Origin of the sequence: Pseudonocardia sp. ICBG1142 (genome assembly GCF_020496255.1) — a bacterium.
In the GTDB taxonomy this organism is placed as follows: Bacteria; Actinomycetota; Actinomycetes; order Mycobacteriales; family Pseudonocardiaceae; genus Pseudonocardia.
This window is the reverse complement of sequence record NZ_JAHLJC010000030.1, coordinates 1,976,470-2,089,504: the sequence shown is the minus strand read 5'-3', so window position 1 is coordinate 2,089,504 and position 113,035 is coordinate 1,976,470. Positions and strand designations below refer to the sequence as shown.

The following is a 113,035-nucleotide window of genomic DNA, read 5'->3' as shown; positions in this document are numbered from 1 at the left end:
GGCGTTGAGCAGCACCGCGTCGCGCACCGGGCCGCTCTTGCCGGCCACCAGGTCGCGGACCACGGCGGCGTTGACCTGCCGGGTACCGCCGCGCAGGTCCTCGGCGGTGGCCACGCCGACCCCGAGGTCGGCCGGGTCGAGCCGCTCCTCGCGGACGGTGCCGCCGTCACTGATCCAGACGGTGCTGAGCCCGGTGGTGGTCAGCTCGTCGAGCCCGTCGTCGCCGCGCACCACCAGCACCGACTTGCCGCGCCGGGCGAAGACCTCGGCCATCGTCGCGGCGTGCCGCGGGTCGGCGCAGCCGATCAGACCGGTCTCGGGCTGGGCCGGGTTGGACAGTGGCCCGAGCAGGTTCATCGCGGTCGGCACCCCGAGCTCGCGACGGACCCCGCCTGCGTAGCGCATGGCGGGGTGGAAGGACTGGGCGAAGCAGAACGCGATCCCCAGCTCCGCGGCACACCGTTCGACCGCGGCAGGGGTCAGCTCGATCGCGACACCCAGCTCCTCGAGCACGTCGGCCGTCCCGCACTGCGACGACGCCGCGCGCCCGCCGTGCTTGACGACCGGCGCACCCGCCGCCGCGACGACGATCGCCGCCATCGTGGAGATGTTCACCGTGTGCGCCTGGTCCCCGCCGGTGCCGACGACGTCGACCGAGCGGCCGGGCACGTGCACCCGCAGCGCATGGGCGAGCATCGCGTCGGCCATGCCCGAGATCTCCGCGGGCGTCTCGCCCTTCGCGCGCAGCGCGACGAGGAACCCGGCGAGCTGCGCCGGGGTCGCCTCCCCGGCGAACACCTGACCCATCGCCCAGGTCGCCTCGTCGGCGGTGACGTCCTCGCCGCGCATCAGGCGGCCGATCACGGAGGGCCAGGTGGGTGCGCTCACGGCGTGAGGTGTCCTCTGTCTCGCTACTGCTGCTGGGTCAGGGTGCCGGGCCGGTGGTCGCGCAGGACCTGGGCGACGACCTCGGCCGCCTCGATCGGGTCGAGCGGGTGCACCAGCACGGCGTCCGCCTCCGACCAGGTGGCGAGCCAGCGGTCGTCCCGGCGGCGGACGGTCAGCACGATCGGCGGGCAGTCGACGATCTCGTGACGCAGCTGCTTGGCCACGCCCATCCCGCCGGTCGGCTGGGCCTCGCCGTCGAGGACCAGCAGGTCGGCCTCACCCGCGTCGCAGGCCGCGAGGACCTCGGCGATGCCGGCCGCCTCCACCCAGCGCACCCGGCCCACGTCCGGCGCGGGCCGCCGCCCGACCGCCTCGATGATGCTCTCGCGGACCTCGGGACGGTGGCTGTAGACCAGCACCGTGCTGGTCCCCGTCCCCGACCCGGCCGCGCTGCCGATCTCTGCCGCTCGTCCGCTCACGCCGGCGATACTAGGGGAACCTCCCGACACCCCCGAACGTTGTCGTGTCGGCGATCCGGGCCGGGGCCGCGTGGCGGCCGCTCCGTCGTCCCGACCAGGCGATGAGTTCCCGATCATCGGGTCCGTTCGCCGATCGTGATGCGGTGAGGGGTATCCCGACAAGCCGTAGAAGTTCGGCTCGGGTCATAATGCCCGACGTGACGACAGCGGCACCCAACATCAGCGCGCGGATCCATTCGCTGAACCGCCCCAACCTGGTCAGCATCGGCACCATCGTCTGGCTCTCCAGCGAGCTGATGTTCTTCGCCGGGCTGTTCGCGATGTACTTCACCGCGCGGGCGCAGAACGACGGCCCCTGGCCGCCGCCGCCCACCGAGCTCGACGTCCCCTACGCACTGGTGGTCACCCTCGTCCTGGTGGCGTCCTCGTTCACCTGCCAGTTCGGCGTGTTCGCGGCCGAGCGCGGCGACGTGTTCGGGCTGCGTCGCTGGTACGCCCTGACGCTGGCGATGGGGACGTTCTTCGTGCTCGGCCAGGCGTTCGAGTACTACACCCTGGTCACCTCGCACGAGACGACGATCTCCTCGAGCGCCTACGGGTCGGTCTTCTACCTGGCGACCGGCTTCCACGGGCTGCACGTGGTCGGTGGCCTCGTCGCGTTCGTGTACCTGATCATCCGCACGAAGCTCAGCAAGTTCACGCCCGCCCAGGCCACCGCGGCGATCGTGGTGTCCTACTACTGGCACTTCGTCGACGTGGTGTGGATCGGGCTGTTCGCCACGATCTACTTCATCCGCTGACCGATCGCGCCGCCCGTCCCCTGACAGCACCCGCCACGACGTCGAGGTTGGAAGACCCCCAGCGATGACCGAGAACCAGAACCCACCACCGGTCGAACGGCCGGACGAGAAGGCCGGGGGCCGCACCCGTCCGCACGGCAAGGTGAAGCGCCGCATCGCCGGCGCCCTCGCCATCGGGCTGGGCCTGCTGTCCGTCGGTTTCCTCTACGCCGCCTTCGCGCCGCAGCCGCAGGTCGCCCAGGCCCAGCAGGACACCGCGCTGATCGCCAAGGGCGAGCAGCTCTACAACAACACCTGCATCACGTGCCACGGCGCGAACCTGCAGGGTGTCCAGGAGCGCGGCCCGAGCCTGATCGGCGTCGGCGACGCCGCGGTCTACTTCCAGGTGTCCTCGGGGCGTATGCCGATGGCGCGCCAGGAGGCCCAGGCCGCCCGCAAGCACCCGCTGCCGATCTTCGACCCGGAGACCCAGGAGGGTCGGGCGAACCTCGAGGCGCTGGGCGCGTTCGTGCAGGCCAACGGCGGCGGGCCGGTCACACCGGCCGCGACCGGCGAGGCCCTGCGCGGCGACGACCCGGGCCGTGGTGGCGTGCTGTACCGGCTGAACTGCGCCTCGTGCCACAACTTCACCGGCGTCGGCGGCGCGCTGTCGTCCGGCAAGTACGCTCCCGCGCTCGAGCCGGCCAGCGAGGAGCAGATCTACACCGCGATGCAGACCGGCCCGCAGAACATGCCGCGCTTCTCCGACCAGCAGCTCACGCCGCAGGAGAAGCAGGACATCATCGCGTACATCAAGTCGGTGAACCACGCCAACGACCCGGGCGGCTACTCGCTGCTGGGTCTCGGTCCGACGGCCGAGGGTATCTTCATCTTCGCCGTCGTGATGTCCGGTCTGGTCGGGTTCGCCATCTGGTTGGGGGCGAAGAGTTGAGCAGCGAAGTCAGCACCGGGTCGGACCGTCGCCCGACCAAGGAGGAGCTCGACGAGATGTCGCCCGAGCAGCTGGCCCGTCTGGCCGGCGAGCTCGACGAGGTCGAGGTCGTGCACAACACGCCGGCGTTCCCGATCCCGGGTACCCGCGCGGAGAAGCGCGCCGAGCGTTCGGTCGCGCTGTGGTTCATCATCTCGGCGATCTCCATGATCGCCTTCGTGGTCGCGTTCATCGCGTGGCCGTGGGAGTACGTCAACGTCGGCGAGCCCGGCCACGCGCTCTACAACCTCTACACCCCGGTCATCGGCTTCACCTTCGGGTTCGCGGTGCTCTCCATCGGCATCGCGGTCATCCAGATGGTGAAGAAGCTCTTCCCGGACGAGACCTCGGTCCAGCAGCGCCACGACGGCCCGTCCACCGACGTCGACCGCGCCACCTTCCTGGCCCAGGTCGCCGACGCGGGCAAGGGCACGACGATCGGCCGTCGCAAGCTGATCATCCGCAGCGCCGGGCTGGCGGCGGCCGTCGCCGGAATCGGCACCGGCGTCGTCGCGCTCGGCGGCATCATCCGGAACCCGTGGGCCGAGGGTGAGAACGCCCCGCTGTGGCACACCGGCTGGCGTCCGGAGAACGGCGAGACGGTCTACCTGCGCACCGACACCGGCATCCTGTCCGAGATCGCCCGTGTGCGACCCGAGGACATGGAGCCGGGCGCGATGATGACGGTCTTCCCGTACCGCGAGAGCGAGCGGGGCAACGAGGAGGAGCTGCTGCACGCGCAGCGCGCCTCGGACGCGCCGGTCATGCTCATCCGTCTCCGCCCCGGGACCGAGGTCACGAAGCGCCCCGGTCAGGAGAACTTCAACTACGGTGACTTCTACGCCTGGTCGAAGGTCTGCACCCACCTCGGATGCCCGACCTCGCTGTTCCAGGCGCAGGACAACCGCATTCTCTGCCCGTGCCACCAGTCGCAGTTCCTGGCCACCCAGGATGCCGAGCCCGTCTTCGGGCCGGCCGCCCGGCCGTTGCCTCAGCTGCCGATCACGGTGAACGAGGAGGGCTTCTTCGTCGCCCGCAGCGACTTCGTGGAGCCCGTCGGACCCGCGTTCTGGGAGAGGCCGAAGACGACATGAGTTCGATCACGACACCCACCACCTCCTCGGGGGGCCTCGCGGCCAAGGGCGGCGAAGCACTCGACCAGGCGGACCAGCGCTACCACGCGGCCGCAGGTCTGCGGAAGTAGTTCAACAAGGTCTTCCCGACCCACTGGTCGTTCATGCTGGGCGAGATCGCCCTGTACAGCTTCATCATCGTGCTGCTGTCGGGCACCTACCTGGCGCTGTTCTTCGACCCCTCCATGCAGGAGGTCGTCTACAACGGGCCGTACGACCCGCTGCGCGGCGTGCACATGTCGCGTGCCTACGAGTCCGCCCTGGAGATCTCCCTCGAGGTCCGCGGCGGGCTGTTCATGCGCCAGCTGCACCACTGGGCGGCGCTGCTGTTCGTCGCGGCGATGATCATCCACATGTTCCGGGTGTTCTTCACCGGAGCGTTCCGCAAGCCGCGCGAGGCCAACTGGACCATCGGGATCGTGCTGATCCTGCTGGGCACCTTCGCCGGCTTCACCGGCTACTCCCTGCCGGACGACCTGCTCTCCGGTGTGGGTCTGCGCATCGCCTCGGGCATCACGCTGACCGTGCCGATCATGGGCACCTGGGTGCACTGGGCGCTGTTCGGCGGCGAGTTCCCCGGGACCGAGATCATCCCGCGGCTCTATATCATCCACGTGCTGATCCTGCCCGGGATCATCCTCGCGCTGATCGCCGTGCACCTCGGGCTGGTGTGGTACCAGAAGCACACCCAGTTCCCCGGCCCCGGCCGGACCGAGAACAACGTCGTCGGCGTGCGGATCATGCCGCAGTTCGCGGCGAAGGGCGGCGCGTTCTTCTTCGTCGTCGCCGGTGTGCTGGCGCTGATCTCGGGGCTGTTCCAGATGAACCCCATCTGGCACCTCGGCCCGTACGACGCCTCGCACATCTCCGCCGGGTCGCAGCCGGACTTCTACATGCTGTGGTCCGAGGGCATGGGCCGGATCTTCCCGCCGTGGGAGTTCTACCTGTTCGGGACGTACACGATCCCGGCGGCGTTCATCCCCACCGCGGGCTTCCTGCCGGTGCTGTTCGTGCTCGCGGGTGCCTACCCGTCGATCGAGCGGCGCTTCACCGGCGACGACGCGATCCACAACCTGCTGCAGCGCCCGCGCGACGTGCCGGTCCGGACCGCGCTCGGCGCCATGGCGATCTCGTTCTACCTGTGGCTCGTGATGTGCGGGTTCAACGACTGGATCTCGTACTTCTTCCACATCTCGCTGAACGCGACGACGTGGGCCGGCCGCATCGGTCTGCTCGTCGTGCCGCCGATCGTGTACTGGGTGGCCTACCGCTGGTGCATCGGTCTGCAGCGGTCGGACCGCGCGGTGTTGGAGCACGGCATCGAGACGGGCATCATCAAGCGGCTCCCGCACGGCGAGTTCATCGAGGTGCACCAGCCGCTGGGCGGCGTCGACGCGCACGGCCACGCCATCCCGCTGGAGTACCAGGGCGCCTCGGTGCCCAAGCGGATGAACCAGCTGGGCTCGGCGGGTGAGCCGGTCTCCGGTTCGCTGCTCACGCCCGACCCGGTCGAGGAGTCCCGTGCGCTGGCCGCGGCCCGCCATGAGGCCCACGAGCGCGAGCTCGAGGAGTCCCGCCGGCGTCACGAGGCGCGGGCGGAGCTCGAGTCCGGGCACGGTGAGCTCGCGGGCCGCCCGGACGACGGTGGTCGTCCGCAGCAGCCGCGCGACTGAGCACGGCCCGGGCCCCGGCCCGGAAGCACTCCACGGCGGCCCCGCCGGAGACCCGGTCTCCGGCGGGGCCGCCGTCGTCCGTGCGAGCTCCCTACGACCTCCGTGTGGCCTCGGTGCGGCTTCGGTGCGGCTTCAGTGCGGCTTCGGTGCGGCCCGGCCCCCGTGCGGTCTCCGTGCGACCTCAGACCCCGGCCGGTTCGTCGGGGGAGCGGTCACCGGTGCGGTGCGAGGCCTCCCGGGCCCGCTCGGCCCAGGTGCGCCAGGCGCCCCCGCCCCACGCCGGCTCCGCCCACGGCGGGTCGCAGTACACCAGCCGGGTCCCGCCGCTGGTGAGCCAGCGGTGCAGGATCCGGACCTCCTCCGACGGGGCCCCGCGCAGCGGCCCGTCGCCCGGCAGGACAGTCTGCGCGCCGGCCCGCAGCGCCTCGACGACCGGCATCGGCCGCACCCCGCGCGGCGCGGTGCCCGCCGCGGCGAGCCGTCCGTGCCGCAGCACGGCGAGCTCCCAGCCGCCCCGGCCGTCGGGCCGGGCGCCGACCAGCTCGTCGATCCCCGCGAGCGCGGCCAGGGTGGTGCCCCGGTCGACCCCGGCGGCCAGCGTGGCCAGCCGGTCCCGGGCCCGTGCGGCGGCCTCGTAGCGCCCGCCCGCGGACCGGTCGTCGACCTCGGCGGCCAGCACCCGCAGCGGGCCGTCGTCCTTGCCCGCCACGAGGTGACCCCAGGCGTGCACGGCGGGCGCGTAGTCCTCGGCCGGCTGCAGACCGGCGCACGGCGCGGCGCAGCGGCCCAGCTCGTGCAGCGCGCACGGTGTCGCCGACGGGTTCCGGGCCGGGATGCGGATCGTGCACCGGCGCAGCGGCAGCGCGTCCAGCGCCGCGTCGAGCACGTCGGTCGCGGCCCGCTGCGACCCGAACGGGCCCAGAGCGCCCGCCCGCGGGGTGGCGACGACCGACAGCCGCGGGAACGCCTCCGCCGTCGGCACCACCCAGTAGGCCCGGCCGGGGTTGCGCGAGCGCCGGTTGTACGGCGGGCGGTGCGCGGCGATGAGGGCCAGCTCGCGCACCGAGGCCTCCAGGGCGTGCGCGCAGACCACCGTGTCGACCTTCTCGGCCCGGGCGAGCATGTCCCGGACCCGGCGGCGCTTCTCCCCGGCGGTGAAGTACGACCGCACCCGCCGGTGCAGGTCACCGCTGGTGCCGACGTAGAGCACCTGGCCGTCGCCGCCGCGGAACAGGTACACCCCGGGCGCGGAGGGCACGTCGTTCGCCAGGTGCCTGCGGCGGCGCTGGGCGGTGGTGGGCCGGTGCGGGGCCCGGTCCCGCACGAGCTGCAGCAGCTCCTCCAGGCTCTGCACGCCCAGGTTCCCGATCCGCTCCAGCAGGTGGTGCAGCACCTCGACGGTCGCCCTGGCGTCGGTCAGCGCCCGGTGGTCCGGGGTGGTGGCACACCCGAAGTGCCGGGCCAGGACCCCCAGCTTCACGCTGGGGCACTCGGCGTGCGGGAGCACGGCACGGGCGAGCCGGGCGGTGCACAGGACCGGGGGGCGGGGCCAGGGACGGTCGAGGCGCTCGCAGGCGGCCTTGAGGAACCCGGCGTCGAACGGGGCGTTGTGCGCCACCAGGACCGAGCCGCGGAGCATGTCCAGTACCGACGGCAGGACCGCCCCCAGCGGCGGTGCGCCGTGCAGCATCGCCGTGGTGATGCCGGTCAGGCGGGTGATGTCGGCGGGGATCCGCACGCCCGGATCGACCAGGGTGCCGAGCTCGGAGATCCGGCTGCCGCCGCGGACGGCGACGGCGCCGACCTCGGTGATCGCGTCGGTCCGGTGGCTGCCGCCGGTCGTCTCCAGGTCCACCACGCAGAAGGTGACGTCGCGCAGCGGCGTGCCCAGCTCGTCGAAGGTGAGCTGCGGGGAGCAGGAGGTCACGCCCGCACCGTAGCCGTCGGGTCCGACAGTATGTTCGAACGCCCGGCCGGGACCCGGGCGGGCGCGACACCGCCACCGATCGGGCACGCCCCGTACGGGGACGGCCGCGCCGACGGCGGTCCGGGGCGGGCGGGGATAACCTGGAGAGATGGCGCACGACGACACGGAGCGACCGGAGCCCACGCGCTCCGGGCCGCCGTCGTGCGCCGAGGACGGTACCCGTGACGGGGAGGGCCCCGGCGGACCGGCCGCGGGCGACTGGCCGGAGCTGCCCGCCCCGCTGCGGGCCCGGCTCGCGGAGATCGCGGGCACCGCGCTGGGCGGGTTGCCGCCCGGGGAGGTCCCCACCCCGCTGCGCCGCTTCGCCCGGTTCACCCCCGCCAAGCGGGCCCGCCTCGGCGGGCAGGTGCTGGTGGCCCGGCTCCAGCAGGACGCGGCGTTCCGGGCCGCGGTGGTGGCCTGGTGGGCCGAGAACCGGCCCGGTGAGCTGGAGCTCCCCGAGACCTCCACGCCACGGCCCACCGACGACCCGTCCCCGGACGGGACCGGCGCGCCCGCCGGCGACGCCGGAGCCGCGGAGGGGGCCGGGCCGCTGCCCGCGCCCGTCGACAAGCTCGATGCGGCCGCGGTCGCGCTGCTCACCGCCGACCCGCTCGCGGACCGGCGGGTCGCGGAGGTGGGACAGACCGCGGACCTGGCGAACCTGCGCGCCGAGCGCGACGAGGCACTGGCCAAGGTCGACAAGCTCACCGCCGAGCTCGAACGGGCTCGTGCGGAGCTGGTCGAGGAACGGGAGCGGGCCCGCATGCTCGTCGGTGAGCGGGAGACCGAGTACCTGCAGATGCGCCGGCGGGTCAGCGACCAGGGTGCCCGGCTGCGTGCCGCGCTCGACGCCCGCAGCGAGCTGGAGGCGGAGGTCGCGCGGCTGCGCGGCGGCGTCGACGAGGAGCTCGCCCGGGCCCGCGCCGAGACCGCCGCCGAGCGCGAGCGCGCCGACCGGGAACGCCGCAGGGCCGAGGCCGCGGCCGGTCAGGTCGCCGCCGCCCGCCAGGCCGCCCGCGAGGCCCGTCGCGGCGACGAGGTGCGCCTGGAGCTGCTGCTCGACACCGTCAGCGGCGCGATCTCGGGCCTGCGCCGCGAGCTCGACGTCGGCGCGGGCGGACCGCGGCCGGCGGACCTGGTCGCGGGCACGGGCGACCGCGCGGCGGGCGCACGCGCCGCGGCACCCGTAGACGGGCTGGCCGCGCTGGACGCGCTGCTGAGCGTGCCGTCGGTGCACCTCATCGTCGACGGCTACAACGTCAGCAAGACCGGCTACCCGGACCTGCCGCTGGCCGACCAGCGCTCCCGGCTGGTGGCCCAGCTCAGCGCCCTGGGCGCCCGCACCGGGGCCGAGATCACCGTCGTGTTCGACGGCGCCGCGGTGATCGCCGCGCCGGTGCGCGGCAGCCGCGGGGTACGGGTGCTGTTCAGCGACGCCGGGGTGATCGCCGACGACGTCGTCCGCGACCTCGTCGCCGCCGAACCGGCGGGCAGGCCGCTGCTGGTGGCGACCTCGGACCAGGAGCTCGTGCGCTCGGTGCGCCGCCGGGGCGCGCACACCGTGGCGTCCGCGGTGCTGCTGCGCCGCCTCGGCGGCTGACCGGTCACCCCACGTCACGGTGCCGGGTCCGGCGCCCGGCCGGCGGGACCACCGGCATCGGCAGCGTGGTGCGTGCCGGTGCGCCCCGCTCGACCAGGCGCAGGTGCGGGATGAGGCCGCCCTCGGCCAGCACCTGCAACGCCCGGCGCTCCGGCTCGGCGAACTCCACCGGGGCCCCGGCCGTGCCCACGCTCGTGTCCACCGAGCCGGCCGGCAGGTCGACGGGGAGATAGGGGATCGGTCGGTCGTCCTCCGGGACCTCCAGCAGCACCCCGATGACGCAGTCACCGCACGCGGCACCGCGGACCTCGCAGCGATCGCAGTCGACGATCATGGCTCCTCCTTCGTCGGACCCGAGGTGGTCGAGTACCGCGGACGCTAGGGGAGGGGTCCGACAGAATGGCCGCGCCGGAGAAATGCCGGGCCGGACCGTCACCGCGGGCGGCCGCGCTCGTTCACCTGAACAGCACGACATCCTCACCAGCTGTCCCGTCGGGCGACCGGCACCACTCCTGCGGAGCAGTGCCACGCCGGCGGGTGACCGCTCCGGTCACGCAGCGGTGAGGACGCGGAACTCGTCCGCTCCCCGGAGTGTCGGACGGCGGCCCGCATCCCCGACGCGCCGTGCGCGTGCGGAGCCGCCGCTCCGACCCCGCCGCCCGGCCCGCCGGTGACCACCGGGGGCCGCCGCCCCGTCGGGGACTAGCGTCGCCGACCGTGGCGCGCACGCTGCTGGTGACCAACGACTTCCCGCCCCGCCCCGGCGGCATCCAGTCCTACCTGTCCGACCTCGCCCGCGCGCTCCCGCCGGAGACCCTCGCCGTCCACGCCCCCGCCTGGCGCGGCGCCGCCGCCCACGACGCCGGGCTGCCGTTCCCCGTGCACCGGCACCGGTCGTCGCTGATGCTGCCGGTCCCCGAGGTCGCCCGGCGCGCCGCGGAGCTGGCCCGCGAGCACGACGCCCGGACCGTCTGGTTCGGCGCGGCCGCACCGCTGGGGCTGCTCGGCCCGTACCTGCGCCGCCACGCGGGGGTGGAGCGGGTCGTCGCCACCACGCACGGCCACGAGGTCGGCTGGTCGATGCTGCCCGGCGCGCGTCGGGCGCTGCGCCGGATCGGCCGGGACGCCGACGTCGTCACCACGGTCTCGCACTGGACCCGCGGCCGGCTCGCCGGTGCGCTCGGCCCGGACGCGGCCGTCGAGGTCCTGCCGCCGCCGGTGGACACCGTGCGCTTCGCGCCCGACCCGGCCGCCCGCGCCGCGGTCCGGGCCCGCTACCGGCTCGGGGACGCACCGGTGGTGTCGTGCGTGTCCCGGTTGGTGCCGCGCAAGGGCCAGGACGTGCTGGTCGCGGCGCTGCCGAGGATCCGCGCGCGGGTGCCGGGCGCCCGGCTGCTGCTCGTCGGCGGCGGGCCCTACCGGGACCGGCTGCGCGCACTGGCGGCCCGGGCCGGGGTCGCCGACGCCGTGGTGTCCACCGGCGGGGTGCCGGCCGCCGAGCTCGCCGCGCACCACGCCGCCGGGGACGTGTTCGCCCTGCCGTGCCGCACCCACCTGCGCGGGCTCGACGTCGAGGGGCTGGGGATCGCGCTGCTCGAGGCCGCGGCGTCGGGACTGCCCGTCGTCGCGGGGGACTCCGGCGGAGCACCGGAGACCGTCGAGGACGGCGTGACCGGCCACGTCGTGGCGGGACGGGACGTCGCCGCCGTCGCCGACCGGGTAGCGGACCTGCTCGCCGATCCCGCCCGCGCGACGGCGATGGGTCGCGCCGGGCGGGCCCGCGTCCGTCGGCTCTGGGGCGGACCGTCGTCGGCGGCGCGGCTGCACGGCTTCCTGACCGGCGACGAGGGGCCGCGCTGAGCGCGCGACCCGCCGTCGCCGGGAGGAGGGCGTCGGTGGAGGGTCAGCCCTTGTCGGCGGTGGTCCCCGCGTAGAGCGCCTCGATCTCGTCGGAGTAGGACTCCACGACGACCTTGCGCTTGACCTTCATCGTCGGCGTCAGCTCGCCGCCCGCCTCGCTGAAGTCGTGCGGCAGGATCGTGAACTTGCGGATCTGCTCGGCCCGCGAGACAGCCTGGTTGGCGTCCTCGACCGCGGCCGCGATCTCGCCGCGCAGCTCCGGATCGTCGACGAGGTCGGCGGCCGAGCTCCCGTCGCCGGCTGGCTTGCCGTTGCGTTCGCGCCAGCCCGGCAGGGCGTCCGGGTCGATCGTGACCAGCGCGGAGATGAACGGCTTCTGGTCACCGATCACGATGCACTGCCCGACCAACGGGTGCGCCCGCAGGCGGTCCTCGAGCACGGCCGGGGCGACGTTCTTGCCGCCCGCGGTGACGATGATCTCCTTCTTGCGGCCGGTGATCGTGAGGAAGCCGCCGTCGTCGAGCTCGCCGATGTCACCGGAGTGGAACCAGCCGTCGGACTCCAGGGCCTCGGCCGAGGCCTCCTCGTTGTCCCAGTAGCCGCGGAAGACGATGTCGCCGCGCAGCATGATCTCGCCGTCGGAGGCGATCCGGACCGCGCAGCCGGGCACCGGGCGTCCGACCGAGCCGACCCGCTGGGCGTCGAGGGTGTTCAGGGTGATGCCCGCGGTGGTCTCGGTCAGGCCGTAGCCCTCCAGGACCGGCAGGCCGATGCCGCGGAAGAAGTGGCCCAGCCGCGCACCCAGCGGCGCCGATCCCGACACCGCGGCCTTGACGTTCCCGCCGACGGCGGCGCGCAGCTTGCCGTAGACGAGCTTGTCGAACAGCGCGTGCCGGGCCTTGAGCAGCAGCCCCGGGCCGCCCGCGTCGAGCGCCTCGGAGTAGGCGATCGCGGTGTCGGCGGCGGCGTCGAAGATCTTCCCCTTGCCGTCGTTGTGCGCCTTGAGCCGGGCCCCGTTGTAGACCTTCTCGAACACCCGCGGCACGGCGAGCAGGAAGGTCGGCCGGAACTCCGCCAGGTCGGGCAGCAGGTTCTTGACGTCGGGGGTGTGCCCGACGACGGTGCGGGTGGCCAGGCAGCCGCACTGGATGGCCTTGCCGAACACGTGCGCGAGCGGCAGGAACAGCAGCACCGAGTCGCCCGGCTCGAACAGGTGCGGGATCGTCGCGGCGATCGTCCGGATCTCGGAGAGCATGTTGCGGTGGGTGAGCTCGCAGCCCTTGGGCCGGCCGGTCGTGCCCGAGGTGTAGATCAGGGTGCACAGGTCGTCCGCGCGCACCGCGCCCCGGCGCTCGTGGACCACGGCGTCCGGGGTGTCCGAGCCCAGGCCGCGCAGCTGCTCCACCGCCGAGGGGGCGTCCGGCGCCGACCCGGCGGGCTCGATCTGCCACACGGTGCGCAGCGACGGCAGGTCCCCGCGGACCTTCTCCAGCGCCGCGGCGTGGTCGGCGGTCTCGACGACGATCCCGACCGCGCCGGAGTTCGACACGATCCAGGAGATCTGGTCCGGCGAGGAGGTCTCGTAGATCGGGACGGTGACCCCGCCCGCGGCGAGGATCGCGTAGTCGAACAGGGTCCACTCGTAGCGGGTCCGCGACAGCAGCGCGACCCGGTCCCCGGCCTGCACACCAGCGGCGATCAGCCCGGCCGCGACCCGGGTGACCTGCTCGGCGAACTCGGCCGCGGTCACCTCCGACCAGGTCCCGTCCGTGGCCTTGCGGCGGTAGAGCACGTCCGACGGGTGCTGCGCGGCATTGTCGAACACGGCGTCCGAGAGCGATTCCTCGTCTCCCACTGACACCGCGGCGGGAACGCTGTACTCACGCACGGGGATCGACCTCCTGGCGGCCTCGACAGGCTGAGAACACGGTCGCCGCGACGGCTGCGGCGACACCTTCCGGCAGAACTTACCGGAGAGTAGGACCTGCGTACATCGAACCGGACATACCGGATCCACGAGCTGATCCGCCGGTCCGGCCCGGCCCGCGACGGTACCCGTGACCGGGGCCGTCGCACGGGGTGGCACGCTGACCCGGTGCCCGCGATCGACGTGATCGACGAGACCTTCCTGGCCGTGCCCCGCGAGCGGGTCGCGGCGGAGTTCGCCGACCCGGCCCGGTGGCCGTCGTACTGGCCCGACCTGCGCCCCGAGGTCGCACACGACCGCGGACCGGCCGGGCTGCGCTGGACCGTGACCGGCGCGCTGGTGGGGACCATGGAGGTCTGGTGCGAACCGGAGGGCGACGGCACCGTCCTGCACTTCTTCCTGCGCGCGGACCCGCACGGCCCGCCGCCCCGCGGGCGGCTGCGGCGCCGCCGGTGGCTGCGCGCGGAGTCCGACCGGCGGCACCGCGCGTTCAAGGCGCACGCCTTCGCGCTCAAGCGACGCCTGGAGGGCGGGCGCCCTGCGGGCGTCGCGCCGTCGGCGTTCCGGCCGGACCGGACGGCCTGAGCGTGCGGCTGCACGTCGTCACCGACGTCCACGGCGCCACCACGCCGCTCGCCCGCGCCGCCGAGGGCGCCGACGGCGTGCTCGTGCTCGGTGACCTGTTGGAATTCATCGACTACCGCGACCCGGCCAACGGGATCATCTCCCGGCTGCTCGGGTCCGAGGTCGCCGCCGAGTTCGGCCGGATGCGCCGGATCGGGGCGCCGCGCACGCAGATGCTGGGCCTGCTGGAGCGTTCCTGGGCCCGGTTCACCGACCCGGCGGCCGCCGTCGCCGAGGCCGTCGCCGCCCAGTACGCCGAGGTCTTCGGGGTGCTGGGCGGGCTCGGGGTGCCGGTGTGGGCGATCCCCGGCAACGTCGACGTCCCCGACGCCTGGCCCGAGACCGAGGGCGTCACCCGCGCCGACGGACGGGTCGTCGAGATCGGTGGCCGCCGGTTCGGCTTCCTCGGCGGGGTGCCGCTGCCGCCCGGGGTCGACCCGCGCCGCACCGGTCCCTGGCAGCCGCACTTCGTGGCCCACGAGGACTGGACCGCCCGCCTGGACACGCTCGGCCCGGCCGACGTGCTGTGCACCCACGTCCCGCCGGCGCTCCCGGGCCTGACCTACGACGTCGTCACCCGCCGCGCCGAGATCGCCAGTGCCCCGCTGGCCGCGCGGATCCGGGCCGAGCAGCCCTCGCACGCGCTGTTCGGCCACGTGCACCAGCCGCTGCGCCGGCGCACCCGGGTCGGCCGCACCGAATGCGTCAACGCCGGACACTTCCGTGCGCACGGCACGCCCTACGTGCTCCGGTTCTGACCACCGGATAGCCTCCCGCCATGGCCGACGCGACCTCGTCCTCGATCCACATCGACGCCCCGCCGGAGCGGGTCATGGCGGTGATCGCGGACTTCGCGTCCTACCCCGAGTGGACCGACCAGATCACCAGCGTCGAGATCCTCGACGCCGGTGCCGACGGCCGCGCCCGCCAGGTCCGCTTCGCGATGGACGCCGGGGCCATCAAGGACACCTACACCCTCGACTACGACTGGGCCGCCGACGACCGCTCGGTGTCGTGGACGCTGGTCAAGGGCGGCATCCAGCGCGCTCAGGACGGCGCGTACCGGCTGGTCGGCGACGCCGGCGGCACCACCGTCACCTACGAGCTCAGCGTCGAGGTCAACTTCCCGATGATCGGGATGCTCCGTCGCAAGGCGGAGAAAGTGATCATCGACGCGGCCCTGAAGGGGCTCAAGCGCCGCGTCGAGAAGGGCTGAGCCGGTCGGCGGCGACCCGGACACGATCGTTAGGCTCCGCGCTGTGCGTGTGGTGCTCTTCACTGGCAAGGGCGGGGTCGGCAAGACGACCCTGGCCGCCGCGACGGCCGCGCACGTCGCCGGGACCGGGCGGTCGGCGCTGGTCGTGTCCACCGACCCGGCGCACTCCCTCGGCGACGCGCTGGACGCCGAGCTGGGCGCCGATCCCACCGAGGTCACCGACAACCTGTGGGGCGCCCACATCGAGGCCCGGCACCTGCTCGAGGGCGCCTGGGGGGACCTGCAGGGGCACCTGCGCACGATGCTCGCCGGGGCCGGGGTGGACGAGCTCGTCGCCGACGAGCTGACCGTGCTGCCCGGCGTCGAGGACCTCCTCGCGCTCGTCGAGGTGCAGCGCTTCGCCGACTCCGGCCGCTTCGACGTCGTCGTCGTCGACTGCGGGCCGACCGCGGAGACGCTGCGGCTGCTCACCCTGCCCGAGGCGCTGTCGGGTTACCTGGAGCGGCTGTTCCCCGCACACCGGCGCGCCGTGCGCGGTCTGGTCGCCGGACTCGCCGGCGCGAAGGCCGACGGCGCGGGCTGGGAGCGCACCGTCGACGCGCTCGGTGTGCTGGCCGAGCAGCTGCGCGGCCTGCGCGGGCTGCTCGCGGACCGCTCCCGCACCTCGATCCGGCTGGTGCTGACCCCGGAGCGGGTCGTCGCGGCCGAGACCCGCCGGACCCTGACCGCGCTCGCCCTGCACGAGCTGCGGGTCGACGGGCTGCTGGCGAACCGGGTGATGCCGGGCCCGCCGCCGTCGCTGCGCGGGCCCGCCGCCCGCTGGCTGCGCGAACGTGCCGCCGAGCAGCAGTCCGTGCTCGCCGAGCTGGGCGAGCTCGGCGCGGACGTGCCGGTGACGGCGGTCCGCTACACCGCCGCCGAGCCGACCGGCGTCGCCGCACTGCGCGAGCTGGCCCACTCCGTCTACGGCGACGACGACCCCGCGGGCACGGCCGACGACGCCCCGTCGCGGCCGCTGATGGAGCTCCGGCGCACCGCCGGTCACGGGGTCTCCGCCGACACCGAGTTCGAGCTCGACGTGGCGCTGCCCGGCGCCCAGGACGCGCCGCTGGACCTCGCCCGGGTCGGCGACGACATGGTCGTCGGCATCGGGTTCTCCCGGCGCGTGGTCTCGCTGCCGTCGGTGCTGCGCCGCTGCGAGGCCACCGGCGCCCGGCTGGAGGGCCACGGCTCCGACGCCCGCCTGGTGATCTCCTTCGTCCCCGACCCGGGCACCTGGATGACCTCGTGAGCGGCCGCGACACCCGGGGCGGCACCCACTGCGGCGCCCACGGCGCCATCCCGGAGGACCTGCGGGTCACCGCGGTGGCGCTGCTCGACCGGCTGCGCACCGCCACCGAGGCCATGTCGGACTCGCTGCAGGCCACGGGCGTCGACCCCGGCCCCGGCGCCGCGGGCTCCTGCACCGCCTGTCCGGTGTGCGCGCTGATCGCCGTCGTGCGGGGGGAGCGGTCGGAGCTGGTCACCCGGCTCGCCGACCACGCCACCGGGCTGCTCGCCGTGCTCGTCGCGCTGCTGGAGGAGGCCGCCTCGCCCGCGCGTCGGGAGTCCCGCCGGCCGCAGGGCAGCGGTCGCTCGGTCCAGCGGATCGTGGTGCACCGGACGTGAGCCCCCGGATGTCCGACGTCCGCACCATCGGGGTGGACGTCGGGGGTACCAGCGTGCGCGCGGGCGTCGTCGACGCCGAGGGCGGGATCCTCGACACCGCCTCCGCGCCGACCCCACGCACCGACGACACGCTGGAGGCCGCCATCGCCGGCGCGGTCGAGGAGCTGCGGCGCCGGCACACCGTCGCCGCCGTCGGGCTCGCGCTCGCCGGGTTCGTCGACGCCCCGCGCGGGCTGGTCCGCTACGCCCCGCACCTGTCCTGGCGCGACGCCCCGGTCGCCGAGCGGATCGGCGACCGGCTCGGCGGGATCCCGGTCGTCGTGGAGCACGACGCGAACTCCGCCGCGCTCGCCGACCGCCGCTACGGCGCGGCGGCGGGCGCGTCGGTGGCGCTGGTCATCGCGCTGGGCACCGGGATCGGCGGAGCCCTGCTGCTCGACGGCGAGCTGTACCGCGGCGCGCACGGCGTCGCGCCCGAGCTCGGGCACCTGCGGGTCGTCCCGGAGGGGCGGGCCTGCCCGTGCGGCAAGCGCGGCTGCTGGGAGCGCTACTGCAGCGGGACCGCGCTCGGCGCCACCGCGCTGGAGATGCTCTCGGGCGGCGACGTGCCCGGCCCGTCCGGCCTGGCCCGGGAGGCCGCCGTCGACCCGGGGCGGATCACCGGCAAGCGGGTCGCCGCCGCCGCCCGCGAGGGCGACCCGGTCGCCCGCGCCGCCCTCGACGACATGGGGCGCTGGCTGGGGGAGGGGCTCTCGCTCGTCGCGGACGTCTTCGACCCGGACCTCGTGGTGATCGCCGGCGGGGTGTCGGCGTCGGCGCCCCTGTTCCTCGACGCCGCCCGCGAGCACTACGCCCGCATCCTCACCGGCGCAGGCAACCGGCCGCTGGCCCGGATCCGGACCGCGCAGCTCGGCGCGGCCGCCGCCGTCGTGGGCGCGGCGACGCTGGCCCGGGAGAGCCTGCGGGCCGACGCCCGGCGCTGAGTGCTACAGCCGCGAGCCGTCCTCCCAGGGGTCGGGGCCCTCGTCGGTGTCCGGGCTCCACAGCCGCAGCAGCAACCAGCCCAGCCCGGCCGCGATGAGCACCAGCCCCAGCGGCAGCGGCCAGGTCCCGCCGACGCCGACCAGCCCCGGCGCGACGCACAGCAGCAGCCCCACCGCGATCAGCCCACCACCCACGACGGCCGGGGGGCCCGGCCGCGGCTCCGGCGGCGGCTCCGGCGGGTGGTAGTGGTCCTCCGGGTCGGCGTCGGCCCCGCCTCCCGGGGGCGGGACCGCGGGGCCCGGCGGGTGCACGGGGCGGTCCGCCGCGGCGCCCGTGGCGTCGCCGGCGTCGCCGGTCCCGGTGCGGTCCGCACGGTCGGCCCGCTCGACGGGCTCGGCGGGCCAGTCCGGCACCGAGCCCTCGTCGCGCCAGGCGGAGACGATCGCGTCGAAGTCGTCGTCGGGCCGGTCCTCGCGGTCACGCGCGGGGTCTGCGGAGCTCATACCGGTCCGTCCCTCCCCGCTCGCGGCGGCTCCCATCCTGTCACGGCCGGTGTCCCGCCCGACACCGCCCACGGGCCCGCGCGGGCCACCGCGGGGCGCGCCCGACCACGGTGACCACAGCCCCGTTGTGAGGAGGTGTCGACGCTCCGTAGGCTGTCGCCGAAGTCGGTAGGGAGGCAGCGCAGGGTGCTGTACTGGTGGTCCAAGTTCGTGCTGCTCGGCCCGTTGATGAGGCTGTTCTGCCGGCCGGAGGTGCGCGGCGCCGAGAACGTGCCCGCCGGCTCCGGCGCGATCCTCGCCAGCAACCACCTCGCGGTGGCCGACTCCTTCTTCCTGCCGCTGATGCTGCCGCGGCGGGTGACCTTCCTCGCCAAGCGCGAGTACTTCACCGAGCCCGGGATCCGCGGCTGGTTCAAGAAGCAGTTCTTCACCGGCGTCGGGCAGGTCCCGGTGGACCGGTCTGGCGGGTCCGCGGCGCGCGCCGCGATGGACACCGCGGTGCGGCTGCTGAACGAGGGCAAGCTGCTCGGCATCTACCCGGAGGGCACCCGCTCGCCCGACGGGCGGCTCTACAAGGGCAAGACCGGCGTCGCCCGGATGGCGCTGGAGGCCGGCGTGCCGGTCATCCCGGTCGCCATGGTGGGGACCGACAAGGTCAACCCCATCGGCTCGAAGATGTGGCGCCCGCGCAAGGTGCGGATCGTGATCGGCGAGCCGCTGGACTTCTCCCGCTACGAGGGCATGGCGGGGGACCGGTTCATCGAGCGCTCCATGACCGACGAGATCATGTACGCGCTGATGGAGCTGTCCGGGCAGACCTACGTCGACCTGTACGCGGCGTCGGTCAAGGAGAAGGCCGCGGCCGGTGCGCCGCCGCCGGCCCCGTCGCGCCAGAGCCTGCCGCGGCCGGACGCGAACGTGCCCGACTCCCGCGCCTCCTGACCGGCTCCGGTAGACAGGACGGCACCATGCGCTTCTTCTACGACACCGAGTTCATCGAGGACGGCACGACGATCGACCTGGTGTCGATCGGGATCGTCGGCGAGGGCGGCCGCGAGTTCTACGCCGTGTCCACCGAGTTCGACCCGGACCGGGCGGGCAAGTGGGTGCGGGCCAACGTCCTGCCCAAGCTGCCCCCGCCCAGCGACCGGGCCTGGATGTCGCGGGCCCGGATGCGCGAGGAGATCCTCGACTTCTGCACCGGTGCGCCCGGCGACGTCGAGCTGTGGGCCTGGATCGCCGCCTACGACCACGTCGCGCTGTGCCAGCTGTGGGGCGCGATGCCCGCGCTGCCGCGCCCGATCCCGCGCTTCACCCGTGAGCTGCGCCAGCGGTGGGAGGACGCGGGCCGCCCGGCACTGCCCCCGCCGCCCGCCCAGGCGCACGACGCGCTCGCCGACGCCCGGCACAACCTGCGGCGCTGGGAAGTGATCGCCGAGACCCTCGCGACGGGGGCCGCGCCCCGGTAGGGATCGGCCGCGGCCTAGGCTGGACCACGTGAACTGGTCCGTCGACGCGCCGATCGACGTCCTCCCGGAGCTGCCGCCGCTGCCCGCGGACCTGCGCTCCGCGCTGGACGACGCGCTCTCCCGCCCTGCCGCCCAGCAGCCCGAGTGGCCCGACCCGTCGCAGGTGGGCGACGTGCGGAAGGTCCTCGAGTCCGTCCCGCCGGTGGTGCTGCCGCCCGAGGTCGACCGGCTGCAGTCCCGGCTCGCCGCCGTCGCGAACGGCGAGGCGTTCCTGCTGCAGGGCGGCGACTGCGCCGAGACCTTCGTCGACAACACCGAGCCGCACATCCGGGCGACGATCCGCACGTTGCTGCAGATGGCCGTCGTCCTGACCTACGGTGCCTCGATGCCGGTGGTCAAGGTCGGCCGGATCGCCGGGCAGTACGCCAAGCCGCGCAGCTCCCCGATCGACGCGGCCGGGCTGCCGTCCTACCGCGGGGACATCGTCAACGGTCTCGCCCCGGACCCGCAGGGCCGGATCCCGGACCCGTCGCGCATGGTGCGCGCCTACGCGAACGCCTCCGCGGCGATGAACCTGGTCCGCGGCCTGACCGCGACCGGGCTGGCCGACCTGTCCAAGGTGCACGACTGGAACAAGGACTTCGTCCGCACCTCCGCCGCGGGCGTGCGCTACGAGGCCGTCGCCGCCGAGATCGACCGCGCGGTCCGCTTCATGGACGCCTGCGGGGTGCGCGACCACAACCTGCACCAGGTCGAGTTCTACGCCAGCCACGAGGCGCTGCTGCTGGACTACGAGCGCGCCATGCTGCGCCTGGACCTCGAGCGCGACCCCACCGGCGGGGAGGCCCCGAAGCTCTACGACCTGTCGACGCACTTCCTCTGGATCGGGGAGCGGACCCGCCAGCTCGACGGCGCGCACGTCGCGTTCGCGGAGCTGCTGGCCAACCCGATCGGGATGAAGATCGGCCCGACGACGACGCCCGACCAGGCCGTCGAGTACGTCGAGCGGCTCGACCCGCACAACCGCCCCGGCCGGCTGTCGCTCATCTCCCGGATGGGCAACGACAAGGTCCGCGACGTGCTCCCGGCGATCGTCGAGAAGGTCACCGCCTCCGGGCACAAGGTCATCTGGCAGTGCGACCCGATGCACGGCAACACCCACGAGGCCTCGACCGGCTACAAGACCCGGCACTTCGACCGGATCGTCGACGAGGTGCAGGGCTTCTTCGAGGTGCACCGCTCGCTCGGCACCCACCCCGGCGGCATCCACGTCGAGGTCACCGGCGAGGACGTCACCGAGTGCCTCGGGGGTGCGCAGCGGATCTCCGACACCGACCTCGCCGGCCGGTACGAGACCGCTTGCGACCCGCGGCTGAACACCCAGCAGAGCCTGGAGCTGGCGTTCCTAGTCGCGGAGATGCTGCGCGGCTGACCTGCCGCCCTCGATCAGTACCCGTCGATCAGTACCTCAGCGCTGTTCCGGCCGGTCCGGACCGCGCTCAGGTACTGATCGACGGGAAGCGGGCCGCTCGCACGCCGACGCGCGGGGTGCCCGGGATCAGGCGCCGGTGCTGGCCCGGGCCGCCAGGCGCGACGGCAGGCGGGGGGCGACGCCGTAGCCGTCGGCGCCGGCGAGCACCCCGGCCAGGCGCTGCGCGGCGGCCCGGCCGAGCTCCTCGGCGGGCAGTGCCACGCTCGTCAGCGCCGGCGCCGTCACCTGCGAGTACGGCAGGTCGTCGAACCCGGCGACGGCGATGTCCCCCGGCACGTCCAGCCCGAGCCGGTGCGCGGCGGCCAGGACGCCGTAGGCCATCGTGTCCGCCGCCGCGACGACCGCGGTCGCCCCGCCCGCCCGCCAGCGCGGCAGTGCCTCGGCGCTGACGTCGGCGGCCGAGTCGAGGGTCAGCCCGGCGCGGGTGCCGTCGTCGAGGACCCGCAGGCCGTGCGCGGCGGCGACCCGGGAGAGCAGCTCGCGGCGCACGGTGAAGGTGGCCGAGGGCGTCGACCCCTCCAGGTAGGCGATCGTCGTGTGCCCGGCCGCGGCGAGGTGCGCGACCAACGCGCGCACGCCCGGCTCCAGGTCGAAGGTCACCGTCGCCGCGCGGCTCTCGAAACCGGGGGCGTCCATCAGGACCATCGGCGGGCCGCCCGGCTCGAGGTCGTCGAGGAACGTCGGCGACGGCGCGTGCACCAGCAGCCCGGCCGGCCGGAACGCCGCGACCCGGCGGACGTCGTCGGCGCCGGGCTGTTCGCCGCCCTCGATCACCGACAGCATCAGCGGGTGCCTGCTACCCAGCGCCGCCCGGATCCCGGTGGTGACCCGCCCGAAGTAGGGGTTGGGGAGATCGGGGGCGAGCAGCACGACGAGGTCGGTGGTACCGCGGGCGAGCGAGCTCGCCGCGTGGTCGACCACGTAGCCCAGCTCGTCGACCGCGGCCCGGACCCGGTCGGTGATCACCTCCGACACCCGCCCACGCGACTTGCCGTTCACCACCAGCGACACGGTGGACACGCTCGTCCCCGCCCGCCGGGCCACCATCGCCGCCGTCACCCGCCGGCCCACCGGTCCTGCCATTGGGCGAGCGTACCCGGACGCGCCACACATCAAGCGCTTGACGTCATGCGCTTGACCAGTCACAGTCGACACGTCCGGAGCCCCGGACGGCCGCGACGACGAGGTAGGACACCGGAGATGACCGAGAAGATCGTCCTGGACTGCGATCCGGGCCACGACGACGCGATCGCGCTGCTGCTCGCCCACGGCGACCCGCGGATCGAGCTGCTCGCCGTCACCACGGTCGTCGGGAACCAGACGCTGGACAAGGTGACGCGCAACGCACTGTCGGTCGCGACCCTGGCCGGGATCACCGGCGTGCCGTTCGCGGCCGGCGCCGACCGCCCGCTGCTGCGGGAGATCGCCGTCGCCGCCGACATCCACGGCGAGTCCGGGCTGGACGGCCCGCAGCTGCCCGCCCCGGCGTTCACCACGGTGGACACCCATGCCGTGGACCTCATCGTGGAGACCGTGCTCGCCCACGAGCCGGGCACGGTCACCCTCGTCCCCACCGGCGGTCTGACCAACATCGCGCTCGCCGCCCGGCGCGCCCCCGAGATCGTCGGACGGGTCAAGCGGGTGGTGCTGATGGGCGGCGGCGTCGCCGTCGGCAACCGGACCCCGGTGGCCGAGTTCAACATCGCCATCGACCCCGAGGCCGCCGCGATCGTGTTCGAGGCGGGCTGGGAGGTGGTCATGGTCGGGCTCGACCTGACCCACCAGGCGCTGGCCGGTCCCGAGGTGCGCCGCGCGATCCGCGCCGTCGGGACCGGCCCGGCGCGCTTCGTCGACGAGCTGCTCGACTTCTTCGCCGCCACCTACCGCGACGTGCAGGGCTTCGACGTCCCGCCGGTGCACGACCCGTGCGCGGTCGCCCACGTCATCGATCCCACGATCGTCCGGGCGTTCCCGATGCCGATCGTCGTCGAGACCGCGGGCCGGCACACCACCGGGATGACGGTCGCCGACCGGCGCGGTCCGGCCCCGCAGGGGTGCCGCACCCACGCCGCGCTGGAGCTCGACCACGCCCGCTTCTGGGAGCTGGTCGTGGACGCGCTGCGCACCATCGGCGACCCGGCCCCGCCCTCCTCGCGGCGACGGAGCAGATCGCATGACCGCCCCCGACCGCCGCCCGGTCGTCACACTCGTCGTGGCGGTGCTGGCCGCCTGCGTGGCGTTCCAGCTCAACGCCTCCATGCTCAGCCCCGCGCTGGTCACCATGGCCCGTGAGCTGGGCACCGACGACGCCACCGTCGGCCTGTCCCAGACGATGTTCTTCACCCTCGCGGCGATGTTCTCGCTGTTCCTGCCGCGGCTGTCCGACATCGCGGGGCGCCGCAGGGTGCTGCTGGTGATGCTCGCGGTCATGCTGGTCGGCAGCGTCGTCGCCGCCCTCGCCGTCAGCGTGCCGATGCTGTTCGCCGGTCGGATCCTGCAGGGCATCACCGGGCCGGTCGTCCCGATCTGCCTGCTCATGCTGCGCAGCGAGATCGCCGACCCGCGCCGCTACGGGGTCGTGCTCGGGCTGATCACCGCCGTCAACGGCGGCGTCGCCGGTCTCGACGCGCTGCTCGGCGGCTGGCTGGCCACCCACCACGGCTTCCGCTCGATCTTCTGGGTCATCGCCGCGGTCACCGTCGTCGCGCTGGTGCTCGTCGCGGTGTGGGGTGTGGAGTCCCGCCCCTCGGAGGGCGCCCGGATGGACTGGCGCGGGGTCGTGCCGCTGGTCGTCGCGGTCGGCGCGCTGCTGCTGGCCTTCGACGAGGCCGCTGCGCTGTCCGACGCGAGCTGGGGTCTCGTCGCCGGGTACGCGCTGCTCGCCGTCGTCGCCGCGGTGGTGTTCTGGCGGCTGCAGGGCCGCACCGCGCAGCCGCTCGTCGCACCCGAGGACCTGCGCCGGCGCGCGACCTGGGCCACGCTCGGCACCACGCTGCTGACCATGACCGGCGTGTTCGCCGTGGTCAACGGCCTGGTCGCCTCGATCGCCCAGAACCCCACGGCCGGGTTCGGGCTCGGCGCGGACCTCACCGCGCTGGCGCTGCTCGCCCCCTACGCCCTGATCGGCTGGCTGGTCGGGCCGTTCGCCGGTCGGCTGGCCCCGGTGCTCGGCTACCGCACGGTGCTGCGGGTCGGGCTGGCCGGCAGCGTCGTCGCCACCGTGCTGCTGGCGGTGGTGGGGGTGCACTCGTTCCCGGTGCTGGTCGTCGCGACGCTGCTGCTCGGCGTCACCTACGCCGGCATCGCCAACATCATGCTCAACGGCCTGGGCGTGCTGCTCTCGCCCGCCGACCGGCCCGGCATGCTCCCCGGGCTCAACGCCGGCGCGTTCAACCTGGGCGCCGGGATCAGCTTCGTGGTGCTGCCCGCGGTGCAGGTCGCCGTCGGCGGTGCCGAGCAGACCGGGGTCGGCGGCTACGCCGCGGGCATGGGCGTCGGGGCCGCGTGCACCGCGGGCGCGTTCGCGCTGTCGTTGCTCATCCCGCGTCCGGCCACGGCCGAGACCGGCGCCGCACACGACGCGGTGGACGCCCGATGAGCCGGGTCCTGGTCGTCGGCTCGCTCAACGCCGACCTGGTGGTGCGCACCGAGCGCTTCCCCGGACCGGGGGAGACCGTGGCCGGGGAGGACCTGACGGTGGGCCCCGGCGGCAAGGGGGCCAACCAGGCCGTCGCCGCCGCCCGGCTCGGGGCCGGTGCCGGGGTCGGGGTCGGCGTGGGCATGGTCGGCGCGATCGGCGACGACGACCACGGCCGCACCGTGCGCGACGCCGTCGCCGCCGCGGGGGCCGACGTCGACCGGGTCGCGGTGCGGACCGGTGCGGCCACCGGCACCGCGGTCATCACCGTCGACGCCGCGGGCGACAACACCATCGTCGTCTCGCCAGGGGCCAACGCCACCCTGGGGCCGGAGGACCTGCCGGCCTTCGACGACGTCGCGGTGCTGACGCTGTGCCTGGAGATCCCCACCCCGACGGTGCTGGCCGCCGCCCGGGCCGCCCACGCCGCCGGGACCACCGTGCTGCTCAACCTCTCGCCCTACGCCCCGGTGCCCCCGGAGCTGCTCGACGCCACCGACGTCCTCGTCGTCAACGAGCACGAGGCCGCGCTGCTGGGGGAGCACTCGGTGCCCCGTTCGGTGGTGACACGCGGGGCCGCGGGGTGCGAGGTCCACGACGCCGACCGCGATACGGTGTCCACAGTGGACGCGATGCGGGTCGAGCCGGTGGACACCACCGGCTCGGGCGACGCGTTCCTCGCGGCCGTCGCCGTGCGGCTCGCCGCCGGGGACGACCTGGTCGACGCGGCCCGCTACGCCGTGCGCGCCGGTGCCCTCGCGGTCACCGTCGCCGGGGCGCAGCTGCCGCCCGTCGGCGACGACGAGCGCATCCGCTTCGGGCTGTAGGCCCCACGAACGCCGGTGTCCCGGCCGGACCGCCATCCGGCCGGGACACCGGTTCCCGCCCCGCCGGGTTCCGGCCCGCGGCCGGTGTCCACGCGGTGTGTCGCCCGGCCCTGAGCATCCGGCTCGGAGCGCGCAGCCCGGAGCGCCCGGCCCGGAGCGCCCGGTTCCGAGGGCCGGGCTCAGAGGACGGTGAGCGTGATGGTGTCGCCCGGTTCGGCGTCGCTGCCCGCTCCCGGGTCCTGCCCGATGACGCGCCCGTCGCGGCGGCCGAACGGGAAGCCGCGCTCGACGTCGACGTCGAAACCCGCCTGGCGCAGCAGGTCCGCGGCCTCGTCGGCGCGCATGCCGATCACGAACGGCACCGAGGTGGGGCCCGGCTCAGCGGTGGGCGGCGCGGTCGTCGGGGGCGGGGCGGGTTCGGCACCGCGACTGGTGACCAGGGTGACCGCCGCGCCGCTCGCCAGCCGGGTCCCGGCGGGCGGGTCGGTCCGGATGACCGCCCCGGCCGGCACCTCGGTGCTGTACTCCGCCGCGGTCGTGGACTGCACCGGGGTCAGCCCGGCGCGGCGCACCGCGTCCTCGGCGGTGGCCACGGCGCTGCCGGCCGGCACGTCGGGGACGGCGGGCCGGCCGGTGGAGACGACCAGGGTGACCGTGGTGCCGCGCAGCACGCGGGTCTCCGGCGCCGGGTCGACCTGGGCGACCCGGTCGGGGGCCACCTCGTCGTCGGCGCGTTCGGTGACGGTCGGGGTCAGGTCGGACTCGGCGACCAGCGCGGTCGCCTGCTCCCGGTCCATGCCGGTGACCGCGGGCATCGTGGTCCAGCGGCCGGACCCGAGCCACCAGGCGCCCGTCCCGGCCAGTGCGGCCAGCAGCAGGAGCAGCACCATCCACAGCGCGAACACCCGGCGGCCACGACGGCGGCGCCCGGCCAGCTCCTCGCGGGTCATCGGCTCCGGCTGACCGGCGGGGGTGACGGCGGTGCCGTGCGCGCCGCGGGTCCTGGTCTGCACCCGGGTGCCGCCGGGGCCCGGCGCGGCGGCGTCGAGCGGCCGGTGGCGCAGCGGTCCGGCGGGGAGGGTGGCGCCGTCGTCGGGGGGCGGCGGGCCGGGCGGTCGCGGCGTGGCGGTCCGGGGCAGGCCCAGCCGGTCGGCCATGTCCAGCAGCTCGCGGCGGAAGTGCTCCGCGTCGACCGGGCGCTGCTCCGGGTCCCGCGAGGTGGCCCGGGCGACGAGCGCGTCCACGGCCGGTGGCAGGCCCGGGACCAGCGCCGACGGCGGCGGCACGTCCTCGTTCACGTGCCGGTAGGCCACCGACAGCGGGTTGTCGGCGGTGTAGGGCGGCTGCCCGGTCAGCATCTCGTAGAGCACGACGCCGGCGGCGTAGACGTCGCTGCGGCCGTCGGCGCGGCCGGACACGACCTGCTCGGGGGAGAGGTAGGCCATCGTCCCGAGGATCATCCCCGCGTGGCTGCCCCCGGCCTCGGCGGCCGCGGTGAGCAGGCCGAAGTCGGCCACCTTCACCTCGCCGCCGGAGGAGATCAGCACGTTCTCCGGCTTCACGTCGCGGTGCACCATGCCGAGCCGGTGCGCGCGGGCCAACCCGGCGAGGACCGGCTCCAGCACCCGCACCGCGGCGGGGAGCCCGAGTGCGCCGCGGGCGCGCAGCACGTCGCGCAGGGTGCCGCCGTCGACCAGCTCCATGACGACGAACAGGCTGGCCTCGCCCAGCGGGCCCGCCGGCACGGTGCCCCGGTCGTAGACGGCGACGACGCACGGGTGGTCGATCCGCGCCGCCAGGCGGGCCTCCCGGTCGAACCGGGTGCGGAAGGCGTGGTCCCCGGCCATCCTCGGGTCCATCACCTTGATCGCGACGGCGCGTTCGAGACGGGTGTCGGTGCCGTGGTGCACCGTCGACATGCCGCCGCGGGCCAGCACCGGGCCGACCCGGTAGCGACCGTCGAGCAGCACCTCGCCGGGGCCGTCGGCGGCGAGCCGCCCGGCCCCACCCGGGGTGCCGGGGGCGGCCGGACCGGACGGTGAGCTCATCGCGGGTCAGGTTACCGGTGGGGATCCCGGCGCTCGTGCAGGTGGTCGGCGCCGGGGCCCCCGTGCCGGTCGGTGCGGTGGGCGTCGGCGCCGCCCGGGGCGGTGTGGGACAGTGTCCGGCTGTGAACGAGTCCCTCCCCGCCGCTGTCACCGAGGAGACGCTGAGCGTCGCCGAGGTGGCCGACCGCCTGTCGATCCCCGTCTCCCGGGTGCACCAGCTCGTCCGCGACGGGCAGCTCCTGTCCTTCAAGGAGGGGCACGACGTCGTCGTCCCCGCGGCGCTGCTCGACCGGGACGGCGTCGTCCGCGGGCTGCCGGGCACGATCGTCGTCCTGCGGGACGGCGGCTACGACGACCACGCGATCCTGACCTGGCTGTTCAGCGAGGAGGAGTCGCTGGACGGCGCCCCGATCACCGCGCTGCGCGCGGGCCGGCACAAGGAGATCAAGCGCCGCGCCCAGGCCATGGCCTTCTGACCGCCGCCCCGCGGTCTGACCGGTGCCCTGCGGGGCGCGGCCCGTCAGGCGCGGGCGCGGTGGACGCGGTCGCGCGCCAGCTGGCTCCCGCGGGCGGCCAGCGCCCGGCCGAGCCGGGGCAGCGCGACGGCGGCCCGGCGCCGGTTCGACACCGCGACCCGGCGGGTCAGGACGTCGTAGCCGGCGTCGGCGATCTCGTCGAGGATCTCCGCGTACAGCACCCGGGCGGCGCCGACGCAGGCCCGCGACACCGGCTCCAGCATCGGGATCCCCGGGTCGGCCCGGCGGTAGGTGGCCCGGGTCCGGGCGACCAGGTGGGCCAGGGCGCGGCGGATCCGCGGGTCCGGGCGCCCGGTGCGCCGGCTCCAGGCCAGCAGCTCCCGGTCGACCCCGAACGCGGCGAGCTCGTCGGCGGGCAGGTACACCCGGCCGCGGTCGAGGTCCTCGCCGACGTCGCGCAGGAAGTTCGTGATCTGGAACGCCACGCCCAGCAGCGCGGCGTGCGGCTCCGCCTCGGCCCGCGGCACGACGGTCCCGAGCACCGGCAGCGTCTGCAGCCCGATCACCGCCGCCGAGCCGTGCACGTAGACGGCCAGCTCGTCGTCGGTGGCGTAGTCGGTGACGGACAGGTCCATCCGCATCGAGACCATGAAGTCCCGGAACAGTGACGCGTCGAGGTCGTGGCGGCGCGCGGTCTCGGCGACGGCGATGACCTCGGGCCTGCTGCCGGGCAGCGGCGCGCCCGCCAGCGCGGCCGCCAGCTCGGCGTCGAGCGCGTCGAGCCGGGTGTGCGGGTCCCCGCCGCCCGCGCCGTCGGGGTCGTCGACGATCTCGTCGGCGAAGCGCGCGAAGCCGTAGAGGGCGTGGATGTCGACCCGTCGCTCCGGGGGCAGCAGCCGGGTCGCGAGGAAGTAGGTGCGCCCGTGCTCGGCGTGCAGCGCCCGGCAGGCGGCGTAGGCCGCGCGCAGCTGCGGGTCGGTCAGGCCGGCGGCGTCGAGCTCGACGCGCCCGGCCCGCTCAGCCGCGGACGCCCGCATCGCCGGTGGGCGGCTGGGTCGCGGGCTGGGTCGCGGGCGGTGTCGCGGGCCCTGTCGCGGGCGGTGTCACGGCCGGGGTCGGCGACGGGGTGCTCCGGCGCAGGCCGAGCGGGTCCGGTCGGAGCAGCGACACGGCGGCCAGGACACCGGCCAGGGCGCAGGCCAGCAGGTAGTGCGGCACGTAGAGGGCGGTCTCGCCGTCGGGGAAGTACACGATCATCAGCCAGATCGAGCCGAACACGACCCACTGCAGCCCGCGGGCGCTCCACGGGGTCATCGCGAGCAGGCAGAACCCCCAGCTCAGGTACCACGGCAGTGTGGTGGGGGAGAGGACCGCGGCCAGCGCGAGGGCGATCGCCGCGTTGCGCACCGCGACCCGCGGGTCGTTGCGGCCGCGCCACCAGAGCAGTGCGATCAGTGCAGCCATCACCAGCGCGCCGATGAACCGGAACGTGTCGACGAACGCCTGGGAGTTCACCTCCTCGGCGAACATCCCGGCCGCGCTGGCGGTCGCCTGCCCGACGGCGGTCGGCACGGACAACCAGTTCACGATCATCGAGGGGGCGCTGAGCGCGGGCAGCCAGCCCAGCCCGAGACCGGTGAGCCAGGTGGCCCCGCCGAACACGACGCCGAACACCGCCACCGACGGCACCCCGGCCCGGACCAGCCGCGACCAGAACCCGCCGGAGAGCTTCGCCGCCCACACGAGCACCAGGAACGGCAGCACGATCCCGGCCGAGGCCTTGACCGCCATCGCCAGCGACGCGACGACGATCGCCCACACGAACCGCTCCCGCAGGGCCAGCAGCGCCGCCAGCGGCAGCAGGCCGACGACCAGCAGGTCGTTGTGCACCCCGCCGACCATGTGCACGACCATCACCGGGTTCGCCACGGCCAGCCACAGCGCGACCGCGGGACGCCCGCCCAGGCGCCGGGTCAGCGCGGGCAGCACCGCGACGAGCAGCAGCAGCCCGGTGACCAGGCTCAGCCGCATCAGCACCACGCCGAGCAGCACGTTCTGGCCGGCGAGCAGGACCACGCCCTGGGCGAGCAGGATGAACAGCGGCCCGTAGGGGGCGGGGGTGTCCTGCCAGAAGAAGTGGACGTTGTCGGTGAAGATCCCGCCCATGGTGTCCGGCCCGACGACGTACGGGTCGTACCCGGCCAGCGGCAGCGCGCCCTGGGCGAGGTAGCTGTAGGGGTCGCGGGTGAACAGCGGCGCCGTGACCAGCATCGGCAGCATCCACACCGCCGCCGTCGTCAGCACCGCGCGGCCGCCGGCGCTGCGGGCGAGCACGGCGCGGCCCAGCCGCACCCACGCCCACACCATCAGCACCAGGCCGACGTAGATCACGATCGTCGCGAGCATCGCGCCGTGGCCGTAGCGCCAGAACGACAGGGCCGAGTTGCCGATCACCGGGTCCCGCATCGGGATCCCGCCGCCGCCGAACGAGCCGAGGAACATCAGCACGGTCCCGGCCAGCCCCAGCAGCAGGATGCCCCGCGGCGGCGAGCCGAGCCGCTCGACCAGACCGGGCCCGGCGGGCCGCGGGGTGGCGGGTGGGGGCACGACCGGGCCCGCGCCGGGGGCCGGCGTCACCGGTTGGGGAGCCGCCGGGCGGGGGAGCGGGGGCGAGGGCTGAGCCGTCATCGTGTCCGTGTGTGCTGGTCGGGCGTCGTCGGGGTCATGATTCCACGCCCCTCGGCGCTCCTACTCGGCGCCCGCCCGCAGTGGCCGTCGTCAGTGACCCGTGCGTGCCCCGACCCCGTGCCCGGCGCGCTCGGCCGGGCGCGGACCGGTGATCCGCTCCGCCGCCAGCCGCCCGGAGATCAGCACCGGCGGGATCCCGACGCCGGGGGTCGTGCCGCACCCGGCGAGCACCGCGTTCGTCGTCCCGCGGACCAGGTTGCGCGGCCGGAACGGGCCGGTCTGGGCCAGCGTGTGCGACGCCGAGAACGGCGTGCCCGCCGCCATCCCGGCGGCCGCCCAGTCCTGCGGGGTCCACATCCGGGTCCAGCTCGGCTCCGCCGAGGTGTCCACCAGGCCGCGGTCGGCGAGCACCCCGAACAGCTCCCCGGCGTAGGCCGGGCCGACCCGGTCCCAGTCGATGCCGGGCGCCACCGCGGTGTTCGGGCAGGGCGCGAGCACGCTCATGACCTCGCGCCCGTCGGGCTGCAGCGACGGGTCGGTCAGCCCGGGCCGGGTGACCAGCAGCGACGGGTCGGACATCAGCTGGCCCTCGTCGATGATCTCGCGGAAGGTGCCGTCCCAGGAGCCGCCGAAGGAGATCGTGTGGTGGTGCTGCGCGGTGCCGGGGGCGGGGGCGGGCATCCCCGCGTGCACGACGACGGCGCTGGGCGACCAGCGCAGCCCGACCGGGCGTCGCGGCGCCCCGCCGAGCAGCGCGTAGGCCGCGGGCAGCTCGGGGGTGAGCACGACCGCGTCGCACGGGGTGCGCGACTCGTCGGTGCCGTCGGGGCCGGTGTGCCGGACCGCGGTGACCCGGCCGCCGGAGCGGTCCAGGCCGGTCACGGTGCGGCCGTAGTGGATCTCCGCGCCCGCGTCGGCGGCCGCGCCGGCCAGCGCGGTCCCCATCATCCGCATGCCGCCGCGGGGGAAGTACACGCCCGCGATCGTGTCCATGTAGGCGATCACGCCGTAGGCGCCGAGCGCGTCGCGGGGGGAGACCCCGGCGTAGAGCGCCTGGAAGGAGAACACCCGGCGCAGCCGCTCGTCGGGCAGGAGGCGGTCGATCCGCCGCCCGAGCCGTCCGAACCCGCCGAGCGCGGCGAGCCGGGCCAGGTCGGGGCCGAGCAGCGACAGCGGCGAGTCCATGTTCGCGCCGATGAAGTGGTCCATCTCGGCGCGGTAGAGGTCGGTGAGCCAGCGACGCAGCCGTCGGTACCCGGCCGCGGAGTCCGGGCCGCAGGTCTCGCGGATCTCGTGCTCCATCGCGGCGGCGTCGGTGTGCACCGCGATGGCCGAGCCGTCGGCGAACTCGGCCCGGTAGGCCGGGTCGAGCCGGACGAGGTCGAGCCGGTCCGCGGTGGACTCGCCGACGGCGGCGAAGGCGGAGTCCAGCAGCTCCGGCATGGTCAGCACGGTCGGGCCGGTGTCCAGGGCGTAGGTCCCGTGCGCGTCGGTCACGTCGAGCCGCCCGGCACGGCCGCCGGGGACGCTCTCCCGCTCGACGATCGTGACCCGGCGGCCCGCGCCCAGCAGGTGCAGCGCGGTCGACAGCCCGGCCAGCCCCGCCCCCACGACGACGACGTGGTCGGAGGGCCCCTCGATCCGCCGCATCCCGCTCACCACGCCCGTCGGGTGGCGCGCTCGGCCAGCTCGAACAGGTGCGACCGGCCCGGTTCGGCGACCGGTGCGGAGTCGAGCGCGTCGAGCGCGGCGCCGGTGAGGGCGGCGATCCGCTGCTCCACCGACTGCACCGCGCCCAGCTCGGACAGCGCGGAGCGGGCCCGGTCCAGGCTCGCGGCGTCCAGGTCGGGGTCGCCGAGCGCGGCGAGGACGACGTCGGCGGCGGCCCGGTCCCCGCGCTGCTCGGCCCGCTGCAGGGCCGCGGCGACCAGCAGGGTCCGCTTGCCCTCGCGCAGGTCGTCCCCGGCGGGCTTGCCGGTGACCCGGGGGGCGCCGAACACGCCGAGCAGGTCGTCGCGCAGCTGGAACGCGACCCCGATGTCGGCGCCGTAGCGCCGGTAGGCCGCGACGACCCGCGGGTCGGCCCCGGCGATCGCCGCGCCCAGGTGCAGCGGCCGCTCCACGGTGTAGGCGGCGGTCTTGAAGCGGTCGATGGTCAGCGCGGTCGACTCCGCGGTGTCCCCGGAGGCCTGCGCCAGCACGTCGAGGTACTGGCCGGAGAGCACCTCGGTGCGCATCGCCCGCCACGGCTCGGCGGCGCGGGTGTGGGCGCCCTCGGGCAGCGGGGCGGCGTGGAACATGTCGTCGGCCCACACCTGGGCCAGGTCCCCGACGAGGATCGCGACGGCGGCACCGAACCGGGCCGGCGGGCCCGACCAGCCGTTCGCCGCGTGCATCCTGGCGAACTCCACGTGCACCGTCGGCCGGCCGCGCCGGGTCGAGGAGGCGTCCATCAGGTCGTCGTGGACCAGCGCGCACGCCTGGATCAGCTCCAGCGACGCGATCGCGCTCCGCACGCCCTGGGCGTGCGGGTCGGCCGGGTCGCCACCCGCGCCCCGCCAGCCCCACCAGGCGAAGGTGGGCCGCAGCCGCTTCCCACCGCCCAGGACGAACCCGGCCAGCGCGTCGGCGGCCTGTACGACGACCGGGTCGATGCCCGACACCTCGGCGCGCCGGCGGTCCAGGTACCCGGCCAGCACCCGTTCCACGTGCTGGGGCAGCGCGTCGTCCAGGGGGGCCGGACCGGTCGTGGACGGGCCGGGGGACCCGGACGGACCGGACGGTGCGGACACGGGGGAGACGGGGGAGACGGGGTCTGCCACGTCGACCAGGCTATCGGTGCGCCGCGGACCCGGCCCGTCGATGCGGTGGTGGTGCACGTCATGGCCGCTCGGGGGCGGTGCGGACCCTTCGGCGGACGACCGGTGGGTCGTGCGCCCCGTAAGGTCGTCGCCGTGACGACGAGTTCCGCATCCACGGTGACCGAACGGATCAGCGTCGACCGACCCTTCTTCGCGGTGGAGTTCTTCCCGCCGAAGGACGACCAGGGCGAGGCGGAGCTGTGGCGCGCCATCCGTCGCCTCGAGGTGCTGGACCCCGCCTACGTCTCGGTGACCTACGGCGCGGGCGGCTCCAGCCGCGACCGCACCGTCCGCACGGTCGAACGGATCGCCACCGACACCACGCTCTGCTCGATGGCGCACCTGACCGCCGTCTCGCACTCCACCGACGAGCTGCGCCACGTGATCGGGTCGCTGGCCGCCGCGGGTGTCCGCAACATCATGGCGCTGCGCGGGGACCCGCCCGGCGACCCGCTCGGCGAGTGGGTCGCCCACCCCGAGGGACTCGAGTACGCCGACCAGCTGGTCGCGCTGATCAAGCGGTCCGGCCCGTTCTGCGTGGGCGTCGCCGCGTTCCCCTACGGCCATCCGCGCTCGGCCGACCTCGACGCCGACACCGAGCGGCTCGTCGGGAAGTTCCGGGCGGGGGCGGAGTTCGCCGTCACCCAGCTGTTCCTGGAGCCCGAGGGCTTCCTGCGGCTGCGTGACCGGGTCGCCGCCGCCGGGTTCGACCAGCCGATCATCCCCGGCATCATGCCGCTGACCTCGGAGAAGACCTTCCGCAAGGGTCCGGAGCTGTCCGGCTCACCGCTGCCGGGAGCACTGGTGGAGCGGCTCGCGCCCTACTCCGGCGACGCGGCGGGGTTCCGCGCCGCGGGGATGGAGGTCACCGGCGAGCTGTGCGAGCGGCTGCTCGCCGAGGGCGTCCCCGGGATCCACTTCTACTGCCTCAACCGGTCCACGGCGACGACCGAGCTGGCCGAGCGGCTCGGGCTGGCACCGCGCCACGAGGGGGCCCGGCACTCCACCCCGGCCTGACCCCGGACCGCAGCGCCCGTGCCGGTCCGACGGCCGGGCCGGTGGTCAGGCCGGGCGCACCAGGTGCAGGTCCGGGGCCGGTCGGGCGCCCGTCGGCCCGACGTCGGCCCAGGTCGTCTTGCCGCCGCGGTGCGGGCGCACCCCCCAGCGCTGTGCGAGCCGGCCGACGATCTGCAGCCCGCGCCCGCGGGTGGCGGTGGGGTCGTGGGGCTGCTCGCGTCCGCGGACGACCGAGCCGTCGCGCACGCGCAGCCGCACCGCGCCGTCGCGCACCCGGGCGGTCACCAGCATCGGGGTGTGCGCGTGGTCGATGCCGTTCGCGACCAGCTCGTGCAGCACGAGTGCCGCGTCGTCGAGGGTCGAGTCGTCCACCAGCGGCGTCAGGAACCGCGTCAGCTCGTGCCGGGCCGCGCGGCACGCGGCCGCGTCGGGCTCCACCCTCAGGATCCAGGACTGCGCGGTCACGGCCCGCCCCCTCCCCGTCCTGCCGGGCCGTCCCACCCGACCCGAACCGGTTACCCGATGTGCCCCCGCCGCACACGTCCGCGGTCACCCACCCGTGGGCCGCCCGGAGCGGGTACGGTCACAGATCCGACGCGTAGAGCCAACTGCGCGTGCCCGCAGCTGCGAGCACGACGTGGAGGCTCCGCTTGCGCATTGCCGTCAGCCGTACCCCCGAGGTCCCGAGAACCTGCGGCGCGGGAATCACCGCCGCCTCGCTGGCCGCCGCCGGGCACACCGTCCGGGTGTTCACCGACGTCCCCGACGACCCGGACCTGGTCGCCCGGGCCGGCAGCGACGCACTGCGCGTACAGCCGTGGGACGCCGGGCAGGACACCGCACTGGCCGCGGCGTGGTCCGACGACCCGCCCCAGGTGGTGCACGCGATCGGTCTGCGCGCCGGGGCCGCCGCCGCCGCGACCGGGGTGCCGGTGGTGCAGGTCTACCCGCCCGACACCCCGGGCCCGGCCGTGGTTCCCGCGGCCCGTACCTGGTCGTCGCCGGGGGTGGCCCGGGTGCTGGCCTCCAGCGAGGAGCAGCACACCGCCCTGCTGCGCCGCGGGGTGCCGCGGGCGGCGTTGCGGACCGTGCCGACCGCCGTCGACACCGACGCCTTCACCCCCGACGGCCCGGCGCTGCGCCGGGGCGAGCGGCCGCGGCTCCTCGCGGTCGGCTCGCTGGCCGACGGTGCCGGGGTGGACACGGTGATCCGGGCGCTGGCCCGGATCCGCACCGCCGAGCTGCTGGTCGCCGGCGGCGCGGCGGGCCAGGACCCCGACCGCGCGCGCCTGTTCGGCATCGCCCGCGAGGCCGGAGTCGCCGGACGTGTCCGGTTCCTCGGGCCGGTCGAGGGTGACCTGCTCCCGCGGCTGCTGCGCTCGGCCGACGTCGTGGTCGCCGCGCCGGAGCACGACGTCGGGGTCGGGGCGGTCCTGCAGGCGATGGCGTGCGCGCGACCGGTCGTGGCGACCGGGGTGGGCGGGCTGCGCGACGTCGTCGTCGACGGGGTGACCGGGATGCTGGTCCGCCCGGCCCGGCCGGCCGAGCTGGCGGTCGCGCTGCGCGGCGTGCTCGGCGACGACGCCCTGCGCGTCGGGTTCGGGATCGCGGGCCGGGACCGTGCGGTGTCACGGTTCGACCGGGTGCGGATCGCCCAGGCCCTGACCGCCGTCTACGGCGAGCTGGTCGGCGAGCCGGTCGTCGAGCCTTCCGAGGACGACGACCCCGAGGCCCGCACGCCGGTGGGCGCCCTGGGCTGACGCGGCGGCCGTGCTCCCTGGCACCTACGCGGCGTCGCTGATCGCGCACGCACCGTCGGTATGGGGCTCGGTGTCCGGTACCGCCTGCGCCGTGCGAGTGGTCATCCGCGTGACTGGTGAGCGACGCTAAGCATCAGCTCCTACCGTGATCGGCATGCGCACAGCCGACGATCAGTGGGACATCAGCAGCAGCGTGGGCGCCACCGCCCTGGCCGTCGCCGCGGTGCGGGCACTGGAGACCCGCCGCCCCGACCGCCTGGTCGACGATCCGTACGCCCAGCGGTTCGTCGATGCGGCCGGGACGCTGTCGGCCGTGCCGCAGGACCCGGACGACCCCGCCGACCCGTGGGTCGTGCAGGCCGGCTACCAGGGCGTGCGCTCCCGCTTCTTCGACGAGGCCCTCACCGGCGCCGGGACGACCCAGGTCGTGCTGCTCGCCGCGGGCCTCGACGCGCGGGCCCTGCGGCTGCCGTGGCCCGCCGGGACCACGGTGTTCGAGGTCGACCAGCCGAAGGTGCTGGACTTCAAGGACGGGGTCGTCGCCGAGGCGGGGATCACGCCGACCGCGCGCCGGATCACCGTGCCGGTCGCCCTGCGCCACGACTGGCCCGCCGCGCTCACCGCCGCCGGTTTCGACCCGGCCCGGCCGACCGCCTGGCTGGCCGAGGGGCTGCTGCCCTACCTGCCCGCCGACGCCGAGCAGCTCCTGTTCGAACGGGTGCACGCGCTGTCGGCGCCGGGCAGCCGGATCGCCGTCGAGCACTTCGGCGACCAGGTCGAGCGGATCGCGGACGACCCGTCGTTCCGGGTGGCCGCCCAGGAGATGCTGCCCGGCACCGACGTCCGCGAGCTGTTCTTCGCCGAGCCCCGGACCGAGCCCTGCGACGCCTGGCTGCGCCGCCACGGCTGGACGGTCACGGCCCGTACGGCCCGCGACGTCGCCGCGGACTACGGGCGACCGCTGGGCGGCACGGTCGTCGACATCCTCGGCGCGACGACGCTGCTGTGGGCCGACCGGCCCTGAGCGGCGGGCTCAGCGCGCGGCGCGGGCGTCGACGAGCAGGGCGAGGTGCAGCGTCGTCCGCACCTCGGGGTCGGTGAGGTCGAGGTCCAGCAGGGCGGACAGGCGGCGCAGCCGGGCGTAGGCCGCCGGGCGGCCCACCCCGAGCCTGCGGGCGACGTCGGCGACGACCCCGCCGGTGTCGACCAGGGCCCACAGGGTGTCCCGGGCGTCGGTCCGCGCGGCCGCGGGCAGTGCGCCCACCGGGCCGAGGACGTCCGCGGCGAAGCCGAGCAGATGGGGGTCGTCGCCGAGGCGGTGCACCAGCCCGCGCAGCGCGGGCACCCGGACCGGGCCGCGGCCGCCGGTCGCGGCGTGGGCGGCCGCGTCCTCGCGGGCCCGGCGCAGCAGGTCCGGCAGGTCGGCGACGGAGCCGGGCCCGGCCGTCGCCGCGGCCACCGTGGCGGGCAGCGCGGCGAGCAGCGGGCCGCCGTCGCCGGGGACGAGCGCGACGAGCTCGCCGGGTGCGGGGGAGGCCACCGTCGCCGCCGGTGCGACGACGGCGAGTGCCGCGTCGAGGCCCTGCTCCGGGGAGTGATCGCCGGTCGCGCGCAGCGCCACCACCGACAATCCGACGGCGGTGTCCAGCCCGCCGACGCGGGCGCGCACCGCCAGCCGTCCGGCGTCGGACGGGACCGCGACGGCCAGGTCGGCGACCAGCGCGTCGCGGGCGGCACGCAGCAGGACGACCGGATCCGGGTCGAGCAGCGACACCGCGTCCGCGGCGGCGTCGAGCACCGTGCGGACCCGGTCGGCGGTGCCCGGCGTCGGCCGCGACGGCACCGTCAGCCGCCCCCACCGCGCGCCCGGCCGCCCGACCGGCGCGGTCGCCCAGCCCTCGGGCCCGGCGGGCCCGGCGAGGCGCGAGCGCGCCACCCAGTCCCGCAGGTCCGGGCCGCCCGCCGTGAGCAGGACCCGGTGCGCGAGGTCCTCGCACACCACGGGTGCGTCGATCCGGCGGGCCAGCTCGTCGACCACGCGCTCGGGCCCCACCCGGTGCAGGGCGAGCGACCGGAACGCGGCCTCGGCGCCCGGCGGCCCGGGGAGGTCGTCGCCGCGGTCGACGATCTCCCCCAGCACGCCCGCGACGATCTCGGCGAAGCGCACCGTGCGGCGCAGCTCCACCAGTGGGAACCCGGCCGCGCGGGCGGCCTGCACCAGCCCGGCGGGTAGCGACGGCAGCTGCTGCCCGATCTCGACGACCAGCCCGACCGCCCCGGCGGCCCGCAGCGCGTCGACGTAGCGGGCGGGGACGGTGGTGGGGTCGGCCACCGGCATCCCCACCGACAGCACCAGCACCCCCGGGGGCAGCGTCCCCGCCGGGTCGGCGACCTCGCTGACGTGCACCCAGCGTACGGGGGTGCCCAGTGCCGCCCGCCCGGCCCGGACGGCCGGTGCCCCCGCCCGGACCTCCGGACGGGCCAGCACGTCGGCGATGGTCGGGTGCACCGGGGATCCACTCCGTTCGCCGGAAGGCTCAGGACGATACGGATCGTATCCCTGACCGGAGCCGTCGCGGCGCCGACGATCGGAGGTGTCCACGCCGCTACCGAGGGAGCCCCACGTGACCGCCGTCGAGAACCCGACCCGGACCGAGGCCGGTGCCACCCCGGACGCGCCCGCCCTCTCACCGCACGCCGACGCTGCGGGCCGGCACCTCTGGATGCACTTCGCCCGGATGCACGGCCGCGACGGCGCGAACCCGATCCCGGTCATCACCCGTGGCGAGGGCGTGCACCTGTGGGACGACCGCGGGCGCCGGATCCTCGACGGCCTCGCCGGCCTGTTCGTCGTCCAGGCCGGGCACGGGCGGCGCGAGCTGGCCGAGGTCGCCGCCCGGCAGGCGTCGGAGCTGGCGTTCTTCCCGGTCTGGGGCTACACGACCCCGCCAGCGGCCGAGCTCGCCGAGCGGCTGGCCCATCTCGCCCCCGGCGACCTGAACCGGGTCTTCTTCACCTCCGGCGGCGGCGAGGCCGTCGAGAGCGCCTGGAAGGTGGCCAAGCAGTACTTCAAGCTCCGCGGCCGCCCGCTCAAGCACAAGGTGATCTCCCGGGCGACGGCCTACCACGGCACCACGCACGGGGCGATGGCCGTGACCGGGCTGCCCGCGATGAAGAAGGACTTCGAGCCGCTGGCCCCCGGCGGGTTCCGCGTGCCCAACACCAACCTCTACCGCCACCCCGAGTTCGACGGCGACGCCGAGGCGCTGGGCCGCTGGGCCGCCGACCGGATCGAGGAGGCCATCGCGTTCGAGGGCGCCGACACCGTCGCCGCGGTCGTGCTGGAGCCGGTGCAGAACTCCGGGGGCTGCCTGACCGCGCCGCCGTCGTACTTCGCCCGGGTCCGCGAGATCTGCGACCGGCACGACGTGCTCCTCGTCGCCGACGAGGTGATCACCGGCTTCGGCCGCCAGGGCGTCCCGTTCGCCAGCGCGAAGTTCGGGTTCACCCCGGACATCATCACCTGCGCGAAGGGCATGACCTCGGGTTACGGGCCGCTGGGCGCGATGATCGCCTCGGAGAAGGTGATCGAGCCGTTCCTCGCCCCCGGCGTGACGTTCCCGCACGGCTACACCTGGGGCGGGCACCCGGTCTCCGCCGCCGTCGCGCTCGCGAACCTCGACCTCATGGAGCGCGAGGACCTCTACGGCAACGTCGCGTCCCACGCCGACGCGTTCGGCGCGACCCTCGGCCGGCTCCGCGACCTGCCGATCGTCGGTGACGTTCGCGGCGACGGCTACTTCTGGGCGATCGAGCTCGTGCGCGACCGGGAGACCCGGGAGACCTTCGGCCCGCAGGAGCGGGAGCGGCTGGTGCGCGGCTTCCTCCCCGGTGCGCTGTTCGAGGCGGGCCTGTACTGCCGGCCCGACGACCGCGGGGACGTCGTGATCCAGCTGGCACCGCCGCTGATCGCCGGACAGGCCGAGTTCGACGAGATGGAGCAGATCCTGCGGCACGTGCTCACCGAGGCGGCGGAGGTCGTATGAGTTCGTAGGGACCCGCCGCGTCGGGTTGTTGACCAACCGGCGGGTAACTAGGTTGAACGCGCAGGCGCCGCACCGCGGCGGGGCATGCGACGGGGGGCTCCATGACGACCGACGACCTCACCGGCGGACGCGAGGTCGTCGTGACCCAGGCCCGGTCGCACACCGAGCGCGGCATCCTGCGGCGCTCGGCCGAGGAGCACCACCCGGGCGCGAGGGTCGTCGGGATCGGGCCGAACGGCGAGGTGCCCTCCGCCCTGGGGGAGGCCCTGCACGGCGACGACACCGTGATCGTCCCCGCCCGCGTGGCCTGGGTGACCCCCGAGCCGGAGGACAGCGGCGCGGTCGGCAAGCTCACCGGGCTCGCGACCTCGGCCGTCATGCGGATGGCCTGGTCGCCGCTGCACCCCTCGATGGCCCGGCACCGCCCGGCCGCGTCGCGGGTCGTGGTGGGGGAGGCCGCGACCGTCGCCGACCTGGTGTCGCGGTTCGTCGCCCAGGAGAGCGGGCGGCCCGGCAGCAACGGCTTCACCCGCTTCGTCGCCCGCCAGGCCGTGCTGGCCTGCGACCGCGCGGAGCGGCGGATCCTCGGCGACCGCTACAAGGTGCCGCGCCGGATGGTCGAGCAGATCACCTCCTCGTCGCGGTTCGCGGCGCTGGTCGACCGGCTCGCCCGGCAGACGGGCACCCCGGCCGCCGAGGTCGAGCAGCGCCTGGAGTCCTGCCTGCACGAGATGGCCGCGGTGCAGAGCCCGCCGGCGATCGACGTGTTCCGGGCGATGATGGGCCCGATGCACTCCAAGGCCTGGGACGTGCAGGTCGACGAGTCCGGGCTGGAGCGGCTGCGGGAGCTCAACAAGGAGCACGCACTGGTCTTCCTGCCCAGCCACCGGTCCTACGCCGACCCGCTGCTGTTCGCCGAGGTGCTGCACGACCGCGACTTCCCGCGCAACCACGTGCTCGGCGGCAACAACCTGTCGTTCTGGCCGATGGGGGCGCTGGGCCGCCGGGCCGGGATCGTGTTCATCCGGCGCACCTTCGGCGGGGACACGATCTACAAGGCCGCGATCCAGGAGTACCTGGGGCATCTGCTCGCGAAGCGCTTCAACCTGGAGTGGTACATCGAGGGCGGCCGCAGCCGCACCGGCAAGCTGCGCAAGCCCCGCATCGGGCTGCTGCGGTACCTGGTGTCCGCGCTGGAGGAGCGCCCCGAGCTCGACGCGATCCTGGTGCCGGTGTCGATCGTCTACGACCAGCTGCACGAGGTCGGTGCGATGGCCGCCGAGCAGCGTGGGGCGGCGAAGAAGGCCGAGGGCCTGGGCTGGCTGCTCGGCTACTTCCGGGACCAGCGCCGCCACATCGGCACCGCCCGGGTGCGCTTCGCCGAGCCGTTCGCGCTGCGCCAGGCGCTGGCCGACGCCGGGCCGGGCCGGGCCCAGCTGGAGAAGGTCGCGTTCCGGGTGTGCGCCGGCATCAACCGGGTCACCCCGGCCACCGCGACCTCGCTCGCGACCTTCGCGCTGCTCTGGGCGCAGGACCGGGCACTGACCCTGCAGCAGGTCCGGGAGGTCGTCGCGCCGTTGGCGGACTACCTGGAGGCCCGCGGCATCCCGGTGCCGATCGCCGAGCTGCGGACCCGGCACGGCCTGCGGATGACCCTCGACCGGCTCGCCGAGGCCGGTGTCGTCACCATCTACGACGGCGGCACCGAGCCGGTCTTCGCCATCAGCACCGGCCGCCACCACGTGGCCGCGTTCTACCGCAACGGCGCGCTGCACCACCTGCTCAACCGGGCCATGCTGGAGATCGCGCTGCTGCGCGTGGGCGACGCCGACCCGGACGAGGACATCGTCGAGGTCGCATGGCGGGAGCTGGCCCGGCTCCGGGACCTGCTGAAGTTCGAGTTCTTCTTCTCCACCCGCCGCGAGTTCCGCGCCGAGATCATCGGCGAGCTCGACCTCGTCGACCCGCAGTGGCGGACCCGCGCGGCGGACCCGGCCGACGTCCGCGGCGCGCTGCGGCAGGCGCCGCTGCTGGTCGCGCCGGGTGTGCTGCGCTCGTTCTTCGACGCCCAGCTCGTCGTCGCGGACCGGCTCGTCGCGCTCGGCGAGGAGCCGATGACCGACGAGAAGGAGTTCCTGGAGGACTGCCTGGGCGTCGGCCGCCAGATGCTGCTCCAGCAGCGGGTCGACCGCGCCGACTCGGTGTCGCGTGAGCTGTACGCCACCGCCGTGCGCCAGGCCGACAACCGCGACCTTCTCCGCGAGCCGGAGTCCGGCGCGGCCGGTGCGCCGCTGGCCGACCGGCGCGCCGCCTGGCTGACGGAGGTCACCGCGGTGATCCACGATCTGGGACGGCTGGGCGAGCTGCAGCGCGCCCGCCTCGAGGTGGTCCTCGGTTCCGGCGAGACGACGACGGTCGCGGCCTCCGCCGCCGCGGGCGCCGTCGTCCCGCCGGCCGGGGCGCAACAGCGTGCGGAAGGGGACTCGGGTGTCGCCAGCTGACGGTGCGCGGGACGGGGACACCCGGGCCAGGATCCGGGCCATCCGGGAGGCCGAGCCCGGACCGGGCACGATCGCCTACTTCGACTACGACGGCACCGTCATCGACGGCTACTCGGCGGGCGCGTTCTACCGCCGACGGCTGCGTGAGTTCGACGTCGGCCCGGTCGAGATGGTGCGCACGGTGCTCTCGGGCATGCGCGGCATCCGCACCGACGACGACTTCAAGGAGTTCCTCGCGATCACCCTCGCGACCTGGAAGGGCCGCAGCGAGGACGAGCTGCTCGCGCTGGGCCGGACCCTGTTCCGCGACGAGATCGCGGCCGCGCTGCACCCGGAGGTGTGGGAGCTCGTCGCCGCGCACCGGGAGCAGGGCCACCAGGTCGTGATGGCGTCCTCGGCGACCCGGTTCCAGGTGCAGCCGATGGCCGAGGAGCTGGGCGCGGACCGCGCACTGTGCACCGAGCTGGAGGTGCGCGACGGCGTGCTGACCGGCCGCGTCGCCGGGACCTCGCTGTGGGGGACCGGCAAGGCCGACGCGGTGCGGGCCGACGCCGCGGCGCACGGCGTCGACCTCGCGGACTGCTTCGGCTACGCCAACGGCACCGAGGACGCGGAGTTCCTCTCCGCCGTCGGGCACGCGGTGGCCGTCTCGCCGACCGACTCGCTTCGCAGGCTCGCGGTGGAGCGGGGCTGGCCGGTGCTCGACTGCGCGCCGCGGGGCGGGCTGTTCCCGAGCGTCGCCGACCTCGCCCGGACCGCGGTGTTCTACGGCGGCCTGCTGGGTGGTCTCGCGACCGCGGCAGGGGCGGGTCTGCTGCACGGCTCGCGGCGGCGCTTCGTCGACATGGCCGCCGGGGTGGGGTCCGACGTCGCGTTCGGGCTGGCCGGGATCGACGTCGAGGTCAGCGGCGCGGAGCACCTGCACTCGGCGCGCCCGTGCGTGTTCGTGTTCAACCACCAGTCCAAGTTCGACGTGCCGCTGATGATGAAGCTCCTCCGCGAGAACTTCACCGGCGTCGCGAAGAAGGAGGCCGCACAGATCCCGGTGTGGGGCCAGCTGTTCTGGGCCGCCGACGTCGCGTTCGTCGACCGCGGCAACTCCACCGCCGCCCGGGAGGCGCTGCGCCCCGCCGTGGAGAAGCTCCGCGACGAAGGGGTCTCGCGGGCCATCGCGCCGGAGGGGACGCGCTCGGCGACGCCGCGGCTCGGCCCGTTCAAGAAAGGCGCGTTCCACATCGCGATCCAGGCCGGTGTCCCGATCGTCCCGGTGGTCATCCGCAACGCCGGCGAGATCATGTGGCGGGGTGCGCAGACGATGCGCGGTGGCACCGTGCAGGTCGCGGTGCTCCCGCCGGTGGACACGTCGTCGTGGGTGCCGGAGGACGTCGGGAAGTACGCCGACCAGGTCCGCGACCAGTTCCTCGACACGCTCGCGGCCTGGCCCGAGCGGCGGATCGCGCAGGACGGACGCAGCCAGGAGGACCCGGCATGAGTGACACTCCGCTGGCGTGGGGTTCTCTCCGCGAGATCTCGTCGTTCGAGACGATGATGTGGCGTGCGGAGGCCGACGACCCCCGGTTCCGCTCGCCGGTCCTCGCGGTCGAGCTGCTCGACGTCCGGCCGGACTGGGACCGGCTCGTGGCCGCCGTCGACTGGGCGACGCGGATGGTGCCGCGCTTCCGCGAGCGGATCCGCGAGCCGCTCGGCGGGCTGGGCACGCCCTACTGGATCCACGACGTCGAGTTCGACCTGCACTACCACCTGCGCCGGGTGCGCATCCCCGGCGCGGGACCCGACTTCTGGCCGGAGCTGTCCTCGATCGCCGAGCAGTTCATGATGACGCCGTTCGACCGGGAGCGGCCGCTGTGGGAAGCGACCCTCGTCGAAGGTCTCCCGGGCGGTCGCGCCGCGTTCCTGCTGAAGCTGCACCACGTGCTCACCGACGGGATGGGTGTGGTCCAGCTGCTGTCGCAGCTGCACAGCCGCAAGCGGGAGCACGACGAGGAGAAGCCGCAGCCCCCCGCACCCGCCACCGAGACGCCCGACCCGCTGGCCGAGGTCGACCGGCTGGTGCGCCGTGAGGCCGGCATCGTCCCGGCGACGGTGCGCGCGGCGCGCGACGTCGTCGGTGCGCTGACCCACCCGCTCTCCGCGGCGCGCGACAGCGCGCGCTACCTGGAGTCCGCGCTGCGGGTGCTGTCGCCGCCGCCGGGCACCGGGTCGGAGCTGCTGCGCCCGCGCGGGACGTCGTGGCGGTTCGTCGCGCTCGACGTCTCCTTCCCCGACCTGCGGGCGGCCGCGAAGACGGTCGGCGGCTCGTTCAACGACGCCTACGTGGCCTCGCTGCTCGGCGCCTTCCGCCGCTACCACGAGGAGATGGGCCACCCGGTCCCCGGCGACGCGGTCCTGCGCACCTCGGTTCCGATGTCGGTGCGCCGACCCGGGGACGCCGACGGCGGCAACCGGTGGGCGCCGGCCCGGCTGCGCGGCCCGATGGGCATCGCCGATCCGGCCGCCCGGCTGCGGGCGGTCGGTGAGCAGATGCGTGCGGCCCGCGAGGAGCCCGCGCTGGAGAGCCCGGATGTCGTCGCCCCGCTGCTGGCCCGGCTGCCCGGACCGCTGCTGACGCTGGTGGCGGGCGGGTCGACCCAGGGCAACGACCTGCAGGCCTCGAACGTGCCGGGCCTGCGGGCGGAGGCGTTCCTGTGCGGGGCACGGATCGAGCGGGTCTACCCGTTCGCGCCACTGCCCGGCTGCGCGGCGATGATCACCGTCGTCACGCACGGCGAGCTCTGCTGCGTCGGCGCGAACATCGACGCCGCCGCCATCACCGACCGCGACACCTTCGCGCGCTGCCTGGCCGAGGGGTTCTCCGAGGTCCTCGCCCTGCACCCGGGATCGGCCGAGCCGGTGGTGGTGGCGTGAGCGCCGTCCACGTCGGCGGGTCCGGCGAGCCGTTGCTGCTGCTGCACGGGGTGACGTCGTCGTGGCGGGCCTGGAAGCCGGTGCTGGCGATGCTCGAGGAGCACCACGAGGTCTGGGCGGTCACCATGCCCGGCCATCTGGACGGCCCGCCGATGCCCGAGGGCGAGTTCAGCATCGACCTGCTGGTCGACGCGCTGCTCGACCAGCTCGACGGGCTCGGAGTGCCCGAGCGGCCGCACGTCGTCGGGAACTCCCTCGGCGGCTGGGTCGCGCTGGAGCTGGCCCGCCGCGGGCGAGCCCGGTCGGTGGTGGCGCTGTCCCCGGCCGGGACGTGGGAGATGCCCGCCGACCTGTACCGGCTGCTCGCGAGCTTCCGGATCGGCGCGATGCTCGCCGGGTGGGCGCCGGTCCGGGCGCTCGCCTCGTGCGGCCTGATCCGCCGGCTGATGCTGCGCGCGCTGTCCGAGCGCACCGACCGTTTCACCCCCGAGGAGGTCGCCGAGCTGTTCGCGGACTTCCTCGGCTGCACGGTGCTCGACCCGCTGCTGTCCGCCGCGCGGATGGACAACGCGATGGCGCCGTTCGAGGAGCTGCCCTGCCCGGTCCGGATCGCGTGGTCGGGCTCGGACCGCACGATCCCCTACAGCCGTTACGGGCGCCCCATGATGGACGCCGTGCCCGGCGCGGAGTTCGTCGTGTTGCCGGGGGTCGGGCACGTGCCGATGGTCGACAACCCGGCCCTGGTCGCGTGGACGATCCTGCAGCACACCCGCTACGAGGTGGCCTCGTGACCGGGCCGGCCGCCGGGGCGCCGGACGGGGCCGTGGACCTGGCCGCGGCCGTCGAGGGCTGGGCGCCGGAGCCGCTCGTCGGCACCGACGCGGTGTCCGCGTGGTCGGTCGCCGCGTTCTCCGGCTTGCTGGACCTCGACCCGGTCGCCGCCGAGGGCGACCCGCTCCCGCCGCTGTGGCACTGGTTCGCCTTCCTCGACACTCCGCCGACGTCCGCGCTCGGCGACGACGGGCACCCCGGCGAGGGTCGCTTCCTGCCGCCGATCCCGGACCGGCGACGCATGGTCGCGGGCGGCCGCCTGACGTGGCACGCCCCGTGGCGGGTCGGTGAACCGGTGACCCGCCGCCAGGAGCTCGGCCCGGTCCGCGTGAAGCAGGGCCGCAGCGGGCAGATGGCCTTCGTGACCACCCGCGCGGAGTTCCACCGCGGTGACACGCTCCTCTGCGTCGAGGAGCAGGACATCGTCTACCGCTCGCAGCCCGCGGGCACCGGGCGCGGGATCACCGCCCCGGACCCGGCGCCGCGTCCGGAACACGAGTGGGGATTCACCGTGCCGACCGGCCCGGAGCTCCTGTTCCGCATGTCGGCGCTGACCTACAACACCCACCGCATCCACTACGACCTGCCCTACGTCACCGAGGTGGAGGGCTATCCCGGGCTGGTCGTGCACGGCCCGCTGTTCGCGCTGCTCGGCCTGGAGATCGCGCGCCGCCACCGCCCGACGGCGTTCGTCCGCGGCTTCGAGTACCGCCTCACCGCACCGGCCTTCGCCGGCGCGGACGTCTGGGTCGGCGGGACCCCGGACGGGGACCGCATCGTCGTCGCCGCGGGATCGGACGGGGCGCCGGAGTCGGTGCGGGGGAGCATCGAGCTGGCGTCCTGACCGGTCAGGTCCGCGGGGCGTAGCGGCGGACGAACCGCCGCTGGCCCGAGGTCGCCGCGTCCCACGTCACCGCGCACCCCGCCGTCCGCCCTCGAAACACCGGGCGTCACGCACCGGTGGCCCCGACCACCGGTACCCGCCTCCCGCCGGGCCGCGACCGGCTCCCGCGGGATCGATCAGCACGATGCGGCCCTCCGCGGGGCGGAAACGTGCTGATCGCCGAGGAGTCACGATGTCTCGGGGTCCGCCATCGCGGCGAGTGCCTGGGCCAGCGCCTCCTCGACGCGGGCGGCCTCGACACCGGCCGCGGACAGGACGCCGTCGCCGTCCTCGGTCTCCAGCAGCGCGAGCAGGACGTGCTCGGTGCCGACGTAGTTGTGTCCCAGCCGCAGCGCGTGGCGGAACGTCAGCTCCAGGGTCTTCTTCGCGTCCGGGTCGAACGGGATGAGGGCGGGGAGGGTGTCCGCGGGGGCGGGCAGCGCGGCGGTGGCGGCCTCGCCCAGCGCCGCGGTGTCGGTGCCGAGCCCGGTCAGCAGCAGCACCGCGAGCCCACGGGTCTCGGAGAGCACGCCGAGGAGCAGGTGCTCCGGCGTGATCCGGTCGTTGCCGGCCGCACGGGCCGACTCCTGGGCGGCGACGACGACGGCCCGCGCCCGCGGGGTGAAGCGCTCGAAGCCGCCCGCCATGTCGGTCCCGGGGTCGGCGCGGGGCACGAACCGCTTCTGCGCGGCCTGCTTGGACACCCCCATGCTGCGGCCGATCTCGGTCCACGAGGCGCCGGATCGCCGCGCCTGGTCCACGAAGTGGCCGATCAGGTGGTCGGCCACCTCGCCGAGGTGGTCGCCGGCGAGCACTGCGTCGGACAGCTGCTCCAGGGGGTCCTGGTGGACGGCGGTGATGGCTCGGATGAGGTCGTCGAGACGGACGGTGGTGCCCGGAGGCGTCGGAGTTCCCATGCGTCAACCGTAAGTTGACGCAGGCGATCCGTCAACACTGGGTTGACGGTCATTCGTGCTCGGGCAGCAGCGGCACCTGCAGGCCCTCGTCGTGGCCGAGGCGGCTGGCGCGGCCGACCGAGGCCGATCCGAACCGGCTCCGGACGGCGTCGAGCGCGGTGTCCAGGGCGGGTCCGGCGTGCGCGTCGAGCGGCAGCTCCAGCTGCAGGGCGTCGTCGCGGTCGAGGTTGGTCAGCGACAGGCCGAGCAGGGTGATCCCGCGGCCGTGGATCTCGGGCAGCGCGTCGACGAGCAGTCGTCGTGCCGCGGACAGGATCGTCGGGGTGTGGGCGGTCGCGACCGGCAGGGTGTGCGAGCGCGTGATGCGGGCGTAGTCGCCGAACCGCACCCTCAGCACGACGGTGCGGCAGACCCGGCCGCCGGCGGGAGTGCCGATCGCGCCGGTGTCCGCCGGATCGCCGCCCGATTCGGCGGCGTCGAACGGGTCGGCGGTCCCGTCCGGCTCGTCGCGGTCGGACCCGCGAGGGGCGCGCAGTCGCCGGGCCAGCCGGTCGACGGTCGAGGCCAGGATGCCGTCCAGCTCGGCGTCCGTGCGCGGGCGCCGGCCCAGGGCCCGCTGCGACCCGATCGACCGGCGGGTCCGGTGGGTGTCCACCGGCCGGGGGTCCTGCAGGTGGGCCAGGGCGTGCAGGTGGCGGCCGGCGCCGGGTCCCAGGTAGGAGACCAGCGCCGCCTCGCCCAGCGCCGCGACGTCGGCGACGGTCCGCACCCCGACCTCGTGCAGCCGGGCCGCGGTCACCGCGCCGACGCCCCACAGGCTGCGCACCGGCAGCGGGTGCAGGAACTCCCGTTCCCGGTCGGGGTGGACGACCAGCAACCCGTCGGGCTTCGACGCCCCGCTGGCCACCTTCGCGAGGAACTTCGTGCGGGCCACGCCGACGCTGATCGGCAGACCCGCCTCCCCGGCCACCCGCTCGCGCAGCCGCGTCGCGATCTCCCGGGGGGTCCCCACGATCCTCTCCAGACCGCCGACCTCCAGGAACGCCTCGTCGATGGACAGCCCCTCGACCTCCGGGGTCGTGTCGCGGAACAGCGCGAACACCGCGCGGCTCGCCTCGGAGTAGGCCGCCATCCGCGGCGGCACGACGATCGCCTGCGGGCACAGCGCCCGCGCCTGGCGCCCGTTCATCGCGGTCCGCACGCCGTAGGCCTTCGCCTGGTAGCTGGCCGCCAGCACGACACCGCCGCCCACGATCACCGGCCGCCCGCGCAGCCGCGGGTCGTCGCGCTGCTCGACCGACGCGTAGAACGAGTCCAGGTCGGCATGCAGGATGGTGGCCAGGCCGCGCACGAACACATGTTCGCATGCGGCCGGGGCGACGGCGAGGGCTCGGTGTGGTGGCTCAGGAGCCCCCGGTCCGGCTGCGCCAGCGCTCGCGGGCCCGCCGGGCGGCCTTCGCCACCGCGGCGTCGGGGTGGTGCTCGCCCAGCGCGGCGAGCACGTCGCCGACCCGGGGATGGTCGAGCTGCCACAGCATGTCGAACACGTCGAGGGACTCGGGCGGGAACTCGGCGGCGAACGCGTCCGGCCAGTCCTCGGCGTCGACGGTGTCCAGCGCGACGGCCAGCACGTCGACCGAGGCGACCAGCAGGAGCTCCGGCTCGACGGCGTCGGGGTCCAGCTCCCCGCGCGCGACGAGCCGGCGGGCCACCATCCCGCGGTGCGGGCCGTCGAGGTGCTCGCGCAGCAGGGTGTCGACGGTGTCGGCGCCGAACCGGTCCGCGGCCACCCCGGTCGCGGTGAGCGCGACCAGCAGCGACTGTCCCGGCGCGAGCGCGGCGGCCACGAAGTCCGCGACCGCGCGGGCCGGGTCGGGCTGCGCGGCGTGCCAGGCGTCGATGTCGCGGCGCCACTCGTCCGGCGCGACCTCTCCGGCCAGCTCGACGATCTCCGCGGCCGAGGCGACCGCCGGGTCCGGGCGGGTCGGGTAGTGCAGGTCCTCGGCGGCGAGCAGCAGCAGCGCGCAGGCGACCCCACCGGGGGTCAGCTGCACGATCCCGCCGACCCGCACCTGGCCGACCAGGTCGTCGGGCTCGGTCCGCGAGCCGGTCCAGGCGACGACGCCGAGCCGCTCCAGCTGCTCCAGCAGCAGCTGCGCCCGGCCCTCGGCGACGCCGGTGTCGCCGGGCTGCTCCTCGGTCCAGTCGAGCAGCACGTCCAGGGCGTGGCACAGGTCGTCGTGGTCGACGCCGTCCTCGACGTGGCGCAGCAGGAACAGCAGGGCCGGGGTCGCGTCCTCCGATGGCGGGCCGTCCCCGGCGCCGAGCAGCGCCTCGATCGTCTCGTCGTCGATCCCGGCCCCCGGCACCGGGGCCTCGTCGTCGAACCCGAGGACCACGTCCTCGAGCGGTGCGGGCAGCGACGGGTGGGCCGACGAGCCGGCCGGGCGGTCGGGGTCGGTCCCGTCGTCGACGACGGCACGCGGCCAGCCGGTCGAGAGCGCGCCCACGTCGCGGGCGGCCAGCACGAGGTCCTCGTGGGCGGTGGTGTCGTCGAGCCCGGCGAACCGTGGCACGGCCACCAGCCTGCCCTTCTCCCGGCGCACCGCGCCCGCGCGCACGCTGGTCTCCAGCACCCAGGTGAGCGTCCGCAGCCGGGTGGAGCGGTCGAGGCGGCCGTAGCGGTCCGGCTCGTCGCCGGTGCCGAGCAGGTCCACCAGCTCCCGCGCGTCGGCCAGCCGCAGGTTGCCGGTCGCGGTCAGCGGCCTGCCGCGGTCGCCGCACCAGGCGGCCAGCGCGCGGGCGTCGTGCAGGATCCGGGCCTGCGCCGCGGACGCCGCCCGGTCGGCGGGCGAGGGGATCCGCACCGGGTCCGGGTCGTCGCCCAGCTCGGTCAGCAGCGGGGACCCGGCTCCGGCCTCCAGCTCCTCGTACTCCTGCACGTACTCCCCGCACAGCCGCCGCACCTGCGACGGCCGCGGCCCGCCCGGGGCGAGCAGCCCCCGTTCGTCGAGGTACTCGATGAACGCCGCGACGCTCGCGGGCACCAGACGCACCGGCAGCCGGTGCTCCAGCACGACGTGCGGGCACCAGCCGTCGAGGAAGGTCTCGACGTGCTCCAGGGGCCAGTCCGCGAGGTCACCGTCCGCCGCCAGCCACTTGTACTGCAGCAACAGCTCCGCCGACATCGGCTCGGCGTCCACCTCGTTCTCGGTGAGCCACGCCGCGAACCCGTCGAGCAGTTCCTGGGCGGCCGCGTGGAACTCGTCGTCGGAGTCCGGGCCGAACCGCATGCGCATGGCCCGAGTGTGCACGCCCGGCGGGCCGGCCACACCCACGGCCACGGATCGGCGTGTCCGGAGCGGGCCACCGGCTCGGCAGGCAGGATGGCCGGGACATGACCACACTCCTCGCCCTGCTCGCGGCCGCGGCCGCCATGGCCGGCAACACCGTCGCCGCCCTCTGGGAGGCCCGCGGGAGCCGGCTGGCGAAGTACGGGCGGCCGGTGTGGCTGCAGCCGTGGTTCCTCGCCGGGCTGTTCGCCGACATCCTGGCGTGGGTGCTCACCGTGGTCGCGCTGCGCTACCTGCCGGTCTTCGCGGTCCAGTCGATCCTCGCCGGCGCGATCGCGCTGACCACGCTGGCCGACCACGGCTGGAACCCGTGGAACCTGATCCGGCGCGACCGGTGGGCCGTCCTGGCGGTGCTCGCAGGCCTGGTCGTGGTGGCCGCGAGCGCCGAGCCGGACCGTCCGGACGCGCTGCCCCCCGTAGCCACCCCGGTCCTGCTGGTGTCGTTCGTGCTGATCCTCGCCGCCGCACCGTTCGTGTGGCGGGCCGGGCGGCCGATGCTGCTGGCGCTGCTGGCCGGGCTCGGGTTCGGCGGTACCGCGCTGGCCGTGCGGGCCATTCACCCCGGGCCGCTGCGCTGGGAGACCGCGGGCAGCCTGCTGCTCGACCCGCTGGTGTACGGCGTCGTCGCGATGGGCGTGCTCGGGGTGCTGGCCTTCGCCCGCGCCCTGCAGGACGGCGCCGTCGGTCCGGCGACGGCGGTGCTGTCGGTGACCGAGGTCGTGGTGCCGGGTGTCGTCGGGCTCGCGCTGCTCGGCGACCGGATCCGGCCGGGCTGGGAGGGCGCCGCGCTCGCCGGGGTGCTGGTCGCGCTGGCCGGGGTGGTCGTGCTGACCCGTCCCGACCCGGAGTCGGTGCGCCGCCGGGTGCACTGAGCCGGGCCCCCGAGCGGGGAACAGCCACGGCCGGAGTCGGTGTTGCCCCCACATGACGAGCACCTGGACCTCCGCGACGACCGAGAGCACCGAGCGCGCCGCGCACGACACCTGGCGCGCCGACCGCGAGCGGACCCTGGCCGAGCCGCACGGCTGGCTGTCGCTGACCGCCCTGCACTGGCTCGACGACGGCGAGGGCGGGCTGCCGGGGCTGCCCGGCACCTGGCGGGTCGCGGGCCCGGACGCGGTCGCGGTCACCGCCGAGGCGGCCGACGGCGTCGTCCTGCCCGGCACCGACGCGCCGCTCGACGGCACGGCGCACCTGCACCCGGTGGACGGCGCACCCGGGGTGATGGTCACCGTGGGGGAGCGGGTCGTCGAGATCGCGCGGCGCACCGACTCCTATGCGCTGCGCGTGCGCGACCCGAGGGCGGTCACCCGGACCGCCTTCACCGGTGTCCCGGCCTGGGGTTACGACCCGGCCGCGGTCGTCGACGCGGTGTTTACCCCCTACGACGCACCGCGCACCGTCACCGTGGACGCCGTCGTCGCCGGCCTGCAGCACTTCCCGACCGCCGTCGGCGAGGTCGCCTTCACCTGGGCGGGCCGCCCGCAGCGACTGGTGGCGCTGGCAGGCAAGGACGGGGGCCTGTCCCTGCACTTCCGCGACGCCACCTCCGGGGACACCACCTACGGCGGCGGGCGCATCCTGCGCACCGACGACCCCGCCCCGGACGGGACCCTGCGCCTCGACCTGAACCGGGTGGTGAACCTGCCCTGCGCGTTCACCGCGTACGCCACCTGCCCGCTGCCGCCGGCCGGGAACACCCTGGACGTGCCGGTGGAGGCGGGTGAGCGGACCCCGTCGCGGCCCGACCAGGTCTGAGGCGAGGGGCGGCCCGGCACACGGGGAGCGTGTGCCGGGCCGACGGCACGCCGCGGCGGTTGCAACCTCCCCGCAACCGGTGTCGTGGGTCACGCGGGTGGTGTTCACTCCGGTCGTTGCCCCGACGACCGCGGCAGGACGGCGAGCGCCGCCACGGTCGTGGCGAACCGCTCGCTGGAGGTGCCCGTGACGACCACGCAGGAGAAGACGGCGGCACGCACGACCGCGGAGGGCTGGCTCACCGCCTTCGCCGACGCCCTGTCCGCCCGCGACATCGACCGCGCCGTCGGGCTGTTCGCCGACGAGAGCTACTGGCGCGACCTGGTCGCGTTCACCTGGAACCTGAAGACCGTCGAGCACCACGACGGCATCCGGGACCTGCTGACCCACACCCTGGACCCGACCGACCCGTCGCACTGGGCGCTCTCCGCCGAGCCGACCGAGGCCGGCGGTGTCACCGAGGGGTGGTTCACGTTCGAGACCGCCGTCGGGCGCGGCTCCGGGCACGTCCGCATCGTCGACGGGAAGGCGTGGACCCTGCTCACCACCCTCGACGAGCTGAAAGGCCACGAGGAGCCCCGCGGGGAGAACCGGCCGCTCGGCACCGAACACGGCGCCAACCCCGCCCGGGTCACCTGGAAGGAACGCCGCGACGCCGAGCTGGCCGAGCTGGGCCACACCCGCGACCCCGAGGTCGTGATCATCGGCGGCGGGCAGGGCGGCATCGCGCTGGGCGCCCGGCTGCGCCAGCTCGGTGTCGACACGATCATCGTCGAGCGCAACGAGCGGCCCGGCGACTCCTGGCGCAAGCGCTACAAGAGCCTCGCCCTGCACGACCCGGTCTGGTACGACCACCTGCCGTACCTGAAGTTCCCGGACAACTGGCCGGTGTTCGCGCCGAAGGACAAGATCGGCGACTGGCTGGAGTTCTACACGCGGATCATGGAGCTGAACTACTGGGGCTCCACCACCGCGAACAGCGCGGAGTTCGACGAGGCGTCCGGTCGCTGGCGCGTCGTCGTCGACAGGGCGGGCGAGCGGATCACCCTGCGCCCGCGCCAGCTCGTGATCGCGCTCGGCGTCTCCGGCAAGCCGAACATCCCCGACTTCCCCGGGCAGGAGCAGTTCCGCGGCGAGGTGCAGCACTCGTCGCAGCACCCCGGCCCGGACGCCTACCGGGGCAAGAAGGTCGTGGTCATCGGCTCGAACAACTCCGCCTTCGACATCTGCGGGTCGCTGTGGGAGGTCGGCGCCGACGTCACCATGGTGCAGCGCTCGTCGACCCACATCATCAAGTCCGACACGCTGATGGAGTACGGGCTGGGCGACCTCTACTCCGAGCGCGCGGTCAAGGCGGGCGTCGACACCCACACCGCGGACATGATCTTCGCGTCGATCCCCTACCGGATCATGCACACCTTCCAGAAGCCCGCCTACGACAAGGCCCGCGAGGTCGACGCGGACTACTACCGGCGGCTGGCCGCCGCCGGGTTCGAGCTGGACTTCGGCGACGACGACTCCGGCCTGTTCATGAAGTACCTGCGCCGCGGCTCGGGCTACTACATCGACGTCGGCGCCGCCGAGCTCGTCGCCGACGGCGAGGTGAAGCTGGTCCGCGGCCAGATGCAGGAGTTCACCGAGAAGGGCGTGAAGCTCGCCGACGGCACCGAGCTCGACGCCGACCTCGTCGTCTTCGCGACCGGCTACCGGTCGATGAACGGCCTGGCCGCCGACATCGTCGGCCAGGACGTCGCGGACACGGTCGGCAAGGTGTGGGGCCTGGGCTCGGACACGACCAAGGACCCGGGTCCCTGGGAGGGCGAGCAGCGCAACATGTGGAAGCCCACCCAGCAGCAGAACCTGTGGTTCCACGGCGGGAACCTGCACCAGAGCCGGTTCTACTCGCTGTACCTGGCGCTGCAGCTCAAGGCGCGGGAGGCGGGCATCGACACCCCCGTCTACGGGCTGCAGGAGCGGCACCACCTCTCCTGACCGCCGAGCAGGAGAGCCACCGGGGTGGCCGCGCGCCGGGATCGCGCGCGGCCACCCCGTACTAGCGTTGCGCGGGTGACCACCTCCGACGGCGCGGTGCCGTCCACCCGGGCGCTCTGGGCCGAGCTCGAGCCGGTCCACGACGTCGTCTACTTCGCCCCCGAGGCGCAGGCCGCCGCCGGGGCCGCCGGGTTCCGCGGGTTCTGGCGGGGCTACTTCGCGATGCGTGCCGCGCCACTGGGGCCGGTCGGCGCGGCACCCGTGACGGCCGCGTTCCACGGCTTCCACCCGTCGATGGTCGCCCGCGCACTGCCCGCGGTCTGGTCGCTCGGCACCTCCGCTGCGGCGCTCGCGGCCCGCCTCGCCGGTGCCACCGCCGCACTGCGCCGGTCCGGTCTCGACGGTGCCGGCCCGGCCGCCGACCCGGCCGCGCTGCGCCGGGCCGCGGAGCTGGCCTGGGCGGCCGCCGGGGAGGTCGACGTCGACGGCCGCGTCCTCGCCGCCGCGAACGCCGCACTGCCCCGCCCCGACGGCGACCTCGAGACCCTCTGGCAGGCGACGACGACGCTGCGAGAGCACCGCGGGGACGGCCACGTCGCCGTCCTGGTCGCGCGGGGCGTCGGCCCGGTCGCCGCGCACCACCTCAAGATCGCCGCCGGGGAGACCGACGGCGAGTGGCTGCGCACCGCCCGCGGGTTCGACCCCGAGACCTGGGCGGCCGGTGCGCAGGACCTGCGTGCCCGCGGCTGGGTCGACGCCACCGGTGCGCTCACCGCCGCGGGCGCGCAGGAGCACGACGAGATCGAACGGCTCACCGACCGGGCCGCCGCCCGCCCGTGGGCCGCCCTCGGCGCGGACCGGACCGCCGAGCTCGCCGCGCTGCTGGCGCCGATGGCGTCGGCGGTGCTCGCGGCCGGGGACGTGCCCGCGCACGGCCCGGTCGGGCTCGTCCGGGACGCCCGATGAGGACCGCCACGACGGTGGAGGCCTCCGGCGGCGACTGGCGCGAGACCGTCGAGTTCGTCGTCGAGGCCGAACGGCTCGGTCTCGACGACTGCTGGGTCGCCGAGGCGTGGGGGTCGGACGCGCCGTCGGCGCTGGGCTACCTCGCCGCCCGCACCGAGCGGATCCGGCTCGGCTCCGGGGTGATCCAGGTCGGCACCCGATCGCCGGTCGCGGTCGCCCAGGCGGCGCTGACCCTGCACGACATGTCACAGGGCCGGTTCCTGCTCGGCCTCGGCGCGTCCGGCCCGCAGGTGATCGAGGGCCTGCACGGGGTGCCGTTCGCGCGCCCGCTCACCCGGCTGCGTGAGACGATCGAGGTGGTCCGGGCCGCCTGCGCGGGGGAGCGCATCGACTACGACGGCGAGACCGTCGCGATCCCGCTGCCCGGCGGCGAGGGCCGCCCGATGCGGCTGTCGACGACGCCCGTGCCGGACCTGCCGGTGTTCGTCGCGGCGCTGTCCCCGCGGATGCTGGAGCTCACCGGGCGGGTCGCCGACGGCTGGCTGGGCACGAGCTTCGTCCCGGAGGGCGCCGAGGCCTACCTCACCCACCTCGACACCGGTCTGCGCGCGGCCGGGCGGGCCCGGTCCGCGATCGAGGTCTGCCAGGGCGCCGAGGTCGCCTTCGCCGCCGACGAGGCCGAGCAGGCGGCGATGGCCGACGCCCGCCGCCCCGGCATCGCGTTCAGCCTCGGCGGGATGGGCACCGCCGAGCGGAACTTCTACTACGACGCCTACCGGCGCCAGGGCTGGGGCGAGCGCGCCGACGCCGTCCGCGCCGCCTGGCAGCGCGGGGACCGGGCCGGCGCCGCGGCCCTGGTCACCGACGAGATGGTGCTGGGGACGACGCTGATCGGCACCCACGAGCGGGTCGGCGCGCGGCTGCGGGACTGGGCCGCCGCAGGCGTCGACACCGTCCGGCTCTACCCCGCGGGCGAGACGCTCGACGAACGACTCGGCACCCTGGCGCGGGCCGTCGAGCTGGCCCGGGCCGCGGGGTGAGCACACGGCGGCGGCGCGCCGCTGCTCGGACTACCCACGCGGCGCTCGTAGGCTCGACTCTCCCCAGGTCAGGCACGCCTCACCGGTTGTCGGACGGATCACGAACGGGTGTGGGCGCCCCACGGTCGGGGCACTCCCGGTACGTCCCGAACCGACATCGGAAGGAGCGGTGAGCACCATGGCCACCCCGATCACCAGCCCGCTCGACGGCGGCGCCACCGACATCACCGGCCGCGTGCTGCAGGAGACCCTGGTCGACCTCGTCGACCTGTCCCTGGTCGCCAAGCAGGCGCACTGGAACCTCGTCGGCAAGCAGTTCCGTGACATCCACCTGCACCTCGACGAGCTCGTCGACCTGGCGCGCGAGCACGGCGACTCGGTCGCCGAGCGTGCCGCCGCCATCGGCGTCGCCCCCGACGGTCGCGCGAGGACGGTCGGCCGCGACACCGGGCTGCCGGAGTACCCGGCGGGCTACGTGTCCGACCAGGACACGGTGCTGACCATCTCGGCGACCGTCGACGCCGTCGTCGACCGGCTGCGTCCGCGGATCGAGCAGGCCGGCAAGGCCGACCCGCTCACGGAGGACCTGCTCATCGAGCTGGGCCGCGCGCTGGAGGAGGCCCGCTGGATGTGGCAGGCCCAGGCCGCCGGCTACCGCGGCGAGGTCTGAGCAGCACCCACCACACCGGCCCCGGACGTCCCCACCACGGCGTCCGGGGCCGTCGTGCGTCCGCAGGCGTGAGGCCCGGAGCGTGAGGCCTGCGGTGTGAGATCCGCAGCGTGAGATCTGCGGCGTGAGATCCGCGGTGGGTCACTGCACCGCCGTCGCGGCCGCGGTGACCGTCGCCCGCCAGATCGCCATCGCCGCCCACAGCACGAACACCCCGACCGGCAGTGGCAGCGCATCGGGCAGGTCCGCGCCGTAACGCGGCCGCAGCGCGCCGGCCCGCCACACCCGGCCCGCCTCGTTGACCGCGTCGGCCGTGGTGAGCAGCGCGAACCGGTGCCCGACCCCCGAGCCGCTGAGCCGGTAGGCCAGGTCGCCGACCTCGACCGTCCACCGAGGGCGCGACAGCGGCCCGTCCGGATGGTCGACCGAGCGCTGGATGCGGGCGCGGACGTCGCCCTCCAGTGCGAACCGGGCGATCCCCTCCGAGCGCAGCGCGTAGGGATGCCCGTCGATGACGAGGTCCCGGTGGGCCTGCCAGGCCCGTGCGCTCCACCCGGTCACGGCTCTGCCGTCGGCGGTGACCTCGTAGCGCACGCGGAGCAGCCCGGCCGGAACGGAGGTGGCACGCAGCTGCACCCGCCCAGCGTGCCACCTCCGGTGGCCGCCGCGGGAGGATCATCCGGTGAACCGTGCGATCGTCCTCGCGTTGCTGGCCGCCTGCGCCGGGGTGGTGGACGTCTGGGCGGTGGTCGCCCTGGGTGGCGCCTTCGCCGGCGTCGTCACCGGCAACCTCGTGACGGCGGGGCATGCCGTCGCCGTCGCCGACCCGGTCGAGCTGCTCCCACCGGCGGTCGCGGTGGCGGGCTTCGTCGCCGGGGTCGGTCTGTGGTCGCTGCACCGGCGGTGGCGGCGGGACGCGGTGTCCGCGCCGCTGCTGGCCGAGCTGGTCGTGCTGGTCGCACTCGCCGTCGCGTGGCTGCTCGCGTCCGCCGCGACGCTGCCGCTGCTGGCCGGGGCCGCGGTCGCGATGGGTGGACAGAGCAGCGTCGCCCGGCTGCTCGGGGAGTCCACGACCTACATGACCGGCACCCTGACCGGTGCGGTCGCCGACCTGGTCACCGGCGACGGGCGGCGATGGTCGGCGCTGCGCCAGCTCGGCGCGCTGGTGCTCGGGGCCGTCGCGGGCGGGCTCCTGCTGGAGCACCTGCGGCCCGCCGTGCCCGCGGTGGCGGCGCTGCTCGCCGGGGCGGCCGTCGTCGTCCACGCCGTCGGCGCCCGGCGGGTGCAGGATGGTCGGGTGGGGCCCGCCGCCCCGTAGGACCCCGCCACTCGTGGGACGACGTAGAAGGAGTACCGACCGTGCCGCTGCACCCGCAGGTGGAAGCCCTCCTGACGCTCTTGGCCGAGCAGGGCGGTGACCCGCCGGAGACCATGACCGTCGAGCAGAACCGGGCCATGCTCCGGGGGATGGCCGCGGTGTCCGGCCCGCCCGAGCCGGTCGCGGCGGTCCGCGACGACCGCGCCGGTGACGTACCGGTCCGCATCTACACGCCCGAGGGCACCGGCCCGTTCCCGATCCTGGTCTTCTACCACGGTGGGGGCTGGGTGATCGGCGACCTCGACAGCCACGACCCGGTGTGCCGGTCGCTGGCCAACCGGTCCGGCGCGGTCGTCGTCTCGGTCGACTACCGGCTCGCGCCCGAGCACCGGTTCCCCGCGGCCGTCGACGACGCCGTCACCGCCCTGGACTGGGTGCACGCCCACGCCGCGGAGTTCGACGGCGACCCGGCCCGCATCGCCGTCGGCGGCGACTCCGCGGGCGGGAACCTGTCGGCGGTCGTCGCCCAGCACGCTCGCGACCACGGTCCCGACCTGCGGTTCCAGCTGCTGGTCTACCCGGCCGTCGACGGTGCCGACGAGAGCCCGTCGATGACCGAGAACGCACAGGGTCCGCTGCTGACCCGGGCCATGATGGAGTGGTTCATGGGCCACTACCTCACCGACGAGAAGGACCTGCGCGACCCGCGGATGTCTCCGGCCCGTGCCACCGACCTGTCCGGGCTGCCGCCCGCGCTGGTCGTCACCGCGGAATTCGACCCGCTCCGCGACCAGGGCGCTGCCTACGCCGCGGCGCTGAACGCCGCGGGGGTGAAGGCGGAGCTGCGCGAGTCGCCGGGCATGATCCACGGGTTCCTGCAGTTCGGCGCCGCGGTCGACGACAGCCGTGCCCTGCTCGACGAGGCGGGCGCCGCCCTGCGCACCGCTCTGGCCTGACCCACCCCCGCACCCGCTCCTCCCCGTGCGCCGAGCCCGCGGCGTCGTCGTGCGGGGCGGGGTGGGCGGGGGCGCCGGGGAGGTCGGGGAATGCCGGTCCCGGGCCGGTCGTTGCGGATGCTCAGAAGGCCGTCCGACCCGAGGAGCACCGTGCCCCGCCTGTCCCCGCCGGTGGCGTTCGCCGTCGTCGCCGCGACGTTCGTCTGGTTCCTCGCCGCGTCGTCCGCGCCGTCCCCGCTCTACGTCGTGTACCAGGAGAGCTTCGCCTTCAGCGAGTTCACGCTCACCACGGTGTTCGCGGTCTACGTCCTCGCGCTGATCGCCGCCCTGCTCGTCGCCGGGTCGCTGTCGGACCACATCGGGCGCAAGCCGGTGCTGCTCGGTGCGATCGCGCTGGAGGCCGTGTCCCTGGTGCTGTTCCTGCTGGCCGACGGCGTCGGCTGGCTCCTGGTCGCGCGCGTCGTCCAGGGCGTCGCGACCGGCGCGGCGACGGCGACGCTGCCCGCGACGCTGGTCGATCTCGCCGCCCGCGGTGACCGGCCCGAGCGCGCCGGCGTGGTCAACGGCACGGCGCCGCTGTCCGGTCTCGCCGTCGGGGCGCTGGGCTGCGGCCTGCTCGTCGAGTACGCGCCCGCGCCGACCCGCCTGGTCTGGGCGCTGCTGCTCGCCGGCCTGGTCCTGGCCGCCGTGCTGGTCGCCCTGATCCCGGAGACCATCGACCGTCGGCCGGGGGCGCTCGCGTCGCTGCGCCCGCGGGTCGGGGTGCCGCCGCGGGTGCGGTCCGGGTTCGCCGTGATCGTGCCGATCCTGCTGGCGAGCTGGGCGCTCGCCGGGCTCTACCTCTCGCTCGGGGGCTCGGTGGTCGCGCAGGTGTTCGGTGTGCGCGACCACCTGGTCGGCGGGCTCACCGTCGTCGCGCTCGTCACGCCCGGCGCGGTGACGGCCTTCGCGCTGCGCGGGCGCGTCCCGGTGACGCTGCTCGTCCCGGCGGCCTGGCTGCTCGCCGCCGGCACCGTCGTCACGCTGGCCGGGGTGCTCACCGGAGTGCTCGCGCTCGCCGCCGTCGGCGCGGTCGTCGCCGGGCTGGGTTTCGGCTCGGCCGCCTACGCCACGTTCGGGACGATGTCCACGCTCGCCGCCCCGCACGAGCGCGGCGAGCTCTTCGCGGCCCTCTACACGCTCGCCTACCTGGCGTTCTCGGTGCCGGCGATGGTCGCGGGCGTCGCCGCGACGCTGGGGGAGCTGCGGCCCACGGCGCTGGTGTACGGCGGCGTCGTCGCGGTGCTCGCCGTCGTCGCGGCGGTGCTGGGCCGTCGCGTCCCCGTCCCCGCGACGGGCGAACCGGTCCCCGCGCCGACCCGCGGCAGCTGATCGGCGGACGGCCCGACGGGTATGCGTTACCCCGTCCGTCGGTGAACGCGGCCAGGCGACCACTCGTCGCCTACTCCGCGTCGGCGGGTGTCACGGGTTGTGACGAGTGGTCTCGGCGTGGTTACGGTGTCGGCCGCTCCGGGCCCTCCCCGTACTCCGGCCCGGGCGGCACCTGCTCCCCGAGGTAGAGGAACGACGATGGCTGGACGACACCGCAAGCCCACCGAGACCGGCCGTAAGGTCGCCCGGATCAGCGCGTTCGCCGCGGTGGCGGCGGCTCCGCTGGGCGTCGTGGGGACCGCGGCGGCGGCCGAGTCGACGTCGTCGGCCGCGCCGTCGGTCGAGCGGACCGCCACCTGGGACAAGCTCGCGCACTGCGAGAGCACCGGGAACTGGGACGCCGACACCGGCAACGGGTTCAAGGGCGGACTGCAGTTCACGCCGTCGACCTGGAAGGAGTTCGGCGGCCGGAAGTACGCCCCGAGCGCCGAGCAGGCGACCAAGGCCCAGCAGATCGAGATCGCGAAGAAGGTGCAGGACGAGCAGGGCTGGAAGGCCTGGCCCGCGTGCACCGAGAAGCTCGGCTGGCGCTGAGCGGCCACACTGGTCGCATGGATCTGGACGCGGTACGGCGGATCGTCGCCGAGGACTCCGGGCTGTGCACCGTCGCGGTCGTCCGCGCCGACGGACGCCCGCACACCTCGCTGGTCAACGCGGGCGTGCTCGACCACCCCGTGACCGGCGCCCCGGTGGCCGCCTACGTCACCTACGGCCTCGTCAAGCTGACGGCGTTGCGCGCGCGACCCGCGACGTCGCTGCACTGGCGGGCCGGGTGGCGCTGGGTGGCCGTCGAGGGCAACTCGGAGATCATTGGGCCGGACGACCCGCGCGACGGCGTCGACGTCCCGCAGCTTCTCCGGGACGTGTTCGTCGCCTGCGGCGGCACCCACGACGACTGGGGCGAGTACGACCGGGTGATGGCCGAGCAGCGGCGGGCCGCGGTGCTCGTGGCGCCGGAACGGGTGGTCGGGAACCGCTGAGGTCAGCCGGCGTGGGCCGCGCGCAGATTCGCCATCATCCGCGAGGCCTCGCCACGGAGACGGTCACAGATCGACCTGCCGGTGTACGCCCCGCCCGTCTCGGCCAGCGGTGTGACCTGGACCTGAGCACGGAGCGACGCGGTGTCGGCGACGTCGAGCACGAGCTGACAGAGCGGTAGACCCGTCCCCGGGGCAGCCAGCGATCGCTGGACGGCGCCGAACCCCGCGACCTCGACGATCTCGGAGCTGCCGGGCTCGAAAGCCTGAGCTGCATCGACGTGGAAGGTCTGGAGTGTGTAGCCCAGACCGTCGCGGGTGCTCCATGTGCAGTCGTTCGACGTGCCGTCCTGGCTCGTGCCGGGTTTCGTCGTCCGGACGCCGAGGCGATCGCGATCCGATGGAGCGAGGCCGTCGCACGGGTCCACCGTCGTGACGTCCAGTTCGAACGGCCGAGACGGGAACGACACCGGCCGGTCCTGCTCGTCGTGGCGGGCAGCGCCTCCGCAGCCGGTGAGGAGCACGGTGACGGCCAGCCCGATGACCAGCCGGGTGCGCATCACGAGTCGTCCCCGAACTCACGTGCAAGATCGGTGTCGGTGACGCCGTACTCCAGCGCCGTCGCGCGCAGGGCCGTGTGGGCTGCGCGGAGCTCGGCACAGTGGGCCCAGTGCCCGGCCAGGATGTGGTCGATCTTCCGCTGGAAGAGGTCGCGGGCGTCGAGGGACACAGGATCCTCGGCGCAAGGTCTGAGGTCGAGGCCGTTGAGACTGGCGTTGAGCATCGACTCCATGTCGTCGGCCCGGGTACGGAGCACGCGTGCCACCGCGAGGACGTTGTCCGCGCTGACCTGGGAGATGAGGCCTTCGAACGACCGCTGCTGCTCCGGGCTGAGCGTCACCGGGCGAGCATAGTCGGTGTTCGTGTTCGCCCGGGGCGGATCAGCCGATTCCCGGCGAGAGTGATGGTGCCGCTCCTGATCCACGGATACCCACCCACCACGGGCGCGGCCACCGGTGCCCGATCGCGGACCCGGCGGAACCGAGTCGCACCCGGCGTCGTCCAAGCCGCATGACCACCTACGCCCACGACCCGGTCGCCTCGACGATCGTCGCCTGCTGGTCCACCGGCGACGGCGCTGTCGCCCACCGGGCCGCCCGCGTCCCGCGGACCCTCGACCACTCCCTGGCCCGCCGCACCGCGACCGCGCTGAGCGCCCTGTCGAGGCACCTGTGGGCCGCCTACGCCGACCAGGCCGCGCACGAGATCGACCCGGCGGAGCTGGCCGCGGCGGTCCGCCACCCGAACCAGCCGGTCGGGGACCTGCTGCGCGTCATGGAGGACGGCTGTGTCGAGACCGCGCACCTGCTCGGCCGGATCGTGGCGCGGGCACCGGGGCGGGCGTTCCGCGACGCCGTCGTCGCCGACGTCCGCGCCGAGACCGACGCCGTCCTCGACGCCGACGACGGCGTCCTCACCGGCCGCTCCGCCCAGGCCGTCGCCCACCCGCGGTGCGACGCCCCGGCCGAGCAGCTCCTCGTCGCCCACTCGCTGCTGCACGACGACCCGCTCGGGCCGCCCGCGATCGTGACGTCGGTCGAGCCGAACGCGGCCGCCGTCGCGACCCTGCGCTGGCTGCGGGCCTCCGCCGCGGTCGTCGCGGAGCGGGTCGGGCATGCGGTGCCCGACGTCGTCGCGCTCGCCGAGGCCATCGGACACGAGGACCTCGCGGTGGCCCGGCACGTGCTGTGCACCCTCGCCGGGGCCGCCGAGGAGGAGGTGGTCCTCGACCTGTTCCAGGAGGCCGTCCTGGCCCGGCAGGGCTGGTTCGTCGTGTGCCCGGAGCAGGCCCCGCACCCCGAGCACGGCCACCGGGCGGTCTCGACCGTGCTGGACCCGCTCGAGCCGGCGTCGTGCCTGCTCGACGGGCTGGTCCGCGGGCTGCACGGCTGCTTCCGGGTGTGGCTCGACGACGTCGTCACCCGGGAGAACCCCGGCACCGACCCGCGGCTGGTCGGGGCCACCCGGATCGCGGAGCTGCGCCGGCTCTACACCGAGGAGGTCCGGCGCTCGATCGGGGCGGGGCGCTGAGCGCGCTGGTGGGTCGGGCCGCCGATCGCCGAGCCGGGCGTCGGTGACGCTCAGCCGACGACGACCGGGCCGCGCACCTCGTTCGGGGTGCAGGCCCAGCCGCCGACCCGCGTCCGCTCGGTGCTGCCCCGCACGACGACCGGCCCGGTCACCCGGGCCCCGCACACCTCGACGACACGGGCCCGGGTGGCGGTCACCGGGCCGGTCACGTCGGACCCGCGCAGCACCAGGCTCGCGCCGCCGGTCACCGTGACCGGCCCGCGGACCCGCGCCCGATCCAGGCAGAGCGCCCCCGAGCCGACGGTCAGCGGACCGGTGTACGCCCCGGTCACGGTGCGGGTGCACGCCGGCGTGGCCGGGACCCGGTTGCGGGAGTCGACGGCGTAGGCGACCTTGCCGGGCTTCGGGGCGGTGATCGGGCGGGACAGGTCGCCGAACTCGCCCTTGTCGGCGGCCTTGCCGTCGTTCCAGCGGGCCATCCGGCCGAGCTGGTCCGCGGTCCGGCCGGGCGCGATCTCGGTGTCGCCCGGCGTCGAGGACATCAGCTGCGAGGCGTCCTTCACCGCGCGCAGGTACGAGGCCGGGTCGTGCAGGTCGTAGCGGCCCAGGTCGATCCGGGTGCGCAGCCAGGAGGCCCAGAAGAACTCCAGGTACTCCGGGGCATCGGCGGGCGGGGCGTAGCCGATGTCGCGGGTGAAGTAGACGAGCCCGCGGTAGGGGTCGTCGGGCAGCAGCGCCAGCCCGATCCGGTCGGGGAGCTGCTGCGGGGTGATGGTGGTGCCGTCGGCGGTGCGCAGCCACACCCAGGAGCGGGCCTGCATCTGCGCCCAGAACGCGGCCGGCGTCAGCCGGGACAGGTTCGCCTGCACCCGCATCCGGACCCGCACGTCGGGTCCGCCGTCGGCGGTCTCCAGCAGTGACGTCGTCGTGTGGTGGCCGTCGGTCAGGTACAGCGCGTTCCCGGGCCCGACGACGACGGTCTTCATCGCCGCGAGCGACGCCGGAGTCTCCGCACCGGTCGCGATCGTGCACCGGAACGACGACGGGTCGCGCAGCGTGGCGCCCGGTCCGTCCTCGGCGGCCTCGCCCCGCCCGTCGGCCTCGCACCAGTCGTCGAACCGCTTGTTCGGCGTGCCGCGGTCGGTGTCCTTCGTACCCGCGTAGCGGCCCAGCTTGTAGTGGATCTGGTCGTGGCCGATGTTCGGCTGGGTGGGCCGCAGGTCGCGCAGCCGCACCTCCAGCAGGTCGCCCTCGCGGGCCTGCGCGGCAGACGGGGCGATCGGTGGCACTGCGGACGGCACTGCTGTCTGTGCTGCGGACGGCACTGCTGCCGGCGCGGCGAGCGGCGCTGCGGCGGCGCCGGTCGTCGCACCCACGACGAGCGCCGCGACGGTCGCGACGAGGACGGTGCGGACGGCGGTTCGGGACACGGGCACTCCTCGTTCGGGCCCGGCCGGTCCGGCACGGTGATCACCCGAACGGGGACGATCGCGGCCGGAGCGGACGCCCCGGCGACCACCCGGCGTCGTCGGGGTGGCGCGCGGGTGAACGATCACGCCGTCCCGGGCCGGCGCCCCGCGACCAGCTGCACCGCGGTCCCGGCGACGGGCAGCACCAGCAGAAGCGCCAGCGCCGCGCTCAGCCCGAGGACGGCGGCGAACCCGCCGATCACCGCCGCCCCGATCCCGGCGCCGGTGAGGAAGCACAGCGTCGCGACCCCGATCGCGCCGCTGCGCCGGTCCTGCGACACCGCGGCACCGACCGAGGCGATCATCGCGGGCTGGCCGGTGCCGAACGCCAGCGTCACCAGCATCGGGGCGAGCGCCAGCACCCACGGCAGGTGGGTCGCCACCCCGGCCACGCCGAGCACCAGCCCGACGACGGTCGTCGCGCAGGCCAGGGTGAGTGTCCGGTGTGCTCCGATCCGGGTCTGCAGGAACGCCGACGCCGCCGGGCACGCCAGCGCCACCACCGCCGAGGGCACCAGCACCAGCCCGGTGGACAGCGGGCTCCAGCCGCGCTCGGCGAGCTCCAGCGGGATGCCCAGCAGCAGCGCGAACCAGCTGGCCGGCACCACCGACGCGCACAGCGAGCTGCGCACCACCGTCGCGTTCCCGACCACCCCGCGTGGCAGGAACCCGTCGGGACGGGCCCGCACCCACAGCGCCGTCATGGGCACGCCGACGGCGAGCAGCACCCCACCGGCGACGGCCGCGACCGCACCGGCGCCGGGCGACTGCACCAGCAGCACCAGGCCGGTCACCGCGGTCGCGACGATCACCGCGCCCGCCAGGTCCACCCGGGCGCCGTCGCCACGGACCACCGAGTGCCGCCACAGGTAGGGGAGGGCGAGCAGCGCCAGCGCGGGCAGTGCGACCGCGGCCCGCCACCCGCCCACCGTCGTCAGCGCCCCGCCGATCAGTGGCCCGAGCGCGGACAACGCGGCGGAGGTCCCGGCCAGCCGTCCCAGCGCGCCGCCGCGTCGCTCCGGCGGGATCCGGGCCGAGAGCAGCGCCGAGGCCAGCACCGGGATCGCCGCGGCTCCGATCCCCTGCACGATCCGGGCGGTCATCAGCAGCCCGAAGTTCGGCGCCGCCGCGGCGGCGAGTGCCCCCAGCCCGAGCAGGCCCGCTCCGATGCACAGCGGGGCCCGGATCCCGACGGCGTCGGCGAGCCGTCCGTGCACCGGCGTCGCCACGGCCAGCGCGACGGCGTACCCGCTGACCATCCAGGTCGCGGTCGCGGTCCCGACCCCGAGGTCGGCGGCCAGGTGCGGGAGCGCGACCGTCACCCCCGACGTCGACGTGCCGGCGAGGCCGAAGAGGAGTCCGAGCACGATCGACAGGAGCACACCGGCGATCCTCACCCGCGACGGCCACCGATGCACCGTGATTCCCTGTGTCCGTGCCGACCCCACCCCTCGTCCGCGCGGCGACCGCCGAGGACGCCGACGCCTGCGCCGCCGTCTACGCCCCCTACGTCCGCGACACCGCGATCAGCTTCGAGATCGAGCCGCCCGGTCCGGTCGAGATGGCCGAGCGGATCGCGGCCGCCCAGGAGCGTCACGCCTGGCTCGTCGCGGTCGGTCCCGGCGGCGCGGTGCTCGGCTACGCCTACGGCGGGCCTTGGAAGTCCCGCGCAGCCTACGGGCGGACCTGCGAGGTCTCGGTCTACCTGGCCCCCGAGGCCCGCGGCCGGGGTGTGGGCCGAGCGCTGTACGAGGCGCTGTTCACCGAGCTCGTCGCGCGCGGCATGGTCGTCGCCGTCGCCGGGATGACCGAGCCGAACCAGGCGAGCGCCGCCCTGCACCGCGCGCTGGGCTTCACCGAGGTCGGCACGTTCCGCGGGGTCGGCTGGAAGCTCGGTGCGTGGCGCGACGTGACCTGGTTCCGGCGGGCGCTGGTCGAGGCCCCGCCGGACGGCCCCCGGGACTGAGCCCGTCGGGGGAGTGTGCGGGCCCTCGCCGCTCGTCGTCCGATGCGGGAGCTCGCCCACGTCATATCTTTACGTATCAATATTGATGCAGCAACATTAAGGTGTGTCCGACGATCCCGCCGTCACGATCCATGAACTGGCCGCCGAGCTGAGCCGGTCCGCCGAGGCCCTGCTCGGCTCCCGCACGGCGATGTCGTTCGCCCGATACCGCGTCCTGCGCGCGTTGCGCCAGGAGGGCACCTCCACCCAGCACGCCCTCGCCGTGCGGCTCGGGATCGGCGACGCCGCGGTCAGCCGGATGCTGCCCGGTCTGATCGAGCAGGGCTGGTGCGCGGTCACCGACGACCCGGGGCACGGCCGTCGACGACGGGTGGAGCTCACCGCCGCCGGGCGCACGGTCGAAGCCGACGGAGCAGCCCTGCTCACCGAGGCCTTCCACGGTGCGGCCGCCGACGCGGGCATCGACGTCGGCCCCTTCCTCGCGGCTGCGGCCGCCCTCACCGAGCGGATCCGGATCTCGCTACCCGCCTCCGCGGACAGGAGCACGTCATGAGCATCACCGCCCCACCCATCGACCCCGAGCTGAGCGCAGCGCTGGCGCGGGCCGGACGCCCGGCCGTCGCCGTCGGGATGACCGCGGCGACGCTGCACGACCAGCGTGCCGTGCTCGAGGCCATGACCCCCTCCTTCGACGACGTTGCCGCCGACACCCGGTTCCGCCTCACCCGCCGGACCGTCCCGGGACCGCAGGGGGCTGCGGGGGTCGACGTGCTGGTCGCCACCCCGGCCGGTGCCACCGGAGGGTGTCCGGTGCTGGTCACCACGCACGGCGGCGGTCTGGTGGCGGGCAGCGGCCTGCTCGGGCTGCCCGGTGTGCTCGACCTCGCCGCCTCGATCGGCGCGGCCGGGGCCGTCGTCGTCTCGGTGGACTACCGGCTCGCGCCCGAGCATCCCTTCCCTGCGGCCCACGACGACACCTGGACCGCACTGACCTGGGTCGCCGGGCACGCCGAGGAGATCGGCGGCGACCCACGGAGCCTGGTCCTGTACGGAGGCAGCGCCGGTGCGAACCTCGCCGCCGGGGTGGCCCTGCGGGCCCGGGACACGGGGGAGGTCGCCGTCCGCGGGCAGCTGTTGCTCTACCCGATGCTCGACGACCGCGCCGCCGGCGTCTCGGCGGCACAGATGCACGGGCACGGGGTGTGGGACGACGTCACCAACCGCACCGCATGGGACGCCGTTCTCGCCGGACGGCCGGCGACGCCGTACGCGGCCCCCGCCCGGGCGGTGGACCTCGCCGGACTGCCCCCGACCTACCTGGAGGTGGGCTCGGCAGAGACGTTCCGCGACGAGACCGTCGACTGGGCGTGCCGGATCTGGGCGGCGGGCGGCGACGCCGAGCTGCACGTGTGGCCCGGCGCGGTCCACGGGTTCGACCTGTTCGTACCGGGGTCGACCGTGGCCGGGCGTGCCCGGGCCGCCCGCCGCGACTGGCTGCGGCGGCTCGTCGACGGTGCGGGCGAGCGGGACTAGACCGCGACCGCCCCGGCGCGAGCCGGGCGCCGGGGCCTGAGGTCGTCGGCCTCGGACCGCGTGCGAGCATCGGTGCCCGTTGCGCCCCGCACCGCCCGGCCCGTCGGCCGGCGGCGCGAGGGCGCGCCCCGCCCGCCATCCCGGGCCGGGGGAGCGGTACCGCACGGGGAGCACCATGGACGGCCTGCGCCGCGAACTCGACGGGCGCCAGATCGGCATGATCGCCGTGGGCGGCGCGATCGGCACCGGGCTGTTCCTCGGCTCCGGGCTCGCGATCTCCCTCGCCGGTCCCGCGGTGATCGTCGCCTACGTCGTCGCCGCGGTCGTCGCGCTGGTCCTGGCCTACGCGCTGGCCGAGATGGTGGTGCGCCACCCCGAGGCCGGCGGGTTCGGGCCCATCACCCAGCGCTACCTCGGGCCCGGCGCCGGGTTCGTGCAGCGCTGGATGTACTGGGCCGCGCAGGTCGTGAACATCGGCAGCGAGGTCGTCGCCGCCGGGCTCTACCTGACGTTCTGGTACCCCGACCTGCCGCTGTGGATCCCGGTCGTCGGGTTCTCCGTGGCGATGCTGGCGGTCAACGCGGGCGCGGTGCGCTTCTTCGGCGAGACCGAGTACTGGTTCGCGATGATCAAGGTCGTGACGATCGTGGCGTTCATCGCCGTCGGGCTCGTCGCGATCGTGTTCGGGCTGCCCGGGCAGGAACCGGTCGGACTCGGGGCGCTCACCGCGCACGGCGGGTTCGCCCCGAACGGGATCGGCGCGATCTGGCTCGCGCTGACCGTGGTGACCTTCTCGTTCCTCGGCACCGAGGCCGTCGCCGTCACCGCGGCCGAGTCGTCGGACCCGGTGCGCGACATCCCACGGGCCGCCCGGCGCACCGTCCTGCGGCTCGCGATCTTCTACGTCGGTGCCATGCTGGTGGTGGTGACCCTGGTGCCCTGGAACACCGTGACCACCGGCGACGACGTCGCCGAGTCGCCGTTCGTGCGGCTCTTCGCCCAGGCCGGGGTGCCCGCGGCGGCCACGGTGATGAACCTCGTCGTGCTGACCGCGGCGCTGTCGGCGATGAACACCAACCTCTACGTGACCGCGCGGATGACCTACTCGCTGGCCCGCGACGGCTACGCGCCCCGCTCGCTGGCCCGGGTCAACCGGCACGGCGCCCCGCAGCGAGCACTCGCGCTGTCCGCGGTCGGGCTGGCCCTCGCGTCCCTGGTCTCGGTATTCGCCGAGGCCACCGCGTTCCCGCTGCTCGTCGGGCTGGCCCTGTTCGGGGCGCTGGTGACCTGGCTGCTGATCTTCGCCGCGCACCTCGCGTTCCGCCGGTCGGGAGCCGGCGAGGCATCCCCGGTCCGCCTCTGGGGCGCGCCGTACACGACGGTCGCGGCGATGCTGTTCGTCGCCGCGGTGCTGGCGACGACGCCGTTCACCACCCAGTTCGCGACGGCGGCGCAGGCGGGTGTGCCCTTCCTGGTCCTGCTCGTCGTGGTCTACCTGGTGGTGCGGCGCCGTCGCCGGCGGGTCACGCTGTCGTGAAGGGGACCGATACCCCCGCGCCTGCAGGTCATGCCGGCGCGGGGGACCGTGTCACCAGATCCGGACGCGCCGGTCCGGGTCGGTGTAGAGCCCGTCGGACTCGGTCACCCCGAACGCCTCGTGGAAGGTGTCGAGGTTCGTGACGACCGCGTTGCACCGCAGGTCCGGCGGCGAGTGCGGGTCGGTGGTGAGCCGCCGGATCGCCTCCGCGTCGCGGGTCACCGCCCGCCACACCTGCGCCCACCCGAACAGCACCCGCTGCTCACCCGTCAGACCGTCGATCACCGGCGGCTCGAAGCCCTCGTGCGCGATCGCGTACGCCTTCAGCGCGATCGTCAGCCCGCCCAGGTCGCCGATGTTCTCGCCGACCGTCAGCGAGCCGTTGACCTTGTGGTCGGGCAGCCCGGCGGGGGACAGGCCGTCGTACTGGTCGATCAGCATCTGTGCGCGGGACTCGAACTCGGTCCGGTCGGCGGACTCCCACCAGTCGGTGAGGTTGCCGTCGCCGTCGTAGCGGGAGCCCTGGTCGTCGAAGCCGTGCCCGATCTCGTGGCCGATGACCGCGCCGATGCCGCCGTAGTTCGCGGCGTCGTCGGCGTCGGCGTCGAAGAACGGCGGCTGCAGGATCGCTGCCGGGAACACGATCTCGTTGAGCCGCGGGTGGTAGTAGGCGTTGACCGTCTGCGGGGTCATCAGCCACTCGCCGTGGTCGACCGGGCCGCCGAGCTTGGCGTACTCGAAGTCGTGGCGCCACTGGGCCGCGCGACCCGCGTTGCCGAGCAGGTCGGCCGGGTCGATCTGCAGGTCGGAGTAGTCCTTCCAGGAGTCCGGGTAGCCGACCTTCGGTGTGAACTTGCCGAGCTTGTCCAGCGCCCGCTCCCGGGTGGCCGGGCTCATCCAGTCCAGGGTGGAGATCGACCGGCGGTAGGCCTCGACGATGTTGTCGACCAGCTCGGTGATGCGCTCCTTGGCCCGGGGCGGGAAGTGCCGCTCGACGTAGATCTTCGCGACGGCCTCGCCCAGCGCGCCCTCCACCAGCGACACCCCGCGCTTCCAGCGCTCGCGCAGCTCCGGGGTGCCGGACAGGGTGCGGCCGAAGAAGTCGAAGTCGGCCTCGACCAGGTCCGCGGAGAGGAACTCCGCGCACGACCCGGCGACGGTCAGCGCGAGCCACGCCTGCCACTGCTCCAGCGGGCGCCCGGCCCACAGCTCACCGGCGGCGGTGACGAAGCTCGGCTGGCGGACGATCACCTCGTCGTAGGCGTGCGCGGGCACCCCCAGCGCGGACTCCCACTCGGCCCAGTCGAAGCCAGGGGCCGCGGCGCGCAGCTCCTCGCGGGTCATCAGGGTGTAGGTCTTCTCGGCGTCGCGGTTGAGGACCCGGTCCCAGGACGCGTCGGCCAGCGCGGTCTCCAGGTCCATGACCTGCTCGGCGACGCGCTCCGGCTCGGCCAGCCCGACCAGCTCGGCGAGGCGCCGCAGGTGCTCGACGTACTTGGCCCGGATCTCGGGTTCGCCCTCGTCGCCGTAGTACGACTCGTCGGGCAGGCCCAGCCCGGCCTGGTTGAGGTTCACCAGGTATCGGGAGGAGTCCTTGAGGTCGGTCGCGATGAACTCGCCGAACAGCGCGGCCCGGCCCTCGCGCTGACGCCGGCCGAGCACGGTCGCGAGCGCGGCCCGGTCGGTGGCGGCGTAGATCTCGTCGAGCAGCGGGCGCAGCGGCGCGGTGCCGAGCTCCTCGACCCGCTCGACGTCCATGAACGAGCGGTACAGGTCGCCGATCTTGCGGGCCTCGGTGCCGGGCTCCGACGACGCCGCGCACTCCTCCACGATCTCGTGGACCTGGTCCTCGGCCCGGTCGCGCAGGACGCGGAACGCACCGTCCTGCGAACGGTCGTCGGGGATCTCGTGGGTCGCCAGCCACCGGCCGTTCACGTGGGCGAACAGGTCGTCCTGGGGACGGACGTCCGGGTCGACCCAGCTGAGGTCGAGACCGGAGCGCTTCTCGGTCGGGGACTCGGTGGTCGTCATGGGTCCATCCTGCCTGCCGGGTGCGACGGTTTCGAGCAACCGACGCCGGCACGCCCGCGCGGCCCGGTCCGTCGCGGACGTGGGAGTGCTGCGAATCCGCTTACCCGGTAAGCGAGTTCACAACCGTCACATCCTTGGGACGGACGGGACGGACGGGGCGGATCGGCGGCACCGAGTGGCGGCGGCACCGAGCGGCGGCACCGAGCGGCGGCGGCACCGGGTACGAGCGCGACGGGCCGGTGCCGGCTGGTCGACTCCACCGGGTCCGGGGCGGTGCGCGCCGAAGGTGTCCGGACAGGTCACCGCGCAGTGGACGCCTGGTTGTCCACCACCGGACGGCGGACGCACCATCGCGGACGTGACGATCCACCTCGATGCGCCGGTCACCCGGCCCCGTTCCACACCCGCCGTCGATCTCCTGGAGGGTGAGCGCCTGCTGGCCCGCCTCCCGGGCGACGGGGCGGACCGATGTGGCGCGGACTTCGAGGCCTTCACCCTCACCCCGCTCGGGCGCACCCTGGGCGCCGAGATCACCGGCATCGACCTGCGTGACCGCGTCGACGAGGACCTGCGGGCCGAGCTGCACCGGGCCCTGCTGGAGTGGAAGGTCCTGTTCTTCCCCGGCCAGCACCTCACCAGCGACCGGCAGCGCGAGCTCGCGCTGCTCTGGGGCGACCTGGAGACCAACCCGATGCTCGACACCGGCGACGCCGCCGACGTCGTCCGCTTCGGCACCGGCAGGCGCACCTACGAGAACATCTGGCACGCCGACACCACGTTCCGTCCCGCACCCGCCATGGGCGCCATGCTGCGGATGGTGCAGACGCCACCGTTCGGCGGGGACACGATGTGGGCCGACATGGCCGTCGCCTACGACAACCTCACCGACGAGGTGCGGACGCGCATCGACGACGCCGTCGCGGTGCACGACATGGTGCCCGGCTTCGCCCGGTTCCTGGACCCGGAGCGGCTGGCCCGTGGCCGCGACCTGTTCCCGCCGGTGACCCACCCCGTCGTCCGGACCCATCCGGAGACCGGGCGCCGCACGCTGTTCGTGAACGCCTCGTTCACGACGGAGATCGTCGGGCTCCCGCGCGAGGAGTCCGACGCGCTGCTGCGGCACCTGTTCGCCCAGGCCCACGTGCCCGAGTTCCAGGTCCGCTACCGCTGGTCCGAGGGGACGCTCGCGTTCTGGGACAACCGGGCGACCCAGCACTACGCGGTCGGCGACTACCACCCGCACACCCGGGTCGCCGAGCGTGTCGCGATCGCGGGCGACCGACCCTTCTGACGGTCAGGAGGCCGCGCCGCCCCACCGGCGGCGGCGCGGCCGGTCGGCGGGCTCGTCCTCCATCGGGGCGGCGATCGCCAGCCGCCCGACCTGCTCGTTGAGGACCTTCAGGTGCACCCGGACGTCGTCGTGGGTCGGGTCCAGCACCGCCTGCTCGGCGATCTCCGCGGCCTGGTCGACCGACTGCTTCAGCGACGCCTTGGCCTTGTTCAGCCGGGCGGCGATCCGCTTGGCGGGCGGTTCGGTGAGCCGGAACCGGGCGGGCTCGATCGAGTCGCCGACGGCGGCCAGGCGCTGCACCGCCTCCAGCTCCGAGTCCAGCCGCTTGCCGATCTCGGTGAGCCACGTCCGCACCTGCATCGCCGAGATCACCGTGGTGATCCGGTGGAAGCGCTGCACCTGCTCGGTGTACTCGGCCACGTAGGTCCGCCAGTACCGCGACAGCGGTGCGGGGGAGGGCTCGGATCCGGGGCGCAGGAGTGACACGCCCGCAGGCTACCGGTGCTCACCCGGCCAGCCGGATCGTCGTCCCCGGGCCGAGCGGCAGCCCCAGCAGGACGAACACGCAGAGGATGACCACCCACACCACGAACACCGGCACGACGAACATCGCCATCCGCGAGAACACCGCGCCCAGGGTGAACGAGCGGTCGTAGCGACGGCAGGTCAGCTGCAGCACGTACAGGTAGGGGTTCAGCGGCGAGATCGGGTTGGTGATCGCGTCACCGATCCGGTAGGTCGCCTGGATGACCGCCGGGTGCAGGCCCAGCCCGACGAACACCGGCACCAGTACCGGCGCCAGCACCGTCCACAGCGACGCCCCGGAGAACACCACCATCGCCAGCACCGAGAGGCTTATTCAGGCCCCGTGAAATAACGATCTAGCCCGGCGTGTCGGGTTGGGCGACAGCCCGTCCATCGCGAATATTGGTTTGCCGAATCAATCCGAGATGAACGGGCTGCCGCAGTATGTACTATACCACTGGTTTCCGGCGTGATGAAATTCAGGATCTTGTCGCTATAGTGTATGAGCAGGATCAGCGGGACGCGACGGAGGCACGTTTGTCTTGGCCGCCGGTTCTGGGGTTGTTCTGGTCGGTGGTGATCACGTTGGCGTATCTGCGCGGGAATCGTGTGCAGTGGGAGTTGGCGGAAACCTATGGGGTGTCGCAGTCGACGGTTAGTCGAGCGATCACGGGGGTGACACCGTTGCTGGCACAGGCGCTGCGGAGTGTCGTTCCGACGGCAGAGGAGCTTCGTGCCGATCGGCAGTACATCATCGATGGAACCTTGCTGCCCTGCTGGTCATGGGCCGCGGTGCCGGGTCTGTGGTCGGGCAAGCATCGCACCACCGGCGTCGTCGTCCAGGTCGCAGCCACCCTGGAAGGGCAGCTGTCGTGGATCTCCGACCCGACCCCAGGCTCCCGACACGACCTATATTGCCTCGACCAATCCGGCGCCCTCGACCACCTCGCCACATACCCCCCGATCGGCGATAAAGGATACATCGGGCGCGGCATGCTCACCCCGTTCAAAAAACCACCCGGCCGGGAACTTCTCGACTGGCAAAAAACATTCAACAAGAGCCTCAACCACACATGCGCCACCATCGAACGAGTCATCGCCCATATCAAAACGTGGAAAGTTCTCCACGCAGACTACCGGCGGCCCTACGCCACATTTAAAACGACAATCTCGGCAGTCATCGGACTCATCTTCTACACACTTACCTGACGGAGCCTGAATAAGCCTCCGTGCACAGCACCAGCGCGAGCAGCAATGCGCCGAGCCCGGTCAGGCCGATCGTGCGCAGCCCGGCCGACCCCTCCACCGCCAGCCACGTCCCGACCCCGCTCCAGGTGAACATCGCGATGAACTGGCCCGCGGAGAAGGCGATGACGACGAACCCGAGCATCCCCTTCAGCGACTCGGCCATCATCTCCGGCACGTCCGACGGGCGGGTCACCACGCCCGCGGCGATGCCGTAGGCCAGGCCGGTGACGAGGAAGGTCAGGAACAGCAGCGGGACGATCCCGTCGAGGAACGGGGAGTCGATCAGGGACCCGTCGTCGCCCTGCAGCGGGCCGCCGGGCACGAGCCAGGCCGCCAGCGCGCAGGCCAGCCACACCGCGAGGGCGACGCCCGCCACCCGCAGCGCGCGCCGCTCCCGCGCAGTGACCGTCGTGTCCGGCTCACCCGCCGCGTCCGGCTCCGGGTCGACCGGGGGCAGCCCCGGCTCGACGCGGTGCACCAGGATCCAGCCGAGTACCGCGGGCAGCACGAGCGCCGACACCGCCTGGAACCAGTAGTTCATGAGCACCCCGACGCCGATGTCCGGCGGTGTCCCCGGCGGCAGCACCGACTCGGTCAGCGCGGCCAGGTTCGCGTCCAGCGCACCGACGATCAGCCCGGAGCCGTAGCCGACGGCCGTCGCCGCGAACGCGCCGAGCGCCCCGGCGACCGGATGCCGCCCCACCGAGGCGAACGCGAGCGCCGCCAGCGGGGGGAGGATCACCATCGCCGCGTCGCCCATGAAGTGGCCCTGAACGCACAGGTACGCCACCGCGTAGGGCATGAAGCGCCGCGGCACCCGGGTCAGCGCGATGTTCACCAGCGACCGCAGCAGCCCGGTGCGCTCGCAGATCCCGACGCCCAGCAGCATCGTGAGCACCACGCCCAGCGGCGGGAAGCCGATGAAGTTGTCCACCATGGTGGTGAGCAGCTGCTGCAGGCCCGCCACGGACAGGATGTCGCGGACCGGTTGTGCCTGCGGGGCGCCCGGCAGCTGCGCGGTCGCCCCGTTCGCGGCCAGCACCGCCGAGCCGACCCCGAGTAGCAGCAGGAGGATCCAGAACAGGAAGAACGGGTGCGGCACCCGGTTCCCGACCCGCTCGATGCCCCGGATCACCGGTCCGGGCCGGTACGCCGCGGTCACGGGATGCGCCCGTCGGTCGCCAGCACCGGCGCGTCGGCGGGCACGGTGTCGGGGTAGATCAGCCCGCTGCCGGTGTTCAGCACGACGACCGTCTCCGACCCGTCGAGCCAGCCCGACTCCCGCAGCCGGCCCGCCGCGGCGACGCAGGCCGCGCCCTCCGGGCAGATCCAGGTGCCCTCGTCGCGGGCGAGGGCGTGCTCGGCGGCGAGCAGCTCGTCGTCGGAGACGGCGACGGCGGTCCCGCCGGTGTCGTACACGGCGTCGAGGACGAGGAAGTCGCCCAGCGCCTTGGGCACGGTGATCCCGAACGCGACCGTGTGCGGGTCGGCCGGGGCGGTCGACTCGCGCAGCCCGGCCTCGAACGCGTCGACGATCGGGGCGCACCCGGTGGCCTGCACCGCGACCAGCCGCGGCAGCGGACCGGAGATCCAGCCCAGCTCCCGCATCTCCGCCAGGGCCTTGTGGATCGCGATGATCCCGACGCCGCCGCCGGTCGGGTAGAGGATCACGTCCGGGCAGCGCCAGCCGAGCTGCTCGACGATCTCGTAGCCCATCGTCTTCTTGCCCTCGATGCGGTACGGCTCGCGCAGCGTCGAGGTGTCCTGGTACCCGGCCCCGTCGGAGTTGCGGCGGGCGACGGCGTCGGCGACGAGCCTGCCTGCGTCGCCGATCAGGCCGTCGACCAGGTACAGCTCCCCGCCGGAGACGACGACCTCGCGCCGGGTGATCTCCGGGGCGTCGACCGGCATCGCGATCAGCGCGCCGAGCCCGGCCCGCGCGGCGTAGCACGCCCAGGCGGCACCGGCGTTGCCGTTGGTGGGCATCGCGACCGCGCGGACGCCGAGTTCGGCGGCACGGGAGACGCCGACGGCGGCACCGCGGGCCTTGAACGCCCCGGTCGGGACCAGGCCCTCGTCCTTCATCCGCAGGCCCGGCAGCCCGAGACGGGCACCGGCCCGGGGGAGCGGCAGCAGCGGGGTCATGCCCTCGCCCATCGTCACCACGTGCGCGGGGTCCCGCACGGGCAGCACCTCGTGGTAGCGCCACAGGTCCGGCGGGCGGGCGGCGATGTCGGCCGGGGTCACCAGGGTGCGGGCGCGGTCCAGGTCGTAGCGGGCGAGCAGCGGGGCGCCGGAGCCCGAGGTGCCCTGCACGGTGTCGGCGTCGAGGATCTCGCCGGTGCGGGAGCACTCCAGGTGGGACAGCGTCGAGAAGTCGGGCACGGGTCCACCTGATCGCCCGTCGTGCCGCGGCGCAACCCGGAGGGCGACAGCGCCCCCGCGGGAAGTGACCGCGGACACGACTACGCCTTTCGGACGATCCGGTAGCCTCGGACAGCGAAAGCGTGAACGTTCAACGATCGAGAGGGATCCATGCGCCCGCTTCCCACGCCGTTCTCCGACATCGCACTCCTGCTGGTCCGGCTGCTCGTCGGCGTCGTCCTCGTCGCCCACGGTCTGCAGAAGCTCTCGAACGGAGTCGGCGGTGTCGCGTCGGGCTTCGCCGGCATGGGCATCCCGCTGCCGACCGTGTCCGCGCTGTTCGTGATCGCGGTCGAGCTCGGTGGTGGCCTTCTGCTGCTTGCCGGTGCCGCGACGACCGTCGCCGGGCTCGCCGTCGTCGTCGCGATGGCGGGGGCCTACCTGTTCGCGCACGTCGGTCTGAACCCGTTCGTCGACTCGGGCGGCTGGGAGCTGGTCGGCGTGATCGCCGCGGGCGGGCTCGCGCTGGCCGCGGCCGGACCGGGGCGGTTCTCGGTCGATGCGCTCGTCGCCGGACGCGGCCGCACCCCGGCCCGGCACGCGGTGGGTGTCTCCTCGGGGGAGTAGGACCCGCCCCCGCGGGGGATCCCGCCGCATGCCCGAGGGACACACCGTGCACCGGCTCGCGCGGCTCCAGCGCCGCCGCTACGCGGGCCGGCCGGTGGCGGTGTCCAGTCCGCAGCGCCGGTTCAGCACCGGAGCCGAGATCGTCGACGGGCGGGTGCTGGTCGACGTGCAGGCCCACGGCAAGCATCTGTTCCAGCACTACGGTCCGGACACCACCGTGCACGTCCACCTCGGGCTGTGGGGCCGGTTCCCGAACCGGGAGCTGCCCCGGGAGCCGCCGCGCGGCCAGGTCCGGATGCGGATCGTCGGCGAGACCCACTACGCCGACCTGCGCGGTCCGGCCGCCTGCGAGCTGCTCGACGACGCCGGGGTGGCGCAGCTGCGGGCCCGGCTCGGCGAGGATCCGCTGCGCGACGACGCGGACCCGGCCCGTGTCCGGGAGCGGTTCGCCCGCTCCAGGGCCCCGCTGGCAGCGGTGCTCATGGACCAGTCGGTGATCGCGGGCATCGGCAACGTCTTCCGTGCCGAGACGCTGTTCCGTACCGGTCTGGACCCGATGACCCCGGCCCGTGACCTCGACGACCGGTCCTTCGCGCTGCTCTGGGACGACCTGACCGCGATGCTCCACGACGGCGAGCGGTGCGGCCGGATCGAGACGCTGCGTCCCGAGCACGACCCGGCCCTGCTAGGGCCGCCCGACCGCGGCGCGGTGTGCGCCAGCGTCGTCTACGCCTACCGCCGCACCGGGCAGCCCTGCCTGGTCTGCGGCGCCCCGATCGCGCACGCCGAGGTCCGCACGCGGAACCTCTTCTGGTGCCCCGGTTGCCAGTCGGGATCCTCCGCGCGGCCGCTCACCGAACGGTGACGACCGATGTCCGATCTGTCCTGTACCGGCCGGTAGCGGTACCGTTGGCGCCATGCTGTCGACCGGTCCCGTGCGTCCGGAGACGCGGCGCCGGCCGATCGTCCGGTGGGACGCGGCGCTGTCCGGGGCCGCGCTCGTCGTGACCGGGATGCTGGTCGCGCTCGGGATCTTCGGCGCCGTCTTCCTGGTCGCCTTCTTCGAGTACTGCCCGCCGCGCACGTGCAGCTCGTCGGCCGTGCTCGTGTCGGTCGGCGGCTCGCTGGTGGTCGCCGCGGCCGCCGGCGTGGCCGGTCTCGCCATGACCGTGCTGCGGGTCGTCGAACGTCGTCCGGCCTGGCCGTTCGCGCTGGCCACCCTCGCCGTGGCCGCGTCCGCCGTCGCCTTCGGCGCGGTCCACTACGCGAGCGCGATCGGGTACTGACCTGCTCGGGGGCCGATCCCCCGAGCGCGTGCGCCGGGCCGGGTCCCACGGCCCGTACCGGTGCGCGCTCCGCGGTGCCGCCGCGACCGGTCGGTCACCGTCGAGGGTCGACCGCCCGGTCGGTCGCCTCCGCCGCCGCTGCCTCCGCCGCCGCAGCGCGCTGCGCGGTCCGGCGGAAGCCGATCGCGATCGCCGCCGACATCAGCATCATCACCGCGACCACCCACATCCCGGCCCGCGAGTCACCGGTCAGGTCCTTGAGCCATCCCGCGACGAACGGACCGACGAACCCGGACAGGTTGCCGAAGGAGTTGATCAACCCGATCCCGGCTGCGGCGCCGGCGCCGGTGAGGAAGGCGTTCGGCAGCGACCAGAACGGCGGGATCGCGGCGAAGACCCCGATCGCGCAGACGGTCACGCAGGCCATGACCAGCAACGGCGAGTCCATGTACAGGGCGCCCGCGATCGCCACCGCCCCCACGACGGCGGGGACGGCCACGTGCAGCGGCCGCTCCCCGCTGCGGTCGGAGCGCCGGGCCCACAGCAGCATCGTCACCGACGCGATCGCGTACGGCACCGCGGTGATCAGGCCGACCTCGACCAGCGAGTAGTCGGCGCCGAACTGCTGCTCGAACCCGGCGACGATCTGGGGGAGGAAGAACGCCAGGACGTAGAGCCCGAACACGATCCCGAAGTAGACGACCGACAGGGCCACCACCCGGCCGTCCCGCAGGGCGGCGGCGACCCCGCGGTCCTGCCCGGCCGCCGCCGCGTCCTCGGCGGCGATCCGCTCCTCCAGCGCGACCGCCTGGTCGGTGGGCAGCCACCGGGCCCGGGTCGGACGGTCCGGCAGCAGCCACAGCACCGCGATGCCCAGCAGCACCGCCGGGATGCCCTCGACGAAGAACATGAAACGCCAGCCGGCGTCGAAGCCCAGGGCGCCGTCGCCGATCGAGATCAGCCACGTCGACAGCGGCCCACCGACGACCGAGGACAGCGGCACGGCCAGGAAGAACAGGGCGACGATCCGCGCCCGCTCGACCCTCGGGAACCAGTAGGTCAGGTACAGGATGATGCCCGGGAAGAAGCCGGCCTCGGCGATGCCGAGCAGCACCCGCACGACGTAGAAGCCGATCTCGCCCTGGACGAACGCCGTCGACGACGCGACGACGCCCCAGGTCACCATGATCCGGGCGATCCAGATCCGCGCCCCGACCCGGTGCAGGATCACGTTGGACGGGACCTCGAAGAAGAAGTACCCGACGAAGAACAGGCCGGCGCCCAGACCGTAGGCGGCCGCGGACAGGCCCAGGTCGGCGTTCATCGTCAGCGACGCGAACCCGACGTTGACCCGGTCGATGTAGTTCAGCAGATAGGCCAGGGCGAGCAGCGGGATGAGCCGCTTCGTCGCCGTCCGTACGGCCGTCGAGACCAGCACGCCGTCCCCCTCCGTTGCGGTGCGCACGCCAGCGCAGTCTCGCCGCCGGAGGTCAGTCCTTCAACCAGGCGTAGGCGGTGTGCCGGGACACACCGAGCGCCGCCGCCATCGCGCTGACCTCGCAGCCGGCCTCGCGCCCGGCCCGCAGCAGCTCACGGCGACGCTCGCGCGGGGCGTCCGCGGCGGCCCGCAGCTGTTCGAGCACGGCCGCGGACTCGGCGGACTCCCGGCGTCGGCCCACCCCGGGCCGGGAGAACGCGCGCAGGGCGTCGGCGTCCCAGACCTTCCGGCCGTCCGGGCCGGGGTCGGGCAGCGGGGGCGGTGCCTGGCCGCGGGAGACGTAGGAGTTCCAGGTGCCCACCTGCACGCCCCAGTGGGCGGCGCACTCGTCGCTGGTCCAGGTCGTCACGACAGGAGGGTGCCACGGCCCGCCCGGCCCGGCGGTGTCGGTCCGTGGCGGGGTCGGGAACGGTCCGACGGCGCGGTCATCCTCCCGGCGGTGCACCGAGAGGGCCTGCCAGCAGGTCCCGCACGGCGGCGGCGCAGTCGGCCGGGGTCCGGCCGGGCCGCCCGTGGGGGTCGGCGACCGCGTTCATCGCCCCGAACAGCAGATCGCGGACGAGTTGGGGAGCGGGCCCGGCGGCAATCGCCCCCGCGCGTTGCGCGTCGTCGACCAGCTCGGTCCACCGGCTCCGGTAGCGCTGCAGGAGCACGCGGTAGGTCGCGAGCGACGCGTCCCGGCCCGGCTCGGGCATGGTGAGCACGACCGCGGCGTAGTCGCTCAGCTCCACCAGGGCGTCGAGGTGCGCACGGACGGCGGCCCACAGGCGGGCCCCGGCATCGGCGGCCACGAGCGGGGCCAGGGCGTCGTCGAGGTGGCGCAGCGACTCGCGCAGGCCCTCCTCGAGCACCGTCGCGATCAGCTCGTCCTTCGAGCCGAAGTGGAAGTAGACGCTCCCTGTCCGCAGTCCCGCGGCCTCGGCGATCCCGCTGAGGCTGACCCCGACCCGCCCGTCGCGGGCCAGCAGGGAGGCGGCCGCGTCGAGCAACCGGCGTCGGGTCCGGTCCCCCTTGGACGGACGGTCGGGCGCGGCGGGCACGGTCGCCATTCTCATCTCCCACCGCCACGACGACGTCGGAGCGCCCCGGAACGCGGCGCTGCCGGAGTGCTGCCCCAGTATTCTATGCTAGCTTAAAAACTAACGACCATTAGTTTCTGGAGGAGCCATGACGATCCCCTCGCCCCCGGCCGCCCGGGACGCCGCACCGCTGGACCCGACCGAGGCGTTGGGCTGGTACGGGAGCTGGATCGACGCGTGGAACAGCCACGATCCGGAGCGGGTCCGCCCGCTGGTGACCGACGACTTCCGGCTCGAGACGCCGACGACGCGCAACTCCGGCTGGGACGTACGGGGACCTGACGCCGCCGCCGACTACATGCGTTACGTGCTCACCGCCTACCCGGACCTGACCTGGGAACGCACCGGGCCGCCGCTGCTCGCGCCCGACGTCCCGCGCGCCGCCTTCACCTGGCGCGGGACCGGGCACTTCACCGGCACACTCACACCGCCCGGGATCCCCGGGACCGGCCTCCCGTTCGACTTCGTGGGCCTGGAGGTCTTCGACTTCCGGGACGGCCGCGCCGACCGACTGCACGCCAGCTACGACCTGATGGGGCTGCTGCGCCAGACCGGGGTCCTGCGCAGTGGCTCGGGGCGCCGCTGACCCGCCCGTCCGACGGCGGGGCGGCCGACGGCCGGTGGTCTCACGGCCGCAGCGCGGCGACCACCCAGCGCAGCGACGTCCGGTCGGTGCAGGTCGCGAGCAGCTCGGCCTGCTCGATGCTCTCGGCGTCGCGGCGACGGGCGTCGAACAGGTCCTCGACCAGGCCGGGCACGTCGCGGTGCTCCCCGGGCAACGGCTCGTCCCCGCCGGGCAGCCCGAGGCGGGCGACGACCAGCCGCAGCGTGCGGTGCCCGATCAGCCGCATGCCCGGGGACAGCAGCGCCGAGTTCCGCGGGGGAGTGGTGCCGGCGGCGGACTCCTGTCCGGGCAGCGGGACCGCGCCGGGCGGGACGCCGGGCAGGCTCACCGCGGACACCGCGATCACGCCGCCGTCGAGCAGGGCCCACGCGTCGATCGCGGGGCGGTGCGTCTCCCGGCCCGACGCGGTGGCCAGATCCTGCTCGGCCAGCCAGCGACGCAGCCGCGGACGCAGGTCCCAGCGCACGTCGAACACGCCCTCGGCCAGGTCGGACGAGGTGAACACCTCGTCCCACCGCGGGCCGCCGGACGCCCCGTTCCCGACACCCGTCTCGGGCTGGATCGCCATCTTCGTCCCCCGACCCGGGGCACGCGCGGTCCCGGGGGATCAGGATAGGACGGTCCGCACGGGCGTACAGGCTGGTGCACACGGCCGTACCCACAGGTGTGACGGCACGACCGACGCGGCGACGAGCGGCGTCCCCGACACGCCGATCAGCAGGCGATGCCACGCAACGTGAGCGAATCTGCCGATGTCTGCGTGACAGATGACACGATCGAGCGAGTCCGCCGCAGGCGGTAACGAGGCAGGATGAGTCGAGCGATCCACAAGTGACGGCGACGTGGAGGCGACATGGACGGGCAGTTCGACAGGGTTCCGGCGGTGCACCCGGGGATGATCCCCGCGGCACGGCGGTCGGTGGAGAACCTGCCGTCCGGACGAGGCGTGGTCGACGGCGAGCGGGGCCGCGTGCTGGCCCGCTACGCGCGGCTCATGCGGTCCGGCCGGCCGGAGGTCTGCCTGCCCGGGCGGCGCGAGATCGAGGACCGCGAGCGGTTCGGCGCCTCAGCGACCGGCAGCGACGGCAAGGTCATCTACCCGGACCGGGACGCGGCCGAGTGTGCCGCCCGCGAGCTGGAGGCCCTCGGTGGGCGCCCGCAGCGGGCCTACCTGTGCCGGCGGTCCCGCCGCGGGCACTACCACCTGACCACCGACGCCGTCGCCCAGCGCCGTCGCGACCCGGCGCAGCTCATCCCGCAGCCGCGCCGCGGCGACTGAGTCGGACCCGACCCGATCCACGACGACCCCCGGTGCCGATGGCGCCGGGGGTCGTCGTGCGTCCGCGGCCGGTTCGCGGCGGATGTCACACCGATGTGATGCGCAGCACACGCTGATCGTCTAGCGTGGGGTGTGGCAGCGGTCACGTCACCGCCGAGCCGACGTCCCACCACCACGCATCGGAGGGCCCCGTGAACCCGCACCTGCTGGAGGAACGCGTCGCCACCGTCAACGGCGGCCGCGACCTCGCCGACCCCGCCCGCGCCCGGCTGCGCGCCCACAAGGCCACCGCCGACGCCTGCCGTCGGCGCGCCGCCGAGCGTCGCGCCGAGCTGGAGCGCGCCCTGGCCGGGGGCACCACCGGCGACGCCCTGGACCTCATGCTGGAGCTCGACGCACTCGAGCGGGTGCAGGACCGCATCGACAACCGGCTCTCCGAGCTCTGCGACGCGCTCACCGAGCCGCGCACCCCGCGCTACGGCGACGCCCAGCCCGTGTAGCCGTACCCGCGGCCCGTGTGGATCACCCGCACCCGTGGTTCGATGACCGGCGGACACCGCCGTCGGACCACGAGGGAGAGCACACGTGCGTGCAGTGCAGGTCAGCGAGCTGGACGGGCCGTCCGCGGTCCGCGTCGCCGAGGTCGAGCCGCCGGTCCGCGGTGACGGCGAGGTCCTGATCGACGTCGCCGCGGCCGGGGTGAACTTCCCGGACGTCCTGCTGACCAAGGGGATGTACCAGTACAAGCCGGAGCCGCCGTTCACCCTGGGCTCCGAGTGCGCCGGCACGGTGCGCGAGGCGGGCCCGGACAGCCGGTTCGCCGCCGGGGACCGGGTCGTCGCGTTCACGATGTCCGGGGTGTTCGCCGAGACCGTCTCCGCTCCCGAGCAGCACGTCTTCCCGCTGCCCGACGAGGTGGAGTTCGCCGCGGGCGCCTGCCTGCCGATGAACTACCTGACCGCGCACTTCACCCTCGACACCCGCGGTGGCCTGCGGGCGGGGGAGACGGTGCTCGTCCAGGGCGCCGCGGGCGGCGTCGGGACCGCGGTCGTCCAGCTGGCCGCCGCGATGGGGGCCACCGTCATCGGTGTCACGTCCACCGAGGCCAAGGCCGAGGTCGCGCGGCGCGCGGGCGCGGCGCACACCGTCGGCGTCGACGGGTTCAAGGATGCGGTCAAGGAGCTGACCGGCGGCGCGGGCGTCGACATGGTCGTCGACCCGGTCGGTGGCGACCGCTTCACCGACTCGGTCCGCTGCCTCGGCCCGCTCGGCCGCCTCATGGTCGTCGGGTTCACCGCGGGTGACATCCCGACGGTGAAGGTGAACCGGCTGCTGCTGAACAACGTCGACGTCCGCGGCGTCGGCTGGGGCGCCTACGCGCTGGGCCGCCCGGACTTCATCCGCGCCGAGTGGGACGCCCTGCTCCCGCACCTGCGCTCCGGCGCGCTCACCCCGCTGATCAGCGAGCGCTTCGGCCTCGACGACGCCGCGACCGCCCTGTCCCGGATCGACGACCGCACCGTCACCGGCAAGGTCGTGCTGCTGACCTGAGCCGGGTCAGCCGGCCGGCTCCAGGTTGTGCCGGACCGCGGCGCGCGGCAACGGCGCCGTGGTCTCGGCGGCCGCGGTGCGCGGCGCTGTGGTGCCGGCGGCCGTCGTGCGCGGCGCTGTCGTCTCGGCGGCCGCCCTGCGCGGCGCCGGGGTGGGGCCGACGTGGCGGTGCGGCGCCGGCACCGCCACGGACTCGGCGACGTGCAGCCGGTGGCGGGCGGCCACCGCCCGCCCGGCCGGGCCGGTCACGGACAGCGCGTGCAGCGCCAGGGCCCGGTGGGCCGGCACCTCGCAGCGGCGCAGGAAGCGGTCCAGCTCGCGTACGGCGTCGCCGGGGTGGCGGGCCAGCGCCCACGCGGCCAGCTCGGCCTCGGCGACGTCGGTCCGCACCCCGCTCATCCGCACGCACACGTACTCGACGTCCTCGTCGGCCAGCTCGCCCGGCGCGGGCAGGTGCATGCCCTGCTCGGTCAGGTACTCGTGCACCGCCCACAGCCCCATCGGGGTGAGCGCGACCACCGTGGGGTCCGGGTCGTCGCGGTGCGCGACCCGGGACAGCTCGTCGAGCTCGTCGGCGTCGAGGGTCTCGGTCAGCTCGATCGCGCCGAGCAGCTCGCAGGCGTCCAGCAGGGCGGTGACGTCGCGGCGCCACAGCCGCTGCTCGACGTCTCCGGCGAGGTCGTCGACCACGCAGCCCGCCTCGTCGTTGACGGCGTCGCGGACCTGGCGGTGGAAGTGCTCGAGCGGGGCCGGCCCGCCGCCGGTGGCGTACAGGCCGACCCACAGCATCGGGAACGCCTGCGACATCGACATCCCGAACAGCGACGGCGCGCCGAACACGTCGGTCCCGCCCAGGCTGTCGCCGAGGCGCCCGACGGACTCGAACACCCTGCGCCACAGCTCGATCGGCCGGTTCAGCAGCGGGCCCGCGCTCTTGACCGGGAGCAGCCGCCCGCGCACCACGCGGACCAGGCGCGCCGAGCGGGCCCAGCGCAGCAGCAGCGACACCTCGGGCAGGTCGTCGCTGGTGCGGGCGGTCTCGCGGTAGATGTGGTCGAGCTGCAGGTGCGCGGCGAGGTCGAGCGCGTCGGTGCGGTCGAGGCGGCCGTCGGAGGCGAGCCGGCGCCCGGCCCGCACCCACAGGGTCAGCTTGCGGAGCAGCTCGAGTGCCTCGGAGCGCTCCGCGGCCTCGACGAGCGCCGCGGCGCCGGGCATCGGCACCGGCGGCAGCTCGGGGTTCCACTCGGTGCGGGTGGGCCGCTGCGCCTCCCGCCGCATGATCTCGGCGAGCGCGTGCCGGTCGACGTCGGTCTCCCCGGCGCCGGCGCGGTCGAGGAACCGCTGGACGGCAGCCGGGTCGGCCGGGTCGACACCGTGGCGGTGCAGCTGCACGCCCCAGAACTTGCCCAGGTCGTAGTTGCGCTCGTCGGCGAGACCGTCGTGCAGTGCGGGGGTGGAGTCGAGGACCTGACGGTGCAGCGCGTCCGCCGGGTGCGACTGCGGGTCGAACCAGTCGTGCTCGTCGAGGAAGTCGATGAGCGCGTGGAAGGCGGGGGCGACGTCGTCGGGCTCGAGCACGGTCACCTTGCGCGGGAACCACATGCCCAGCGCGTCGGCGATGTGCGAGCGGGTCCAGCGGCCCAGCCTGCGGTCGCGGGCGTACTTGTAGTCCAGCACGGCGGCGACGAGCGTGGTGTCGACCTCGACGCGACGGCGGCGGGCCCAGAGGGAGAACTGCTCCAGCAGGCGGCTGCGGGCCTCGGCGTACCCCTGGTCGTCCCCCGGGGTGAAGACGAGACGCATCCGGCCCACTGTGTCAGGTCCCTCCCATCCGCTCCGGCTGCGGCGCAGCACTTTCCGATGATCGTCGGTGCGCGCGGGGGCCGTGCACCGGGTGGTCGCAGGAGGTCCAACGAGCGCGGTCGGCCCGGGTCACTTCCCGACCGCTCACCATCGGTGGGCGGTCGGTCACGGGTCGTCCGATCGTCCGGCCGCCCCCCGCGACCGTGAGCCCTCGACCCTGCCACGGACGACGACGGCCGGACACCCCGGGGAGGGGGTCCGGCCGCCGTCGTGTGCGACGAGAGGCGCTCAGTCGCCGCCGACCGGGCTGTCGCGCCGTTCGGCGGTCGCCCGCGTCGACCCGTCGCCGGTCGGTCCGTCCGGTCCGTCGGTCCCGGTCGCGGCGGCACCGTTGCCGCTGCCGCCGCCGGGGGCGTTCTCGTCGTCCGGGTCGAACGCGCCGACCTTGACGTAGAAGTGCTCGCCGTGGTTAACGGTGGCCCAGTCGACCGCCTGCTCCAGCACCTGTGCGCCCTTCTCGTCCCGCAGCACGACCTTGTCGCGACGCAGGTCCTTGAACAGCGCGAAGCACAGCAGCACCATGATCACCACGAACGGTGCCGCGACCAGGATGGTGAGGTTCTGGATGCCGTCCAGGGCGTTCTCCCCGCCGGTGACCAGCATCAGCACGGCGACCGCGCCCATGACCGAACCCCAGAAGACCACGACCCACTTGCTGGGCTCGATGGTGCCGCGCTGGGACAGGGTGCCCATGACGATCGACGCGGCGTCGGCGCCGGAGACGAAGAAGATCGCGACCAGGACCATGACGAGCAGGCCGGTGAAGGTCGCCCACGGGTAGGCGGCCAGCATCTGGAACAGCTGGACGTTGGAGTCGTCGGAGAACTGTGTGCCCTGCTGGGCCTGGGTGATGGCGGTGCCGCCGAAGATGCAGAACCAGACCAGCGAGACCAGGCTGGGTGCGAGGATGACGCCGCCGACGAACTCGCGGATGGTGCGCCCGCGCGAGATCCGGGCCAGGAACATGCCGACGAACGGCGTCCAGGAGATCCACCACGCCCAGTAGAAGATCGTCCAGCCGGAGAGCCATTCGAGCATCGGCTCGCCGCCGACGGCCTCGGTGCGCCCGACCATCTCGAAGAACTGGGAGAAGTAGGCGCCGATCGAGGTCGGGATCAGGTCGAGGATGATCACCGTCGGGCCGACGACGAACACGAAGAACGCGAGCACCGCCGCCAGCACCATGTTGGTGTTGGACAGCCACTGGATGCCCTTCTCGACGCCGGAGACGGCGGAGAGGATGAACGCGGCGGTCAGGACGACGATGATCGCGGCGAGCAGCCAGGGGCTCACCGGGCCGTCGACCCAGCCGACGGTCTGCATGCCGCCGCCGATCTGGAAGGCGCCCAGGCCGAGCGAGGCGGCGGAGCCGAACAGCGTCGCGAAGATCGCGAGGATGTCGATGGCCCGGCCGATGGAGCCCTCGGCGGCCTTGCGGCCGATCAGCGGGACGAACGCCTGGCTGATGAGCTGCCGGCGGCCCTTGCGGAACGTGGAGTAGGCGATGGCGAGGCCGACGACGGCGTAGATCGCCCACGGGTGCAGCGTCCAGTGGAACAGCGAGGTCGCCATCGAGGTCTGCAGCGCGTCGACGGTGCCGGGCTCGGCGGAGCCGGGGGGCGGTGACCGGAAGAAGGTCAGCGGCTCGTTCACGCCGAAGAACATCAGTCCGATGCCCATGCCGGCGGAGAACATCATCGCGATCCAGGAGACCGTGCGGAACTCGGGTTCCTCGTCGTCGGCGCCGAGTTTGATGCGTCCGAACCGGCTGAAGGCCAGGAAGAGTGCGAAGGCGACGAAGGCGGTCGCGGCGAGGATGAAGCCCCAGCCACCGCCACGCATCAGCCCGCCGAGCATCGTCTCGGCGGTGGCACCGAGGGTGTCGGCGCTGAGCAGCCCCCACAGCACGAACAGCAGCGCGAGCGCGGCTCCGACGCCGAACACGATCCAGTCGGTGCGGGGACGGCTGTCCCCGGTCGTGCCCGGACGGTCGTCCGGTGGTGATTGGGCCTGTGTCATACGTGGTCACGCCCGCGTGCCGGGCGCATCCCCCCTCCGCTCTCGTTCGTGCAGAAATGGTGCACAAGTCGTTTTGTGTGCCGAAAGTGTAGGTACTCGGCCCTCCCCGTGTCGCAGTGCGAGCCGAACCGTGATGTCGGCCGGTGACGTCGGCGACGTCAGCCCGTGGTCCAGCCCTCGTCCGAGACGCCGCCCGGGACCGGCGCGGCCGGGTCGTAGGGGGTGCGGGTGAAGACGAAGGTCGCCAGCCACAGGTGGTCGCGGGCGATCCGCAGGGTCTCCCCGGCGAAGTAGCCGTCCAGGCCGACCCAGGTGCCGTCCGGGCCCGGACGGAACCGCGACGCGCGCCCGGGCCTTCCGAGCCCGCCCAGGTGCAGCAGGCCGCCGCCGACCGAGCGCAGCACGTACGGCGACGGCCCCCAGAACCACGGGCCGAGCAGCTCCGGATCGACCGGGCAGGGCTGCGGGGTCCACGGCTCGACGACGCGGGGCTCGGCGACGCGCAGGTCGTTCAGCAGCCCGGCGGGCAGCCCGCCGTCCATCCCGGAGGTGGTGTTGCCCATCGCCAGCGCGCCGGTGCCCTCCTCGCGGTCCACCCAGAGCCCGGCGAGGAAGCCGGGCATGGCGCCGCCGTGCCCGACCAGCGTCGTCGTGCCGCCTCCGGGCCGTTCGTGCCGCTGGACCTGCACGCCCAGTCCGTAGCCCGCCCAGATCGACGACGACGGGTCGACGCCGGCGGGCAGCGTCATCTCCTCGACCGTCGCCGGCGAGAGCACCCCGCCGGTGTCGCCGAGCAGCAGCGCACCGAGCCGGGCCAGGTCCGCCGCGGTGCACCACAGCTGCCCGGCGGCGGCCATCACCCCGGCGTCGTGCTCGGGCTCGGCCAGGACGAGGTCGGCCCACGGGTGCACCGCTCGGCCCGCGGCGGCGGGCTGCTGCGGACGGGGCGAGGTGCGGGTCATGCCGAGCGGGAGCAGGACCTCGTCGCGGGCGACGTCGGTCCAGGCGCGGCCGCGCAGGCGGGCGACGACCTCGCCGAGCAGCCCGAACCCGAGGTTGGAGTAGTGGAAGCGGCGCGCCGCGGGCAGCACCCGGTCGGCGTCGCCGAGACCCAGCTCGTCCAGGGTGCCGCCGGGGGTGCGCTCCCACCACTGGCCGGGGCTCTCCGAGCCGGCGCCGGCGAGGTGGGACAGCAGCTGGCCCAGGGTGCGGTCGCCGAGCGGGGTGCCGGGCACGTGCCGGTCCAGCGGGTCGTCGAGGTCGAGCAGGCCCTCGTCGCGCAGCCGCAGGACGGTGACCGCGCAGACGGTCTTGGAGATGGAGCCGATCCGGTACTGGACGTCGTCCGCGGCGGCCGGGCCGTCGGCACCGTCGGGCAGGGCGCCGCGGCCGGCGTGCCAGACCAGGGCGCCGTCGCGGACCACCCCGGCGACGAGCGAGGGGACGCGGCCGTCGCGCTGGGCGCGGGCGACGCGGGCGAGCAGGGTGCGCTGGGTGCTGGGGAGCAGCTCGGTCACGCGGGCGAGCCTAGATCCCCCGGATGTCGGCGAACGACCGCAGCCGGACCGCCCGCTCCGACAGCGCGGCGGGCACCGGCTCGGGTACCGGCATCCGGTCCGCGGCGGTCAGCGGGCCCAGGTCGAGCCCGGTGAGCTCGCCGATCCGGGCCACCGGCACCTGGAAGGTGCGGTAGGGGCCCAGCGGCGGCGGGTCCCCGGCCGGCGGCTCGGCGAGGTCGCCGAGCTCGGGCGTCTGGTCGAGCAGGTAGGCGGTGGTGCCCAGTGCGCCGCCGGTGACGAAGGCGCCGATCTTCCAGAACAGCCGCGGGACCAGCACACCGCGGTACTCCGGGTCGTCGTCGGCGAGCACCGGGCCGGTGAACACCACCAGCCGGCGGTCGTTGTCGCCCGCGTTGTCGAGCAGGTAGTCCTCCAGGCCGCCCCAGGTCTGCTTGTCCTGGTTGAAGGCGGCGGCCTGCGGGGCGGCGTTGGTGTAGTGGAACGTGTCGGACTCGGCGGTCGCGGCCTCGGTCGGCTTGCCCCAGACCGGGTCCTGGCGGCGCACCAGGTGGCCGCGGTCGAGGTCGTTGTCGGCGTAGAGCTCGGGGCCGGCCTGCTGCTCGGCGGGCAGCCGGTCGTCGAGGCGCCAGTCGTCGGAGCGCTCCAGCTGCCGCAGGGTCGCCCCGTCGATCGCGACGGCGGTGGCCGCGGCCAGCCGCCGGTCGGGCCGGTGCAGCGTCGAGAAGTGGGTGTAGGGGAGCAGGACCGTGTCGATCCCGGGGAGCGTCGGCATCGGCGTCGCGACGCCGAGGAAGTCCTGGTCGAAGCCGGGGGAGGCGGGGGCGCTCATCGTCGTGACGGTAGCGGTGCGGGGTGAACGACGGGTGCGGCTGCGCCGCCGTCGGCGAGGCGGCGCAGCAGCGGCGCGGTGCGGAACCCGACCAGCGAGCGCATGACCAGCGACGTCGAGGTCCGTTCCACCCCGTCGATCGCGAGCAGGTGCCCGGCGATCCGGTAGAGGTCGTCGGCGTCGCGGGCGACCAGGTGCACCATCAGGTCCTCGGGGCCGGAGATGCCGTGCACCTCCAGCACCTCCGGTACCCGGTCCAGCGCGTCGGCGACGGCGGCGAGCTCGCGCTGCACCACCCGCACCGTCACGAAGGCGGTCAGCGGGTAGCCCAGTGCCGCCGGATCGACGCGCCGCTCGAAGGTGTCCAGCGCACCGAGCCGGTCCAGCTTCGCCAGCCGGGCCTGCACCGTGTTGCGGGACAGGCCGACCTGCTCGGCGAGGGCGAGCACCGTCGCGCGCGGGTCCTGCGCCAGGGCCAGCAGCAGCCGGGCGTCGTGGCCGTCGAGCGCGGCGCGGCCGTCGCCGGTCGTTCCCGTCACGTGGTGCCTCCGTCGTGTCCGTGGGTGCGCAGTATGCCGTGCCCGCACCGATCCAGCCCCGCCCGGACCGTGCAGTCTGCTCAGTGTGCACCGACCCGGTTGTGCACTCGTCCGAGCTGATGGTGGGCTGACGGAGCAGGCTGCATGGGGCGACGAGGCTGGAGTGGTGTGCGATGGGCACTCAGGCGGTGGCGACGGACACGCTCGTCGAGATCGAGAAGCGGGTGTTGTGGCTGGCGACCGCGATCGTCGACGCGGCCAACCGTCGCGGTGACCCGAGCGGGCTGAAGGTGGGCGGGCACCAGGCGTCGTCGGCGTCGATGACGACGATCATGACCTCGCTGTGGTTCGAGCACCTGCGGGCCGGGGACCGGGTCTCGGTCAAGCCGCACGCGTCCCCGGTGCTGCACGCGATCAACTACCTGCTCGGCGAGCTCGACGAGCGCTACCTGGGCACGCTGCGCGCGTTCGGCGGGCTGCAGTCCTACCCGTCGCGGTCCAAGGACCCCGACCCGGTCGACTACTCGACCGGCTCGGTGGGGATCGGCGCGACCGCCCCGGTCTGGGGTGCGCTGGCCCGTCGCTACGTCGACACCCACTTCGGGGGTGCCGGCCACGGCAGGCAGTACTCCCTGGTCGGCGACGCCGAGCTCGACGAGGGCGCGGTCTGGGAGGCCATTCTCGACCCGATGGTCGGCGAGCTCGGCGAGGTGGTGTGGATCGTCGACCTCAACCGCCAGTCCCTGGACCGGGTCGTCCCCGCGATCGGCGCGCCGCGGATCGAGGGCATGTTCTCCGCGGCCGGCTGGCAGGTCCTCACCGTCAAGTACGGCAGGCTGCTGCACGAGCTGTTCGACCGGCCCGGCGGCGACGCGCTGCGCGCCCGGATCGACACCATGCAGAACGCGGAGTACCAGCGCCTGCTGCGCTGCGACGCCGACGAGGTCCGCACCCGGCTCCCCGACGGACACGCGGACCTGGCCTCGCTCGTCGCCGACCTCGACGACGACACCCTGCTCGCCGCGGTGCGCAACCTCGGCGGGCACGACACCGCCGCGCTGCGCGACGCGTTCGCCGCGATCGACGACACCCGGCCCACGGTGATCCTCGCCTACACCGTGAAGGGGCACGGCCTCGCGACCGCGGGCCACCCGCAGAACCACGGCTCGATCCTGGGCGCCGACCAGGTCCGCGAGCTGGCCGACGCGGTCGGCGTCGACCCCGAGGACCCCTGGCGGCGCTTCGACCCGGAGTCCCCGGCGGGCGAGGCCGTGGCGCGCGCGGCGGCGCGGCTGCGCCGCGACCCGGTCGACGAGCAGCCGGTCCCGCCGCTGCCGACCGACATCGGGCGCACCCCGACCGGGCGCGCCACCACCCAGGCCGCGCTCGGCCGGGCCCTGCTCGACCTCACCCGCGAGTCCCCCGACGCGGCGAAGCGGGTCGTGACGCTGTGCCCGGACGTGTCGTCGTCGACGAACCTGGGCGGCTGGGTGAACAAGGTCGGCGTCTGGTCCACCGCGGAGCGCAAGGACTGGTTCGACGACGACCCCGAGACGATCCTGCACTGGCGCGAGCGGCCCACCGGTCAGCACCTGGAGCTGGGGATCGCCGAGGGGAACCTGGTCGGGGCGCTGGGGGAGCTGGGCGCCACCTGGTCGCGCTGGGGCCGTCCGGTGCTGCCGATCGGGGTGCTCTACGACCCGTTCGTCGAGCGCGCGTTGGAGCCGTGGTCGTTCGGGATCTACGCCGGCGGGCAGTCGATCCTGGTCGGCACCCCGTCCGGGGTGTCGCTGGCCCCCGAGGGCGGCGCCCACCAGTCGGTGACGACGCCGTCGGTCGGGCTGGAGCAGCCCGGCTGCGTGACCTACGAGCCGGCGTTCGCGATCGACACCGAGTGGACGCTGCTGGCGTCGTTGGCCCGGCTCGGTCGCCCGGACGGCACCAGCGCCTACCTGCGCCTGTCGACGCGGCCGGTGGACCAGAGCCTCGCGGCGGTCCCGGCCGACCCGGCCGCGCGCGAGCGGCGCCGCCGCCAGGTGGTCGCCGGGGCCTACCCGCTGCGCCGCGCCGCGGGCACACCCGCGCTGACCATCGCGGTGGCCGGGGCGCCGACGACCGAGGCGCTCGCCGCCGCCGACCGGCTCGCCGAGCTCGGCCACGACGTCGACGTCGTCGTGGTGACCAGCCCGGGTCTGCTGTTCGACGCGCTGCAGGCCCGCTCCGGGCGCCCCGCCCGACCGCAGGCCGAGCCGTGGATCCTGGAGTCGGCGTTCCCCGTGCGCCGGGCCGCGCCGCTGGTCACCCTGCTCGACGGGCACCCGCACACCCTCGCGTTCCTCGCCGGGGTCAACCGGGTCCCGGCGACGCACCTGGGCGTGCACCGCTTCGGGCAGTCCGGCGATCTGGCGTCGGTCTACGCCCACCACGGGCTCGACGCGGACACGGTGGTGGCGGCCGGGCTGGACCTGCTCTAGGAGGAATCGGACACCGGGTGACGTACGTCGCTGGATCGCGCAAACGACAATGACTACGGTTACCGACCATGCTGCTTCTGGGGTTGGCGTCGGTCACCTTCCGTGAGAGATCCGTACCGGACGTCGTGCGCCTGGCGGTCGACGCCGGGTCCGAGGTCGTGGAGTGGGCCGGGGACCGGCACGTCCGTCCCGGTGACCGGGCCGCGGCGTCGGCGGCCCGCGGTGCGTGCGCGGGCGCCGGGCTGCGGATCGGGACCTACGGCAGCTACCACAAGGCCGGGGCGTCGGATCCCGACGCGTTCGCCGACGTCGTCGCGACGGCGGCCGAGCTCGGCGCCCCGCGGGTACGGGTCTGGGCCGGGACCGCGGCCTCGGCCGACGTGTCGCCCGCCGAGCGCGCCGCCACGGTGGACGCGCTGCGGCGCTGCGCCGACGCCGTCGCCGAGCAGGGGATGGGGCTGCTGGTGGAGCACCACGTCGAGTCCCTCACCGACGGGCTCGACACCGCGCTGGCGCTGCGTGCCGAGGTCGACCACCCCGCCCTGGTGACCCACTGGCAGCCGCGCGAGCTGCCCGACACCGACACCTGCCTGGCCGAGGTCCGCGCGCTGCGCCCGCGGACCGTGCACGCGTTCTCCTGGGGGGCCGACGGCTACACCGAGCGGCTGCCGCTCGCCGACCGCGCCGACCTGTGGGCCCCGGTGCTCGCCGAGCTCTCCGCGCAGTCCCGCGAGGACGGCACCGACACCGAGGTGCTGCTGGAGTTCGTCCCCGGCGACACCGCCGCCTCCCTGCTCCGCGACGCCGCCGCGCTGCGCGACCTGCGGGCCGGACGCGACCTGGCCGGTGCGCGATGAGCCGCCGCCCGGACCCCCGTCCCGTGCCCGCCGGTGCGGGCGACCGGCCCGCCGCGGCCCGAGCCGCCGCCTCGCGCCGATCCGCCCGGTCCACCGCGGCCCGGGTCTCCCGCGTCGCCGCGGTGCTGCCGGTCGCGGTGGTCGCGCTGCTGCTCGCCGGCTGCGGTGGGGCCGCACCCGCCCCGCAGGCTCCCGCCGACCGGCCCGCCGTCAGCCGCGACGTCGCTCCGCTGGAGCCCGCGCTGTCGGTGACCGACCCGCGTGGCACCACCGTCACGGTGCCGGCCCCGCCGAAGCGCATCGTCTGCCTGACCGGCCTGTGCGACGACATGGTCGTCGAGCTGGGCCTCACCCCGGCCGGCACCTCCACCCCGGCCCTTCTGAAGAACCCCGTGCTGCTCGGTGACCGCGCCGCGCAGGTCCCGACGGTGAAGGGTAGCTTCGGCAGCGAGGACGTCGAGTCCATCGCCGCGCTGCGTCCCGACCTCGTGATCGGGCTCGGCGGTGTGCACGAGCCGCTGCGCGCGGCGATCGAGCGGTTCGCCCCGCTCTGGCTGGTGCAGCCCACCACCTGGGAGGAGTCGGTCGGCTACCTGCGGAACCTGGGGTCGCTGACCGGCCGCACCGCCGAGGCCACCGCCGGGGAGCAGCGCTTCCGCACCACCCTGGCCGACGGCGTCGAGCAGGCCCGCGCCACCGGCAAGGCCGACCGGAAGGTGCTGCTGATGTATGGCAGCGCCGACACGATCGGCGTCGACACCACCGACACCGTCAACGGGAACCTGCTCGCGCCGCTCTACGACTACCCGTTCGTCCCGCGTGGCGCCGACGTCGAGACCGCCAGCACCTACAGCGTCGAGGAGATCCTCGCCCAGGCCCCGGACGTCGTGTTCGCCTTCTCGCTGCTGTTCTCCTCCGAAGACCGCACCCTCACCGACCAGCTCGCCGACAACCCGGTCTGGCAGCAGGTCCCGGCCGTGCAGGCGGGCCAGGTGCACGAGATGGACCCGCGGCTGTGGGGCAGCGGGCGCGGCACCCGCAGCCTCGGTGCGATGGTCGAACAGTCGCTGGCCGTGGTCCCCGGGCGGTGAGACGGCTACTGGTCCTGCTCGCCGCCGCGCTCGGGGCGGTGCTGCTCGCCGCGCTGGTCCTCGGGACCGGCACCCCGGCCGTCGCACCGCACCGGCTTCCGGCCGTGCTGGGGGCGGCGAGCGGGGTCGAGCACGTCGTGGTGACCGAGCTGCGGGTGCCGCGGCTCGTGCTCGGCGTGCTCACCGGCGCGGCGCTCGGGCTGGCCGGGCTGCTCCTGCAGGACGGCCTGCGCAACCCGCTCGCCGTCCCCGAGCTGCTCGGGGTCTCCTCCGGGGCGGCCGCGGCGGTGGCGATCACGCTCGTCACCGGGGTCGCGGTGCCCTTCGCGCCGCTGCTGCCCGCGGTCGTCGGGGCCGTCGTCGGGGGCGGGCTCACCCTGCTCGCGATCCGCGGCGCCGTCGGCCCGGCCGCGGTGCTGCTCATCGGCGCCGGGGTGGGCGCGGCGCTGCAGGCGCTGCTGCTCGCCGCGGTCGCGATGACCGGGTCCACCGAGCAGGGCGTGCTCGTGCGCTACCTGCTCGGCTCGCTCACCGGCACCACCTGGGCCACCGTGACCCCGGTGCTGCCCGCGCTGGCGGTCGCGTTCGTCGCGGCCGTCGCGGTGCTGCCGCTGCTGGGGCCGCTGCGGCTCGGCGACGACGCCGCCGCGGCACTCGGACTGCGCACCGGTGCGGCCCGGGCCGCGGTGCTGGGGGTGGCCTGCCTGCTCGTCGCCGCCGTCGTCGGCCCGGCCGGGCCGGTCGCCTGGGTCGGCTTCCTCGCCCCGCAGCTGGTGCGGGCACTGCACCCGGCGGCCCGACCGCTGCCGCGGGCGGTGGGCTGCGCCGGGGCGGGCGCGGCGGTGGTCGTCGTCGCGGACCTGCTGGCCCGCACCGTGCTGTACCCGGTCGAGCTGCCGGTGGGCGGGTTCACCGCCGGGGTCGCGGTCGTCGCGGGCGGGCTGCTGCTGGCGTGGCGACGTCCGCGCGCCGTCCGCACGGCCCGTCCCGGCGCGGTGGTGGCCCGGTGAACCGGCCGGCCGGGCGGGGGACGGTCGGCCGGGTCGCGACGGTCGCGTCCCGGTTCGCACTCCTCGGGACGGCCGCCGCGGCCGCGGCCCTGGCGGGGCTGCTGGTCGGCACCGCGGTCGGTCCCGGCACCGCACTAGCGGCGCTCGCCGGGACCGCGGACCCGCTGGCCACCGACCTCGTCGTGGGCCTGCGGATGCCGCGGGTGCTGGTCGGGCTCGCGGCCGGTGCCTGCCTCGGCGTCGCCGGGACGGTCCTGCAGGCGGTGCTGCGCAACCCGCTCGCCTCGCCGGAGGTGACCGGGGTGGGGTCCGGCGCGGTGCTCGGTGCGGTGCTGGGGACGGTGCTCGGCGGCCCGGTCGGCACTCCGCTGGGTGTGCTCGTCGTGGCGCTGCTCGGCGGGACCCTCGGCGGCGGTGTGCTGTGGCTGCTCGCCGGCCGGGCGGCCGGGCCGGGCACCGCGGACCCGCTGCGGCTCGCCGTCGTCGGGGTACTGGTGTCGGCGGTGCTCGGCGGGACGACGTTGCTGCTGCTCACCGCCCGCCCGCAGCTGGCCGGGTCGATGGTGCGGTGGCTGGTCGGCTCGCTCAACGGCCGCGGCTGGGAGCACTGGGACGCGCTGTGGCCGGTGGCGCTCACCGCGGTGGTCCTCGCGGTGCTGCTCGGCCCGGTGCTCGCCGTGCTCGGCGTCGACGACGACCACGCCCGCGGCGTCGGCCTCGCGGTGTCCGGGTGGCGCTCGGCCGCGGTGCTGCTGGCCGTGCTCGCCACCGGCGGGGCGGTCGCGGCGGTCGGGGCGCTCGCGTTCGTGGGACTGCTCGCCCCGCACCTGGCCCGCGCGGTGCTCGGGTCGCGGGGCGCGGCCGATCCGCGGCTGCTGGTGCCCGCGGCGGCGCTGGCCGGGGCCGGGACGGTCGCCGCGGCCGACGTCGTCGCCCAGCTGCTGACCGCGCTCGCCCCGGTCGGTGACCGGCCGATCGGGGTCCCCGCGGGAGCGGTGGCGGCGGTCGCCGGCGCGGTGGTGCTCATCGGGATCGTCCGCCGACGGTCCCGCACGACGGTGGGAGGTGCGCTGTGACGGTGCTCAGGGCCGAGGGGGTGACGGTGCGCTTCGACGGGCGCACCGTGCTCGACGTCGTCGACCTGGCGGTGGACCGCGGACAGTGGCTGTCGCTGGTGGGACGCAACGGCTGCGGCAAGACGACGCTGCTGCGGGTGCTCGCCGGGCTGCACCGGCCCGATGCGGGCTCCGTGCACCTGGTCGACCGGCCGCTGGCCGGGACCCCGCGCCGTGAGGTCGCGAAGCGGGTCGCGGTGCTCCCGCAGGCACTGCCGCCGCTGGGCGGGGTCACGGTGCGGGCACTCGTCGCCCAGGGCCGCTACGCGGTCCGCGGGCCGCTGGGCATGCTCGGCGGCGGCGCCGACGCCGCGGTCTCCGACGCGCTGGCGGCCACCGGCACCCGGGCGTGGGCCGACACCCCGGTCGAGCTGCTGTCGGGCGGGGAGCGCCAACGGGTGCGGATCGCGCTCGCCCTGGCCCAGGACGCCCCGGTGCTGCTGCTCGACGAGCCCACCACCTACCTCGACGTGCGTCACCAGCTGGAGGTGCTCGACCTCGTCCGGGAGCTGCAGGTGCAGCGCGGGCTGACCGTCGTCGCGGTGCTGCACGACCTGGCCCAGGCCGCGCGGTGCGCGGACCGGATCGTCGCGCTGCGCGACGGGCGGGTGCACGCCGACGGGCCGCCCGGCGACGTCGTCGACGAGCCGCTGCTGGCCGAGGTGTTCGGGGTGCGCGGGGTCGTCTCGACCCACGAGGGGCGGCTGACCTGCAGCTACCTGGACTCCACCCCGGCCCGGCCCGTCAGCGCCTGACGGCCCACCCACCCCGCCGGGCGCGGCGCGCCGACGACCGGGTCGCCGCTCCCGGGCGGATCGCCGGTGCAGCGACGTGCACGTTTCCGCCCCTGCGAGGGCGGAAACGTGCATCTCGAGGGTCGGGCGCGCGTCGGGATCGGTGCTGCCGGCACCGGGGCGGGGTGTCCCGGACGGGGTCGTCCGGTCAGCCGCGGGCGGCCCGGCGCAGCGGCGGCGTGAGCCAGGCCAGCGCGACCCCGGCGGCCAGCACCGCGGCCCCGGCCGCCAGCCCACTGCGCGGGCCGGACGGCGTCGTCGCCACCACACCGGCCAGCGCCGCGCCGGCGGGGGTGCCGAGGCCCCAGGACAGCATCCGCGCCGTCGTCGAGACCCGGGCGCGGGCGTGCTCGGGGGTGACCTGCAGCCGGTAGGTGACGGCGTTGAGCACGACCGTCGAGTAGGCCGCCCCGAACGCGGTGGCGGCGAGCAGCGCGGGGGCCCAGTGCGTCGCCGAGACCACGGCGACCGCGCAGGCCAGCGACACCGGCAGCCCGGCCAGCGCCAGCCGGGCCCCGCCCCAGCGCTCCGACAGCCGTGGGACCAGCCGGGCAGCGGCCAGCCCGCCGACGCCCCAGCAGGCGAACAGCAGGCCGAGCCGGGCGTCGCCGTCGGCGCGGATGCCGAGCACCCGGTCCGCCCACGGGACGGTCATCGCGAGCCAGGCGCCGCCCGCGACGGCCTGGGTGGTGCCGACGAGGGTCAGCGTGCGCACGACCGGGTTGCCCCACAACAGGCCCAGGCCCTCGCGGACGTCGGCGAGGATCCGGGTCGGTGCGCGGGTGCCGGGCCCGGGGGACAGGCTCCCGGCGATCGAGCGGATCAGCAGCGCGGAGGCGACCGCGGTGAGCGCGGTGACCGACAGCAGCCCGGCCGGGGCCAGTGTCGCGACGGCGAGCCCGGCCAGCGGCGGCACGAGCAGCTCGACGACGGTCGTCGCGCCGTAGAGCGTGGAGAACGCCGCGGTGATCCGGTCCGGGCCGACCAGCGTGGGCAGGGCGCCGAAGTTCGCGGCGTCGAAGAAGACGAAGCCGGTCTGCACCGCGACCGCCGTGCCGAGCACCTGCCACGGGGTGAGCACCCCCGCCCACCACGCGAGCGGGATCCCCGCCAGCACCAGCCCGCACGCCAGGTCGACGCCGACCATCAGCCGCCTGCGGTCGACCCGGTCGGCCAGTGCGCCCGCGAACAGCCCGAACAGCAGGTACGGCAGCGCCTCCGCGGTCGCGATCGCCGCGGTCCACGCGGGTGAGCCGGTCAGCCGGTAGACGAGCACGGGCAGCGCGACCGCCGCGACCAGCGACCCGCCGACCGCGACGACGCGGGCGGTGAGGTAGCGGCGGAGATCGGTGCTTTCCTGCGCGGGGGCGGTCGGGGCCGTCTCGCTCACGAGGTCCTTCCGTCGGGATTGCGCGAACCATAGTGTGAAACGAGAGTCATCTCCAATAGTAGCGACGAGAGATGTGCCACTGTTGAAAATCGATGTCGATTGTGACCAGGATGTGACGGTCCGGAACCGGACGATGTCACCCACTGGAGGAGAAAACGATGAAGGACATCTTCACCGAGCTCGAGGCCGAGCGCGCCCTGCCGCACAACTCCGCGAGCCACTCCAACGCCCTCGTCGAGAACCCGTTCGCGACCGAGCAGGCTGCCGAGCAGGAGTGACACCCGCCGCGGGCCCGGCACCGGTGACGGTGCCGGGCCCGTGGTCTGCCGTGACCGACCGACGGACCAGGGAGTGCCAGTGGAACGACTGCGACCGGGCGTGAGCGTCTTCGAGGTCCCCGGACGGGGCTCGGCGCTGCGGGAGGCGTCCGGCCGGCTGCGCGGGGTCGACCTGCCGCGCGACACGGTCGAGGCACTGACCCGCTGGTTCGACGGCGTCGACCCGGTGCCGCCGCCGGGGCTCGACCCCGAGCGGGGCGCGTTCGCCGCGGCCGGCTACCTGGACGAGACCCCGCCGCCGCGGACCGCCACCGTGACCGTCGCCGGGCGGGGGGCGCTGGCCGACGCGGGCGCCGCCGCGCTCGCCGGGCCGGGGATGCAGGTCCGGCGCCGGGACCTGGACTCCCTCGCCGCCGCGCTCGCCGGCGAGGCCGGGACCGGCGCCGCCACCGGCACGGGCACCGGCACCGACACCGACACCCCGACCGACACCGCGACCGGGACCGACACCGCGACCGGGACCGACACCGCGACCGGGACCGGGACCGACACTGCGACGGGGACCGGGACCGGCACCGATGCGGTGTGCGCCGTCGCGGACGGACCCGCACCGGCCGCCTGGACCGCGCTGGACACCCTGCCCGCGCGCGGGACCGCCTGGTTCCGGCTCGCCGTCGAAGGACGGCACGGCATCCTCGAACCCCCCGCCGTGCACCCCGGCGACGCCGGGCACGCCGACGTCCGCGCCCGCCGCCTCGCCGCGGCCGGATCCGGGCACCCACACCTGCTCGCCTACTGGGACGCCGCCCCCGCCGCTCCGACCGGCCCCGGTGACCACGCCCTGCTGGCCGCGCTGCTCGCCGCCGACGTCCGCGCGTGGATCGCGGGCCACGACACCCCCGCGACCGGCGACCTCGTGCCGGCGGCCCTGCCGGCACGACGCCGTCTGCGGGTGGTCGACCTCGACACCGCCGCGATCGCCGACCACGCACTGCTGCCGGTGCCCGACAGCGCGCCGTGACCGAGCCCGGCCTGACCCAGCCCGACTCGACCCAGCCCGACCCGACCGAGCCCGACCCGACCGAGCCCGACCCGACCGGGCCCGACCTGACCGAGCTCGACCTGCCCGGCGCGGACGGGGTCCGGCTCGCCGCGACCCTCGTCCGCCCCGCCGCCGCGACCTGGCCCGCCGTACTCGTCCGCACCCCCTACGGCCGCGGACGGCTGCTGCCCGAGGCCCGCGGCTGGGCCGCGCACGGGTTCGGCTGCCTCGTCGTCGACGTCCGGGGCCGCGGCGGCTCGACGGGGGAGTTCCGGCCCTACGCCCACGAGACCGACGACGGCGTCGCCGCGCTCGCCGCGCTGCGCGCGATCCCCGGCTGCGACGGGCGGATCGTGCTGGCCGGTGCGAGCTACGGGGCGCACTGCGCGGTCGCCGGCGCCCTCGCCGACCCCGACGTGTGCGGGGTGCTCGCCGCGGTCCCCGCGCTCGGGCCAGGGGAGACCGCCCGCGAACCCGGCGGCGCCGCCCGGCTGGCCTGCCGGATCGGCTGGTGGTCCGAACACGGTGGACCCGGACACGGTGCGGGCGCTCCGCGCGTCGCCCCGTCGGCGGCCGCGACGCTGCCGGTCACCGCGGCGCTGACGCCGGCCCCGACCGGCTGGCCCGAGCTGTGGGATGCGCCCGAGGAGACGCCCTGGCTGTGGGACGGGATCGCGCGGGCCGCGATGCCGCTGCTCGCCGTCGGGGGCACCGCGGACTCGTTCGCCGCCCGCACCCGGGAGCTCGCACGGCGCTGGGGCGGACCGTCCCGGCTCGTCCTCGGGCCGTGGGGGCACGAGCTCGACGCCTCCGCGCCCGGCGCCGTCCTCGCCGGACGGCGGATCGGCGCGGTCTACGCCGCCTGGGCCCGTGCCGCGGTCGGGAGCCCGCCGCGGGGGCGCGGCGCACTCGTCGCGGTGGGGGAGAGCGGGCGGTGGGTGCGCGCCGGTGACAGCCCGACGCTCGCGGTCGACGCCGTCCCGCCCGGTCGGTTCCCGGTCGCGTTCGTCGCCGACCCGGAGCGGCCCGTGCGGTCCCGGCCGCCGGGCGCGCCCGTCCCCGCCGCCCCGGACCCCGGGCCGGACGCCGACGCCGGCGACCGGGTCGTCGCCCACACCCCACCGCTGCCGGCAGGTGCGCTCGCCGGGCCGCTGGTCGTGACCGTCACCGGTGACAGCGACGCCCCCGACGCCGACTGGGTCGTGCGGATCGGGCTGCGCGGCCACGACCTGGTCACCGCCGTGCACCGGCACCGCGGCCCGGCGACGCGGGAGGTCGTCGTCACCACCCCGCCGGTCGGCGCCGCGCTCGACGGGGGCGACCGGCTGCGCGTCGAGATCGCCGGGCACCACTGGCCCGCGCACGCCCGCAACCCGCACACCGGGCAGGACCCGGCGCACGCGACGGAACTGCGCGCCGACCACCGCACCGTGCACGCACTGCGGCTGGACCTGCCGCACGTCCGACCCGGCCGCGACGAGGTCGCCGCGGCCGCCATCCCCGAGGAGGTCACCCTGTGACGGCACCGACCGTTCCCGTACTGCCGGTGGAGGCGCTGGTCGACCCGCTGAGCGGGATCGTCCGCCGGCTGGTCGACGTCGCCCCCGTCCCGGGTCTGCCGACGGCCTACACCGCCGTCACCGCGGAGGTGTCCGACGCGCGTCGGCTCGGCGCCTGGCCCGCGGACCGGGTCAGCCTCGGCACCACCTTCGGCGACCGCGACGGCGCCCGCACCGCCGCGCTCGGCGAGGCGGTCGAGCGCTACTGCGGCAACCGCGTCCCGCGCGACCTGCCGCTCACCACGGCCGCGGAGCTGCGCGCCGCGGGAGACCGGTGCTGGGGGCCCGAGGAACTGCCGCTGCTCGCGCCCTGGCAGGACGGACGCCCCTACCGGCGCTTCACCGACGACCTGCCGATCCGCTGGATCGCCGGCGTCGAGGCCGACGGGGAACCGACCTGGCTGCCCGCCTCCTGGGCGCTGCTCAACCACCACAGCGGCGCCCGCCGCGACGAGCCCCGCTTCCACCACCTCAACTACGCCGGCATCGCCACCGGCGACGGCGCCACCGACGCCCACCGACGCGGCCTGCTCGAGCTCGTCGAACGCGACGCGCTGGAACGCTGGTGGCACCTCGGCCTGCCCTCCCACGGCATCGACCGGGCCTCGGTCCCCGGGCTCGACGCCGCGCTGGCCGGGGCCGCGTTCGACGTCCACCTCGTCGAGCTGCCCACCGAGTACCCGGCCGCCGTGGTCGGAGCCGTCGTCGTCGACCCGGAGACCGGGATCGTCGCCGGGGGCGGCGCCGCCCGCTTCGACGCCGCCGAGGCCGCCACCAAGGCGGTGCTGGAGGCCGTGCACACCTGGGTCTTCACCCGCGGCCTGCTCGACCCCGACGGCTGGGTGTATGCCTCGATCGACGCCGGGGTCCTCGCCCGCGGCCTCTACCTCGACCACCGCGCCGACCGCCACTACCGCGACGACGCGGGCGAGCGCTACGCCGCCGTCCGCGACCTCGGCGCCCAGGTGCAGGTGTGGCTCGACCCCCGCGTCCAGGAGGAGCACCTTCCCCGGTTCACCGCGCCCGCGACCCACGGCCCGCTCCGCACCGGCCCCGCCGGTGACCTCGCGTCGCTGACCGCGGCGCTGCTCGCCGACGGCCACCGCATCGCCCGTGTCGACCTCACCACGCCCGACGTCGCCGAGACCCCGTGGCGGGTGGTCCGCACCTGCGCCACCGGGCTCGTCCCGAACGCGCCCGCCGCGTTCCGGTACTGGGGGCTGCCCCGCTGGCGCGACACCGCCCGCGCCCACGGCCTCGACCTCGACCCGGCCACCGGGCCCGACGGGCTGGTGCACTGCCCGCCGCCGTTCCTGTGACGGCGCCGACCCAGGACACCGCCGCGGCGTTCCGGCTCGCCTGGTCCGGTGCCGACCCGGGCCCCACCGACCACGCCACCCGCCCCGCCGAGGCGGCCATCGCGACCCGGCCGGTGCCCCTGGCCCGCGACGGTGACGGCACCGGTGCGCTGCTCGCGCTGTCGCTCGCCGCCGACCCCGACCGGGTCGTCGGCGGGGTGCGGCTGCGCCGGGTGCCCTCGGCGGGCGGCCGCTACCCGGTCGACGCGCGGGTCGGCGGCCGTGTCCACGACCCGCTCGCGCACGCCCTCGACGGCGGACCCGCGACCCCGGACCGTGCCGCCCCGGGTCGTGCCGCACCTGACCGGACCGAACCGGACCGCGCCGAACCGGGGGCCCACGCCGACGTCGTCCTCGACCTCGTCCCCGAACGGACCGTGTGGCGCTACGGCCCCCGCTCGCTGCCGGTGCTGCTGCTCGACCTCGGCCACGCGGCCGCCGCCGTCCTCGCCGCCGCGGCGACCCTGCGCCGGCCGCGCACCGCCCACCTCGTCCCCGACGGCGCCCACTCCCGCGTCGTGCTCACGACCGGCCCCGCCCCGGACGACGCCGTCGGGCTGGGCGCCAGCGCGGACCCGCACCCGGCGGCGGTGCTCCGCGCACGCCGGTCGGCGCCGTTCGAGAACCTGCGCCCCCCGGTCGCCGACCCCGGACTCGACCGGGTCGCCCGGACCCGGCTCGGCGCGGGACAGCACGCCGCCGTGCTCGGCGCGGGCCACCCCCTGCTGGCCGCGCTGACCCGGCGGGCCTGCGGCCTGCCGGACCTCACCGGCGTCGGCGGGCTGCTCGTCGTCACCGGGGACGTCGACCCCGGCCCGGACACCGTCGCCCAGCACGTCCGGGCCAGCCTCGCCGTCCACGACGCCTGGCTGGCCGCGACCGCGGCCGGGCTCGCGGCCCGCCCGGTCGGCTGCTGGGTCGAGGCGGTGCTGCGCGGCCCCGGCGGCCGGGGCCGGGTGCAGCACGCCCTCGCGCTCGGCGGCTGAACCTGCAGGGACCGGACCGGTCAGGTCGCGGGCGGCAGCGGGGGAGCGGGCGGCTCGTGCGGCGGCTCGTCGTCGCCGGACTTCCCGCCGGGCTTGTCGTCGCCCCCGCCGGCGAGGAACCGCTCGAACTCCGCGGCCAGCTCGTCGCCACTGGGCAGCTCGCCGCCCTCCAGGCCGTCGCGCAGGTCACCGGACTCCCGAGCCGCGACGACCTGGTCGTACTGCTCCTCCAGCGCCGACACGACCTGCCCGACCTCCTCCGACCCCGCCATCTGCTCGGCGATCTCGGACTCCGCCTGCTCGGCGGCACGGGTCAGCGTCTCGGTCGGCAGGTAGAGCCCCGCCGACAGCCCCGCGTGGTCCAGCAGCACCCGCGCGGCCTGCGGGTACGCCGAGCGCGACAGGTAGTGCGGCACGTGCACGGCGTAGCCCACCACGTCCTGCCCGGCCTGCCCGAGGCGGTACTCCAGCAACGCGGCCGCGCTGCCCGGGACGTCGGCGGTCGCGAACCACGGGGTGTGGCCCTCCACCAGCTCCGGGCGGGTGCCGTGCGCGGTCACCCCGATCGGACGGGTGTGCGGCACGGCCATCGGGATGCCCTGCAACGTGATCACCAGCCGGACCCCGAGCTGCTCGACCAGCAGCCCGACCGCGGCGACGAACCGCTCCCACTGCATGTCCGGCTCCGGACCGGCGAGCAGCAGGTACCGCGTGTCCCCGGTGTCGGTCAGTGCGACGACGTCGAGCTCCGGCGGGTCGTAGTCGGCCCAGCGGTCGGTCTCGAACCGCAGCGGCGGGCGTCGCGACCGGTAGTCCACGAGCTGGTCGACGTCGAACCGGGCCACCCGGACCGCCTCGCGCTCGTCGGTCAGCGCGCCGACCGCGAGCGCACCGGCGTTGCCGGCGTCGACGAACCCGTCCAGCACGACGATCAGGACCGGCTCGTCGAGAGCCGGCGCGGCCGGGTCGACCTGGTACAGCTGAGCGGGATCGAGCACCGGCGTCCTCCGAGTCGTGGCGTGCACCGCGACCCTATCCGGAGCCCCCCACCGGCTGCCCGGTCACCATGTGACCACCGACCCCGTGTGACGCGACCCCGCGAGGACACCCCGGACAGCCGGGATGGACCAGAATGGCCGTCCGTCATGCACTCGTCACGTCGCGCTTACCTCGTCTGGTCCGTCGGTCTGTTCGCCTACGTCGTGGCGGTGCTGCAACGCAGCTCCTTCGGCGTCTCCGGGCTGGAGGCGGCCGACCGGTTCGACGCGTCCCCGACCGTGCTCGCCGGCTTCCTCGTCCTGCAGCTGCTCGTCTACGCCGCCCTCCAGGTGCCGGTCGGGCTGCTCCTCGACCGCTTCGGCGCCCGCGCCATGGTGCTCGCCGGCGCCGTCACCATGACCGCGGCGCAGGTGCTCGTCGCCGTCGCCACCTCGCTGCCGCTGGCCGTCGCCGCCCGGGTGCTCGTCGGCATCGGCGACGCCCTGACCTTCATCTCGGTGCTGTCGGTGCTGTCCACCTGGTTCCCGCCCCGCCGGGTACCGCTGATGACACAGGTCACCGCCCTGCTCGGCCAGTTCGGCCAGGTGCTCTCCGCGATCCCGCTCGCCACCGTCCTGCACGCCTACGGCTGGACGACGGCGTTCCTGTCCGCCGCCGGGATCGGTGTCGTCGCCGCGGTCGCGGTGCTCGCCGTGTTCCGCGACCGCCCGCCCGGCAGCCCCGCCCCGGCGCCCGCGAGCAGCCCCCGCGAGGTCCTCGACGGCCTCACGGGCGCCTGGGCACACCCGGGCACCCGGCTCGGGCTCTGGTCGCACGCCGGCACCCAGTTCTCCGGCCTGGTGTTCGCGCTGCTCTGGGGCGTGCCCTACCTCGTCGCCGGGCAGGGGATGAGCCCCGCCGGTGCGTCGGTGATGCTGACCCTGCTCGTCCTCGTCGGTGCCGTCGTCGGGCCGGTGTTCGGCGAGTTCACCGCCCGCCACCCGCTCCGCCGGTCCTGGCTCGTGCTGTCGGTCATCGGCGCGACCGCGCTGGTGTGGACGGTCGTGCTGCTCGTTCCGCCGCCCGCGCCGCTGTGGCTGCTCGTCCTGCTCGTGGTGGTGCTCGCCGCGAACGGCCCCTGCTCCGCGGTCGGCTTCGACTACGCCCGGACGTCCAACCCCGCGCACCGGCGCGGTACCGCCGTCGGGATCGTCAACGTCGGCGGGTTCACCGCCTCGCTCACCACCACGCTGCTGGTCGGGCTCGTGCTCAGCATGTCCGGCGGCTACACCCCCGAGGCGTTCCGGCTGGCCTGGCTCGTGCAGTTCCCGATCTGGGCACTGACCGCCGTCGCGGTCGTCCTCGCGCGACGCAAGGCCCGCCGGGTCATGGCCGCCGAGGGCACCGTCGTCCCGCCGCTCCGGGAGGCGCTGCGCCGCAACCGGCGCCGGAGACGGGTCCGGTAGACGACGACGGGGGGCGGGACCCGATCGGTCCCGCCCCCCGTCCCCGCCGGGCGGTCTGGTCACCCGGTGCGACCTGCTCGTTCGGCGAGCCTCACACCGTGCTGCCTGCTCGTTCGGCGAGCCTCCCTCGGTGTGGTCTGCTCGTTCGGCGAGCCTCACTCGGCGAGCAGCCGGTACAGCGCCTTGCGCGCCTCGGTCAGTGCCTCGGTCGCGGACGCGACCTGCGCCTCGGAGCCGGCCTCGGCGACCTGCCGCGCGGCGGCGGCGAGCCGGCCGAGCTCGGTGACCAGACCGCTCGCCGGGTCGGACTCGGCCTCCTCGGCGTCCTCGGCGAACGGCGCCCACACCGCGTCGAGCTCGGCGCGGTGCTCCTCGACGTGCCGGGTGCCCTCCTCGGTCAGGTGCACGACCCTGCGGCCCTCGGTCTGCTCGGAACGCACCAGACCCTCGTCCTCCAGCTGGGACAGCATCGGGTAGACCGAGCCGGGGCTCGGCTTCCACTGCCCGCCGGAGCGACCGGTGATCTCCTGGATGATCTCGTAACCGTGCCGCGGGCCGTCGGCGACGACCGCGAGCACCGCGGTGCGCACGTCGCCGCGGGCACGCTTGCCGCGGCGGCCGCGATGCCCACCCGGGCCGAACCCGGGGCCGAAGGCGCCGGGCCCGAACCCGCCCGGGCCGAAGGGGCCGCCGGGGCCGAACGGCCCACCGGGGCCGAACGGCCCACCGGGGCCGAACCCGCGGCCGGGGCCGAAGCCCCGCCCGTCAGGGCCACGTCCTCGGCCGCGGGTGCGGCCCCGGCGGTGGCCGGGTCCGCCCTCGTGGCGGGTGTCGTCACGGTCGTCGCCGTGAAAGTCGGGGGTGTCGTGCATGGCTGCCTCCTCCGGGCCGCAGGGGAACCCGGCGCCGCGGTGGCCCCGGGGGTGTCGGCGGGTGCGGGGCCCGAACGGGCTCCGGAACATGTCGCGCGTGGTCATGACGCGTCGTCCTCTCGTCGTGAGCCTCCCTCTTCGATCGGCTCGTGTGCCATCACGATATATCGCGACTGCTCGCCGATGCAACATGGATTGCCCACGAATCTCCTGAGGGTGCGCGCGGCGGCCCGTGGCGGGTTCACTGTCCCGGCGGGCCGGCGGGCGGCCCGCCGGACGTGCGGGGGAGTCGTGGGCCGTCACGACGCAGGGGCCGGGCCGGCCGGCGAGGCACCGGAGGACACGGCCGAGGAGATCGACCTCAGCGAGGTCTCCGCCGAGCAGCTGCGGGACCGGCTCTCCGCGCGGTCCGACGGCCGCGACGACCAGGTCGTCGCGGCCGCGCGCGAGCTGCGGGCCAGCCTGGACCGACTCGGCGAGGGGCTGGCGGCCCGGCGCGCGGCGCTCGTCGGACGGGCGGGGGAGATCGCCAGGGCTGCCGTCCCCTATGTCGGCGGCGCCGTCGCGACCGGGGTGGGTGCGGTGCTGGTGGTGCGCCGGGTCCGCCGTCCGCGCCGCAGTCGGTAGGTCGCAGTCGGGTAGTGCGGCGCGGTCCGACCCGGGCCGCTGCGGGGCGGCGGCGGCCGAGCTCGGCGCACACCCGCAACGGGGCGAAGTCCGGCAGGTTCAGCCCTGGCCGGCGGTCCGGTGCGCCGAGGTCGGGGGCGTCGTCGGGCCCGCCGCGTCGGCCAGCGCGTTCAGCAGCTCCGCCGCACCCGCCCGTCGCTCGGGCGGCACCCGGTCCAGCAGGTCGGCGACCGCGGCGCGACGGTGGGCGTCGATCTCGCCGATCAGCTCCCGTCCGGCCGGGGTGAGCTCGACGAGCAGGTGTCGTCGGTCCTCCGGGTCGGGTCGACGGTCGACCAGACCGGCCCGGCCGAGACGGACGAGGACGCGGGTGGCGTTCGACGGGTGGACGTCGAGCTCCCGCCCGACCGCGGCGACGTTGGTCTGCCCCGCCTCGGCGATCAGCATGAGGACCCGCAGCTGGGGCACGGTCACGGCATCCCCGGCCGCCGCCACCGCGCGCACGCTGATGCCGGTGAACGCGCGCGCGAGCGCCAGGCCGGCCTCCACCGCCGCGCCGTCCGGGTGATCCCGATCTCGGTCGTCCGTGTCGATCATCCCCGTCCACCTCCCTCACCAGCGATCTTTACCCCGCACTGACCGTTGCGTCGATCAATCTTTGCCATTGCACAACTACTGCGCAAGCGCAACAATAGGGGCCGTCGAAGGGAGAGTTCCATGAAGGTGTCGGACATCCTGCGGATCAAGGGCGACACGGTGCAGACCGTGTTGTCGTGGAACACCATCGCCGAGGCCGCGACCCGGCTCGCCGGCCCGCCGGCGATCGGCGCGCTCGTCGTCTCCGACGACGGCCGTCGGGAACGCGTCGACGGCATCGTCTCCGAACGCGACATCGTGCGCCGGCTCGCCGACGCCATGGGGCTGATGAACCGCTGGCGGCACCGCCACCTGCCCGTCGTCGACGGCGGACGGCTCGTCGGGATGATCAGCATCGGTGACGTCGTCAAGCAGCGGCTGGCCGAGATGGGCACCGAGGCCGGGGTGCTGCGCGACATCTACCTGGCCTCGCACTGACCCGCACTGGCTCGCACTGACCCTGGACCGCACGACCGCCCCGGTCGTCCCCGGTGTGACCTGACCGTTTCGCCGGGAACGACCGGGGCGAGCCGTGCGTTGGACCGGACATGACTGCAGCGAGTGCCACCGCAGGTCGCCGCGCCGGCCGCACGGCCGCG

The 113,035-nt window shown here is 75.1% G+C and carries 107 protein-coding genes and 1 pseudogene (2 of these 108 running past the window's edge); 68 read left to right on the top strand and 40 right to left on the bottom strand.

Features of this window, described 5'->3' with window-relative positions:
- Together trpD and KPL59_RS24145 are read right to left on the bottom strand one after the other, a co-directional pair.
- Positions 1 to 888: the 5' portion of an anthranilate phosphoribosyltransferase gene (gene trpD / locus KPL59_RS24150; protein ID WP_226352935.1), read on the bottom strand. The gene continues 153 nt to the left of window position 1, outside the view; the window shows 888 of its 1,041 coding nt (coding positions 1-888); it begins with the start codon at positions 886 to 888; its stop codon lies off the left edge, out of view.
- A gap of 23 nt (positions 889 to 911) precedes the next feature.
- Positions 912 to 1,307: a response regulator gene (locus KPL59_RS24145; protein WP_020625131.1), complete on the bottom strand. Its 396-nt coding sequence runs from the start codon at positions 1,305 to 1,307 to the stop codon at positions 912 to 914.
- Positions 1,308 to 1,555: 248 nt separating this feature from the next.
- On the opposite strand from KPL59_RS24145, the gene KPL59_RS24140 reads away from it, so the two are divergent.
- From KPL59_RS24140 to KPL59_RS24125, 4 genes and pseudogenes are all read left to right on the top strand, one after another.
- A complete protein-coding gene (locus KPL59_RS24140; RefSeq protein WP_020625132.1) occupies positions 1,556 to 2,167 on the top strand; it encodes a heme-copper oxidase subunit III in 612 nt (203 codons plus the stop codon).
- A gap of 64 nt (positions 2,168 to 2,231) precedes the next feature.
- Complete coding sequence (locus KPL59_RS24135; RefSeq protein WP_226362046.1) at positions 2,232 to 3,098, top strand: c-type cytochrome; 867 nt, start codon at positions 2,232 to 2,234, stop codon at positions 3,096 to 3,098.
- Positions 3,095 to 4,231 (top strand): ubiquinol-cytochrome c reductase iron-sulfur subunit, encoded by a 1,137-nt coding sequence (locus KPL59_RS24130; RefSeq protein ID WP_043279663.1) that lies wholly within the window; start codon positions 3,095 to 3,097, stop codon positions 4,229 to 4,231. The genes KPL59_RS24135 and KPL59_RS24130 overlap by 4 nt, the downstream gene beginning before the upstream one ends.
- Positions 4,228 to 5,943 (top strand): annotated as a pseudogene (locus KPL59_RS24125) (cytochrome bc complex cytochrome b subunit). The gene KPL59_RS24130 and the pseudogene KPL59_RS24125 overlap by 4 nt, the downstream one beginning before the upstream one ends.
- A 181-nt stretch (positions 5,944 to 6,124) precedes the next feature.
- Here KPL59_RS24125 and KPL59_RS24120 read toward each other — a convergent pair.
- Positions 6,125 to 7,870 (bottom strand): DEDD exonuclease domain-containing protein, encoded by a 1,746-nt coding sequence (locus KPL59_RS24120; RefSeq protein WP_226362045.1) that lies wholly within the window; start codon positions 7,868 to 7,870, stop codon positions 6,125 to 6,127.
- 148 nt (positions 7,871 to 8,018) lie between these two features.
- On the opposite strand from KPL59_RS24120, the gene KPL59_RS24115 reads away from it, so the two are divergent.
- Entirely contained in the window at positions 8,019 to 9,512 is a 1,494-nt protein-coding gene (locus tag KPL59_RS24115; protein WP_226362044.1) for an NYN domain-containing protein, read from the top strand.
- Positions 9,513 to 9,516: 4 nt separating this feature from the next.
- Here the strand turns inward: KPL59_RS24115 and KPL59_RS24110 are convergent, their stop codons facing one another.
- Positions 9,517 to 9,846 (bottom strand): hypothetical protein, encoded by a 330-nt coding sequence (locus KPL59_RS24110; protein WP_226358951.1) that lies wholly within the window; start codon positions 9,844 to 9,846, stop codon positions 9,517 to 9,519.
- Positions 9,847 to 10,229: 383 nt separating this feature from the next.
- On the opposite strand from KPL59_RS24110, the gene KPL59_RS24105 reads away from it, so the two are divergent.
- The gene (locus KPL59_RS24105; RefSeq protein WP_226362043.1) at positions 10,230 to 11,372 is read left to right on the top strand and encodes a glycosyltransferase family 4 protein; all 1,143 of its coding nucleotides are present in this window, start codon (positions 10,230 to 10,232) and stop codon (positions 11,370 to 11,372) included.
- Positions 11,373 to 11,415: 43 nt separating this feature from the next.
- Here the strand turns inward: KPL59_RS24105 and KPL59_RS24100 are convergent, their stop codons facing one another.
- Positions 11,416 to 13,260: a long-chain fatty acid--CoA ligase gene (locus tag KPL59_RS24100; protein WP_075307252.1), complete on the bottom strand. Its 1,845-nt coding sequence runs from the start codon at positions 13,258 to 13,260 to the stop codon at positions 11,416 to 11,418.
- Positions 13,261 to 13,467: 207 nt separating this feature from the next.
- Here KPL59_RS24100 and KPL59_RS24095 point away from each other — a divergent pair, with 207 nt between their 5' ends.
- The 6 genes from KPL59_RS24095 to KPL59_RS24070 are packed head-to-tail and all read left to right on the top strand — an operon-like array spanning position 13,468 to position 17,790.
- Positions 13,468 to 13,884 carry a hypothetical protein gene (locus KPL59_RS24095; protein WP_020623843.1) on the top strand — a complete coding sequence of 139 codons (417 nt, stop codon included), beginning with the start codon at positions 13,468 to 13,470 and terminating at the stop codon, positions 13,882 to 13,884.
- 2 nt (positions 13,885 to 13,886) lie between these two features.
- Positions 13,887 to 14,681: a metallophosphoesterase gene (locus KPL59_RS24090; RefSeq protein ID WP_226358949.1), complete on the top strand. Its 795-nt coding sequence runs from the start codon at positions 13,887 to 13,889 to the stop codon at positions 14,679 to 14,681.
- Positions 14,682 to 14,701: 20 nt separating this feature from the next.
- Positions 14,702 to 15,139, top strand: a complete 438-nt coding sequence (locus KPL59_RS24085) for an SRPBCC family protein (protein WP_020623841.1) — start codon at positions 14,702 to 14,704, stop codon at positions 15,137 to 15,139.
- A gap of 43 nt (positions 15,140 to 15,182) precedes the next feature.
- Positions 15,183 to 16,430, top strand: a complete 1,248-nt coding sequence (locus KPL59_RS24080) for an ArsA family ATPase (RefSeq protein ID WP_075333594.1) — start codon at positions 15,183 to 15,185, stop codon at positions 16,428 to 16,430.
- Complete coding sequence (locus KPL59_RS24075) at positions 16,427 to 16,807, top strand: hypothetical protein (RefSeq protein ID WP_226358947.1); 381 nt, start codon at positions 16,427 to 16,429, stop codon at positions 16,805 to 16,807. The genes KPL59_RS24080 and KPL59_RS24075 overlap by 4 nt, the downstream gene beginning before the upstream one ends.
- A gap of 8 nt (positions 16,808 to 16,815) precedes the next feature.
- Positions 16,816 to 17,790, top strand: a complete 975-nt coding sequence (locus tag KPL59_RS24070) for an ROK family protein (RefSeq protein ID WP_226362136.1) — start codon at positions 16,816 to 16,818, stop codon at positions 17,788 to 17,790.
- 3 nt (positions 17,791 to 17,793) lie between these two features.
- On the opposite strand, the gene KPL59_RS24065 is transcribed toward KPL59_RS24070, so the two are convergent.
- A complete protein-coding gene (locus KPL59_RS24065) occupies positions 17,794 to 18,294 on the bottom strand; it encodes a hypothetical protein (RefSeq protein WP_226362042.1) in 501 nt (166 codons plus the stop codon).
- 186 nt (positions 18,295 to 18,480) lie between these two features.
- Between KPL59_RS24065 and KPL59_RS24060 the strand changes: the two genes are divergently transcribed.
- The 3 genes from KPL59_RS24060 to KPL59_RS24050 are packed head-to-tail and all read left to right on the top strand — an operon-like array spanning position 18,481 to position 21,195.
- Positions 18,481 to 19,236 carry a 1-acyl-sn-glycerol-3-phosphate acyltransferase gene (locus KPL59_RS24060; protein ID WP_020626437.1) on the top strand — a complete coding sequence of 252 codons (756 nt, stop codon included), beginning with the start codon at positions 18,481 to 18,483 and terminating at the stop codon, positions 19,234 to 19,236.
- Between the two features lie 26 nt (positions 19,237 to 19,262).
- Positions 19,263 to 19,763, top strand: a complete 501-nt coding sequence (locus KPL59_RS24055) for a polyadenylate-specific 3'-exoribonuclease AS (RefSeq protein ID WP_226362041.1) — start codon at positions 19,263 to 19,265, stop codon at positions 19,761 to 19,763.
- Positions 19,764 to 19,791: 28 nt separating this feature from the next.
- A complete protein-coding gene (locus tag KPL59_RS24050; protein WP_226362040.1) occupies positions 19,792 to 21,195 on the top strand; it encodes a class II 3-deoxy-7-phosphoheptulonate synthase in 1,404 nt (467 codons plus the stop codon).
- Between the two features lie 126 nt (positions 21,196 to 21,321).
- On the opposite strand, the gene KPL59_RS24045 is transcribed toward KPL59_RS24050, so the two are convergent.
- The gene (locus KPL59_RS24045; RefSeq protein WP_226362039.1) at positions 21,322 to 22,338 is read right to left on the bottom strand and encodes a LacI family DNA-binding transcriptional regulator; all 1,017 of its coding nucleotides are present in this window, start codon (positions 22,336 to 22,338) and stop codon (positions 21,322 to 21,324) included.
- A gap of 117 nt (positions 22,339 to 22,455) precedes the next feature.
- Between KPL59_RS24045 and KPL59_RS24040 the strand changes: the two genes are divergently transcribed.
- Genes KPL59_RS24040 through KPL59_RS24030 form a run of 3 tightly spaced genes read left to right on the top strand, consistent with a single transcriptional unit; the run spans position 22,456 to position 25,719 of the window.
- The gene (locus KPL59_RS24040) at positions 22,456 to 23,547 is read left to right on the top strand and encodes a nucleoside hydrolase (RefSeq protein WP_226362038.1); all 1,092 of its coding nucleotides are present in this window, start codon (positions 22,456 to 22,458) and stop codon (positions 23,545 to 23,547) included.
- Positions 23,429 to 24,853 carry an MFS transporter gene (locus KPL59_RS24035; protein WP_226362037.1) on the top strand — a complete coding sequence of 475 codons (1,425 nt, stop codon included), beginning with the start codon at positions 23,429 to 23,431 and terminating at the stop codon, positions 24,851 to 24,853. The genes KPL59_RS24040 and KPL59_RS24035 overlap by 119 nt, the downstream gene beginning before the upstream one ends.
- On the top strand, positions 24,850 to 25,719 hold the full coding sequence (locus tag KPL59_RS24030; RefSeq protein ID WP_226362036.1) for a PfkB family carbohydrate kinase: 870 nt from the start codon (positions 24,850 to 24,852) through the stop codon (positions 25,717 to 25,719). Before KPL59_RS24035 ends, KPL59_RS24030 begins: the two co-directional genes overlap by 4 nt.
- 179 nt (positions 25,720 to 25,898) lie before the next feature.
- On the opposite strand, the gene pknB is transcribed toward KPL59_RS24030, so the two are convergent.
- The gene (pknB, locus tag KPL59_RS24025; RefSeq protein WP_226362035.1) at positions 25,899 to 27,767 is read right to left on the bottom strand and encodes a Stk1 family PASTA domain-containing Ser/Thr kinase; all 1,869 of its coding nucleotides are present in this window, start codon (positions 27,765 to 27,767) and stop codon (positions 25,899 to 25,901) included.
- Between the two features lie 122 nt (positions 27,768 to 27,889).
- Here pknB and KPL59_RS24020 point away from each other — a divergent pair, with 122 nt between their 5' ends.
- Positions 27,890 to 28,243, top strand: a complete 354-nt coding sequence (locus tag KPL59_RS24020) for an Rv2175c family DNA-binding protein (protein ID WP_043278585.1) — start codon at positions 27,890 to 27,892, stop codon at positions 28,241 to 28,243.
- Positions 28,244 to 28,287: 44 nt separating this feature from the next.
- On the opposite strand, the gene KPL59_RS24015 is transcribed toward KPL59_RS24020, so the two are convergent.
- The 4 genes from KPL59_RS24015 to KPL59_RS24000 form a co-directional block, all read right to left on the bottom strand.
- Entirely contained in the window at positions 28,288 to 29,280 is a 993-nt protein-coding gene (locus KPL59_RS24015) for a phytoene/squalene synthase family protein (RefSeq protein WP_226358941.1), read from the bottom strand.
- Complete coding sequence (gene mptB / locus KPL59_RS24010; RefSeq protein WP_226362034.1) at positions 29,261 to 30,880, bottom strand: polyprenol phosphomannose-dependent alpha 1,6 mannosyltransferase MptB; 1,620 nt, start codon at positions 30,878 to 30,880, stop codon at positions 29,261 to 29,263. The genes KPL59_RS24015 and mptB overlap by 20 nt, the downstream gene beginning before the upstream one ends.
- 141 nt (positions 30,881 to 31,021) lie before the next feature.
- Positions 31,022 to 32,581 (bottom strand): phytoene desaturase family protein, encoded by a 1,560-nt coding sequence (gene crtI / locus KPL59_RS24005; RefSeq protein WP_226362033.1) that lies wholly within the window; start codon positions 32,579 to 32,581, stop codon positions 31,022 to 31,024.
- A 5-nt stretch (positions 32,582 to 32,586) separates the two neighbouring features.
- On the bottom strand, positions 32,587 to 33,663 hold the full coding sequence (locus KPL59_RS24000) for a polyprenyl synthetase family protein (protein ID WP_374111665.1): 1,077 nt from the start codon (positions 33,661 to 33,663) through the stop codon (positions 32,587 to 32,589).
- 222 nt (positions 33,664 to 33,885) lie between these two features.
- Between KPL59_RS24000 and KPL59_RS23995 the strand changes: the two genes are divergently transcribed.
- Complete coding sequence (locus tag KPL59_RS23995; protein ID WP_226362032.1) at positions 33,886 to 34,809, top strand: methylenetetrahydrofolate reductase; 924 nt, start codon at positions 33,886 to 33,888, stop codon at positions 34,807 to 34,809.
- 45 nt (positions 34,810 to 34,854) lie between these two features.
- Here KPL59_RS23995 and KPL59_RS23990 read toward each other — a convergent pair whose 3' ends face one another.
- The gene (locus tag KPL59_RS23990; protein WP_226362031.1) at positions 34,855 to 35,274 is read right to left on the bottom strand and encodes an ATP-binding protein; all 420 of its coding nucleotides are present in this window, start codon (positions 35,272 to 35,274) and stop codon (positions 34,855 to 34,857) included.
- Between the two features lie 185 nt (positions 35,275 to 35,459).
- Between KPL59_RS23990 and KPL59_RS23985 the strand changes: the two genes are divergently transcribed.
- A complete protein-coding gene (locus KPL59_RS23985; protein ID WP_226362030.1) occupies positions 35,460 to 36,569 on the top strand; it encodes a glycosyltransferase family 4 protein in 1,110 nt (369 codons plus the stop codon).
- 154 nt (positions 36,570 to 36,723) lie between these two features.
- Positions 36,724 to 37,593: an SAM-dependent methyltransferase gene (locus KPL59_RS23980; protein ID WP_226362029.1), complete on the top strand. Its 870-nt coding sequence runs from the start codon at positions 36,724 to 36,726 to the stop codon at positions 37,591 to 37,593.
- A gap of 9 nt (positions 37,594 to 37,602) precedes the next feature.
- On the opposite strand, the gene KPL59_RS23975 is transcribed toward KPL59_RS23980, so the two are convergent.
- On the bottom strand, positions 37,603 to 39,078 hold the full coding sequence (locus KPL59_RS23975) for a PucR family transcriptional regulator (RefSeq protein WP_226362028.1): 1,476 nt from the start codon (positions 39,076 to 39,078) through the stop codon (positions 37,603 to 37,605).
- 115 nt (positions 39,079 to 39,193) lie between these two features.
- Here KPL59_RS23975 and KPL59_RS23970 point away from each other — a divergent pair, with 115 nt between their 5' ends.
- The 6 genes from KPL59_RS23970 (at position 39,194) to KPL59_RS23945 (ending at position 47,716) form a co-directional block, all read left to right on the top strand.
- Positions 39,194 to 40,615 carry an aspartate aminotransferase family protein gene (locus KPL59_RS23970; protein WP_226352405.1) on the top strand — a complete coding sequence of 474 codons (1,422 nt, stop codon included), beginning with the start codon at positions 39,194 to 39,196 and terminating at the stop codon, positions 40,613 to 40,615.
- Between the two features lie 101 nt (positions 40,616 to 40,716).
- Positions 40,717 to 43,116 (top strand): glycerol-3-phosphate 1-O-acyltransferase, encoded by a 2,400-nt coding sequence (locus KPL59_RS23965; protein ID WP_226362027.1) that lies wholly within the window; start codon positions 40,717 to 40,719, stop codon positions 43,114 to 43,116.
- Positions 43,103 to 44,608 (top strand): HAD-IB family hydrolase, encoded by a 1,506-nt coding sequence (locus KPL59_RS37130; RefSeq protein WP_226362026.1) that lies wholly within the window; start codon positions 43,103 to 43,105, stop codon positions 44,606 to 44,608. The genes KPL59_RS23965 and KPL59_RS37130 overlap by 14 nt, the downstream gene beginning before the upstream one ends.
- Positions 44,605 to 46,041 carry a wax ester/triacylglycerol synthase domain-containing protein gene (locus KPL59_RS23955; RefSeq protein WP_226362025.1) on the top strand — a complete coding sequence of 479 codons (1,437 nt, stop codon included), beginning with the start codon at positions 44,605 to 44,607 and terminating at the stop codon, positions 46,039 to 46,041. Before KPL59_RS37130 ends, KPL59_RS23955 begins: the two co-directional genes overlap by 4 nt.
- Positions 46,038 to 46,832, top strand: coding sequence for an alpha/beta fold hydrolase (locus KPL59_RS23950; protein ID WP_020621837.1), 795 nt, complete (start codon positions 46,038 to 46,040; stop codon positions 46,830 to 46,832). The genes KPL59_RS23955 and KPL59_RS23950 overlap by 4 nt, the downstream gene beginning before the upstream one ends.
- Complete coding sequence (locus tag KPL59_RS23945) at positions 46,829 to 47,716, top strand: MaoC family dehydratase N-terminal domain-containing protein (RefSeq protein ID WP_226352403.1); 888 nt, start codon at positions 46,829 to 46,831, stop codon at positions 47,714 to 47,716. Before KPL59_RS23950 ends, KPL59_RS23945 begins: the two co-directional genes overlap by 4 nt.
- A 227-nt stretch (positions 47,717 to 47,943) precedes the next feature.
- Here KPL59_RS23945 and KPL59_RS23940 read toward each other — a convergent pair whose 3' ends face one another.
- The 3 genes from KPL59_RS23940 to KPL59_RS23930 are packed head-to-tail and all read right to left on the bottom strand — an operon-like array spanning position 47,944 to position 51,971.
- A complete protein-coding gene (locus tag KPL59_RS23940; protein WP_226352402.1) occupies positions 47,944 to 48,672 on the bottom strand; it encodes a Clp protease N-terminal domain-containing protein in 729 nt (242 codons plus the stop codon).
- 49 nt (positions 48,673 to 48,721) lie between these two features.
- Positions 48,722 to 50,029, bottom strand: a complete 1,308-nt coding sequence (gene dinB / locus KPL59_RS23935; RefSeq protein WP_226352401.1) for a DNA polymerase IV — start codon at positions 50,027 to 50,029, stop codon at positions 48,722 to 48,724.
- Between the two features lie 46 nt (positions 50,030 to 50,075).
- Complete coding sequence (locus KPL59_RS23930; RefSeq protein ID WP_226362024.1) at positions 50,076 to 51,971, bottom strand: hypothetical protein; 1,896 nt, start codon at positions 51,969 to 51,971, stop codon at positions 50,076 to 50,078.
- A gap of 98 nt (positions 51,972 to 52,069) precedes the next feature.
- Between KPL59_RS23930 and KPL59_RS23925 the strand changes: the two genes are divergently transcribed.
- The 6 genes from KPL59_RS23925 to KPL59_RS23900 all read left to right on the top strand — a co-directional run bounded on the left by KPL59_RS23925 (position 52,070) and on the right by KPL59_RS23900 (position 58,451).
- A complete protein-coding gene (locus KPL59_RS23925) occupies positions 52,070 to 52,897 on the top strand; it encodes a hypothetical protein (RefSeq protein WP_020622541.1) in 828 nt (275 codons plus the stop codon).
- 52 nt (positions 52,898 to 52,949) lie between these two features.
- On the top strand, positions 52,950 to 53,783 hold the full coding sequence (locus KPL59_RS23920) for a DUF1684 domain-containing protein (RefSeq protein WP_226352399.1): 834 nt from the start codon (positions 52,950 to 52,952) through the stop codon (positions 53,781 to 53,783).
- 186 nt (positions 53,784 to 53,969) lie between these two features.
- A complete protein-coding gene (locus KPL59_RS23915; RefSeq protein ID WP_226362023.1) occupies positions 53,970 to 55,775 on the top strand; it encodes an NAD(P)/FAD-dependent oxidoreductase in 1,806 nt (601 codons plus the stop codon).
- A 75-nt stretch (positions 55,776 to 55,850) separates the two neighbouring features.
- Entirely contained in the window at positions 55,851 to 56,741 is an 891-nt protein-coding gene (locus tag KPL59_RS23910; RefSeq protein WP_226362022.1) for a hypothetical protein, read from the top strand.
- Positions 56,738 to 57,781, top strand: coding sequence for an LLM class flavin-dependent oxidoreductase (locus KPL59_RS23905; RefSeq protein WP_226362021.1), 1,044 nt, complete (start codon positions 56,738 to 56,740; stop codon positions 57,779 to 57,781). The genes KPL59_RS23910 and KPL59_RS23905 overlap by 4 nt, the downstream gene beginning before the upstream one ends.
- A 178-nt stretch (positions 57,782 to 57,959) precedes the next feature.
- Positions 57,960 to 58,451: a DNA starvation/stationary phase protection protein gene (locus tag KPL59_RS23900; RefSeq protein ID WP_060714524.1), complete on the top strand. Its 492-nt coding sequence runs from the start codon at positions 57,960 to 57,962 to the stop codon at positions 58,449 to 58,451.
- Between the two features lie 141 nt (positions 58,452 to 58,592).
- Here the strand turns inward: KPL59_RS23900 and KPL59_RS23895 are convergent, their stop codons facing one another.
- On the bottom strand, positions 58,593 to 59,087 hold the full coding sequence (locus KPL59_RS23895) for a hypothetical protein (RefSeq protein WP_226352397.1): 495 nt from the start codon (positions 59,085 to 59,087) through the stop codon (positions 58,593 to 58,595).
- A gap of 46 nt (positions 59,088 to 59,133) precedes the next feature.
- Between KPL59_RS23895 and KPL59_RS23890 the strand changes: the two genes are divergently transcribed.
- The 5 genes from KPL59_RS23890 to KPL59_RS23870 all read left to right on the top strand — a co-directional run bounded on the left by KPL59_RS23890 (position 59,134) and on the right by KPL59_RS23870 (position 63,136).
- Positions 59,134 to 59,769, top strand: coding sequence for a DUF1275 family protein (locus KPL59_RS23890; protein ID WP_226352396.1), 636 nt, complete (start codon positions 59,134 to 59,136; stop codon positions 59,767 to 59,769).
- Positions 59,770 to 59,810: 41 nt separating this feature from the next.
- Positions 59,811 to 60,725, top strand: coding sequence for an alpha/beta hydrolase (locus KPL59_RS23885; RefSeq protein ID WP_226352395.1), 915 nt, complete (start codon positions 59,811 to 59,813; stop codon positions 60,723 to 60,725).
- A 150-nt stretch (positions 60,726 to 60,875) separates the two neighbouring features.
- A complete protein-coding gene (locus tag KPL59_RS23880; protein ID WP_226362020.1) occupies positions 60,876 to 62,096 on the top strand; it encodes an MFS transporter in 1,221 nt (406 codons plus the stop codon).
- Between the two features lie 198 nt (positions 62,097 to 62,294).
- Entirely contained in the window at positions 62,295 to 62,690 is a 396-nt protein-coding gene (locus KPL59_RS23875) for a transglycosylase family protein (RefSeq protein WP_020622404.1), read from the top strand.
- A 17-nt stretch (positions 62,691 to 62,707) separates the two neighbouring features.
- Positions 62,708 to 63,136 carry a pyridoxamine 5'-phosphate oxidase family protein gene (locus KPL59_RS23870; protein ID WP_226352393.1) on the top strand — a complete coding sequence of 143 codons (429 nt, stop codon included), beginning with the start codon at positions 62,708 to 62,710 and terminating at the stop codon, positions 63,134 to 63,136.
- A 2-nt stretch (positions 63,137 to 63,138) separates the two neighbouring features.
- On the opposite strand, the gene KPL59_RS23865 is transcribed toward KPL59_RS23870, so the two are convergent.
- Together KPL59_RS23865 and KPL59_RS23860 are read right to left on the bottom strand one after the other, a co-directional pair.
- Entirely contained in the window at positions 63,139 to 63,693 is a 555-nt protein-coding gene (locus KPL59_RS23865; protein ID WP_226352392.1) for a DUF3558 family protein, read from the bottom strand.
- On the bottom strand, positions 63,693 to 64,034 hold the full coding sequence (locus KPL59_RS23860) for a hypothetical protein (protein ID WP_226352391.1): 342 nt from the start codon (positions 64,032 to 64,034) through the stop codon (positions 63,693 to 63,695). Before KPL59_RS23860 ends, KPL59_RS23865 begins: the two co-directional genes overlap by 1 nt.
- Before the next feature lie 170 nt (positions 64,035 to 64,204).
- On the opposite strand from KPL59_RS23860, the gene KPL59_RS23855 reads away from it, so the two are divergent.
- Positions 64,205 to 65,224, top strand: a complete 1,020-nt coding sequence (locus tag KPL59_RS23855; RefSeq protein ID WP_226362019.1) for a hypothetical protein — start codon at positions 64,205 to 64,207, stop codon at positions 65,222 to 65,224.
- Between the two features lie 50 nt (positions 65,225 to 65,274).
- Here KPL59_RS23855 and KPL59_RS23850 read toward each other — a convergent pair whose 3' ends face one another.
- A complete protein-coding gene (locus tag KPL59_RS23850) occupies positions 65,275 to 66,654 on the bottom strand; it encodes a ParB/Srx family N-terminal domain-containing protein (RefSeq protein WP_226362018.1) in 1,380 nt (459 codons plus the stop codon).
- A 122-nt stretch (positions 66,655 to 66,776) separates the two neighbouring features.
- The gene (locus KPL59_RS23845) at positions 66,777 to 68,075 is read right to left on the bottom strand and encodes an MFS transporter (RefSeq protein ID WP_226362017.1); all 1,299 of its coding nucleotides are present in this window, start codon (positions 68,073 to 68,075) and stop codon (positions 66,777 to 66,779) included.
- A 53-nt stretch (positions 68,076 to 68,128) separates the two neighbouring features.
- Here KPL59_RS23845 and KPL59_RS23840 point away from each other — a divergent pair, with 53 nt between their 5' ends.
- The 4 genes from KPL59_RS23840 to KPL59_RS23825 all read left to right on the top strand — a co-directional run bounded on the left by KPL59_RS23840 (position 68,129) and on the right by KPL59_RS23825 (position 71,729).
- On the top strand, positions 68,129 to 68,659 hold the full coding sequence (locus KPL59_RS23840; RefSeq protein WP_226352387.1) for a GNAT family N-acetyltransferase: 531 nt from the start codon (positions 68,129 to 68,131) through the stop codon (positions 68,657 to 68,659).
- 103 nt (positions 68,660 to 68,762) lie between these two features.
- Positions 68,763 to 69,212: a MarR family winged helix-turn-helix transcriptional regulator gene (locus tag KPL59_RS23835; protein WP_226352386.1), complete on the top strand. Its 450-nt coding sequence runs from the start codon at positions 68,763 to 68,765 to the stop codon at positions 69,210 to 69,212.
- Positions 69,209 to 70,192 carry an alpha/beta hydrolase gene (locus tag KPL59_RS23830; RefSeq protein ID WP_226362016.1) on the top strand — a complete coding sequence of 328 codons (984 nt, stop codon included), beginning with the start codon at positions 69,209 to 69,211 and terminating at the stop codon, positions 70,190 to 70,192. Before KPL59_RS23835 ends, KPL59_RS23830 begins: the two co-directional genes overlap by 4 nt.
- Positions 70,193 to 70,367: 175 nt before the next feature.
- Entirely contained in the window at positions 70,368 to 71,729 is a 1,362-nt protein-coding gene (locus KPL59_RS23825) for an amino acid permease (protein WP_226352384.1), read from the top strand.
- 51 nt (positions 71,730 to 71,780) lie between these two features.
- Here KPL59_RS23825 and KPL59_RS23820 read toward each other — a convergent pair whose 3' ends face one another.
- Complete coding sequence (locus KPL59_RS23820) at positions 71,781 to 73,760, bottom strand: M13 family metallopeptidase (RefSeq protein ID WP_226362015.1); 1,980 nt, start codon at positions 73,758 to 73,760, stop codon at positions 71,781 to 71,783.
- A gap of 358 nt (positions 73,761 to 74,118) precedes the next feature.
- Between KPL59_RS23820 and KPL59_RS23815 the strand changes: the two genes are divergently transcribed.
- A complete protein-coding gene (locus KPL59_RS23815; protein WP_226362014.1) occupies positions 74,119 to 75,051 on the top strand; it encodes a TauD/TfdA family dioxygenase in 933 nt (310 codons plus the stop codon).
- Positions 75,052 to 75,054: 3 nt separating this feature from the next.
- On the opposite strand, the gene KPL59_RS23810 is transcribed toward KPL59_RS23815, so the two are convergent.
- Entirely contained in the window at positions 75,055 to 75,537 is a 483-nt protein-coding gene (locus KPL59_RS23810; protein WP_226362013.1) for a hypothetical protein, read from the bottom strand.
- Between the two features lie 19 nt (positions 75,538 to 75,556).
- A complete protein-coding gene (locus tag KPL59_RS23805) occupies positions 75,557 to 75,889 on the bottom strand; it encodes an AbgT family transporter (protein WP_226362134.1) in 333 nt (110 codons plus the stop codon).
- Between the two features lie 131 nt (positions 75,890 to 76,020).
- On the opposite strand from KPL59_RS23805, the gene KPL59_RS23800 reads away from it, so the two are divergent.
- Positions 76,021 to 76,785, top strand: a complete 765-nt coding sequence (locus KPL59_RS23800; RefSeq protein WP_226362012.1) for a transposase — start codon at positions 76,021 to 76,023, stop codon at positions 76,783 to 76,785.
- Here the strand turns inward: KPL59_RS23800 and KPL59_RS23795 are convergent.
- On the bottom strand, positions 76,778 to 77,986 hold the full coding sequence (locus KPL59_RS23795; protein WP_226362011.1) for an AbgT family transporter: 1,209 nt from the start codon (positions 77,984 to 77,986) through the stop codon (positions 76,778 to 76,780). The two genes, KPL59_RS23800 and KPL59_RS23795, sit on opposite strands and share 8 nt — an antisense overlap.
- Entirely contained in the window at positions 77,983 to 79,209 is a 1,227-nt protein-coding gene (locus tag KPL59_RS23790; RefSeq protein WP_226362010.1) for a threonine synthase, read from the bottom strand. The genes KPL59_RS23795 and KPL59_RS23790 overlap by 4 nt, the downstream gene beginning before the upstream one ends.
- 150 nt (positions 79,210 to 79,359) lie before the next feature.
- Here KPL59_RS23790 and KPL59_RS23785 point away from each other — a divergent pair, with 150 nt between their 5' ends.
- From KPL59_RS23785 to KPL59_RS23775, 3 genes are read left to right on the top strand one after another with little or no spacing between them, the layout of a single operon-like run.
- Positions 79,360 to 79,815: a DoxX family protein gene (locus KPL59_RS23785; RefSeq protein WP_060711546.1), complete on the top strand. Its 456-nt coding sequence runs from the start codon at positions 79,360 to 79,362 to the stop codon at positions 79,813 to 79,815.
- A 28-nt stretch (positions 79,816 to 79,843) separates the two neighbouring features.
- Complete coding sequence (locus tag KPL59_RS23780) at positions 79,844 to 80,680, top strand: Fpg/Nei family DNA glycosylase (protein ID WP_226362009.1); 837 nt, start codon at positions 79,844 to 79,846, stop codon at positions 80,678 to 80,680.
- 52 nt (positions 80,681 to 80,732) lie between these two features.
- A complete protein-coding gene (locus KPL59_RS23775) occupies positions 80,733 to 81,101 on the top strand; it encodes a hypothetical protein (protein ID WP_020622389.1) in 369 nt (122 codons plus the stop codon).
- 94 nt (positions 81,102 to 81,195) lie between these two features.
- Here the strand turns inward: KPL59_RS23775 and KPL59_RS23770 are convergent, their stop codons facing one another.
- From KPL59_RS23770 to KPL59_RS23760, 3 genes are all read right to left on the bottom strand, one after another.
- The gene (locus KPL59_RS23770) at positions 81,196 to 82,566 is read right to left on the bottom strand and encodes an MFS transporter (RefSeq protein WP_226352379.1); all 1,371 of its coding nucleotides are present in this window, start codon (positions 82,564 to 82,566) and stop codon (positions 81,196 to 81,198) included.
- Positions 82,567 to 82,591: 25 nt separating this feature from the next.
- The gene (locus KPL59_RS23765) at positions 82,592 to 82,948 is read right to left on the bottom strand and encodes a hypothetical protein (RefSeq protein ID WP_226362008.1); all 357 of its coding nucleotides are present in this window, start codon (positions 82,946 to 82,948) and stop codon (positions 82,592 to 82,594) included.
- A gap of 76 nt (positions 82,949 to 83,024) precedes the next feature.
- Entirely contained in the window at positions 83,025 to 83,648 is a 624-nt protein-coding gene (locus tag KPL59_RS23760) for a TetR/AcrR family transcriptional regulator (RefSeq protein ID WP_226352378.1), read from the bottom strand.
- Between the two features lie 118 nt (positions 83,649 to 83,766).
- Between KPL59_RS23760 and KPL59_RS23755 the strand changes: the two genes are divergently transcribed.
- Positions 83,767 to 84,264 (top strand): ester cyclase, encoded by a 498-nt coding sequence (locus tag KPL59_RS23755; RefSeq protein WP_226352377.1) that lies wholly within the window; start codon positions 83,767 to 83,769, stop codon positions 84,262 to 84,264.
- Positions 84,265 to 84,304: 40 nt separating this feature from the next.
- Here KPL59_RS23755 and KPL59_RS23750 read toward each other — a convergent pair whose 3' ends face one another.
- A complete protein-coding gene (locus KPL59_RS23750; RefSeq protein WP_226362007.1) occupies positions 84,305 to 84,871 on the bottom strand; it encodes a hypothetical protein in 567 nt (188 codons plus the stop codon).
- Positions 84,872 to 85,156: 285 nt separating this feature from the next.
- Between KPL59_RS23750 and KPL59_RS23745 the strand changes: the two genes are divergently transcribed.
- From KPL59_RS23745 to KPL59_RS23735, 3 genes are all read left to right on the top strand, one after another.
- Positions 85,157 to 85,582: a hypothetical protein gene (locus KPL59_RS23745; RefSeq protein ID WP_149665814.1), complete on the top strand. Its 426-nt coding sequence runs from the start codon at positions 85,157 to 85,159 to the stop codon at positions 85,580 to 85,582.
- A 191-nt stretch (positions 85,583 to 85,773) separates the two neighbouring features.
- On the top strand, positions 85,774 to 86,082 hold the full coding sequence (locus tag KPL59_RS23740) for a hypothetical protein (RefSeq protein ID WP_075307153.1): 309 nt from the start codon (positions 85,774 to 85,776) through the stop codon (positions 86,080 to 86,082).
- Positions 86,083 to 86,167: 85 nt separating this feature from the next.
- Positions 86,168 to 87,133: an NADPH:quinone oxidoreductase family protein gene (locus tag KPL59_RS23735; protein ID WP_075333579.1), complete on the top strand. Its 966-nt coding sequence runs from the start codon at positions 86,168 to 86,170 to the stop codon at positions 87,131 to 87,133.
- Between the two features lie 6 nt (positions 87,134 to 87,139).
- Here the strand turns inward: KPL59_RS23735 and KPL59_RS23730 are convergent, their stop codons facing one another.
- The 5 genes from KPL59_RS23730 to KPL59_RS23710 all read right to left on the bottom strand — a co-directional run bounded on the left by KPL59_RS23730 (position 87,140) and on the right by KPL59_RS23710 (position 93,903).
- A complete protein-coding gene (locus KPL59_RS23730; protein WP_226362006.1) occupies positions 87,140 to 88,936 on the bottom strand; it encodes a hypothetical protein in 1,797 nt (598 codons plus the stop codon).
- Between the two features lie 288 nt (positions 88,937 to 89,224).
- Positions 89,225 to 91,015 carry a BCCT family transporter gene (locus KPL59_RS23725; protein ID WP_226362005.1) on the bottom strand — a complete coding sequence of 597 codons (1,791 nt, stop codon included), beginning with the start codon at positions 91,013 to 91,015 and terminating at the stop codon, positions 89,225 to 89,227.
- 158 nt (positions 91,016 to 91,173) lie between these two features.
- The gene (locus tag KPL59_RS23720) at positions 91,174 to 92,532 is read right to left on the bottom strand and encodes a serine hydrolase (RefSeq protein ID WP_226362004.1); all 1,359 of its coding nucleotides are present in this window, start codon (positions 92,530 to 92,532) and stop codon (positions 91,174 to 91,176) included.
- Between the two features lie 10 nt (positions 92,533 to 92,542).
- The gene (locus tag KPL59_RS23715) at positions 92,543 to 93,364 is read right to left on the bottom strand and encodes a DNA/RNA non-specific endonuclease (RefSeq protein ID WP_226362003.1); all 822 of its coding nucleotides are present in this window, start codon (positions 93,362 to 93,364) and stop codon (positions 92,543 to 92,545) included.
- The gene (locus KPL59_RS23710) at positions 93,361 to 93,903 is read right to left on the bottom strand and encodes an Lrp/AsnC family transcriptional regulator (RefSeq protein ID WP_226362002.1); all 543 of its coding nucleotides are present in this window, start codon (positions 93,901 to 93,903) and stop codon (positions 93,361 to 93,363) included. The genes KPL59_RS23715 and KPL59_RS23710 overlap by 4 nt, the downstream gene beginning before the upstream one ends.
- Before the next feature lie 173 nt (positions 93,904 to 94,076).
- Between KPL59_RS23710 and KPL59_RS23705 the strand changes: the two genes are divergently transcribed.
- From KPL59_RS23705 to KPL59_RS23680, 6 genes are all read left to right on the top strand, one after another.
- Positions 94,077 to 96,377, top strand: a complete 2,301-nt coding sequence (locus tag KPL59_RS23705) for a pyruvate dehydrogenase (RefSeq protein WP_226362001.1) — start codon at positions 94,077 to 94,079, stop codon at positions 96,375 to 96,377.
- Between the two features lie 68 nt (positions 96,378 to 96,445).
- Positions 96,446 to 97,234 (top strand): sugar phosphate isomerase/epimerase, encoded by a 789-nt coding sequence (locus tag KPL59_RS23700; RefSeq protein WP_226362000.1) that lies wholly within the window; start codon positions 96,446 to 96,448, stop codon positions 97,232 to 97,234.
- Positions 97,231 to 98,325, top strand: coding sequence for an ABC transporter substrate-binding protein (locus KPL59_RS23695; RefSeq protein WP_226361999.1), 1,095 nt, complete (start codon positions 97,231 to 97,233; stop codon positions 98,323 to 98,325). The genes KPL59_RS23700 and KPL59_RS23695 overlap by 4 nt, the downstream gene beginning before the upstream one ends.
- The gene (locus KPL59_RS23690; protein WP_226361998.1) at positions 98,322 to 99,335 is read left to right on the top strand and encodes an iron chelate uptake ABC transporter family permease subunit; all 1,014 of its coding nucleotides are present in this window, start codon (positions 98,322 to 98,324) and stop codon (positions 99,333 to 99,335) included. Before KPL59_RS23695 ends, KPL59_RS23690 begins: the two co-directional genes overlap by 4 nt.
- A complete protein-coding gene (locus tag KPL59_RS23685; protein ID WP_226361997.1) occupies positions 99,278 to 100,411 on the top strand; it encodes an iron ABC transporter permease in 1,134 nt (377 codons plus the stop codon). The genes KPL59_RS23690 and KPL59_RS23685 overlap by 58 nt, the downstream gene beginning before the upstream one ends.
- 2 nt (positions 100,412 to 100,413) lie before the next feature.
- Positions 100,414 to 101,205 carry an ABC transporter ATP-binding protein gene (locus KPL59_RS23680; RefSeq protein WP_226361996.1) on the top strand — a complete coding sequence of 264 codons (792 nt, stop codon included), beginning with the start codon at positions 100,414 to 100,416 and terminating at the stop codon, positions 101,203 to 101,205.
- 187 nt (positions 101,206 to 101,392) lie between these two features.
- Here KPL59_RS23680 and KPL59_RS23675 read toward each other — a convergent pair whose 3' ends face one another.
- Positions 101,393 to 102,634: an MFS transporter gene (locus KPL59_RS23675; RefSeq protein WP_226361995.1), complete on the bottom strand. Its 1,242-nt coding sequence runs from the start codon at positions 102,632 to 102,634 to the stop codon at positions 101,393 to 101,395.
- Positions 102,635 to 102,792: 158 nt separating this feature from the next.
- On the opposite strand from KPL59_RS23675, the gene amiA reads away from it, so the two are divergent.
- The 5 genes from amiA to KPL59_RS23655 all read left to right on the top strand — a co-directional run bounded on the left by amiA (position 102,793) and on the right by KPL59_RS23655 (position 107,857).
- Entirely contained in the window at positions 102,793 to 102,912 is a 120-nt protein-coding gene (gene amiA, locus KPL59_RS35990) for a streptamidine family RiPP (protein ID WP_020625778.1), read from the top strand.
- A 100-nt stretch (positions 102,913 to 103,012) separates the two neighbouring features.
- Positions 103,013 to 103,933 carry a hypothetical protein gene (locus KPL59_RS23670; protein WP_226361994.1) on the top strand — a complete coding sequence of 307 codons (921 nt, stop codon included), beginning with the start codon at positions 103,013 to 103,015 and terminating at the stop codon, positions 103,931 to 103,933.
- Complete coding sequence (locus KPL59_RS23665) at positions 103,930 to 105,474, top strand: CocE/NonD family hydrolase (protein WP_226361993.1); 1,545 nt, start codon at positions 103,930 to 103,932, stop codon at positions 105,472 to 105,474. Before KPL59_RS23670 ends, KPL59_RS23665 begins: the two co-directional genes overlap by 4 nt.
- Complete coding sequence (locus tag KPL59_RS23660) at positions 105,471 to 106,832, top strand: YcaO-like family protein (RefSeq protein ID WP_226361992.1); 1,362 nt, start codon at positions 105,471 to 105,473, stop codon at positions 106,830 to 106,832. Before KPL59_RS23665 ends, KPL59_RS23660 begins: the two co-directional genes overlap by 4 nt.
- Complete coding sequence (locus KPL59_RS23655) at positions 106,829 to 107,857, top strand: hypothetical protein (RefSeq protein WP_226361991.1); 1,029 nt, start codon at positions 106,829 to 106,831, stop codon at positions 107,855 to 107,857. The genes KPL59_RS23660 and KPL59_RS23655 overlap by 4 nt, the downstream gene beginning before the upstream one ends.
- Positions 107,858 to 107,877: 20 nt before the next feature.
- On the opposite strand, the gene KPL59_RS23650 is transcribed toward KPL59_RS23655, so the two are convergent.
- Positions 107,878 to 108,855 carry a proteasome assembly chaperone family protein gene (locus KPL59_RS23650; RefSeq protein ID WP_226361990.1) on the bottom strand — a complete coding sequence of 326 codons (978 nt, stop codon included), beginning with the start codon at positions 108,853 to 108,855 and terminating at the stop codon, positions 107,878 to 107,880.
- A gap of 147 nt (positions 108,856 to 109,002) precedes the next feature.
- Between KPL59_RS23650 and KPL59_RS23645 the strand changes: the two genes are divergently transcribed.
- Positions 109,003 to 110,301, top strand: coding sequence for a nitrate/nitrite transporter (locus KPL59_RS23645; RefSeq protein ID WP_226352360.1), 1,299 nt, complete (start codon positions 109,003 to 109,005; stop codon positions 110,299 to 110,301).
- A 155-nt stretch (positions 110,302 to 110,456) separates the two neighbouring features.
- Here KPL59_RS23645 and KPL59_RS23640 read toward each other — a convergent pair whose 3' ends face one another.
- Positions 110,457 to 111,278, bottom strand: a complete 822-nt coding sequence (locus KPL59_RS23640; RefSeq protein ID WP_226361989.1) for a PadR family transcriptional regulator — start codon at positions 111,276 to 111,278, stop codon at positions 110,457 to 110,459.
- Between the two features lie 186 nt (positions 111,279 to 111,464).
- On the opposite strand from KPL59_RS23640, the gene KPL59_RS23635 reads away from it, so the two are divergent.
- Positions 111,465 to 111,800, top strand: coding sequence for a hypothetical protein (locus KPL59_RS23635; RefSeq protein WP_226352358.1), 336 nt, complete (start codon positions 111,465 to 111,467; stop codon positions 111,798 to 111,800).
- Positions 111,801 to 111,899: 99 nt separating this feature from the next.
- On the opposite strand, the gene KPL59_RS23630 is transcribed toward KPL59_RS23635, so the two are convergent.
- Positions 111,900 to 112,397 carry a MarR family winged helix-turn-helix transcriptional regulator gene (locus KPL59_RS23630; RefSeq protein ID WP_226352357.1) on the bottom strand — a complete coding sequence of 166 codons (498 nt, stop codon included), beginning with the start codon at positions 112,395 to 112,397 and terminating at the stop codon, positions 111,900 to 111,902.
- Between the two features lie 120 nt (positions 112,398 to 112,517).
- Here KPL59_RS23630 and KPL59_RS23625 point away from each other — a divergent pair, with 120 nt between their 5' ends.
- On the top strand, positions 112,518 to 112,874 hold the full coding sequence (locus KPL59_RS23625) for a CBS domain-containing protein (RefSeq protein ID WP_226361988.1): 357 nt from the start codon (positions 112,518 to 112,520) through the stop codon (positions 112,872 to 112,874).
- Between the two features lie 110 nt (positions 112,875 to 112,984).
- Positions 112,985 to 113,035, top strand: partial view of a YkvA family protein gene (locus KPL59_RS23620; RefSeq protein WP_020624642.1) — the 5' portion only. Its footprint extends 345 nt past the window's final position; the window shows 51 of its 396 coding nt (coding positions 1-51); it begins with the start codon at positions 112,985 to 112,987; its stop codon lies off the right edge, out of view.

What these genes read in the sequence shown, in the direction of transcription:
- KPL59_RS24140 (WP_020625132.1), top strand. Translation starts at nt 1,556, where the DNA reads ATGCCCGACGTGACGACAGCGGCACCCAACATCAGCGCGCGGATCCAT.
- KPL59_RS24135 (WP_226362046.1), top strand. Translation starts at nt 2,232, where the DNA reads ATGACCGAGAACCAGAACCCACCACCGGTCGAACGGCCGGACGAGAAG.
- KPL59_RS24115 (WP_226362044.1), top strand. Translation starts at nt 8,019, where the DNA reads ATGGCGCACGACGACACGGAGCGACCGGAGCCCACGCGCTCCGGGCCG.
- KPL59_RS24110 (WP_226358951.1), bottom strand. Translation starts at nt 9,846, where the DNA reads ATGATCGTCGACTGCGATCGCTGCGAGGTCCGCGGTGCCGCGTGCGGT.
- KPL59_RS24085 (WP_020623841.1), top strand. Translation starts at nt 14,702, where the DNA reads ATGGCCGACGCGACCTCGTCCTCGATCCACATCGACGCCCCGCCGGAG.
- KPL59_RS24070 (WP_226362136.1), top strand. Translation starts at nt 16,816, where the DNA reads ATGTCCGACGTCCGCACCATCGGGGTGGACGTCGGGGGTACCAGCGTG.
- KPL59_RS24065 (WP_226362042.1), bottom strand. Translation starts at nt 18,294, where the DNA reads ATGAGCTCCGCAGACCCCGCGCGTGACCGCGAGGACCGGCCCGACGAC.
- KPL59_RS24055 (WP_226362041.1), top strand. Translation starts at nt 19,263, where the DNA reads ATGCGCTTCTTCTACGACACCGAGTTCATCGAGGACGGCACGACGATC.
- KPL59_RS24045 (WP_226362039.1), bottom strand. Translation starts at nt 22,338, where the DNA reads ATGGCAGGACCGGTGGGCCGGCGGGTGACGGCGGCGATGGTGGCCCGG.
- KPL59_RS24040 (WP_226362038.1), top strand. Translation starts at nt 22,456, where the DNA reads ATGACCGAGAAGATCGTCCTGGACTGCGATCCGGGCCACGACGACGCG.
- KPL59_RS24035 (WP_226362037.1), top strand. Translation starts at nt 23,429, where the DNA reads ATGACCGCCCCCGACCGCCGCCCGGTCGTCACACTCGTCGTGGCGGTG.
- KPL59_RS24030 (WP_226362036.1), top strand. Translation starts at nt 24,850, where the DNA reads ATGAGCCGGGTCCTGGTCGTCGGCTCGCTCAACGCCGACCTGGTGGTG.
- pknB (WP_226362035.1), bottom strand. Translation starts at nt 27,767, where the DNA reads ATGAGCTCACCGTCCGGTCCGGCCGCCCCCGGCACCCCGGGTGGGGCC.
- KPL59_RS24015 (WP_226358941.1), bottom strand. Translation starts at nt 29,280, where the DNA reads ATGCGGGCGTCCGCGGCTGAGCGGGCCGGGCGCGTCGAGCTCGACGCC.
- crtI (WP_226362033.1), bottom strand. Translation starts at nt 32,581, where the DNA reads ATGCGGCGGATCGAGGGGCCCTCCGACCACGTCGTCGTCGTGGGGGCG.
- KPL59_RS23980 (WP_226362029.1), top strand. Translation starts at nt 36,724, where the DNA reads ATGCGCACAGCCGACGATCAGTGGGACATCAGCAGCAGCGTGGGCGCC.
- KPL59_RS23965 (WP_226362027.1), top strand. Translation starts at nt 40,717, where the DNA reads ATGACGACCGACGACCTCACCGGCGGACGCGAGGTCGTCGTGACCCAG.
- KPL59_RS23955 (WP_226362025.1), top strand. Translation starts at nt 44,605, where the DNA reads ATGAGTGACACTCCGCTGGCGTGGGGTTCTCTCCGCGAGATCTCGTCG.
- KPL59_RS23940 (WP_226352402.1), bottom strand. Translation starts at nt 48,672, where the DNA reads ATGGGAACTCCGACGCCTCCGGGCACCACCGTCCGTCTCGACGACCTC.
- KPL59_RS23930 (WP_226362024.1), bottom strand. Translation starts at nt 51,971, where the DNA reads ATGCGCATGCGGTTCGGCCCGGACTCCGACGACGAGTTCCACGCGGCC.
- KPL59_RS23925 (WP_020622541.1), top strand. Translation starts at nt 52,070, where the DNA reads ATGACCACACTCCTCGCCCTGCTCGCGGCCGCGGCCGCCATGGCCGGC.
- KPL59_RS23920 (WP_226352399.1), top strand. Translation starts at nt 52,950, where the DNA reads ATGACGAGCACCTGGACCTCCGCGACGACCGAGAGCACCGAGCGCGCC.
- KPL59_RS23905 (WP_226362021.1), top strand. Translation starts at nt 56,738, where the DNA reads ATGAGGACCGCCACGACGGTGGAGGCCTCCGGCGGCGACTGGCGCGAG.
- KPL59_RS23900 (WP_060714524.1), top strand. Translation starts at nt 57,960, where the DNA reads ATGGCCACCCCGATCACCAGCCCGCTCGACGGCGGCGCCACCGACATC.
- KPL59_RS23875 (WP_020622404.1), top strand. Translation starts at nt 62,295, where the DNA reads ATGGCTGGACGACACCGCAAGCCCACCGAGACCGGCCGTAAGGTCGCC.
- KPL59_RS23870 (WP_226352393.1), top strand. Translation starts at nt 62,708, where the DNA reads ATGGATCTGGACGCGGTACGGCGGATCGTCGCCGAGGACTCCGGGCTG.
- KPL59_RS23865 (WP_226352392.1), bottom strand. Translation starts at nt 63,693, where the DNA reads ATGCGCACCCGGCTGGTCATCGGGCTGGCCGTCACCGTGCTCCTCACC.
- KPL59_RS23855 (WP_226362019.1), top strand. Translation starts at nt 64,205, where the DNA reads ATGACCACCTACGCCCACGACCCGGTCGCCTCGACGATCGTCGCCTGC.
- KPL59_RS23830 (WP_226362016.1), top strand. Translation starts at nt 69,209, where the DNA reads ATGAGCATCACCGCCCCACCCATCGACCCCGAGCTGAGCGCAGCGCTG.
- KPL59_RS23825 (WP_226352384.1), top strand. Translation starts at nt 70,368, where the DNA reads ATGGACGGCCTGCGCCGCGAACTCGACGGGCGCCAGATCGGCATGATC.
- KPL59_RS23820 (WP_226362015.1), bottom strand. Translation starts at nt 73,760, where the DNA reads ATGACGACCACCGAGTCCCCGACCGAGAAGCGCTCCGGTCTCGACCTC.
- KPL59_RS23805 (WP_226362134.1), bottom strand. Translation starts at nt 75,889, where the DNA reads ATGGTGGTGTTCTCCGGGGCGTCGCTGTGGACGGTGCTGGCGCCGGTA.
- KPL59_RS23800 (WP_226362012.1), top strand. Translation starts at nt 76,021, where the DNA reads ATGTACTATACCACTGGTTTCCGGCGTGATGAAATTCAGGATCTTGTC.
- KPL59_RS23785 (WP_060711546.1), top strand. Translation starts at nt 79,360, where the DNA reads ATGCGCCCGCTTCCCACGCCGTTCTCCGACATCGCACTCCTGCTGGTC.
- KPL59_RS23780 (WP_226362009.1), top strand. Translation starts at nt 79,844, where the DNA reads ATGCCCGAGGGACACACCGTGCACCGGCTCGCGCGGCTCCAGCGCCGC.
- KPL59_RS23775 (WP_020622389.1), top strand. Translation starts at nt 80,733, where the DNA reads ATGCTGTCGACCGGTCCCGTGCGTCCGGAGACGCGGCGCCGGCCGATC.
- KPL59_RS23760 (WP_226352378.1), bottom strand. Translation starts at nt 83,648, where the DNA reads ATGGCGACCGTGCCCGCCGCGCCCGACCGTCCGTCCAAGGGGGACCGG.
- KPL59_RS23755 (WP_226352377.1), top strand. Translation starts at nt 83,767, where the DNA reads ATGACGATCCCCTCGCCCCCGGCCGCCCGGGACGCCGCACCGCTGGAC.
- KPL59_RS23750 (WP_226362007.1), bottom strand. Translation starts at nt 84,871, where the DNA reads ATGGCGATCCAGCCCGAGACGGGTGTCGGGAACGGGGCGTCCGGCGGC.
- KPL59_RS23745 (WP_149665814.1), top strand. Translation starts at nt 85,157, where the DNA reads ATGGACGGGCAGTTCGACAGGGTTCCGGCGGTGCACCCGGGGATGATC.
- KPL59_RS23730 (WP_226362006.1), bottom strand. Translation starts at nt 88,936, where the DNA reads ATGCGTCTCGTCTTCACCCCGGGGGACGACCAGGGGTACGCCGAGGCC.
- KPL59_RS23725 (WP_226362005.1), bottom strand. Translation starts at nt 91,015, where the DNA reads ATGACACAGGCCCAATCACCACCGGACGACCGTCCGGGCACGACCGGG.
- KPL59_RS23715 (WP_226362003.1), bottom strand. Translation starts at nt 93,364, where the DNA reads ATGAGCGCCCCCGCCTCCCCCGGCTTCGACCAGGACTTCCTCGGCGTC.
- KPL59_RS23705 (WP_226362001.1), top strand. Translation starts at nt 94,077, where the DNA reads ATGGGCACTCAGGCGGTGGCGACGGACACGCTCGTCGAGATCGAGAAG.
- KPL59_RS23700 (WP_226362000.1), top strand. Translation starts at nt 96,446, where the DNA reads ATGCTGCTTCTGGGGTTGGCGTCGGTCACCTTCCGTGAGAGATCCGTA.
- KPL59_RS23695 (WP_226361999.1), top strand. Translation starts at nt 97,231, where the DNA reads ATGAGCCGCCGCCCGGACCCCCGTCCCGTGCCCGCCGGTGCGGGCGAC.
- amiA (WP_020625778.1), top strand. Translation starts at nt 102,793, where the DNA reads ATGAAGGACATCTTCACCGAGCTCGAGGCCGAGCGCGCCCTGCCGCAC.
- KPL59_RS23645 (WP_226352360.1), top strand. Translation starts at nt 109,003, where the DNA reads ATGCACTCGTCACGTCGCGCTTACCTCGTCTGGTCCGTCGGTCTGTTC.
- KPL59_RS23640 (WP_226361989.1), bottom strand. Translation starts at nt 111,278, where the DNA reads ATGACCACGCGCGACATGTTCCGGAGCCCGTTCGGGCCCCGCACCCGC.
- KPL59_RS23630 (WP_226352357.1), bottom strand. Translation starts at nt 112,397, where the DNA reads ATGATCGACACGGACGACCGAGATCGGGATCACCCGGACGGCGCGGCG.
- KPL59_RS23625 (WP_226361988.1), top strand. Translation starts at nt 112,518, where the DNA reads ATGAAGGTGTCGGACATCCTGCGGATCAAGGGCGACACGGTGCAGACC.